The sequence below is a fragment of the Planosporangium spinosum genome (assembly GCF_049999945.1).
In the GTDB taxonomy this organism is placed as follows: domain Bacteria; phylum Actinomycetota; class Actinomycetes; order Mycobacteriales; family Micromonosporaceae; genus Planosporangium; species Planosporangium spinosum.
Window position 1 is genome coordinate 1 of sequence record NZ_JBLYUB010000018.1, and the last position, 112,774, is coordinate 112,774.

Below are 112,774 nucleotides of genomic sequence, written 5' to 3' on the forward strand. Positions count from 1 at the left end.
GTCCGCCGACGCCACCCGGCCCGGCGACAACACCCCCCGGATCATGCGTGCTACAGGGGCAGTCAGTCATACCGGGCCGAGCGACCGAGCAGTCCCCGGCTGGGGACGATCAAAAAGGTAACGGGCGGTCCAGCCGCGTTCGGGGCCTTCCTGCAGGACGAAGATTAGGCCGGTCACCGCGATCGCGGAGACCAGAGCGCCGGTGGTGTCGAATCGGTGGGGCGAGGTCTCGCGGGAGTTGGGGACCGACTTGAGCGTCATGGCCAGGGCCGCGGCGACGAGGACGGCCGGTAGGACGAACAGCCAGCGCCAGTCGGCGACGTCGACGAGGAGCGCGGACAGGAACATGCCCAGGATGCCGCCGCCTCCGGCGATGCCGGTCCACACGCCGATCGCCTTGCCGCGCTGTTGTTCGGGGAAGGTGGAGGTGATGACGGCAAGCGTGATCGGCATGATCATTGCGGCGCCGATACCGCCGGCCGCGCGGGCGGCGAGCATCACTTCCGCATTCGGGGCCAGTCCCGCAACGGCGGTGGCGATGCCGAAGACCCCCAGTCCGGCGATGAGCATGGGCTTGCGGCCCAGGCGGTCGCCCAGTGCGCCGAGCGGCAGCAGCAGCGCTGCCAGGACCAGGGTGTAGATGTTGATGATCCACAGGACCGTGCTCTGGGACGCGCCGAATTCCACAGCCATGTGGGTCTGCGCGACATTGAGTCCGGTCACCGAGGCGATGACCGCCATCAGGGCGATGGAGACGGCGGTAAGGACCTTGCGCAGCTGACGTGCGTCGCGGAAGCCCTCCCCGCTGGCCTGCGCGGCTCGTGCGGGCTGGTTTGTACTCATGGATTTCCTCTCAAAGGGCATGCCGAGATAGCGCCGGGGCAGGGCCGGTCGCCGAGCAGAACGAGGGGTGGTGGGGCACCGCGCGCATCGCCACACGGTCGAGCGGCGGCAGGTGCCGGGCCGGGATATCAGGGGCGCGTGCCGCCCGGGGCTGCGTGGAGGGCCGCGTCGGCGTCCGCGGTGGCCAGTACGCTGTTGATGTGGGCGCCAGCCAGGGCTCCGGCCGCTGCGGCGGCGCCGACCTGGGCGGTGAGGTCGGTGGCGTTGCCGGCCACCCACACACCCGGCACCTCGGTGGTGCCGGCCATGCCGGTGGCGAAGCCGCTGCCCATGTTGTTGGGCAGATCCCGCATCGGCAGGCACAGACCTTCCAGGCCCTGGGCGCGGGCCTGCATCTGCGTGGCAACTGCGAGGACGCGGCGGGCCACGACCTGGCCGTCGGCCAGGCGCACCCAGGCGAGGGCACCGTCCTCGTCGTTGACGACCTCCTTGACCGCTGTCTCGATGATGCGGATGCCGCGGGCAGTGAAGCGGGCCCGGGTGTCCTCATCCAGGTCAGTGCCGTGGGTGAAGTAGGTCAAATCCTCAGTCAGCTGACGGAACAGAAGCGCATGGCCGATGGAGGCCGGGCCGGTGGCGAGGATGCCGATGGGCTTATCGCGCACCTCCCAGCCGTGGCAGTACGGGCAGTGCACCACACTGCGCCCCCAGTGCTCGGCGAGCCCGGGCACCTCGGGCAGCACATCCGTGAGGCCGGTGGCCACCAGGATGCGGCGAGCGGTGATCATGTGACCGTCGGCGAGGGAGACGGTGAACCGCAGGTCCCCGTCCACCGACGGGGATGCAGGCTCGGCCGAGATCACCTCGCCGAAGACGATGCGCCCGCCGTACTGGCGTACCTGCTCCCGGCCCCGCTGGAGGATCTCGGCGGGTGGGGTGCCGTCCAGGACGATGAAGCCGTGCATGGCCTTCGCGGGCGCGTTGCGTGGGGAGCCGTTGTCGATCACGACGACCGAGCGGCGGGAGCGGGCGAGCATCAGCGCACCGTTCAGCCCTGCGGCGCCCCCGCCGATCACCACCACGTCGACCGGAGCCTCGGGCAGTGCGTCGCTCGCGTACGGAGAAGCTGTCACGGCCATGGCTCCTGCCCTTCTTTGTGGGTGGCCCGACACGATGCGGACCATCTGCAAACGACGCTAACCAGATTTGCACTCAGGGCATATAGTTTTGCCTATGACGCAAGAAGATAGAGATCTGGACAGCCTCGTACGCAAACGCCTCCGCGCTTTGCGGGTGGCGCAAGGCTGGTCCTTGGAGGAATTGGCCTCCCGCGCCCACCTCAGCCAGTCCTCACTAAGCCGTATCGAGAACGGCCAGCGCCGCCTCGCCCTGGATCAGCTGGTCACCCTCGCCCGCGCTCTGGACACCACGCTTGATCAGCTCGTGGAGACCGCCACCGACGACGTCGTCACCAGCCCGACGATCGACAGCGCCCACGGGCGGATGCGCTGGACCGTCAAGGCAGACCCCGGGATGAGCGTGGTGCGCCAGCGCCTGGCCGACCCACCCCCCGAGAACCCGGCGCGCATGCGTGCCCACCCGGGGCACGAATGGCTCGTCGTCCTGTCCGGCACTGCGGTCCTCATGCTCGGCCACCGCCGCTACCGCCTTGAGACCAACCAGGCGGCCGAGTTCCCCACGATGATGCCGCACGCGATCGGTGCCGAGACAGGGCTCTGCGAGATCCTGGGGATCTTCGACCGCGACGCCCGCCGCGGCCACCAGCGCGACGGCGATGGCGAGGCTCAGAACTCTCCGGAATGACGACCCCGCCCACTGCCTCAGCCTCGGCGCCCTATTGCGCGTCGGGCAGCACACCACACCATCGTCTTGCGTAAAATGCAAGATCTAGTGCCAGAGGCGCATAGTCGCCCCTAGGGTGAGATCCATGAGTCACGCACACATCCACACCCCCCAGCACAGCGGTTCACACGGGCACCACCACGAACACGGAACCGACGGCCAAGCAGAGATCCTCGACCTGGACGCCGAGGTCCTCGCCGAACACACCGCCTCCATTACCGCATGGCTGCCACTGCGGACCAGCCCACACCACATCGTGGATCTGGGCTGCGGCACAGGCGCCGGCACCTTCGCCCTCCTCGACCGCTGCCCCGACGCGCACATCACCGCCATCGACGCATCCGCCGACCACCTTCAGCGCCTGCGCACCAAGGCATGCGCCCGCGGCGTCCAGGACCGCGTGCGCACGGTACAGGCCGACCTCGACGAAGCCACCTGGCCCGACCTCGGCTCACCGGACCTGGTGTGGGCGTCGGCCTCGATGCACCACATGACCCACCCAGACCGCGCACTGCGCACCGTCCACGACGCGCTCGCGCTCGGCGGCCTGTTCGCCGTCGTGGAACTGGCCGGCCACCCCCGTTTCCTGCCCGACAACGCCCCCGAGGACCGACCCGGCCTCGAAGAGCGCGTCCATGCCGCGGCCGACTGCCTCCAAGCCGAACACATGCCCCACCGCGGCGCCGACTGGGGCCCGATGCTGACCGCCGCCGGCTTCACCGTCGAGGACCAGCGCACCGTCACCGTCAACATCGAAGGCTCGCACAGCGAGGCGATCAGCCGCTATGCCCTCGGCGTCCTGCAGCGCATCCGCAGTGTCATCGCCGACAGGCTCTCCGCCGAGGACCTCACCGCGCTCGACCAACTCCTCGACACCAGCAGCTCGCGCGGCGTCCTGCGCCGACGTGACCTGACAGTACGCACCGAGCGCACCGTCTGGGCCGCCCGCCGCAGCTGACCCCGAACCCTGACCGGCTTCGGCCTGGATCCCCGCGATCGAGATCTCCTCTGCTATGGCGATCATCTGGCAGTTCCCTGCCGACCACGCCACCAGCGAACTCGTAACGGGGGGGACTAGATGATTGATGCCTAGTACGGCAGCCGCCGTTTGAGATGCCGCTGATGGATGGGGGTAGACGCGAGGCGACCACCGCCTGATCATCTGTCTGTTGTGGACAAAACTTCAGATTTGGCGGTGGCCGCAGGCCACAGCGTAGACCCCGCCGGGTGGCAACAGGTACTGGCCGGAGTGCTCGCCTCGTTCGCAGGCCGGTTCGGGCGGGTCGAACCACGCCGCGCGGCGGCGGCGTTCGTAACCGGGCTGCTGGCCGACCTGGAGGTCAAGACGTGCTGGCAGCTGGCCGAACACGCCGGGCACGCCCGGCCGGACGCGATGCAGCGACTGCTGTACCGGGCGGTCTGGGACGCCGACGCCGTCCGTGACGACCTGCGGCAGATGATCACGGACCGGTTCGCCGCCCCGGACGCGGTCCTGGTGGCCGACGACCTGAAGAAGGGCACGCATTCGGTCGGGGGGCAACGCCAGTACACCGGCATCGCCGGCCGGACCGAAAACGCCCAGGTCGGAGTGTTTGTGACCTACGCCGGCCGGCACGGGCACACCCTGATCGACCGCCGGGTCTACCTGCCGACGTCATGGACCGACGACGGGGACCGCCGCCGGGCCGCCGGTGTCCCGAACGAGGTCGGGTTCGCCACCCGAGCCGACCTGGCCGCCGACATGATCACCGCCGCGGTCGCCGCTGGCGTGCCAGCCGGATGGGCCGCCGCGGACGAGGCCTACGGCAACAGCACCGCGTTCCGCGCCCACCTGCGACACCTGCGGTTGGGCTACGTCCTCGCGGTTTCGCGTAGCCACCTCGTCCCGCTCGACGGCGGCAAGGTCAAGGTTCGCGTTGATCGGGTCGCCGTCGACCTGCCCACCTCGGCCTGGCAGCGCCGTTCGGCCGGGGCCGGGTCGAAAGGGCCCCGCTGCTACGAGTGGGCGTGGCTGGGTGAGGTCAGCACCGACGCCGACCCCGACGACGGCGGCCACCACAGCCTGCTGATTCGCCGCAACACCACTACCGGCGAGCTGGCCTTCTACCGCTGCTGGACCCCGCAGCCGGCCACGTTGGCCCGGCTCGTGCGGGTGGCCGAGATCCGGTGGACCGTCGAGGAGTCCTTCCAGGCCGCCAAGAGCCAGGTCGGCCTCGACCAGCACCAGGTCCGCCGTTGGGACTCCTGGCACCGGTTCACCATCCCCGCCCTGACCGCCCTGACCGCCCTGGCCGCCCTCGCCGTGCTGGCGATCTGCGCGGCCGACGCCGCCAGCACGGCCGGCCACGCCAGCGACACCGGTCTGATCAAGCCGACGGTCAACGAAGTCCGCCGCCTGATCAACACCTTCCTCATTCGCCCGAGCCGCGACCTCGCTCACCGATTGCACTGGTCACACTGGCGCCCAAGACACCAGGCCCAAGCCCGACGCGCACACTACGCCAGACGCCTCGGCCTCGAACTTCAGCCGTGATCCCAAACGGCGGCTGCCGCACTAGGGCCGCGGACGGCGCGCAGCCGGGCTCCTCACGAGTGGCCCAACGGTGCGGCACTGACTACGCAGTGCACCAGTACTGGCCCCGGGGCGCGCACGCACGGCCAGCGCAGCAGGTGAGCGAACCTGACCACCCACCGGCGTTACCGGGGGATTTTCGGGGGACAGTTCAAATAATCAGAAGCCCTGATCAGCGTTTCCGCTGATCAGGGCTTCTGCCTTGCGCGCCCGAAGGGACTCGAACCCCTAACCTTCTGATCCGTAGTCAGATGCTCTATCCGTTGAGCTACGGGCGCTGGCTGCTCGGCTAGTGTACACACCAGTCGAAGCGCGGAGGCTCCGGGATTCGAACCCGGGATGGGCTTTAAGACCCAAACCGCATTAGCAGTGCGGCGCCATAGACCAGACTAGGCGAAGCCTCCACGATGACCACGAGGGCCACCGCCGAACGAGGATACAGGGAAACTCCCGCCCCGCACAAAGCGGGTATCCCGCCGGCGAGCCGATCTTGGTTGACCAGGCCCACCGATCGAGCGGCACCGTTCGGATGTGTCCTTGATTACAGTTTGGGTAGATCGTCGCCACACCACCCTGGCACGCACCTACCCCGGAGTCCAGACATCGTCGAATCCCGATGGCGTTTCGACGGGCAACCGGGCTTGTACAGCACTAATCTCGGACCATGGAGGACGACAAAACGGCGGCCACCCCCCGGAAGCGCGCCGCCCAGGCGAAGCCGAACGACACGTCGAACCCGTCCACGGCGAGCGGGCAACCGGCTGCCGGCGGGGCCGGGACGCCTCGGCCACGCAAGATCCCCCCGGCCACGTTCGTCCCGCCGATCGCCCCCGAGCCGGCCGCGCCACGGAAGCCCACCGCCGAACCGGCCGAGGCCACCGGGCCAGCCGACGCTACCGGGCCGGCCAAGGCCGTGGCACCGGCCACACCTGCGAAACGAACGAAGGCCACCGAGGCCGCCAGATCCACCGAGCCGGCCAAGGCAGCCAAGAAGGCGGCGAAGAAGGCCACGGCAGCGGTACCGCCGGACACCACAGCGACCACCGACGCCGCCCAGCCGGCCGCACCATCCAGTCCGCCCCCGGCCCACGCACAACGCCCGGCTCCCGGGACGGCCGCTTCGTCGGCACCGGCAGCCCCGGCTTCCGCCCCTGCGACCGTGACACCCGTCACATCGGCTGACGCGACGCCCACCCGGAAGGCGGCCAAGGCGCCCGCCAGGAAGGCGCCGAAGAAGGCGACGGCCAGGCCCGCACCGGACCAGCCGTCGGCCCCACCCGCGCAGCCGCCCGTACCGCAGGACCGGCCGACCGCTCCGTCAACGGGGACCCCGGCGGTACCGGCGCACCTGCCGGCCCCGCTGGGAGAGCTTCCGACGCCGGCACGGCCGGCGCTGTGGCCGACCGTCAAGGCCAACCCGGGGTACGCGGCGGAACTGCTCGCGCTCGCGTGTGTCGAGCAGCTCGGGCCGCAGGCGCGGGCGCAGCTGGCCTGGCTGCGCGACACGTACCCGCACGCGACCGCTGGCGGACTGGCCCGGATCGCGACGGCCCGGGCGGTGCGCCAGGCGCGTACCCAGGGCGCGCTGGCGGGTCTGCTCGGACCCACGGCGGTACTCGCCGCGACGGCGGGCCTGTTGTGGACCCAGGCGCGGCTCGTGCTCGACCTCGCGGCGGTGTACGGACGGGACCCGGCCGACCGCGACCGCGCCGGCGAACTGCTCGTGCTCCTGCGGGTACATCCGGATCTGGGTGCCGCCCGGGAGGCCCTCGACGCCGCGAGCCGGGCCGTGGAGGATGCCACGGGCCGGATCACGGAGGATGCCGCGAACGGCACGGCCACGCACGGCGTCGGGGCCGGCGAGCCGAACCAGGTGACGCTCCCCCTGCTCAAGGTCGCCGGCCGGGCCCTGGTCCGGATGGCCACGGCCCGTCGGGCGGCCCGGCTCGTGCCGGGCGCGGGGGCGGTGCTCACGGCGATCCTGGACGGCCGCGGCACCGAACAGTTGGCGGCCCGCGCGGCGAAGTTCTACCGCGAGTAGGCCACGGTTCTCGCGCGCAGCGGTTTCACCGCGCACAGCGGTTTCACCGCGCACACGCTGGTGCCCCGGCTACCGGGACGGTAACCGGGGCACCAGCCGGACCCTGCCTCAGATGTCGGACGAGAACGCCGACTTCACACCGGGCGCGGTCAGCTTCGGCGCCGCCTTGGCGACGGGCCGTACCGCGATCGGGCTGCGCACCGAGTGGCCGCGCAGGTCGAGCCAGGTGAGCGAGCCGAAGGCCCAGGCGTTGAGGGCCGCGTTGGTCCGCGTGATCGTCACCGTGAAGGTGGCCGACTTGCCCGGCTTCACCACGAGTACCGGCTGGTCCACCGTGACGCTGAACCCGGCCGGGGCCGTGATCTTGGCCACGTACGTGCTCGACTGGTCGGAGACGTTCGTGACCGTACGGGTGATCTTCTGCTCCTTGACGAGGTCACCGACCGCGATCGACGGGTAGTTGAGGTTGCTCGGGTCGATGGTGCCGACGATCGGGCAGACGTCCGTCCCGGGCGCGGGCCCGACCTTGAAGTGCACGCCGACCCCGCAGGTGTACCGCAGCCAGTCGATCGGCCCCGAGTCGTAGACCAGACCGGGGTCGAACGCTGGAGCCGGCGTGACGTGCCCGGCACCGAAGTCCAGCGGCGTGGCGGCGGCCCCGGCGCGCTGGATCGGCTTGCCTGCGTTGTCGAGCTGGCCGGCGGTGGTCATCATCGCCGACTTGACCGCCATCGGCGACCAGTTCGGGTGCTTACCGATGATCAGCGCGGCGATGCCGGAGATGTGCGGCGTGGCCATGGACGTACCCGAGGAGAGGTCGAAGTCCTGGCCGCTGTGGCCGGCCGGCGAGACGGCGGCGAGCACGTCGACGCCGGGCGCGGTGATGTCCGGCTTGAGCAGGTCGCCACCGCTGCTGATCGACGGGCCCATGGACGAGAAGTCGGCCATGGCCGGCGCCTGGTTCTTGACCTGTACGGCCGGCTTCAGTGTGGCGGTCGGGGCGGCCGTACCCGCGATGTACGCCTTGATGGCCGCACCGGCGGTCTGGTCCACGTGGACCGACGGCACGAAGTGGAAGTCGGCGTTGAGCGAGTTCGGCGACGGGTTGTACTGGATCATGCCGACGCCGCCGGCCTGCTTGACCGCCTTGCTCTTGTCGACGCGGGCGACCACGCCGCGCTTACACAGGACGATCTTGCCGGTCACCTTGGCCGGGTCGAGCGTGCCGGGGGTGCACAGTTCGACGTCGGTAGCGTCCTGGCCGGCCGCCCCGGCCTTGACCGAGTCCAGCAGCGGGGCCGTCACGGTCTCGTTGCCGAGGCCGGCACCGGTGTACGAGGCACCGTTGCCCAGCGTCACGGTCCGCTGGTACCCACGGTCGTGGGTGCTCGCGGCGACCGTGGTCATCCACGGGGCGGCGTTGTCGACGGTCGACGCGCCGGCGCCACCGTTGTTGCCGGCGGCGGCGGAGACGAAGACCCCGGCGGCGGCGGCGTCGAAGAACGCCTGCTCCTCGGGGCCGATCACGTCCTCGTCGTCGCCGATGGAGTAGCTGAGGATGTCGACGCCGTCGGCGACCGCCTGGTCGATGGCGGCGACGATGTCGACGGTGCTGCCGATACCGTTGGTGCCGTCGGCGCTCTCGTACAGCACCTTGTACACGGCGAGCCGGGCGGCGGGCGCCATGCCGGAGACCTTGCCGATCACGGAGCCGTTGACCGAGGCCGTGACGTCGTGGTTACCGGCGGCCGTCGACGCGGTGTGCGAGCCGTGGCCGTGGTAGTCGCGCGGCGAGTGGAACTCGCCCGGGTACTCGTCGGCCAGACCGGCCAGGTTGAACCAGCGGGCACCGATCAGCTTGTTGTTGCACTCGACCGGGTGGTCGTCCCCGGCCTCGCACTTCGCCGCGGCGATGTCGCCGGTACCCCACTTGTCGTCGATGACGGCCTGGTCCGGGCGCGGCTCGGGTAGCGCCGCGAAGCTGGGGTTCTCCGGCCAGATGCCGGTGTCGAGGACACCGACGATGACCCCCTCACCCGCGTGCGTCGGGTCGCCGAACTGCTTCTGCCACACCCCGCCCGGGCCGTCGAGGCCGAGGAACGTCGGCGTGGTGACGGTGTCGACATGGTGCAGCTTGCTCTTGTACACGTCGACCACGCCGGGGGTGGTCTTGAGCCGGGTGACGTCGCTCGGGGTCAGCTTGGCGGCGAACCCGTTCCAGGTGGTGCTGTACTCGGCGACGACCTTGCGGTCCACGCCGGCCGCCTGCCGCACCTTCTTGTGCTGGTCGAGCAGGTACTGCCGGTAGGAGTGGTAGTTCCAGGACCGCCGGTCGAGCTTCTGACCGTCGGCCGGCCTGGTGCCGGGGATGTTCTGGACGCCGCCGGTGTAGGTGGCGATCGACGAACCTTGGGTCTGTACGAGGTAGAGGGCCGCTGGTTCCGCCGCCGCGGGAGCCGCGCCGGCAGTGCCGGGTACGGCGAGCGCGATAGCGGTGACCGCGGTGGTAGCCACTGCGAGCGCGGCCGGGCGCAGGCGCCCGGCCGGTGAGGATAACGACACTGGTGTTCGAACCTCCGTGTCTGCCTGCCCCCATGGACCACCCAGGGAGCCGTACCGGGCGGCGGCTGTGGCCACAGGCCCGGGCGCGCGGGTGCGACACCCACGATGCGCGGCAGCTTATTCGGTTCGATCGAAGGGTGGAAGTGTGTCACTTGGTTGCGCAGCGACGGCCACCTCGTCGTCTGTACATAGTGGAGTCAGCGCAGAAACGGCAGGTGCCTGGCGAAGAGCGCATAGCCGACGAAGGACACCACGTCGAGGATCGTGTGGGCCACGATGAGCGGCGCGACCCGCCGCGTCCGGCGGAAGAACAGCGCGAACACGACGCCCATCACCGCGTTGCCGACGAACGCCCCAAACCCCTGGTACAGGTGGTAGGAGCCGCGCAGCAGCGCGCTGGTCGCGACCGCGGCGGCGGCCGACCAGCCGAGCTGGCGTAGCCGCGTGAGCAGGTACCCGACAACCACGACCTCTTCGAGTACGGCGTTCTGGATTGCCGACAGCACCAGTACCGGCACGGCCCACCACACGTGCGGCAGCGCCGCCGGCACGACCGTCGCGTTCACCCCGACGGCCCGCGCCACCAGGTACAACCCGAGCCCAGGGAGGCCGATCACGGCCGCGAGGCCGGCACCCGCGGCCAGGTCGAACCCCGGACGGCGACGGTCGATACCGAGCCTGGTCCACACACTCTCACCGTCTTCGCGGGCGAGCAGGTGGAGAGCCAGCAGCGCGGGTACCAGCGCGAAGAAGATCCCGAGCAGCTGGTAGGTGAGGTCGAGCCACGGCCGGCCCGGCGCCTGCGAGGGGTTGAGGGTCGCGTGCTGCTGGCTCAGCGGCCGGCCGGCGGTCAGCTTGGCCAGCAGCGACACGGCCGCGTACACGGCCGAGGCGCCCAGCGACACGCCGAGCACCAGCCACACCTCGGACCGTAGGGTCCGCCGTCGATCAGGTTCCACGCGCCTACCTTAGAGGCGTGCGGATTCATACATGTGTACGACGACCGAACCGGAATCGGTCGGGTCGGCGGCACCACCCCGAGGGTACGGGCGAGGGTGCGGCCGCACCCGGCATGCCGCCACGGCCGCACTCGTCGCCTAGCGGTAGTCCTCGACCCGGGCGTCCTTCTTGTCGCCGTAGTAGGCGTCGGCGAAGAAGCGGGTGGCCTCCGGCTGCGAGCCGTCGAGGTCGGTGAAGCCGTACTCCTTGGCCAGTACCCCCGCTGACAGCGCCTTCCCCGCCCACCGCCGCACGTCCGGGTCGCTGGCCAGCGCCGCCACCGCCCGACCCACGTAGTGCGGCGTCTCGGAGATGGCGAACCACCTAACCTTGGCGATCGCGTCCCGCCAGTTCTCCTCGGTGACGCCGAAGTGTTCGAGCATCTCCTCCGAGCGCAGGAAGCCGGGGGTGAGCGACACCGAGGTCACGCCGTGCGGGTTCAGCTCCTCGGCGAGCATCTTGCCCATCCGGGTGATCGCCACCTTGACCAGGTCGTAGAACATCGATCCCCGGTAGTGCGCGTTGAACATGTCGTCGCCGTCGGTCAGCTCGACGACCAGGCCGCGGCCCCGCCGGATCAGCAGCGGCAGCACCGTGTGCAGCGTGATCAGGTGGGTCTCCAGGCCGTTGCGGACCATCGTCAGACCGTTGTCGAGGTTGTGCTCCCAGATCGGCTTGAACTCGATCCACTTCTCGCCGCCCCAGGTGTCGTCGACGAGGACGTCCAGCCTGCCGTCCTGTTCCCGCTCGATCCGCCCCACCAGCGCGGCGACGTCGGACGGGACCAGGTGGTCGCAGCGGACGGCGATGCCGCGACCGCCCGCCTTCGTCACCAGCTCGGCGGTGTCCTCGATGGTCTCCGGACGGTCGACCGGACTGCGGGAACCGCGGGTGGTGCGGCCGGTGACGTACACGGTGGCGCCCGCCGCGCCGAGCTCGACCGCGATCGCCCGGCCGGCACCACGGGTGCCGCCGGTGACCAGGGCGACGGTGTCCCGCAACGGAAGGGTCATGTCTCCTCCAGGGGTCAGGTCCATGCGTTCAGCACCGCGTCGAGGTCGGCGCGCACCCGGTCCCGCAGGCTGCCACGCGGGCGCACCGACCAGCGGATGGCACTGCCCTCGGCAAGGGCGGTGAGAATCCGGGCCGCCCGGTCCGGCGGTGGCGCACCGGATAGCGCACCGGCCCGGACCGCGCGCCGCACCAGGGCCGCCACCTGCACGTCGACCGACTCGTACAACTGCGCGAGCAGGTCCCGCAGTTCGTCGTCGCCGAAGTCCACGGCGAGCTGGGCGAGGTTGTTCGCGGCGGCCGCCGGGTCGTCGAGCCCGGCGTACCACTCGACGACGCCGTCGCGCAGCACCTGCACCGGGTCGTCGGTGCCGTCGGCGGCCACGGCGACGGCGCCCGGCACGGCCTCGATGGTCATCCGTGAGAGGGCGACGAGCAGGCCGTGCTTGGAGCCGAAGCGCTGCACCAGCGTGCCGGCCACCACGTCGGCCTCGGCCGCGACGTCGGCGAGGGTGAAGCGGGGGCCGATCCGCGCGATCACGGCGCCGGCCGCGGCGAGCAGCCGTTCGTCACTGATCTTCCGGGGGCGCGCCACACCAGTTATTGAACCGTGGTGCAATAACTGTCGCAACCCGGTACGAGACCTGTCCGCGGTACCGCCGCCTCAGGACTCCCGGCCAGGATCCGACGCCCGGCCGGAGTTCAGGTTGTGGCGCAACAGCCGCATCAGCCGCCGGTGCCGGCCCGGCCGCGAGCGCAGGTCATCGACCGTCCTGGCGACCTCGGACGCCTCGACCCGCCCGGCGGGCCCGGCATCCACGGCAGCCGGAGCGCCCTCGGCGTCCGTACCCTGTCCGGCTCCGCCGACCGCCGGCCGCGCGGCCTTCGTCGCCCCTTCGGCGATCCGCGCCGCCTCCGCCTCCCGCGCCACCCGCGCGACCTCTGCCGCCCAGTCCGCCTCGGCCACCCGGGCCGCCTCGGTCACCTCGGCCAACCGGGCCGCCCGGGCCACGTCCGAAGCGCGGTGCCGGCGCGACCGGCGGACCGTACCCGGCGCGTCGCCGGGCGAACGCTGCTCCGGCAGGCCGCGCCCGGGCTGCGGGTCCGGGCCCCAGGGGCGGGGCTCGCGGGAGGCGTCGAAGAAGTCGCCGCCCTTACGGCGTACGTCGTCGGTGCCCCACGGCCGGTCCCTCGACACCTTCGTCATCCGCGGGATGTGCTTCGCGCAGTGGATGTACGCCTCCTCGACCTCCACCACGACCCACCGCTCCGGGCGGCGGCCGGGGGCGTCGTCGATCTCGAGGTAGTCGTACTCGGTCCGCATGTCGGCGTCTTCGACGATCGCGGCCCGGCCGTTGACGTGCAGGCCGATGACGCTTTGGGTGAAGTCCATGAACAGCAGCCCGACGTGGGGGTTCTCGCTGATGTTGCCCAGGCTCGCCATCACGCCGTTGCCCCGGTACTCGGGCCAGGCCAGCCGGTCGGGGTCGAGGACCTGCACGAAGCCGGGAGGGCCGGCGCGGAACGTGTTGTCGCACTCGCCGTGGCCGTCGGAGGTGGCGACGAACATCATCTCCTGCTCGGCGACGAACTCGCGCATCCGCTCATTCAGATGGTCGAGCACCTGCTGGGAGTAGAAGCGCTGGGCGCGGTCGGCCGTGCCGTACCGCTCCTGCAGCTGATGTTCGCCACCCGAACCGGGCCAGGCGCTGGTGCGGTCCACGACGCTCCTCGTGTCGGTCGACAAGACGGTCCACGACACGCGCCCCGCATGACCACACGTGCACACCCTGGCATACCGGAACAGAAAAATCATGATCATTTCGCCCGTATCGCACACCTTGTGCGACGCCCGACCAACGAGTGTGAGCACCCTTGGTTGCGGCACGCGCACGACACATGACCACACACCACGTGACGGACCACGTGCCATGGCCATACCAGCGGTTGGAGTCGGCTTGCGGGACCCCACCGGGACCGACTCCGCCAGCCCCGGGCCGACGCGACCATCCGCGCGACGCGAGGGCCGAGACATCAGAGGGCGCAGATGTACAGTATGTCCCGGCTGTTGAAGGAGAGTTGGACGCTCGTCGAGGAGCAGCAGGACAAGGTCGCGCGGCATTTCTACGCGCGCATGTTCCTGTCCAACCCGCAGCTACGCGACCTGTTCCCGGTCCAGATGGACGTGCAGCGGGCGCGGCTGCTCGGCGCCATCGTCAGCGCCATCCAGACCATCGACGACCCGGAGCGCTTCGACGAGTACCTGCGCTCCCTCGGCCGTGACCACCGCAAGTTCCACGCCGAGCCGGAGCACTACGACATCCTGCTCGATGCCCTGCTGGAGGCGCTGCGCACGTACGCCGGCGAACGCTGGTCGCCGGCGTACGAGCAGGCCTGGCGCGACGGCTACGACCGGATCGCGCGGGCGATGATCCAGGGCGCCGCCGACGACGACGGCACGCCGCCGTACTGGCACGCCGAGGTGACCGCCCACGAACGGCGCAGCCGCGACATCGCCGTGCTCACGTGCCGGCCGTTGCAGCGTCTCGAGTACGAGGCCGGCCAGTACCTGAGCCTGGAGACCTACTACCAGCCCCGGCTGTGGCGGATGTACTCCCCCGCGAACGCGATGCGCGACGACAACACGATCGACTTCCACGTCCGCGCCGTCGGCGCGGGCTGGGTCTCCAGCGCCCTCGTCCGCAAGCTCAAGCCCGGCGACATGATCCGGTTGGCCGCGCCCATGGGGTCGATGACGCTCGACCGGCAGTCCGACCGGGACCTGGTCATGGTGGCCGGCGGTACCGGCCTCGCCCCGATCAAGGCCCTGATCGAGGATCTCGGCCGGTTCAACCGCAACCGGTGGGTACACCTCTTCTTCGGCGCCAGGGACCGCGACGACCTGTACGACCTGCCGGCGCTCGCCGAGCTGGCCGCCCGGTACCCGTGGCTGCAGGTCATCCCGGCCTGTAGCGACGACCCCGGCTGGGACGGCGAGCAGGGCAACGTCTCCGACGTGATCGCCCGCTACGGCCCGTGGGACAACCACGACTTCTTCGTCTCCGGCTCGCCCAGCATGGTGAAGTCGACCATGCGCACCTTGGCGGAGATGCAGGTACCGTCGATGCGCGTCAAGTACGACGCGTTCGGCGACCTGTAGGGCACGCCGGTCCGGACGTCGGGACCGGCCATTCCGTCAGTAGCGGTTTCCGGCAGAAGCGGTTTCGTCAGTAGCGCCACGGCTGGCCGGTGTGCTGGTACTCCTCCACCGGCACCAGCGTGGCGCCGGGCGGCATCCGGTCGGTGTAGAGCCGCCCGTGCAGGTGGTCGATCTCGTGCAGGACGAGCCGGGCGACAGCCTGCTCGTACCGGTTGACCACGGGTACCCCACTGGGCAGGGTCGCCTCCACCTCGATCCACAGCGGCCGGCCGACCACCCCGCGGACGTCGAAGAACGACAGGCAGCCCTCGTACTGCTCGTCGAGTTCCGGTGACGTCTGGCGCACCTTCGGATTGAGCAGGACGATCGCCGGCTCGCCCGGCTCGGGAGGGCGTACCACGGCGGCCGCCCAACCGAGATTGATCTGCGGCGCGGCGAGCCCCATCCCCTTGCGGAACGGGTGCAGCACGACGACCCGGTCGAGCACCGCGAACAGCCGCGACACCACGCCGCGGGCCACCAGTTCCTGGCCGGGCAGGTCGAACGGGCGGGCCGGAGTGCTCAGCATCCGGTCACCGCGCTGCACGATGCCGACCGCCCGCATCCGGTCGCTGGCCCGGACGCCCGGCGGACCGGCTGGCGGGGCGGTCCCCGATGCCACCTCCGGCGCGGCGTCGGCGTCGGTCGCCGCGGGCCGGTCACCCGTCGCGGCCACGGAACCCGCCATGGACCCGGCACCCGGCACGGACCCGGCACCGGCCGACGGCCGGGCCGGCGAGCGGAAGCGCCACTCCAGTCGGTACCGGGCGTGCAGCAGCGGGGCGTCGGTGGTCCAGGAGAACACCACCCGCTCGCGGGCGACCTCCTGCTCGATGGGGGTCCGCAGCGGCACCGACTCGGCCGACAGGGACGTCTCGACCCCCCAGACGACCGGCCGGAGCGCGACGGGGAACGACAGCCGTACGGTCAGCCGCCGGGTCGGCAGGCGCACGGCGCGCTGGAACCACTGGCCCCACTTGTCGACGCCGACGCGGTAGGAGTACTCGATCTGCGCGCGTTCGCCGGGGTAGAGCGGGAATCTACCCTCGTCGTTCTCGAACAGCAGCCAGACCTCTTTGAACGCGTCCCGGTCGGTCTTGGGACGCCAGCGCATCGGCTCACCGCCGCACCCGGCCCGCAGTCGCAGCTCGTCCCAGTCCAGCGGGTGGTCGCGGTAGTGCTGATTGGACACGTCGGGCTGCTGTGGGTACCGGTCGACCGCGATCCGGATCAGGTACCGGGTGACCGGCTCCCTACCCGCGTTGTACAGCGACCGCTGGACCCGGCACACGTACTCGTCGCCGAGGTAGGACAGCTCGGCGATCTCCCGCTCGACGATCAGGCCGGTACCCGGGGGCAGCCACTGCTCGGGTACCGGCGGATCCCGGCTCACCGCGCCGGCCCGCGCCCGCGAGCTCTCGCGCAGTTTCTCGTACTCCCGGAACCGCTGCCAGATCGCGCCGTCGGCATGCAGGACGGCCTCGGCACGGCGGGCGAAGTCCTCGGTCGGCCGGTGCCGGCGGGCCTCGACGTGGCTGACGTACGACGGGTCGAACCCCATCGCCGCCGCGAGGTGCTTCTTCGACATTCCCCGGTCGGTACGCCAGCGCACCAACTCGGCCACGAACGCCTCAGAAGCCCGCTGTGCGGGCGACTCGGTACTCATCCGCCTCCGGCCCCGCCAATATGAGTCTGTTTCCGGTCTGCTCAGTGTCTCCCGCACGACAGCGCTTCCGGTCACGGCGACGCAATGCTGACAGACTGGTTGACAGATAACTGTCAGTCGATGGATGATCGACCGTCGGTCAACTTCCTGTCCGCTTCCCCACATCGTTGGTTAGGCTTGCCTAATCCGCGCTATGGTGGGCGCTTGATTGCGCCGCCAGGGGGTAAGTGAGCACGGTGACAGGCAGAAGCGAGCACGGCCGACGGCCGCGTGGCGGTGGCCGGTGACGGCGGCCATCAGCCCGGCCGTGGCCTCGTCGCTGGCCCCGGTGCTGGACGCGCTGACCGCAATGACCGGTCGCTACCCGGTGCACGGCCTGGCCCCCGGCCTCTACGTCACCGACACCACGGGCTGGACCCCGGCGACGGAGATCGTCCACGGGGCGGCCTTCGACGACCTGCTCGACGCCGCCCAGCGGCGCTGGGACGCGACCCCGCACGTCGCCGCCGCCCTGGCCTGGAAGTACTACTCGTACTGGACCGCGCTGCCGGCGCTGCTCGGCTACGCCACCGCCCGCCGCGTACCACTGTTGGAGCCGGACAAGGTCCTGGTCCGGTACGCCGACCGCCAGCCCTTCCTGCGCGCCGGCCTGACCGACCCGGGACTGGCGGTACTGCCGACCGATCCGCTCGCCGCGCTCGACCAGCCCGGCATCCGGGTGGTCCGGGACGAGCCGGCGCTGCTCGACGCCCTGCGCTCCAGCCTGATCGACGCCCACCTGGCACCGGTCGTCGACCGGTTGCACGCACGGACCCGCCTGGGCACCCGTACCCTGTGGGGTTCGCTGGCGTCGGGCGTCGCCCACGCCATCTCCCGCGCGGCGGACGTCGTCCCAGGCTCGACCCTGGAGGTCGTGAACGCCCTCCTCACCGGCCTCGACCTGAACGGCCTCGTGGACCTGACCCCGGGCCCGGCCGGCCGACTTCAGGTCCGCCGGCGCACCTGTTGCCTGGCCTTCACCCTGCCGGAAGCCAGGATCTGCACCGGCTGCGTGATCACGACCCCCTGACGGGCCGTGTGATCACCCCTTCCGGACGGGCCGTGTGATCACGATCCTTGGCGGGCGTGCCGCCGAGGCCACGACCTCCCACCGGCTCACGACACCCCGGAAAGTCCTGGTACCCGCATCGGGCGCCGTTTATCCGCGAAGATCAGGCGGGTATCCCATCCCCGACCGGCGGGCCGGCCACCGGTCGCCGGTAGGTTGACCATCGCGCCCCCGGGCGAGGAGGTGAACGTGGCCCACGCCAGCAGGACCAGGCAGGTCCGGAAGGTACGCATGGGTGACCACCTGTGCCTGCCGTTCTCCAACGACGACGAACGGCGCGAGGTGCTGACCACGTACATCGTCGACGGCCTGTCCCGTGGCGAACGGGTCATCTACTACGCCGACCATACGGCGCCGGACGTGATCGGCTCCTGGCTGGCGGAGAGCGGAATCGAAATAGACCGCATGGTCGACGAGGGTCGGTTGAAGATCCATCCGATCGGCGCCGCCCCGCACGCCGGCGGCCGGTTCGAACCCGACACCGTGATCACGACCCTGTGGGTGGAGATCCGCCAGGCGCGCGACGCCGGCTACCCGGGGCTCCGGGTCAGCCGCGAGATGACCTCCGACCTGTGCCCGATCGTCGACGAGCGGGCACTCCTGGAGTACGAGCACCGCCTGTCGACGGTGTGCCGTTCCCGGGAGCTCGCCGCGATCTGCCAGTACGACCAGCGGCTGGTCGACGAGACGGCGATCGGCGGCCTGATCGGCTGCCATCCCGAGGTGGTGCAGATCGATCCGCTGCACGACGACCACCGGCTGCGCATCACCCCCACGTACGCCCCGCGCGGGTTGCGGGTGGCGGGCACGGTTGACGTGGTGACCGTCGGTGCGTTCACGACCACGCTGCACCGGGCTACCGGCTGGCCGGAGCCGGACATCCGCGTCGATCTGGGAGAGCTGGAATTTATCGACGTCGCCGGGGTACGAGCGATCGTGCACACCGCCGCGGGCCTCGCTCCCGGGCGACGCTTGATCATCGAGCGACTGGCGCCTGGTTTACGTAAAGTGTTCGGAATCGTCGGTTGGGACCGTACATCCGGCCTGTGCTTTGCCGAGGAGGTGGACCTGTGACCGGCTCCTCCTTGATCCACCAGGCGCTCATCTACCACGACGCCCAGCAGTTCCTGGCCGCGGTCCTGCCCTTCATCGAGGAGGGCCTGAACCGCGGCGAACCCGTCCTCGCGGTCACCACCGAGACCAACAGCGTCCTGCTGCGTGGGGAGCTGGGCCGGGCGGCCGCGCAGGTCCAGTTCGTCGAACCCGCGCGGTGGTACGACGCCCCCGGCCGCACGATAGCCGCCTGTCACCGGTACGTGCAGGAACGCCGGAGCGGGCAGGAACGGGTACGCGTCATCGGCGAGCCGGTGTGGAACGGCTGGAGCCCGCTCGAGACGTCCGGATGGAAGCGGTTCGAAGCCGGCCTCAACGTCGCCCTCGCCGCAGCCCCGGCGTGGATGATCTGCTCGTACGACGAGCGCCTGCTCGCCCCGGACGTCCTCGCCGACGCCCGGCGCACCCACCCGCAGCTCAGCGACGGCAAGGAGAGCCCCGACTACGGCGACCCCGCCGAGCTGTGCACCCAGTGGCAGCCGGAGCTGCCGTTCCCACCCGCCGGCTCCTACGCGGCGCTCGCCTTCGACGGCGACCCGGCGCCGGTACGCCGGTTCGTCGTCGCCCAGGCGACCCGGCTCGGCGTACCGCCCGGACGCCTCGACGACCTGATCCTCGCCGTCAACGAGGTGGCGACGAACGCGATCCGCCATGGTGCGGGCGGTGGGCAGGTACGGATCTGGCGCGACGAGCGGTACCTGCTGTGCGAGGTGTTCGACCGGGGCCGGGCCACGAAGGGCCTGTTCGGTCTGGTGCCGCCCAGCCCGGACAGCGAGGGTGGGCACGGGTTGTGGATCACCCGCCAGTTGTGTGACCTCGTCGAGATCCGCTCCGACCCGCACGGCACGACGGTCCGCCTGTACATCCGCTGCGCCTGACCCGCGCCGGGCGGAACGGCTGGGCCGGCCCCCGCGCCGGGCGGAACGGCTAGGCCGGCACCTGCCAGACCCAGGTGTCCTGGACGTGTTGACCGGGGCCGAGGAGCTGCTCGGCGAGGTCGTGCAGGACAGGGGCGTTCGGCGCGTCCTCGGGGAGCAGCAGGACGGTCGTGTGCCAGGAACGCAACTGCGCGAGGCAGTACGCCCGCTCCTGCTCGCTCAGGACGACGGGGGTGTCCCGCTTCTCGGCGAGCACGGTCCGCGCGAAGTGCCCGCCGGGGCCGAAGACGGCCTCCTTGTCGTCGCGCGCCGGGTCCGGGCCCAGGAAGTACCCGCCCACGAGCTTGAAGGGCAGGCCCTGCTCGGTCTGCCACCGCATCCCGTCGAGGTCGCTGCTCCAGCCGAACGGCAGCAGGCCGACCGTGCCGCCCGCGGGTACGTGGTCGCGCCAGGCACCACTGGTGAAGAACCGGGGGGTGGGTCCCCGATCGGACACGGTCAACGGCTTCGGGGCGATCGGCACGAGCGCCACCAGGAGCGCCGCGACGCCCAGTACCCGCAGCGGGGTCCAGAACCGGGGCCCGGCGCCGTCGACCATGAGCCGCTCGACGAAGAGCGTCAGCAGGAGGCCCACGATCGGGATGACGACCAGCGACAGCCTGGTCGGCACGACGGTGTCGAACGGCGGCACCTTCGCGAGCCAGTACCACGGCCCGATGGTCGTCGTCCGCTCGCCGCCGACGACGACGTAGCGCCCGAGCGACAGCACCATGAACACCGCCCCGGTCAGCGCGAGCGCCCGCACCGCCGCGCTGCGCCACAGCCAGACGACGATCATGACGACCAGGACGGCCAGGCCCCAGCCGTAGAACGTGTTCTGCTCGGCCACCCCCTGCGCCAGGTGCTCGGCGCCGGCCCTGGTACCGGCGAGCGACTGCTGGGCGTAACCGACGTACGAGGCCAGGTCGGTGTTGTAGTCGAGCACCCAGCCGGGCAGGCCGTGGTAGCTCTGCCGGCCGAAGAACTGCCGGTACAGCGGGTAGGCGATCAGCACCGAGACGACCCCGGTGGTCACCCCGAGGCTCACCAGGCAACGGCCGAGTACCGGCCTGACCACGTCGCGCCGCTGCGCCCAGTACGCGAGAACGAAGACCCCGAGGGCGAGCGCGGTGAGGAGCAGGATCTCCTCGTTGATGAAGATCTGGTACGTGACGAGCCCGGCCAGCAGCAGCCCGGTGCGTACCGGGTGCTCGGGCTGTCGCATGCCCAGCACCACGGCCACGATGAACGGCAGCACGAACTGGGCGACGATGTTCGGGTGCCCGGTGCCCTGGCCGATCATGCCGGGCGCGAAGGCGCAGAACGCCCCGCCCACGAACGCCGCCGCCCGGGACGTGACCACCCGCCGGGACAGCAGGTGGTACCAGGCCAGGGCGGTGCCGAAGAACGCGCCGGTCAACATGATCCGGAACGCCACCTGCGGACCGAACAGCGCGGTCACCGGCGCCAGCGGCAGCGTCAGTCCCCACGTCGAGGTGTTCGCCATCAGGTTGACCCCGAACGGCGCGTTGAGGACGTCGGTGAAGAACGGGTCTGCCAGGTGCCGCACCGTGCGTACCGCGTTGGTCAGCATCCATTCGAACTGGATCTGGTCCTGCCGGTTCTCCCGCAGGATCGCGCCACCCCGGTGCAGCCAGAGCCCGGCGGTGACCCCGAAGGCCAGCAGCAGGTACGCCACGGCGGCGAGCTGGTCACCGCGGCGGGCGTCGCGGGTCCGAGGGGAGACCGGGTGACCTGCGGGGGCGAGCGTCGTCGCGGCGGCGCCGTGCGGTTCGCTGACGCGGGTGGCGTGGTCGGTCGTCATGGGAGGCCCAGTCTACGGAAGCCGGACAGGGATCGCTCCGAGCAATTGTGGGCGGTGGTCGGCGCCAAGGGTTAGGGCGACGGGCACTGGGAAGCTTTCCGCCATGGGCGGCAAGCAGATGGAAGGCGACAACCAGCGCCGCCGGGCGCTCGCCCGGCGCGCCCGCGAGGAAGGTCGGGCCCCCAGTGAGGCCGGGGTGACCCTGGGCTCCTCCAAGCAGGTAGAGCACACCGAACACGCACACCGGGCCGGTCCCCCGCCGGCCGGTACGCACAAGCCGACACCTCACCGGCCCGTCCCGGGGCCGCCGCCACGATCCGGTCCACCGTGGCCGAAGTGGCATCCGCAAGCGGCCGGCGTGACCAACAGCCCGGGTTGGATCCGGTACCGCGATCTGATCAACGAGGTGAGCCGCCGCGCCGACCTGGACTTCGACCACGCGCGCCTGGCCGCCGAGGCGACCACCACGGTACTCGCCCGCGCGTTGGAGGAGTCCGACCGGCGGCAGTTCCTGGACGGCGTACCGACCGAACTGCACGACGACTACGCAATCAACGTCCCCTACGCCCCGCTGGACCTGAACGGGTTCCTGATCCAGGTCGGCACGATCGTGCATCGCGAACGCGACCAGGCCCGGTACCAGGTCCAGGCGGTCCTGAGCACGATGGCCGATCAGGACCACGACCTGATCGCGGCCTTGGACCTGCCGGACTACGTCCATCCGCTCCTCGCTCCGCCACCGATCGGGGGCGGGCTGGTCGCCGGCCCGACCGAACAGCCGCCTCCGCTCACCGACGAGGAGCTGCGCGAGGCCCTGTCCACGTTGCCACTGTGGTCGGGGGACCGCCGGGCACTGATCCGCGAGATCGTCCTGCCGGCGGAGAACCTCGACCGGGTCCTGCACCGGCTGATCCAACTGCGCGAGGACGTGGGGCGCGTGCCGCACATCGGCCGGCGCGGGCCGAACACCGCCACCCTGGTCGTGCGTACCACCAGCGTCGACGCGGTCACCAGGCTGGACGTCGAACTGGCTTACGCGGTCGACGACGCCATCGTCGAGGCCGGCGCCGGCATGGCGTCCTGATGCGAACGCCGCCCGGTTCGGCACCTCCTGCCGGCGCCGCCCGGTTTAAGTCCCGCCGCGTTGGTCAGTGGTACCCCGCGACGGTAGCCGTACGGCAGCGACGGTAACGGTACGGCGGCAGCCGGCAGCCGTACCGCCGCGCAGCACCTGGTTCCGCCTTCCGTGCACCGCCCGGTGGACCCACCGGGTCAGCTATCCCACCCCGGCCCGCAACGGGCCACCCCGCGGACACCTGCCGTCCCGCGGACGCTCGGACGATCCCACCAGGAATGACAACCCACCCAGGGGCGTAGATCCGGAAGGGAAAATCATGACGTCAGCCACCAAGCAGGACGAGGCGCGTGAGGCCAGAGAGCAGCAGGAGCACGGTGACGGGCAGCGCATGATCGAACCCCTCCTGATGGCCGCGATGATGGCCCACCAGCGGGAGGAGCACATCAACGACGTCAACCCGCTGATGCTGGCGATGATGGCCCGCTGGCGTGAGGAGCGCACCGAGGAGATCCAGCCGGTCGTCCTCGCGATGCTGGCCCGCCAGCGGGAGGAGCGCAGCGGCGTCATCAATCCGGTCGTCCTCGCGATGCTGGCGCAGCACCATGCCGCCGACCCCAGCGAGGAGATCCACCCCGTCGCCCTCGCCATGATGGCCCACCACCACGGTGAGGAGCGCGGCAGCGTCATCAACCCGATCGCCCTGGCGATGATGGCCCGGGGCCGGGACGAGCCCGGCACCATGGTCACACCGCTGATGCTGGCCATGATGGCCCGGGGGCACGAGCGCCGTGCCGACGTCGTCAACCCGATCGCCTTCGCGATGATGGCCAACCGCCGCTAGCGCGGCCACGGCCGGGGGCCGCCGGCGCGGTGCTGGCCGACCGCCGCCAGGTAGCGGCAGCGACAGACATGTCCGTGGATTTCATTGGCGTGGCTCTCCGGTTCGCCGGCGCCGCCCGGCGGCCGGAGGGCACCGCAACAGACCGGGAGGTTCACCATGGCGGACCGGTCCGACACCGACTCGGTGGAACCGCTACTCGAGGAACTGATCAAGGAGATCATGACCGGCACGGGCTCGGACCCCAGAGACGGCGCCCACCACGAGGAAACGATCACCGCGGCGCTCACGGAGGCGGCGGCGGTGTCGCTGACCCGTACCCTGACCCAGGCGTCCGACTTCGAGAAGGTACTCCTGGTCGGGGCGCTCGCCCCGGCACTCGCCGACGCCCTCGCCCCGCCACTGGCGAAGGCGCTCGCCCCGGAGATCGCCAACGCTCTCAGTCAGCTGGCCACGCAGGCAGCGGTACCCGCGGAGCAGGCCGAGGGCCGCGGCACCGGCGGTAGGCGCTGATCCGGTCATGGGGTTGCCGGCGCTTGGAGACCCGCCGCGGACCGCGACCGTCTGGCGGGTGCGGCGTCGGGTACCGGCCGGCTGGTGCTCGTCATCGGCGCCGTCCTGGCCGGACTGTGCTGCGTGGGTGGCCTGGTGGCCGCTGCCGTGAAGGGGGCCGGGGACGCCCGGCTCACTTCGGCCGTCGCGGACACCGACCCGCCGCCGACCCGCGCGCAGGCGCACGCCCGGCTCGGCCAACCCGCCCGCGACGGGCAGTTCGAGTTCACCGTACGATCGATGGCGTGCGATCGCCCGACGGTCGGTGACCAGCTCTTCCACAAGGCCGCGCAGGGCAGGTTCTGTCTGGTCACCGTGGACGTCAGGAACGTCGGTACCCGCCCGCGCTCGCTCAGCGGCGGCAACCAGATCGCCACCGGGCCGGGCCGGGTGGCGTACCGCAACGACGTGCTGGCGGAGCTGTACGCCAACCGGAACACGAAGACGTTCTACGAGAACATCAGCCCGGGTAACTCGGTGACCGGCACGCTGGTGTTCGACATCCCCACCGGCGCCAGGATCACGGCGCTGGAACTGCACGACTCGCGGTTCTCGCGGGGCGTGACCGTCGACGTCGGCTGAGCGCCGACCCCGCGCCCGCCCCCGCACCCGCCCCCGCGCCCGAGGTCCGCACCCGCACCCGCACCCGAGGTCCGCGCAATGTCGCACTCATTGCTGCTATCCGCACGGCGGATGCCGCAAAGTTCGCGACATTGCGTGGATCTTGGGGTGGGTGGCCGTGGCCGGCTACCCGCCCCACCCCGGCGGGAGCAGTGCGGCCCGGTGGCGCTGCAACTCGGCCAGTTCCGATGGCTCGGCCGTACCGCCGAGCCCGGCGAGAACGCCGAGCAGCATGCGGCGCAATCGCTGCGCCACCTCGATCCGCTCATCCACCTGCGCCAACTGCCGCTGCAGCAGCCCACGCGGATCCGCGCCGCGGCCGTCCAACACCTGGCCGACCTCGGCCAGGGACAGGCCGAACCCGCGCAGCGCCGCCATCCCGACCCGGATGCGGGTCGGTCCACTGCTTCCGCACGCCTGCCCGCTGCTTCCGCGTTCACGACAGCGACGCTATGACCTCACACCGTGACAGGTGCAAGCCGACGATCAGGCCGGCGCACCCTGGACCGCGACGATCGGCTCGTGGCGTACCGGGAAGTTGACGGAGCCGGCGATGAAACAGACCCGGTGGGCGTCCTCGTGCAGTGCCGTCGCCCGTTCCACCATGTCCGGCGACGTCACGGTGACCCGGGGCCGCAGGGCCACCTCGGTGAAGTGGCCGCCACCGTCGGCGGTCTCGGCCATCACCCCGCGCGGGGTGTCGGTGTACCCCGTCACCACCACCCCGGCCACGGCGCACACGTGCAGGTACGCCAGCATGTGGCACTGCGACAGCGCCGCGACGAGGAGCTGTTCCGGGTTCCACCGGTCCGGATCGCCGCGGAACGTCGGGTCCGACGAGCCCGGCAGCGGCGGCGGCCCGGCGGCGGTGACCTCGTGCGCCCGGCTGTACCCCCGGTAGCTCGCGGTGCCGGTACCCCGGTCGCCCGTCCAGGTGACGGTCAGCTCGTACGTGTGTGTCCTCGGCACCGGTCACTCCTTACGTCCACACCGGAAGGCATCCCCGAGGAAAGCTACCCTCCGGTACCGCCGACCGGCTTGCCATCCTGCGCTCCCGCCGGGGCAGGCACCGGGTGATCGGTTGTCCGGCCACCCACGGCCGGGCCGCCTGGATACGATCGGCCGATGAGAGCTGCCGGAACGTTCAGGGTCAATGCCTTCGTGCCGACCGACGTGGCGCCGGATCCGGCCGTACCGACCGGTCTTCCCGTGGGCGTCGCGACGATCGAGAAGCACTTCGAGGGTGCGGTCGACGGTCGTTCGACGGCCCTGTTCACCTCGGCGTTCGACCAGGCGAGGGGCGTCGGCACCTACGTCGCCATGGAGTCCTTCGAAGGCTCGCTGAACGGCCGGACCGGCGCTTTCACCTTCGCGCACTCTGCGACGACCACCGGCAGCGACCGTACCGCCGAGTTCTGCACCATCGTGCCCTCGAGCGGCACCGGTGAGCTGACCGGCATCTCCGGCACCGGTGGGATCGCGGTCGATGCCGACGGCACCCACCGGATCTGGTTCGACTACGAGATCGACTGAGGCCACGGAGGTCGGCTGAGGCCGCGCCACCTCGGTTGAGGACGCGCCACCTCGGTTGAGGACGCGCCACCTCGGTTGAGGACGCGTTACCCGGCGTCGGCGGCGGCCGGGTCGGTCCGGCGTACCGCGCGGAGGATGAGCCAGCCGTCGAGGCCGAGCCCGGCCGCCAGGCCGACGAGCAGGCCGGCGCCGAGGATCCCGTACATGCCGCCGCCGCTCCTGCTCGACTGGGCCACCGGTACGGCGTCGGCGCCCTGTGCGTCGCCGCCCTCGTGGTTGTGGCTGCCCGCGGCGGCCGGATCGTCGATCAGGGTGACGACCGGCGCCCGGTGCCCGGGTTGGTCGGCCCAGCGCACGACGGTGCCGTCGGAGTACGTCTGGACGATCGTGAACGCGACCCGGTCGGTGTCCGGCATCGGGCCGAGCGAGACCCTGAGCTGGTCGGGCGTGCTCGGGTCGGCCGGCGGGCCACCCACCCGGATCCAGGTGACGGTGGCCGTGACCTCGGTACTCTGCGTTCCGTGGATCAGCTCGACGGGATGGTCGAGCGTGCGCATGGTGGACGAGGGTGCCCAGTTGTCGACGGACATCGGGTAGATCTCGGCGATCGGCGTCGCCTCCGGCGCCACCAGTTCGACCTTCGTCGTGTACGCGCCCGGCCGTTCCTCCGGGACCTGGAAGGCCAGCTCGGCCGGGCCGCCGCGGGGCGCCTGGGACGGGGTCACGGTGACGTCCGCCGCGGCGGCGGGCGCCGCGAGGGCAACCGATCCGACCACGGCGGCGCCGAGCACCACCAGCACGGTACGCCAGTTGCCGTTCATGGACCGCTCCTCTTTCATGCCGGTGGCGTCTTTCATGCCGGTGGCGTCGGGGTACGGGCCCACCCAGTCCCGTACCCCGACGCCAGGTCTGCGCCCGTCAGTTGACGTTGATGCGAACCACGTCGAAGGCGGGCTGCTGGTTGGCGCGCTGCATCATCGGCAGGCGGTGGCTACCGTCACCGGCCCACGACGCGCACTGGGCGATGCCCTTCTGCGGCAGGCCCGGGACCTGGATCACGATCTGGTCCGCCTGGGCGCCACCAGCGTTGTCCTCGGTCGCGACGAAGAACGCCGGGGCCGGCGCCGGGTCGGGCGCGACGTCGGTGCTGTCGAGCATCCGGCACGAGGTGTGGAAGTGACCGCGGACGAGACCCTGCGCGTTCAGCTTCGACATCTCCACGTAGTAGCCGCCCTGGCCGGCGGCGAGGAACCGGTCGCGGATCAGGTTGCGGGTGCTGACCCGGATGGTGAAGGGCTGGTTGACCCCCACCTGCTGGGGCGCCTGCGTGATCAGCAGCGACGGGTTCTTCGCGGCATCGCCGACCTCACCCATTTCGGTGTCGACGCACCGGTTGCCGTTCTGGAAACCGTCGTGCAGCTGCAGGTTGCTGCCGCCCCGGCAACGGTCGGCGAGGATGTTCAGGTTGTTACCGCCGTTGTTGCCGCCGTTGTTGTTGCCGGTGTTGCCGCCGTTGTTGTTGCCGCCGGTGTTGCCGCCGTTGGCACCACCGTTGTTGCCGCCGTTGTTGCTGGGCTGGCTGACGGTGCACTTGGCCAGCTGGTCCAGGCCGGTCGGCTTGGCCGCGACCCGGCCGATGGCCGTCGCGATGCGGTTGATCGTGGCCGTACGCTTGCTGGCCAGCGGACCCAGGATCGAGTTGTTGACGAAGTTCGCCCCGCCCTGGCCCTTACTCGCGGCCAGTTGCTTGTTGGCATCGGCGATCTGCGTCTCGAGCTGGGCCAGGTTCTGGTCCACCTCGGCCTTCGCCGCCGCCGGTACGGCCGGCAGCTTGTCGGCGACCGTCGGACAGTCCACCGTCTGCCCGGCGCCCGAGGGGGAGGACGACGGGGTGCTGCCCGGGCAGCCCGGCTTGGGCCGCTGGCCGTCACCCCAGTGCTGGCGGACGGTGCGCCCGTTCTGCTGGGTGGTGGTGACGTCCTGGCCGTTGGGGGCGGTCGGGCCGGGAGCGACGGGACCGCACTGGGTGTTGGCCACCGGGCGGAAGCGCTGCGACTTCGCCGAGGACACCTGCTGCACGGTGACGAGGGCGCCGAACACCACGAGGACGGTGGCCACTGCGGCGATCCGCCTGTTTCTACTGCCGCGGGGACGTCCGCGCCGTTGTGCCGACCGATTCATGAGTGGCTACCTTCTCCTTCACGTCCGGGGCGGCGCGGTGGCGTCGTCCGTACGGGCTACGGGGCACTCGCACGTTGTCCGGTCCGGTGCCGGCATGCGCCCACTCTCATCTGCGACGAGTCCACACCGCAGCTTTCGGGGATTGACGTTAAAAGCGGCCTCGGATATCCGTCAAGCGCACCGAGGAAGAATTAAAGTTCCAAAGAGTCTCTTAATCGAGACTTATATTTCTCACTGTCCGGCACCCCGGCTAAATTCGCCTCGTCCAGCCCGGACATCTCCATCGCCCCGACCAAAGTCCCAGCTCAGAGCGGGTATAGCGCCACGTACCCGATCGACAGCGATGCGCAACCAGAAACAATTGAACAACCACAACGACGATCGCACAGGGCTCCGGTAGTGCCAGTCGACAATGACGACCGGAAATACACCTACACCATTGTCGTACCTTTTTCGCGACGATAACGCCGGACCGGCGACGGACACCGGAAAACGCAGCCGGGCAGGCGTCACCGACAGACCCGGAACGCCGGTCGACCCGCAGGTCAGCCGGTCGCCGGCGCCTGTCCGTTCTCCCGTCCGACGGCACGCGTGCCGGTTCCACCCGGTCAGGACGTGCGGATGCGCCTCCCATCGGTCACGTCAGTCGTCACGCCGTGCGGTAGTACGGGCGATCGACCCCTACGGTTCAACGCCGTACCGACGGACGCGGTCAGGACGGGTCGGAGCCGTTCCCGCGGTAGCGGTGCCCGCCGGGGGTACGGTCGACCGCCTCCGGCCCGAGCAGCACGGTGATCCGGCACTCGGGGTCGCCGACGGCGATCCGCTCGTCGAGCAGGATCGCCGCCCGGCCGTGGTTGCGGGCGGCGATGCCGCCGAAGACGCTGGAGGTCATGCGGCACAGGCCCGGAGCGTGCCGGACCGTGGGGCCGAACGGGCAGCGCCGGTTACCCAGCACGATCCGGTCGTCGCTGAGGCTGATGACGTAGAAGTCGCCGCCGATGGCGGCCTTGAGGCGCACGTAGCAGTCGGCGATCTGCTCCGGGGTGAGCCGGCCGGTGACGGCCCGGGCGCGGCGGTACTCGTCTTCCATCTGCCCGCCCACGGTCGCACCGACCCGGGCGATGGACTCCTCGTCGGCCAGCGGGCCGTGCATGTCGTTGACCGCCCGGGACAGCTCCACCACGAGAGCGCGCAGGAACGGCTCCCGGGTGAACCCGTCCGGGCCCGCCTCCTCGCCGGCCGGCAGCGCGTTCACCCGCCGCCGGGGCGGGTCGAACGAGTCCTCCTTGCGGCGGGTGACCGCCAGCGTGGCCCGTACCCGCTTGCCACCGCCCCGCTTGGCCACCAGCTCCAGATCCCGGGCCAACCGGGAAACCAGCCACAGGCCGCGGCCGCGCAGGCTGGTGGCCTCGGGCCGGGACGGATCCAGGGTGAACGACACCCCCAGGTCATGCACGGTGAGCACCGGCTGCGCCGCGGTCCAGTCGAGGCTGACCCAGATCGGACCACCGGCGTGCTCCACCGCGTTGCCGATCAGTTCGGAGACGACCACCTCCGCGTCGTCCACGTCGGCGGGGTCGGCAGCGTGCCGGCGCAGGAACGCGCCCACCTCGATGCGCAGTTCGCTGGCCGCGGTCGCGGTCGGGGGTTCGACAAGCCAGTCCATGACGTCAGCCCTTCGGCGGCGGGAGAAAAGCCGGCCGCCGGCGCGACGGTACCACCGCCAACCCCCGGATCAGTAAGGCCGAACGTCACAGTGGCTCCGTTCGAACGCCGATCGACCTGCGGAAACGCGCCGGCGAGATGGCCCGGCGGTGAATGCCCGGTAGCGGGCCGGATTTCCGCCGTACGGCCACTGATCAGTTTCATCGACGTGGTCCTATTCTCATCGGATTCGACCGTGATCGTGGGAAGGTTCGACGTTGGAGCAGGAAAGCAGCAGCGCATACCAGATCGGCCACCTCATCGGGACGTTCGGGGCGGCGCTCTGCTGCCTCGCCGTGGTCGCCGGAGTGGTCGTCGGAGTGGTCAAGCTCGTCAATCGCCGGAAGCCGCCGGCGCCGCACCAGGACCCGCCGCCAGCACCGCACCAGGACGCATAGCTGCCGGTACCGCTCCTGGTCGGTGGTGCGGCGGGCCCCGCGCAGCCTGCCACCCCTCCAACCCGGTCGTTGCGGGCGTGTAGTGAGGAGGAGGTGCGGATGGACGTGGAGCAGTCCTTCGACGCGTACGTGCGGTCGCGTGGAGCCTCGCTGTTCCGGACCGCCTACGTGCTCACCGGCGACCACCATCTCGCCGAGGATCTGGTGCAGGAGGCGCTGCTCCGCCTGGCCGGCCGGTGGCGCCAGGTCGCGTCCGCCGGTGATCCGGACGCCTACGTCCGCCGCACCCTCTACCACCAGCACGTCTCCTGGTGGCGCCGGCGCCGGCGCGGGGTCACCGAGGTGAAGGTCGAACCGCCACAGGTGGCGGCGCTGGACGCCAGCGGCGACGTGCCGTCCGCCCTCGCGGTGTGGGACGCGCTCGCGCGGCTCGCCCCGCGGCAGCGCGCGGTGCTGGTCCTGCGGTACTACGAGGATCTCAGCGAGGCGCAGACGGCCGCGATCCTGGGCGTGCGGGTCGGCACGGTGAAGAGCCAGGTACGTGACGCGCTGGCCAGACTGCGGGTACTCGCGCCGGAACTGTCCGACCGGATCGATCTGGAGGTGACGCCGTGACCGAACGTACGTTGGCCGAGGCGCTGCGGACGGTCGCGGACGAGGTCCCCGTACCGCCGCTCCCCACCGACCTGTGGCGGCGCGGCCGGCGCAGGCACCGCCGGCGGATCGCGGCGGCGCTCACCGCCACGGCGACGCTCGCGGTCGTCGTGGCGGTGCCGCTGACCTGGCTGGGGCCGGCCCCGGAGCGGGTCGAGCCAGCGGAGCCTCCGGGCGCCGCACCCTCCGTGGTGTACCCGCCGATGCCCTGGCAGCGCACCGTCCAGCAGGCGCCGGCCGGCCGCGCCGCGCTGATCGTCAGCGGCGAGGGCGCGTTCCGCGGCAGCGACCTGTTCGGGTACGAGGGCCGCACCGTCGTGGTGAGCCGAGCCGGCCGGTACCGGCTGGTCAACGGCGCCCACGAGGGCGAGGTCGGCGACGAGTTCCAACTGTCCCCCGACGGCCGGTACCTCGCCGCGCCGGGGCCGGTCGACGGCACCGACGGGTTGGGTTGGGACGCCACGTCGCTGGTGGACCTGACCACGGGTCGGGTGCGGGGGTACCCGGGCGGCATACCGGTCGCCTGGGCCCCGGACGGGCGGCATCTCCTGATCCAGGGCTTCCAGCACGGACCACTGGCGATGCTGGACATCGGGTCCGGCGCGGTGCGCCGCCTGGACGCCACCGGCATCCCCGAGGTACGGGGGCGGTTCACCGCGTTCGCCCCCGACGGTGGCCGCGTCGTGGTCGGCGTCGGCGGAAGCCTGTACGTCGCGGACGTGGCGACGGGTACCACCCGCAAGCTGGTGGACCTGGGACGCCGGTACCGGCTCGCCGGACCGGGTGCGTGGACCGCCGACGGGCGGATCGCGGTCTGGGAGGCGGTAGCCGGCTGCGAGGACGACTGTGAACTTCCGTACCCGGGTACGGGCGAGTTCCGGCTGCGTTTCCTGGACGCCGGGTCGGGGGCGGACGTTGCGGGTACCGGGCTCGACCAGGTACGGGGCCAGTTCCCGCGCCTGCTCGGCTGGCAGCGTGACGGGGATGCGGTCGTCGAGACGTACCGGCCCGCGCCGCCGCAGGCATCCGCGCCCGCAGCGGCCAGCCTGGAGGTCGTCGCGCTGCGCCCGGGCGGGGGACGGGCCGTGCTGGTCCGGCTACCGGCGGACGCCCACCACGTCGACGTCGCCCGGGACCTGCTGGCGGAGGGCCGGTTCGGGGGTGCTCCCCCGTCGACCGGCGACCGGCTGAGCGACTGGCTGGGCGGCCTGGCCGGCCGGCTCGCCGTACTGGCGGCCATCGTGGCCGGTGTCGTCGGGGTCGTGGTGCTGCGGCGAAGGATCCGCGACCGGCGTGGATCCTGAGCCAGCCGGGCGGGTCAGGACCGGTCGCTGGACGTCCACCCCTTCCGGTGGAGCCTTTCGAACCCGTCGAGCAGCAGGTCGAGCGCGAACTCGAACTCGAACTGGTCGTCACAGCCCTGGCCCACGACCGACCCGTCGTCGTGGGCGGCGTCCATGGCAATCTCCGCGATGTGGGGATACCTGCCTGCCATCTCGCGGAACGCGGCCGCCTGCAGCTCCGGGTCGGCCGGCAGCGGTGAGCCGGGAAACAGTTCCTGGGTGAACCCCCATACGCGACTGCCGAGAGCGTGCATCACGTGGTGGGCGAGGTTGATGGAGAAGCCGCCGGCCCGGAACATGCCGACGACCGAGTTCAGGTAGTCCAGGACGACCGGGGTGGGGGCGGGGCGGGACTCGATGACGCGCGACGCCCAGGGGTGGCGCAACAGCGTGCGTCGGGCCGAGAGGATGCGCTGGCGGATCGCGGACTTCCAGTCGGCACCGCCGACCGGCGGGTCGATCTCACCGACGACGACGTCGACCATGCCGTCGAGGAGTTGTTCCTTGTTGGCTACGTGCTTGTAGAGCGCCATCGGCACGACGCCCAGTTCGTGGGCGAGGGTGCGCATGCTCAGCGAGTCGATCCCGGCGTCGTCGGCGAGCGCGACGGCGGCACGCAGCACGCGGTCGCGGTTGAGGGGGGCTCGGCGCGCACCGTCGACCTGCTGGGCCATCTCGACCGCCTTCCTTTGGTGCAGTTGCCGACCGTACCCGCTCTTGACGGTGTACGGCGTACACCCTACTCTGATCGCAAGAGGTGTACGCCGTACACCCATCCGGCCGCCGGACGACCGGAACGACGAAGGGAGCCCGCCGTGACCTCCTCCACCAGGCGAGAGTGGCTAGTGCCCGCCGGGCTGATCCTGCTCAGCGCCGTCCCGGTGCTCGCCGGCGCCGCCCGGGCCGCCCAGCTCACCGGCGGCGCCACCGTCACACCGGACAACGCCCGGTTCTTCGCCTCGCCGGTACCCGTACTGGTGCACATCGTCAGCGTCACCCTGTACGCGCTCCTCGGGGCGTTCCAGTTCGCCCCCGGCTTCCGGCGCCGCAGACCCGGCTGGCACCGCATGGCCGGGCGATTGCTGGTTCCCTGCGGGCTCGCCGCGGCGCTGTCGGGCCTGTGGATGACGCTGTTCTATCCCCGCCCGCCCGCCGACGACGTACTGCTCACCCCGATGCGGCTCGTCTTCGGCGCAGGGATGGTCGGCTGCATCGTCCTCGGCGTCGCCGCGATCCGGCGCCGGGACATCGCCCGCCACCGCGCCTGGATGGCCCGCGGCTACGCGATCGGCCTCGGCGCGGGTACCCAGGTCCTGACCCACCTGCCCTGGATGCTGCTGGTCGGCCAACCGCGCGGGCTCGGCCGGGCACTGATGATGCTCGCCGGCTGGGTGATCAACCTCGCGGTGGTCGAATGGGCGCTCCGCAAGCGGCCGACCAGGCCGACCCGGACCCCCGGGGGCGACACCGGCGCTCGCGTTGGCGTTCTTGCCACAAGCTCGAGGACTGCAATCCGGACGTGACTGATGCCTCCATCGGTACCGACGCCGCCGAACGGACCATCACGATCTCGCTGCTGGTCTTCGCGGACAACGAGGTAGCAGGCCTCCAGAGAGCCCTCGCCGTCATCCGATCGACCGTCCATGCCGCGGGTGCCGCCACCCCATTCTGGCCAACCGCGGACGACTTCGTTGACGGTGACGTCGAGTACCGACCGCCACAGATTCAGATGGAACGCGCCACCACCCTGGTGGCATGACACTCCCACCACCGAACTGAACGCGGCCCCGGCTCTCACCCTGAGTCGGGGCCGCAGCATGTCCCCCCTGTTGTGACGAGGCCGCAGGCATAGCCGCGCCACCGCTGCACAACGATGCAAGCGGGGTCACCCAAGAGACGGTCTCTGCCCGCCATCAGGAGATGCCTCGGCGGGCCGATGCCCGAGATGCCAGGTGAGACGCCAGCCGGCACACCTCTCCCGCCATCGATCCGCCCCCTCCCAGAGGGGCGATACCGAGACGGCCCACCGTACTTGCACAGGTGAGCAAGGGAACCTTCGATCTCGAAGGGCGTCTCCGTGTCGCCTACTTCGGGAAGAGCATCCACGTATTCGGTTCGGAGACGAAGATGCCCTTGCCCTGGTGCCGGTAGATGAGCAGGCGGGCCTCCAGTCGGACCATCACGAGCTGGATGGTGGTGCTACCGACGTTGAACATCTTCTGCAGTTCCGACAGAGACGGCAGCTTGGAGTGGGGCGCTCGCTTTCCCGATCTGATGGCTTCCTCCAACTCGTCAGCGATGCGTACATAGTCAGGCGTGATCGGCATGGAGTCGTCCTCTTCCTGCGTGGCAACTCCATCTGATCACCTGTGCCGCTGCGCGCTCAAGCTTCATGCGCCGCTCGCATTGACTCTTCCTAGTGTCACGTATAAGTTGCAACTGAGCCTCTTCCTGCGTGGCAGCCGGTAGAGGTTTCGCTCCGGAGTTGCTCCGCAAGTGCAAGTCCCGGCGGGGAGCTGCGCCACTGAGCCGCTCCCCGTCGGAGGCACCCCCGACCCCGACCCCACGGCGACGGAGGCCTGAGTTGGTCAGCGAAGTGGATGAGATCGAGTACCCGGTACCTGCACAGCCGACCAACGAGGACATCGAGTACGCACAGAAGGCCGTCATCATCCACCAGGGTGAGCAGTGGCCCACGGGGACGCTGTGCGTCAACTGCCACGCCCCCTGGCCCTGCGCACTGAACCGCTGGGGCCGCACGGTGCTCACGTCTGTCGGCTGCGGCGAGGCGGATGTCGTCGGCCTGATCCGCCGCGCCAGGCACGGGATCGTCCCTTGGTCGTAACCCGACTTCGGGTTCCACGTACCGGAGCGCGGCGGCCGTAGGACCCCAGCCCTTCCCCGCCCTCGGCCGTCGCGCTCCCCACCACGGCGGGAGGAATCGCGTTGCCAAATCCGTACATCGAGGGATACCGGTCCGCCCTGCACAGCAAGCACCAGCGGAGGTGGTCGTGGAGAAGGTTCCGCACAACATGCCGGTGTGGCGAGCGATGGCCGTGCGCGATCCTGACAGCCCTTTTGGCCGACTGCCCCGGGCACTGGCCCGGGTGAACGTCCACGTCCCCATCCGGCCCAACTGGGTGTGCGCCGGCTGCGGGGCACCCTGGCCGTGCGAGACGCGCCGCAACCAACTGCTCGCCGAGTTCGACGGCACTCCGGTCTCGCTCGGCCTGCTGATGGGCGGCTACTTCGTGGACTGCTGCGCGGACCTGCCGAACCGCGCGGTGGGCGAGTTGTACGGACGGTTTCTCGGCTGGCTCAAGGAACAGCCCGAGCCGCACGAGGACCAGGAGCCGTAGCACACCAATCTTGGAGAGTTAGGCACCAATATTGGTGCCCAACTTTCCAAGATCTACGAGGAACCGGGCTGCAACACTGTCGTAGACGCTCGGCATGGCCCCTCCGATACCGGCACGGTGTTCCGCCTGGCCGGACGACTCGCCTCAGGATCCCGACCCGATCCTCAGCTGGCCCCGCAGGCAGCCTTGAACTGCGTGACGGCGGTGTCCAGGGCCGCCTTACTCGGCGCTTCCTTCGGGGCCGTCACGTACTTGTCGGCGAGGTCCGACATGGCGGTCGCCACCTGCTTCGCGGCGTCGCTGACCTTGGTGCTCGCGGTGATCATGTGCGCGTAGACCGCCGCGGCGCCGGCGGAGTACTGAGCACTGACGGCGGAGTGTCCAGCCGGAGGTCCGATCTTCTCCGCCTCGGCGACCTTCGCCATGGTGGTCTCGATGTCACCGCTGATCTCGCTGCACGCGGTCTTGGTGCCGGCGTCCGTGGCCGGAGTGCCGCTCGTGGCGGTCGATTGCGCGGTGGCCGCCGCGTTGCCGCCGCCCGCCTTCGCGGAGTCGCCCGCCGAATCGTTGCCGTCGGTGCATCCGGCCACAACTACCGCCGTGATGGCCAAGCCGAGCAGCCCAAACCGAACTGGTCGCATGATTTCCTCCCCAGGTGTCTCTGCGATCGCTGCCGCAACTTACCAGATCAACGACGGACGTGAATCTCGATGCCGTCTCCGGGTCGCCCGTTGCCGGCCTCGAACGTTGGAGGTCCACGCCGACCGCACCGGCCGCCGGGACAGAACGCCACGGCCGCGCGCCGAGGCCGCGCTACCGACTCAGGACATCGACGAAGGGGGCTGACCCAGTAGACGCAGGCGTTGCTCCACAGCGCGCTCAACCTGGTGGCGGGCGTAACCGCGTAGCCGCTGCCTGAACCGCGTACTCCGCAGCGCTTCGCGGGCCGATGCCCGCAACGTCTCGCTCCCGGAGGAGAGGGCGTCATCCGCTTGAGAAAGCAGCTGGTCGACCTGCGCCATGTCGTAGCCACGCAGCGCGATCATGAAATCCGACACCACGGAAGCCAACGTATCGAACAACATCAAACGGTAGGTTGCTGCGACCGCACCACGGGGCCGGTCGACCGCGAACGACGAAGCCCCTCCGACAGGCGTTCGCGCTGGCCGGAGGGGCTTTTCCCTGACCGTTGCGGAGGGCGTGGGATTCGAACCCACGAGGACGGGGATACCGCCCTAGCGGTTTTCAAGACCGCCGCCATCGGCCACTAGGCGAGCCCTCCTGAACCGCGACGACACCCACCCGCGCCACCTCGGCAAGGTCGGCACGCAGGGGATGTCCCGCAGCGGACGCGATCCCGGCCGCAGGCCGGGTCGGTGTCCGCCACTAGTCTGCCAGATCCCACCGGCCGGCTGAGCCCGGCCGGTGATCTCCGCCGCGCCACGGCGCCACGCCGGAGACGGTGGACTCGCTGCGCGGGGCGGACCGGGCAGGGGATAACGTCACCAGGGTGTACGCGGTGACGATCACTGAGCCGGGCGGTCCCGAGGTCCTCCAGTGGACCGAGGTACCCGATCCCGAGCCGCAGCCGGGTGAGGTCCTGATCAACGTGACGGCCACGGCCGTCAACCGCGCGGACGTGATGCAGCGCCAGGGCCTCTACCCGCCGCCGCCCGGCGCCCCGCCGTACCCGGGGCTGGAGTGCTCCGGCACGGTCGAGGCGGTCGCCGACGGCGTCGAGGGCTGGAAGCCCGGCGACGAGGTGTGCGCACTGCTCGGCGGCGGCGGGTACGCGCAGAAGGTGGCCGTCCCGGCCTCTCAACTGCTGCCCCGGCCACGGACGGTGAGCCTGGTCGAGGCGGCGGCGCTGCCCGAGGTCTCCTGCACGGTCTGGTCGAACGTGACCGACCTGGCGCACCTGCGCGCCGGTGAGACGTTCCTGGTGCACGGTGGCGGCAGCGGCATCGGTACGTTCGCCATCCAGTACACGAAGGCGCTGGGCGCGAGGGTGGTCACCACGGCCCGCCAGCCCAAGCACGACACGCTCAGGGAACTGGGCGCCGACGTCACGATCGACTACTCGACGCAGGACTTCGCGGAGCTCCTGAAGAACCAGGTCGACGTCATCCTCGACATCATCGGCGGGCCGTACCTGCCCGGGAACGTCCGGGCGCTGGCCACCAACGGGCGGCTGGTCGTGATCGCCAACCAGGGCGGCCGCAAGGGCGAGCTGGATCTCGGTCTGCTGCTCGCGAAGCGGGGCAGCGTCGCGGCCACGACGCTGCGGGCCCGGCCGATCGAGGAGAAGGCCGCGATCGTACGGGGCGTGCACCAGCAGGTGTGGCCGCTGGTCGAGGACGGCCGGATCCGCCCGATCGTCGACCGTACGCTGCCGATGTCGCAGGCCGCCGAGGCGCACCGGCTGCTCGAGTCCAGCGCGCACCTCGGCAAGATCGTGCTGGTCAACCCCGAGGTAGCAGGAGCCTGACCGTCAGACCCGGCGCAGCACCCGGACCGGGCCCGGCCCCTGGTCGGCCAGTTCGTCGCCGTGGTTGTACAGCCCGCAGGTCTTCATCGACAGGCAGCCGCAGCCGATGCAGCCGTCGAGCCGGTCGCGGAGCCGCTCCAGCATCGCTATCCGGTCATCGAGGTGGCTGCGCCAGGTCCGCGAGAGGCGGGTCCAGTCGGCCTTGGTCGGCGTACGCCGGTCGCCCAGCGACTCCAGCGCCGCGCCGATCTCCTCCAGCGGTATGCCCACCTGTGCCGAGATCCGGATGAACGCGACCCGCCGCAGCGTCGACCGCTCGTAGCGGCGCTGGTTTCCGCTGGTCCGGGTGGACCAGATCAGGCCGAGGCGCTCGTAGTACCGCAGCGCGGAGGGTGCGACGCCGCTGCGTGCGGACAGCTCGCCGATCGTCAGCAGGTCGTGCATCACAGCCCCTTGAGTTGAAGTTAGCTTCAACTTGCAGTCTACGGACATGACCCTGACAACGACCCGTCCGGCCCGGCCGCCGGAACTGATGGCGGCCCTGCGCCGGCTGACCGGCGACGAGAAGCACGCGCCCGCGTCACTGTCCACGCTGGACGTCCTGTGGGTACTCTACGACCGCGTCCTCCGGGTGGACCCGGCCCGTCCCGACGCCCCGGACCGCGACCGGTTCCTGCTGTCCAAGGGGCACGGCCCGGCCGCCTACTACGCCGTACTCGCCACCAAGGGCTTCTTCCCCGCCGACTGGCTCGACGACCTGGCCGGTCGGGACAGCCACCTCGGCCACCACCCCGACCGCACCCTGGTACCCGGCGTGGAGATCGGCTCCGGCTCGCTCGGCCACGGCCTGGGCCTCGGCGTGGGCACCGCGCTCGGGCTGCGCGCCCAGGGCCTGACCTCGTCCCACGTGTACGTGCTGGTCGGCGACGCCGAACTCGACGAGGGCTCCAACCACGAGGCGATCGCGTACGCCGGCGCCACCGGGCTGGACAACCTGACCGCCGTCGTGATCGACAACCAGTCGGCGACCCACGGCTGGCCCGGCGGCATCGCGAGCCGCTTCACCGTCAACGGCTGGACCGCGACCACCGTGAACGGCCGCGACCACGACGGGATCGCCGCGGCGTTCGCGGGCGCGGCGACCGGACAGCCGCGGGTCGTCGTGGCCCGCGTCGAACCCAAGTACCAGGGAGCGTAGAGCCATGCGGGAGAGCTTCATCCGTACGACGGCCGCCCTGCTCGACGACGATCCGCGGACCGCCGTGGTGCTCGCCGACATCTCCGCCGACCGGTTCGTGGCGTCCGCGCGGCGGCACCCGGACCGGGTGATCAACGTCGGCATCCGGGAGCAGTTGATGCTCGGCGTGGCCGGCGGGCTGGCGCTGACCGGCCTGCGCCCGTACGTGCACTCGTACGCGCCGTTCCTGGTCGACCGGGCGTACGAGCAGATCAAGCTGGACCTCGACCACCAGCGTGTCGGGGCCGTCCTGGTCAGCGTCGGCGCCTCCTACGACGCCTCCGAGGTGGGGCGCACCCACCAGTCCCCCGGTGACGTGGCGCTGATCGACACGCTCGACGCCACCTGGACGGTGCACACGCCCGGCCACCCGGACGAGGTACCCGCGCTGCTGCGCGCGGCCGCCGCCCACGACGGCCCGGTGTACGTGCGGCTGTCGGCGCGCACGAACGGCACCGCCCACCCGGGCGCCGACCGGTTGACGGTCCTGCGCCGGGGTGCGCGGGCCTCGGTCGTCGCGGTCGGTCCGATGCTGGCGCCGGTGCTGGCCGCCACGGAGGGGCTGGACGTGACGGTGGCGTACACCCACACGCCCCGCCCGTTCGACACCGCCGGCCTTCGGGCGCTGCCCGGCACCGACGTCGTCCTCGTCGAGCCGTACCTCGCCGGCACCTCGGCGCGGCTCGTGGCGGACGCGCTGTCGGACGTACCCCATCGCCTGCTCAGCCTCGGCGTGGGCCGCACCGACCTGCGGCGCTACGGCTCGCCGGACGACCATGAACGCTGGCACGGCCTCGACCCGGCGGGCCTGCGGCGGTCGATCAGCGCGTTCCTCGGGCGGTAGCGGGGGCGCCGGCCGCCGGTGGTCTCACCTGGTCACCGGCGGCTTGGGCACGGTCACGTCGGCCGGCGTCTTCGCGCCGAACACCGTCGCGACGAGGTCGCTGACGGTGTGCACGCCGGTGTCGAGCGAACCGCCCGGCTGCTGGTCGAACATGACCACGACGGCGTACCGGTTGTCCACGCCGACGAAGCCGACGCTGTGCGTGACCCAGTGCTTGACCTTGTCGTCGGTCTCCAACGACCAACCGTTCGTCAGACCGGGCCGGTTCGGCTCGCCGGCGGCCGCCACTCCCCACCGCTGGGCCGCGCCACCGCGCCGCATCGCGGCCATCAGGTAGTCCCGATCGGCCGGGTCGGCCCGGTCGAGCACGTACGAGAGCAGGTGCAACAGGTCGTCCGGGACGCACGTCAGGTGGTTCCACCGCCGGGCCGCGCCGGCCGGGAACTCGAGCTTCGCCATGCCGTACTGCTGTTGGAACCACGGTACGAAGGCGTCCTTGCCGAACCGGTCCCACAGGGTGTCCGCGGCTGCGTCCGACGACGCCTCCAGCATGTCGGCGATGTTCTTGCGCGCTGCCGTGTCGAGCTTGACCTCGCCGGTGCGCGCGCGTTCGAGCAGGTTGGTCGCCATCGCGAGCTTGATGGTGGCCGAGGCCCAGGTGGGGCGGTCGGCCTCACCGGCCCGCCACTCGGCGCCGGTCGTACGGTCGCGCACGATCACCGCCAGATGCCCCTGGGCCTTCGTGACGAGATCCGCGGCGAGTTGGAAGCGCTGCTGCTGCGCGGCGTCGACGGGGGTGGCGCCCGGCGGGACGGTCGCCGGTGAGGCGGTGGTGTCGATCGGACCGCCGGGGATGCCGCGTCCGGTCGTTTCCCGGCCGGCCGGCGCCTGGGCGGACGCGGGCGACTCGTAGGTGTGCACGTACCTCACCGCGACGACCGCGGAGACCGTGAGCACGAGAACTCCGGCCGTGAGCATCAGGGGGCTGCGGCGCATCGCATCGTGGCTTTCTCACCCGTCGGCTTCTGACCCGTCAGCCGGGAATTCAGGAAACCAAGGTAACAGTTGACGGGCGCGCGCGCCGCAACCGTCGATGGCACGGGAGTAACGGGCGAGGGTCGCCGGGGTGGGTACCGGCCGCGGAGCGGGGGTGGAGGAGCCGGGAAGGGACCACCGACTCGGGGCGAAAGGGGATCGTGCGTTTCATGATCGGGGTGGCGAGACGGCTGCTACCGCAGTCGTCTCGCCACCCCGATCATGGCCGGGGCGCCGGCCCGGATGTTGCGTCAGTCGCCCACCCGCTGCGAAGGAATCTGTCCTTGCAGCAGGGCTCGGACCTCCGACTCTCGGTAGCGACGGTGGCCGCCCAACGTGCGGATCGCACTGAGCTTGCCAGCCTTCGCCCACCGGGTCACGGTCTTCGGGTCGACGCGGAACATCGACGCAACCTCCGCCGGTGTCAACAGCGGCTCGGGTTCATGCGTACGCGATGCCATCGGTCACTCCTCCACAGGTACCCCAATGACGTCGACCGGTGTCCCGCCGGCCGACGCGTTTCTCATGGTCCGGCTAGTCCCCGATGTCCGACATGGGCCGAACGGTTGAAGGTCTCTGTATAGATGGATGATGAATCGGCCAGTTTTTGCCCTTTTAACCGGATCCTAGAGCATAAACCGGACGTTTAGCTACCCGCAGTGACCTCTGAAACACGAAAATCGCTCGCGTTAGCGCCTCTTCAAAATTCACTCATTAGATAAAAAACACCGAAACGGGCAGCGCGTATGGTACAAGCGCCGTCCACCGACGACCCGACATCAGTTGCAGCGTTCGAGTAGCTGCACCGCTCGCCACCGCTCCACCAGGCGCTCATATGCCGAGGTGGCGGAGTCCGCCTCGCCCCTGCCGACAGCCGCGAGACCCGCGGCGACCAGTCCCGGTGAGTCGTCGTCGGCGAGCGCCTCGTCGGATAGCAGATTGACAAGGCCGCCGTAGTCCAACTCGACCACGGAGCGTGGATGGAACTCCTCGAGCCACCGCGCGGTCTCCTCGACCGCGGCCGTGATCGGGGCGTCGCCGAGCGACCGGCGCAGGACCGAGTGCGCCCGGTGCGCCCGCCGCCGCGCCTTGGAGATCTCCGTGCGGTACCGCAGCACCCGCCGCCCGGAGCGCAGGGTCAACTCGCGCTCCGACAGGTCGACGAAGACGAACCAGCGCAGCGGCACCCCCCAGGTCGCCACCTGCTCGTGCACCCGGGGAAGGCCGTGCTCCAGCACCCGCGAGCCGCTACGCCAGTCGTCGAGCACGCTCTTGGCCAACCCCGCGAACAGCGGCGGCACGAACGCGTCGGCCAGGACGCCCGGTACGCCGTCGCGGGCGGTCAGCGCGGCCTCCGCCACTCGTACCCGCAGGTTCCACGGACAGATCAGCAGCGTCTCGTCGGCTTCCAGCACGTACGCCTCGTCGGGCAGCTCCGGCAGCCGGGTCCAGCCCGCGCCGAGCGCCTCCAGCACGGTCGTACGCTGCCGCCCCGGTCCCTCGGCAGGCGCCACCGCCCGCCCTTCCTTGACGTAGCGTCGCCAGTACTCCTGGCGCTCGCGGTCGAAGGCGATCAACGGCTCGTACACCCGAAGGTACGACGCGAACAGTGACGGCACGTCGCGATCGTGCCACGTTTCGCCTCGATGGCGCACTTTCGCGGACGACGACCACCATCGACACGGAGCACCGGCCCGCTGATCGACGCGGGAGCACCCGGTTGATCCCGCGCTGACGCAGAGAAGTGCCCCGGTCACCCCGCGCTGGCACCGGCCGTGCGGCGGTGGTCCGTATGGCGGATGTTTGTTTGGTCATCGACGCCTCACGCGGTCGGCGCTACTAGGCTCAGGCTCGTGCCGGCACCATCCCCGCCGGCATCAGGTGCCGGCCCAACAAGGAGATCCCATGGGCGTTTTCACCACGGCGGGCGGCCACGAGCCGACCGGCCACGAACAGGTCGTCTTCTGCCAGGACAGGCAGACCGGCCTCCGAGCGATCATCGCGATCTACTCCACCGCCATCGGCCCAGCCCTCGGCGGTACCCGTTTCTACCCGTACGCGAGTGAAGAGGACGCGATCCACGACGCCCTCGAACTGTCCCGCGGCATGGCGTACAAGAACGCCCTCGCCGGGCTCGACCTCGGCGGCGGCAAGGCGGTCATCTGGGGCGACCCGGACCGCGACAAGTCCGAACCGCTGCTGCGGGCGTACGGGCGGTTCGTCGAGTCGCTGGGCGGCCGCTACTTCACCGCCTGCGACGTGGGCACCTACGTGCAGGACATGGACGTCGTCGCGCGCGAGACCCGGTACGTGACCGGCCGTTCCGAGGCGTACGGCGGCGCGGGCGACTCGTCGGTGCTTACCGCGTACGGCGTCTTCCAGGGCATGCGCGCCGCGGCCGAGCACCGCTGGGGCAGCCCGTCCCTGCGCGGCAGGCGGGTCGGCATCGCCGGCCTGGGCAAGGTCGGCAAGCACCTGACGCGGCACCTGCTCGACGACGGCGCCCAGGTGGTGGCCACCGACGTGTCCGAGCGCGCCTTCGAATGGGCCCGCTCCACGTACCCGCAGGTCGACCTCGTCGACGACGTCACCACCCTGATCACGTCCGACATCGACGTGTACGCCCCGTGCGCGCTGGGCGGCGCCCTGAACGACGACACGGTGCCGGTGCTGCGGGCCGAGGTCGTCGCCGGCGCGGCCAACAACCAGCTCGCGCACCCCGGAGTGGAGAAGCTGCTCGACGAGCGAGGCATCCTGTACGCCCCCGACTACGTGGTCAACGCCGGTGGCGTGATCCAGGTGGCCGACGAGATCGAGGGCTTCAACTTCGAGCGGGCCAAGCTGCGGGCGGGACGGATCTACGACACCACCCGGCAGATCCTCCGGCTCGCCGAGGAGGAGAGCGTGCCGCCGGCGGTCGCCGCCGACCGGCTGGCTGAGCGCCGGATGGTCGACGTCGGCCGGCTGCGCACGATCCGCCTGGGCCGCGACCGCTGAGCCGGCGCCCCTTCCTCTCTTTCCGTAAGGAGTGCGCCCACCCGCCGGGTACCCGGCGGGGGGGCGCACTCCTTAGTTCGTACCCCACCCGGGTCGGCTTCCCGGGAGTGTCGCTTCTCAGGAGTAAGGAGCACCGGAGGAGGGAAGGGGAGCACGGAGGAGGAGCCGAGTGGGAGCCGGAATCACCCGCGCCGGTGACCTGCGATCTCGTGGTTACGACCGGTTGACCCGATCATGCCTTACCCCCCGATCCGGACAGGCGCCCGATCACACCGGAACGTCGGGGAGGGCGAGATGCCGAAACCGCATCACGACATGTACCGTAAGAGCCACGAGAGATGCCTGACGTGTGGGGCTCGCCGGTAACGGCTGCCCCGTAATTTCGTGCGAGGGGGTCGAGCCATGGGGCGCGGCCGTGCTAAGGCCAAGCAGACGAGGGTGGCCCGGGAGTTGAAGTACCACTCCCCGAACACAGACCTCGCCGCGTTGCAGCGGGAACTGGCTGGCAGCAGCCGGAAGTCTGACGACGACTTCGACGAGTACGGTGAGTACGTCGAAGACGACGAAGAAGACGACGAGGATGACGACCGCGAGGCGGGAAGTTCCCCTCCGGGTCGTCATTGACCTCTCGATCCGCACCGGGCACGTGGACTTGATCCGCGTGCCGCGTTCTGTCCGGGTCGCTTCTCGCCGGTCATCTACCGGAACCGCCGTCACAGGCCCGGTCGCTCCGTAAGGAGCGCCCTCCATCCCGACGTTCGCCCTTGCCAAGGGCGGGTGCGTGGGGCGACAGGGTCGGGCCGTGCCGGCCGGCACGCGGAGTCGGCTCCACCGAGCCGCTCACCTGGGCCGATTGTTCCAGTTGTAGAACGTCGGAATGTTTTCGAAGTGGTTCCAGGCGCACACCGCCGTGTCGCCGTCGCCACCGGGGAGTTCGGCCCGCGCCACGCGGGCCGCCCTGCCTTCGGCGAGCAACCGTTCGATTCCGTCGGCGGCCGCGCGTACCCGGTCGGCGACCGGGTCAGTGAGTTCGCGCATGGTCGAGCACTCCCTCCAATAGCTGGATCTTGCTGTTGTGGCAGTGGTTGGTCCGCGTACCGTCGAACCGCCCGTGCTCGAAGTACCGGTTGGCGGCATGCGCGCCGCCGCAGAACCCGAAGTACGGACAGCCGGCGCGGCACGCCTCGACGCCGGCGAGATACTCGGGTACCCACGCCGCGGAGTCGGCGGCGCCGGTGAGGATCTCGCCCAGCGGGGTGGTCAGCACGTTTCCGCTGCTGAAGTCGCCGTAGCGGGGGTCGGTGAAGCCGGCCAGCTCGGGTGAGAGCAGGAACACCCGGCCGTCGGCGGCGATCGTGGGGATCGGGTCGAGCGTACGGGGCAGCACCTCGTCGGCCGTGTCGTCGAGTACCGCGCCGACGTACCGCAGCGTCCACTCGATCTCCCGGACGTGGATGCGGGGATCGGCCCGCCAGGCCTGCACCATCTCCGCCCAGAAGGTGCGCACGGCGTCGCCGGCGAAGTCGTTGGACCGGGCGTTGACGCCCTCCTGCTCCTCGATGTTGATGCCGAGCACGTCACAACCGAGATCGAGGAAGTACGCGTACAGTTCGGCGGCCAGGCCGGGTCGGGGCGCGGAGACCACGCAGAGGGCGGAGAACCCGATGCCGTGGCGGCGCAGCGCGTGGACGCCCCGCACGATCCGGTCGTAGGCGGGGGCGCCACCCCGGGTCACCCGGGCGGTGTTCAACTCGGGCGGACCGTCGACACTGATACTGACCCGCATGTCGTGGGCGGCGAAGAACTCGCACCAGGCGTCGTCGACGAGGGTCGCGTTGGTCTGGACGTGGTGCTCGACGCCGGTGAACGGCGCCATCAGCTCGGCCATACCCGCCCGACCGGCGGCGAGCGGCTCACCACCGTGCCAGACGACGGAGAACCGGCGGTCGGCGGCCGCCCACGGATTCACCGAATCCGCGACGGCCCGCGCGACCTCCGGACGCATCCGCCGGTCCAGGGCGCGATACGGCAGATAGCAGTACGTGCAGTCAAGATTGCACAAGGTCGTGGGCTGCATGACGACGTACCCCGGTACCGGGGCGATGCCTCGCATGCCCGTCCACAAACCGTCCTCCTCTGGCTGGCGCCGCAGGAAGGTACAGCGTAAGCGGTGTCGTTGCCGGCTTCTAGATCTCTGAGCCGGAGATCGGAAATCAGCCGCTGGTGTGCGAGCCGACCATCTGGACGTTGCCGGTGCCCTCGATGATCTCGCCGACCTGCCAGGCTTCGATACCCCGGCCGGTCAGGAAGGCGAGGGTACGGTCGGCGTCCTCGGGGGTGACCACCGCGAACATGCCGACGCCCATGTTGAAGGTGCTCTCCATCTCCATGTCGTCGATGCGCCCCTTGGTGCGCACCAGCTCGAAGATGGGCTGCGGGCGCCAGGTCGAGCGGTCGACCACCGCGTCAACGTGGTCGGGCAGCACCCGGACCAGGTTGCCGGGGATCCCACCGCCGGTGACGTGCGCGAGGGCGTGCACCTCGCACTCGGTCATCAGGTCGAGGCAGTCCCGCGCGTAGATCTTGGTCGGGGTGAGCAGCTCCTCGCCGAGCGTGCGCTGGCGGCCGAACTCCTCCACGACGCTGTCCAGCCGCATCCGGCCCGCGCCGAGCAGGACGTGGCGGACCAGCGAGTAGCCGTTGGAGTGCAGGCCGGAGGAGCGCATCGCGATCACGACGTCGCCGACCTCGACCTTGTCGCGGCCCAGGATCTGGTCCTCCTCGACCACGCCCACGCCGGTGCCGGAGATGTCGTACTCGTCCGGCCGCATCACACCGGGGTGCTCGGCGGTCTCGCCGCCCAGCAGCGAACAGCCGGCGTACCGGCAGCCGTCGGCGATGCCCGCCCCGATCTCGGCCACCCGGTCCGGCACGACCTCGCCGCAGGCAATGTAGTCGAGCAGGAACAGCGGCTCCGCACCGCAGGCCACCAGGTCGTCGACGACCATCGCGACGAGGTCGATGCCGACCGTGTCGTGGATGTCCATCGCCTGCGCGATCACCAGCTTGGTGCCGACGCCGTCGGTCGACGAGGCCAGGATCGGGTTGCGGTACTTCTTGGCGTCCAGCCGGAACAGGCCGGCGAAGCCACCGATGTCACCGACGACCTCTGGCCGCCAGGTCCGGTGGACCTTGCTCTTGAGCAGCTCCACGGCCTGCTCACCAGCGTGGATCGAGACGCCCGCGTCGGCGTAGGTCACGGTGCGCCGGCGGCGGTCACGGCCGTTGCTGCCGGCCGACCACAGCTGCTTATCGGCCTTCCTGCCCTGCTCGGTCGACTCGGCGGCAGGTCCGTTGTCGGCGGTTCCCGGTGCGCCGTTGGCGTCGGCGTCCGTCTGGTTGGTGCGCTCAGTCACTGCGTCACTTTCTCCCCATATGCGTCGCGGCTGCTGCCGCGATGACCGCCGGATCGATCATTCGAAGCCGCCGGATCAAGCCTCGCGTCACGGGCGCAACAGCGCATCCGCGCCGCCGGGGCTGGGGGTGAACCGGTCGTCGCCCCCAGCGGGCTCGCCCGTACCGGAACGGCGGCCGTTGTCCCCGTGGCTCGGCGAGTCGGAGCCACGCCCCCGCGCGGGGCCACCCGAGTTCGCCGTCCTGGCCAGACCTTCCAGTACGTGCTTGCCGATAACGTTGTCAGCGGGCAGGTCGATGGGGTACTCCCCGTCGAAACACGCCCGGCACAGCCGGGTCTTCGGCTGCTCGGTGGCCGCGATCAGGCCGGGCAGCGACACGTAACCCAGCGAGTCGGCACCGATCGAGCGCCGGATCCCGTCGGTGTCGAGGCCGTTGGCGAGCAGCTCCGCCCGGGTAGCGAAATCGATGCCGTAGAAGCACGGCCACTTCACCGGCGGCGACGAGATCCGTACGTGCACCTCGACCGCGCCGGCCTCGCGCAGCATCCGCACGATCGCCCGCTGGGTGTTGCCCCGCACGATCGAGTCGTCGACCACCACGATCCGCTTGCCGCGCACCACGTCGCGGAGCGGGTTGAGCTTGAGCCGGATGCCGAGCTGGCGGATCGTCTGCGAGGGCTGGATGAAGGTGCGCCCCACGTAGGCGTTCTTGACCAGGCCCATCCCGTACGGGATGCCGGACTCCTCGGCGTAGCCGATCGCGGCCGGGGTGCCCGACTCGGGCACCGGGATGACCAGGTCGGCCTCGGTCGGGTGCTCCCGGGCCAGGGCCCGCCCGATCGCCACCCGGGCGGCGTACACGTTCCGGCCGCTGATCGTGGTGTCCGGCCGGGCCAGGTAGACGTATTCGAACAGGCAGCCCTTCGGCTCGGGCGCGGCGAACCGGCTGGAGCGCAGCCCGTGCTCGTCGATCGCGAGCAGCTCCCCCGGTTCGATTTCACGGACCACGCTGGCACCGACCATGTCGAGCGCGGCGGTCTCGCTCGCGACGACCCAGCCCCGCTCCAGGCGGCCCAGCACGAGCGGCCGCACGCCCTGCGGGTCGCGGGCCGCGTACAGGGTGTCCTCGTCCATGAAGACGAAGCTGAAGGCGCCGCGCAGGGTCGGCAGCACCTCGAGCGCGGCGGCCTCGACCGACAGGTCGGGACGCGCCGCGAGTAGCGCCGTGACCAGGGCGGTGTCGGAGGTCGTGGAGTCGTCGCCGACCCCCAACTCGGCCACCTGTCGGGCCAGCTCGGCGGTGTTGACCAGGTTGCCGTTGTGCGCGAGCGCGATCGTGGTGGCCGCCCGGCCGTCCTCCGATCCACCGCGCGGGGCGGTCGCCCGCAGCGTCGGCTGGGCGTTCTCCCAGGTGGAGGCGCCGGTCGTGGAGTAACGGGCGTGCCCGATGGCGATGTGGCCGCGCAGGCTGGCCAGCGTCGGCTCGTCGAAGACCTGGGCCACCAGGCCGAGGTCCTTGTAGACCACGACGCCGGTGCCGTCGGAGACGGCGATGCCCGCCGCCTCCTGGCCTCGGTGCTGCAACGCGTACAGCCCGAAATAGGTCAGCTTCGCTACTTCTTCACCGGGGGCCCAGACACCGAAGACGCCGCATGCGTCCTGTGGTCCGGGCTGCTGCGGGTCGAGGTCGTGGCTGAGCCGACCGTCGCCTCGGGGCACTGCCGCTCCTGAAAATCGCCTTGGCCATCGGGCGCGTTGACGCCGCGCTCACGGTGGTCGTCGTCGCGGCACCCAGTGTACGCGAGTCCTCTTCTGCAACCCACGGCCACAGATCGAGTGCCCGACGTAGCAGTCTGCCCGACGTGGTGTGATCGCTACAAGGGCAGATACGGCGACAAATCGGCGCGAATCCCACTGGCGCTCACCCGGCCCGAGGCGACCGCCTCGGCCCAGCTAGTACGACCGGTCGCCATCTCCAGCCAAGTGGCCGGGTCCATCTCCACCACGTTGGGAGGAGTGCCACGGGTGTGGCGAGGACCACCCACACACTGAATCGCACCGTATGGAGGAACCCGGACCTCCACCGAACGGCCGGGCACCTTGGCCGCGAGCGCGGAAAGCGTTGTCCGCACGGCCTCACGCAGCGCCGAGCGGTCCGGAGTGCGCCCATTTACCAGCGCCTCAACGACGGCCGCGACAGTCTGGTTATACCGTGGCTCATCGGACACGTCGGGACGATACGACCACGCGTACGAAGATGGCAACACAAGCCTGCCTTTCGCGCAGGCGTCTGGACAAGGCATAGTTTGCTGCGGTGCAGCACGCTACGGAAACGCCGCTCGATCTGGCGCGGTCACGAGCGACGGGGAAGGGCTCGAATGACGTTCGGCCGGAGATGGAGCCGGAGGGCTGACGTGACAGTACGCCGAAAAGCACTGGTAGGTGCCGGTGTGGCGGCCTCGCTGACCCTGGGAACGCTGGCCGTCGCGGCCCCCGCGTACGCCGCCAGCGACATCTCGGTGCAGGTCACCGGGCAACCCGGCGAGATGGGCCCCGGGGACACGAAGAAGCTGACCGTCAAGGTCAACTACACGCCCGACCTCATCGGGGGAGCGTCGCCGGTCAAGGTCTCGTTGTCGGGGCTGACCAACTTCACGGCCAGCGACCCGGCGGGGTGCAACGGCGGCAGCGGCTCGTCGTGCACCATCAACTTCGCCAAGGGCGAGACGTCCAGGACCGTCAGCTGGAGCATCAAGGCCACCGGCACCGTCGACCCCGGCCAGTCCAAGAGCGACGACGGCACGGTCACCGCGACCGACACCCCCCAGTCCGGCGCGCCCGCCAGCGACTCGGCCACCTTCAAGGCGACCGTGAAGGCCGGGCAGGCGCCGACCGTCGGCTCGGTCAGCGGCACCGTCAAGGACAGCGCGACCGGCAAGCCGGTCAAGGGTGCCCTGGTGCTGCTCGTCGACAGCGGCCAGTGCGCGCAGAACAAGCCCCGGTGCGAGACCGGCACCGACAGCAACGGCAACTTCCGGTTCCCGACGGCCGGTAAGACCATCACGCCGGGGACCATCACCGTCGGCGCGGCCAAGGACGGGTACGAAGTCTTCTCCAAGCAGGTCGACGCCCAGGCCGGACAGAACATCACCGTGCCGCTCGCGCTCAAGCCGACCGGCGTGGCCAGCAGCTCGGCGTCGCCGGAGGCGCTGCCCAGCGTCGACGGCGAGGTGCCGAGCGCCGACCCGGTGACCCCGGGCGCGGCCACCGCCGCGGCCCAGCAGCCGGCCTCCAGCTCGTCCGGCCTCAGCATGTTTTCATGGATCATCCTCATCCTGGCGGTGCTGCTCGTCCTGGCCGGCGTCGGCGTGTTCGTCATGATGTTCCTCAACCGGAAGAAGCGCGACGCCGAGGACGAGGCCGGCAACGCCCCGAACGGCCCGCAGGCCCCCGTGTCGGGCGCTCCGGGCGTGTACGGCAGCGGCGGCGCGGACCCGACGATGGTCGGCCACCCCGGCATGGCCACGCCGGGCGCCGCGGACGCGACCGCGATCCTCCGGCCGACCCGGCCCGAGGACGAGTTCCCGGACCCGTACGCCGCCCCGTACCCGACCAACCAGCCCGGCTACCCGCCGGCCGGCGGCGGCTACGGTGCGGGCGGCTACGGCGGCGCACCGACCCAGCCCGGCTACCCCGGCGGCCAGCCCGGCGGGTACGACCAGGGCGCCCCGCAGGGCTACGGCGGCGCGCCGACCGCGGTGTACGGCTCCGGTGGCGAGTACGGCAACCAGTACGGCGCACCGGCCGGCTACGGCGGCGAGCACCAGGGCTACGGCGGCGCTCCCGGCGGGTACGGCGGAGAGCAGGGCTACGGCGGCGAGCACCAGGGCTACGGCGGCGGCGAGCACCAGGGCTACGGCGGCGCACCGGCCGGCTACGGCGGCGAGCACCAGGGCTACGGCGGCGCTCCCGGCGGCTACGGCGGCGACCAGGGCTACCCGCCGCCCCCCGGCGGCCAGGCCCAGCGTTACGACGAGGCCACCCGCGCCTGGGACGGCGACGCCGAGGGCTACCCGGCCACCGGGGGCCACCCGGCACAGGGCGGCTACCCGGCCGGCTACGACCAGCAGCAGCCCGGCGGCTACGGCCCGCAGGGCGGTTACGGCGCCGCCGGGTACCCGCCCGCGCAGGACCCGTACTACCAGGAGGAGCAGCCGCCGGCACCGCCGCAGGGCCAGGCCCCGGCCCAGGGCCGGCGCCCCGCCCCGCCGCCCGGTCACGGTGACGACCGCCAGCGACTGGACTGGCTCGACAACTAGACAGGCAGGGAAGCGCACGAAAGAAGCCGGCGCGGTCCGATCTGATCGGACCGCGCCGGCTTCTTCGCTGAGCGGGTTCTCCTTCTTCGCTGACCGGATTACCGCCGGGCGCCGGGGCGTCGAGCGTCAGCTCGCGCCGCCGGCCTCCGGCGTGTTCTCGGCGGTGGCGTCCGCCTCCGCGGCGACCGTCGAATCCGACGCGACCGCCGCCTCCGCGGCCACCTCGCCGCCGGCGGCCGATACGGCCAGGTCGATCTCGACCACCGGAGCGGCCGTGGCCTCGACGGCCGACGGGCGGTCGTCTGCCGAGGCGTCCTCCTGCCCGGCAGCGCCGACCACGTGACCGAACAGGCCGGGCAGCGTGGACGAGTACGCCTGCCGCAGCTCCGCCAGCGGGATGCGGAACTGACCGCTCACCTCGAGCGCCCCGCTGCGGCCGTCCACCACGCCGATGCGGGCGTGGGCCAGGTTCCGCTCGGTGCACAGGGCCGCGAACGCGTCGACGTGCCCGCGCGGTACGGCCACCAGTGCCCGGCCGGCCGACTCCGAGAACAGCAGCACGAACGGGTCGACGTCGTCGGGCAGCGAGATCGTCGCACCGAGGTCGTGGCGCAGGGCCGATTCGACCAGTGCCTGGGCGAGACCGCCGTCGGACAGGTCGTGCGCGGCGCCGAGGTGGCCGCGCTCGGCGGCCGTCACCAGGACGGACGCCAGCAGCTTCTCGGCGGCGAGGTCGACCATCGGCGGCCGGCCACCGAGGTGGCTGTGCGTGACCCAGGCCCACTCCGAGCCGGACAGCTCGGCGCGGGTCTGGCCGAGCAGGAACAGCACGTCACCGTCGGCCGAGAAGCCCATGGGCACCCGGTAGGTGACGTTCGGTAGGACGCCGAGCACCCCGACGACGGGCGTCGGGTTGATCGGAGCGGGGCCGGTCTGGTTGTAGAAGCTGACGTTGCCACCGGTGACCGGGATACCCAGCTCCTGGCAGCCGTCGGCGAGCCCGCGGACGGCCTCGGCAAACTGCCACATGACCGTCGGGTCCTCCGGCGAGCCGAAGTTGAGGCAGTCGGTCACCGCGACCGGCGTGGCCCCGGTGACGGCGACGTTGCGGTACGCCTCGGCGAGGGCGAGCTTGGCCCCGTTGTACGGGTCGAGCCGGGCGAACCGGCCGTTGCCGTCCAGCGACAGCGCGACGCCCAGACCGCTGGACTCGTCGATCCGGATCACACCGGAGTCCTCCGGCTGGGCCAGCACGGTGTTGCCCAGCACGTACCGGTCGTACTGCTCGGTGATCCAGGTCTTGTCGCACAGGTTGGGGCTGGCCGCCAACCGCAGCACGGTCTCGCGGATCTGGTCGCCGGTCTCCGGGCGGGGCAGCGTCTCGGCGCGGTCCGCCTGCAACAGGATCAGGTCCCCCGGCTCGCGCATCGGCCGCTCGTACACCGGGCCGTCGTCGGCCAGCGACCCCGGCGGCACGTCCACGACGGTCTCGCCGCGCCAGGTGATGACCAGCCGGCCGGTGTCGGTGACGGTGCCGAGCGCGGTGGCGAGCACGCCCCACTTGCGGGCGACGGCGAGCACGCTGTCGACCTTGGCCGGCTCCACGATCAGGAGCATGCGCTCCTGCGACTCGCTGGCGAGGATCTCATGCGGCTCCATGGAGGGCTCGCGCAGCGGCACAAGGCCGAGGTCGATCTCCATGCCGGTGCCGGCGGCCGCTGCGGTCTCGCTGAGCGCGCAGGTCAGGCCGGCACCGCCGAGGTCCTGGATGCCGACGATGAGCCCGGCGTCGTAGACCTCGAGGCACGCCTCGATCAGCAGCTTCTCCATGAACGGGTCGCCGACCTGCACCGACGGCCGGCGGGTCTCGCTCCCGCTGTCGAACGTGGCGCTGGCCAGCACGGACACGCCGCCGATGCCGTCGCGGCCGGTCTTGGCACCGAGCAGGATCACCACATTGCCGACGCCTGCGGCGGCCTTGTTCTGCAGCCGGTCCACCGGCAGCACGCCGATGCTGAGCGCGTTGACCAGCGGGTTGCCCTGGTAGCAGGAGTCGAACACGACCTCGCCGCCGACGTTGGGCAGGCCCAGGCAGTTGCCGTACCCGCCGACACCGGCGACCACGCCGGGCAGGACGCGCTTGGTGTCGGGGTGGTCCGCGGCGCCGAAGCGCAGCGAGTCCATGACGGCGATCGGGCGGGCACCCATGGCGAGGATGTCGCGGACGATGCCGCCGACGCCGGTCGCCGCGCCCTGGTACGGCTCGACGAAGCTCGGGTGGTTGTGCGACTCGGCCTTGAACGTCACCGCGAGCGTGTCGGAGATCTGCACGACCCCGGCGTTCTCCCCGATACCGGCGAGCATCGAGGTCGACTTCGGCGCCTTCTCCTTGAACTGCTCCAGGTGCACCTTGCTCGACTTGTACGAGCAGTGCTCGCTCCACATGATCGAGTACATCGCCAGCTCGGCCTGGGTCGGGCGGCGGTCCAGGATCTTGCGGATCTTGGCGTACTCGTCGGGGCGCAGCCCCAGCTCGGCGTGTGGCTGGTCCTCGTCGGGCGTGGCGGCGGCCCGCTCGACGGTGTCGACACCGTCGCCGTAGTACGGCGGGATGTCCCCGGCCACGTCCTCGTCGGCCGACCGGTGCCCGGCCGCGGGGGCGGTCACCGGCTGCCCGACGTCGCCGGCGGTCACCGGGGCGGCCGGGTCGGCCGCGGACTCCGCGGCGGCGGTCTCGTTGGTCTGGGGTGTCGCGGTCATGCGTGCGCTCCGAGGTGTGCGAGCACGGAGGTGAAGAAGCCCAGTCCGTCGACGGACGGGCCGGTCAGCGCCTCGACGGCGTGCTCGGGGTGCGGCATGATGCCGACTACGTTGCCGGCCTCATTACGGACCGCCGCGATGTCCCGCTGCGAGCCGTTGGGGTTGCCCCGCACGTAGCGGGCGACGATCCGGCCCTCACCCTCAAGTGAGTCAAGGGTACGCGCGTCGGCGACGTAGCAGCCCTCGCCGTTCTTGACCGGGATCAGGATCTCCTGCCCGGCCTCGAAACCGGTGGTCCAGGCGGTGCCGGTCGACTCGACCCGCAGCCACTGGTCCCGGTTGCGGAAGTGCAGGTGCTGGTTGCGGGTGAGCGCCCCGGGCAGCAGGTGCGCCTCGCACAGGATCTGGAAGCCGTTGCAGATGCCGAGCACCGGCAGGCCGTCACCGGCCGCCTTGACGACCGAGTCCATGACGGCGGAGAACCGGGCGATCGCGCCGCAGCGCAGGTAGTCGCCGTAGGAGAACCCGCCGGGCAGGATCACCGCGTCGACGCCCTGCAGGTCGGAGTCGGCGTGCCAGAGCGCGACGGGCTCGGCTCCGGCGACGCGCACCGCCCGCTGGGCGTCACGGTCGTCGAGGGAGCCGGGGAACGTGACGACACCGATCCGAGCGGTCACTGATCCGCCTCTTCAAGCTCTTCGACGCGGAGCGTGAAATCCTCGATCACCGGGTTGGCGAGCAACCGGTCGGCGATCTGACGGGCGCGGTCGAGGTCGGCCTCGCCGTCGAACTCGATCTCGATGTGTTTGCCGATGCGGACCGACCGCACATCCCCGATGCCGAGTTGCGGCAACGCACCGGCGACCGCCTGCCCCTGCGGGTCGAGGATTTCGGGTTTGAGCATGACGTCCACCACGACGCGGGCCACGGAGCACTCCTGACTGTTCGGCGCTGGCGCCCTAGCCTACCGGCTATCCGTCGCAACCCGGTCACTGCCCGCGCGCTGATCAACACTCGCCGGACACGGTGAGCACGGGGCCGATGACGGTCGGGTCGCCGCCCCGAACACGATACGCGCGCCTGGCCCGATCTGCCGGACATCGCCCGCAATCCCTTGGCCAAAGCTAATTAGTATCGACCCTTACCGATACCCTCAACCTATCGGCATTGGTACTTATAGATATTCCGCGCACCTGGCTGAACGGTTACCGTCCCCCGTCGAACGGCGGAGGAACCGCCGCTCAGTACGTGGCCCGTCGGGCCGGAAGATCCCGGCCCAGGCCCCCCGGAAGGAGCCCAGATGCGCACCCGACTCGCGCTGGCGGCGATCGGCACCGCGACCGTCGCCACTCTCGCCACCGTCCCCGCCACCGCGCACGCGGCCGACCCGTCGCCGTCCATCATCGGCGGCGGTACCGTCTCCTCCGCCCCCTGGGCGGCCCAGGTCTACGCCAGCGGCAGCTTCACCTGCTCCGGCACGATCATCGCGTCCCAGTGGGTGCTCACCGCGCGCCACTGCCTGTCGTCGAGCATGTCGGTGCGGGTGGGTAGCGTGACCCGCGGCTCGGGTACGGCCGCCTCGGTGACCGCCACCTACGCGCAGAACGACCTCGCGCTGCTCCGGCTCGGCACCTCGATCAGCACCTCGTACTCGCCGCTGGCCAGCAGCGACCCGCCGGTCGGCTCGACCAACAACATCTACGGCTGGGGCATGACCTGTTACAGCGGCTGCTCACCGGCCACCCAGCTCAAGACCGCGACGGTACAGGTGACCGGCTTCACCACCGACGCGTACGGCGGCCGGGCGATCCGCAGTACCCGGATCAACGGCAACGCGTGGAAGGGCGACTCCGGCGGCCCTGAGTTCTACAACGGCCTCCAGGTCGGCGTCGCCTCGACGGCCGACGGCCAGAGCATCCAGAACTACGGCAGCGTCGCCACCAACCGCAGCTGGATCCGCTCGGTCAGCGGCGTCTGAACCCTCGGTGGATCTTGGACACTTGTGCCGGCCATAGGCGGCACAAGTGTCCAAGATCCACGAATCAGAGGATCGGCGCGGGCGCGTACCCGGCCGCCTCCGGGTGCCGGGCCACCACCGCAGCGACCCGGTCGGCGACGGCCTTCACCTGCGCCGTGGCCGCCCCGGTGAACGCGGCCGGGTCGGCGACCAGCGAGTCGATCTCGGACCGGGACAGGCGCAGCCGCGAGTCGGCGGCCAGCCGGTCGTACAGGTCGTTCTCGGCCTGGCCCTTCTCCCGCATCGCGAGCGCGACGGCAACCGCGTGCTCCTTGATCGCCTCGTGGGCGGTCTCCCGGCCGACACCCTTGCGGACCGCCGCCACCAGCACCTTCGTGGTGGCCAGGAACGGCAGGTACCGGTCCAACTCGCGGCCGACGACCGCAGGGTACGCGCCGAACTCGTCGAGTACGGTCAGCAGCGTCTGGAACAGCCCGTCGGCGGCGAAGAAGGCGTCCGGCAGGGCCACCCGGCGGACCACCGAACAGGAGACGTCACCCTCGTTCCACTGGTCGCCGGCCAGCTCACCAACCATGTGCAGGTAGCCCCGGACCACCACGGCGAGGCCGTTGATCCGCTCCGACGAGCGGGTGTTCATCTTGTGCGGCATGGCGCTGGAGCCGACCTGACCGGGCTTGAAGCCCTCGGTCACCAGTTCCTGGCCCACCATCAGCCGGATCGTCGTGGCCAGGCTCGACGGCGCGGCGACCGCCTGCGCCAGCGCCGAGAGCACGTCGAAGTCCAGCGAGCGGGGGTACACCTGGCCGACGCTGTGCATGACCCGCTGGAAACCGAGGTGCGCGGCCACCCGTCGCTCCAGTTCCTCGAGCTTGCCGGCGTCACCGTCGAACAGATCGAGCTGGTCGGCTGCGGTGCCGACCGGGCCCTTGATGCCGCGCAGCGGGTACCGGGCGATCAGCTCGTCCACCCGCTCGTACGCGATCAGCAGCTCCTCGGCGGCGCTGGCGAAGCGCTTGCCCAGCGTGGTGGCCTGCGCCGGTACGTTGTGCGACCGGCCGGCCATGACGAGGTCTTCGTGTTCGAGGGCCAGCCGGGCGAGGCGGCCGAGGGCGGCGACCATGCGGTCCCGTACCAGTTCGAGCGACGCCCGGATCTGCATCTGCTCGACGTTCTCGGTCAGGTCGCGCGAGGTCATGCCCTTGTGGATGTGCTCGTGCCCGGCGAGGGCCGAGAACTCCTCGATCCGGGCCTTGACGTCGTGCCGGGTGACCCGCTCCCGATCGGCGATCGAGGCGAGGTCGACCCGGTCGAGGACCCGCTCGTACGCGGCGACGACCTCGTCGGGGACGGCCACCCCGAGATCGGACTGGGCCTTCAGGACGGCCAGCCAGAGGCGGCGCTCCGCGCGTACCTTCTCCTCGGGCGACCAGAGGGTGACCAGCTCGGCAGAGGCGTAGCGGGCGGCGAGGACGTCGGGTACCAGGGGTTTCTGCGTCACCCGGCCAGTATCCCAGCCGGCGATCCGGCCCTACTCGTAGTGGTACCGGCACTGGGCTATCCGGATCTCGTCGTCGACGACCTTGTAGACGAGCCGATGCTCATCGTTGATCCGGCGCAACCAGTACCTCTGGAAGCCATGCTTGAGCGGTTCCGGTTTACCGATACCTTCGTTGCCGTTGCGGGCGATGTCGGCGATGAGGGTGTTGATCCGCTTGAGCAGCTTACGGTCCTGCGTCTGCGACCAGAGGTAGTCCTCCCACGCGCGCGACGCGAAGACCACCTTCACTCAGTCAGCTCCCGCACCGTCCCGCCACCGTTCTCCAGGTCGTCTATCGAGGCGAGCAGGCGACGCGCGTTCGCCGGGCTGCGGAGCAGAACCGGCCAGGGGTGGATCCACCCCTGGCCGGTGCGGCTCGGTTGCGGCTGGCGCCCGACCGGAAACCAGCTACTGCGCGGTCAGAATCGCCGTCACGCCCTGACCACCGGCGGCGCAGATCGAGATCAGACCCCGGCCGGACCCCTTCTCGTGCAGCAGCTTGGCCAGGGTCGCCACGATCCGGCCGCCGGTCGCGGCGAACGGGTGGCCGGCGGCCAGCGACGAGCCGGCGACGTTCAGCTTCGACCGGTCGATCGCGCCGAGCGGACCGTCCAGGCCGAGGCGACCTTTGCAGTACGCCGGGTCCTCCCACGCCTTGAGCGTGGCCAGCACCTGCGACGCGAACGCCTCGTGGATCTCGTAGAAGTCGAAGTCGCCCAGGGACAGGCCGGTCCGGGCGAGCATCCGGGGCACCGCGTACGTCGGGGCCATCAGCAGGCCCTCGCCGCCGTGCACGAAGTCCACCGCGGCGGTCTCGGCGGTCTCGAAGTACGCCAGCACCGGCAGGTTGTGCGCGGCGGCCCACTCCTCGCTGGCCAGCAGCACGACGGCGGCGCCGTCGGACAGCGGCGTGGAGTTGCCGGCGGTCATCGTGGCGCCCTCGCCCTCGCCAAAGACGGGCTTGAGCGAGCCGAGCTTCTCCAGCGTGGTGTCCGGGCGCAGGTTCTGGTCGCGGTTCAGGCCCAGGTACGGGGTGAGCAGGTCGTCGAAGAAGCCACGCTCGTACGCGGCGGCGAGCCGCTGGTGGGAGGCGAGCGCCAGCTCATCCTGCTCCTCGCGGGCGACGCCCCACTCCCTGGCCGTGATGGCGGCGTGCTCACCCATGGACAGGCCGGTGCGGGGCTCCCCGTTGCGCGGGATGTCCGGAACGAGGTGGGTCGGGCGCAGCCTGGACAGCGCCTTGAGCCGGCCGCCCAGCGAGCGGGCGCGGTTGAGCTCCAGGAGCGCCTGGCGCATGTCCTCGTTGACTCCGAGCGGGGCGTCGGAGGTGGTGTCGACGCCACCGGCGATACCGGCGTCGATCTGACCGAGGGCGATCTTGTTGGCGACCAGCGTCACCGCCTCCAGACCGGTGCCGCACGCCTGCTGGACGTCGTATGCCGGGGTGTGCGGGTCGAGCCGGGAGCCGAGCACGCACTCGCGGGTCAGGTTGAAGTCACGGCTGTGCTTGAGCACGGCACCGGCGACCACCTCGCCCAGACGCTCGCCGGCCAGGCCGAACCGGGCGACGAGGCCATCCAGCGCGGCGGTCAGCATGTCCTGGTTGGACGCCCGGGCGTAGGGGCCGTTCGAGCGGGCGAAGGGGATCCGATTGCCACCGAGGATCGCCACGCGGCGAGGAGCTGACTGCATGTCGATTACCTTACCAACGAACCTTACTCATGAGTAAGATTACGGACGAGTAAGGAGTTGAGGGAGGAGCGGCTGACATGTCCGATCGCTACACCAGCTTCGCCAACACCCCGGCCGGCCGGGTGGTGGTCAAGCGGCTGGGGCTGCCCGAACCGGTACGGCTGCGCCGGTACCGCCCCGGCGACCCCGACGTCGACGGCACGGTGCTGGTGGGCGGCTCGGGTCGGCTGGCCGAACCGGTACGCACGCTGCTCCAGTCGGCCGGCGCCAGTACCGAGGGCGACGGTCCGTACACCGGCCTGGTCTTCGACGCGACCGGCATCACCGACTCGACCGGGCTGCGCGCGCTCTACGACTTCTTCCACCCCCTCGCCCGGTCGCTGCGCCCCTGCGGGCGGGTCGTCGTCCTCGGCACCGCGCCCGAGGACTGCGCGAACCCGCGCGAGGCGACCGCGCAGCGCGCCCTCGAAGGCTTCGTGCGCTCGGTCGGCAAGGAGTTCGGCCGGGGTACCACCGCGCAGCTCGGGTACGTCGCGCCCGGCGCGGAGGGCGCCGTCGAGTCGACCCTGCGCTTTCTGCTGTCGGCCAAGTCGGCGTACGTGTCCGGCCAGGTCGTCCGGGTCGGCGCGGCGACCGTCACCACACCGGCCGACTGGTCGCGCCCCCTGGACGGCAAGGTCGCCCTGGTCACCGGCGCCGCCCGCGGCATCGGCGAGGCGATCGCCCGGGTCCTCGCCCGCGACGGCGCGCACGTCGTCTGCCTGGACGTCCCGGCCGCCGGCCAACCGCTGTCCGCCGTCGCCAACGACATCGGGGGCAGCGCGCTCCAGCTCGACCTCACCGCGGCCGACGCGCCGCAGCGGCTGGTCGGGTACTTCACGGAGCGGCACGGCCGGGTCGACATCGTCGTCCACAACGCCGGCATCACCCGCGACAAGACCCTCGCGCGGATGTCGCAGGACAAGTGGGACGTCCTCATGGACGTCAACCTGTCCAGCCAGGAGCGGGTCAACGACGCGCTGCTCGCCGCCGACCTGCTGCCGGAAGGCGGCCGGATCGTCGCCGTCTCGTCGATGTCCGGCATCGCCGGCAACCGGGGCCAGACCAACTACGCCGCCGCCAAGGCCGGTGTCATCGGCCTGGTGCAGGCCAACGCCCCGGTCCTGGCCGCCAAGGGCGTCACCGTCAACGCGGTCGCGCCCGGCTTCATCGAGACCCGGATGACCGCCGCGATGCCGATGATGGTCCGCGAGGCCGGCCGCCGGATGAACAGCATGTCCCAGGGCGGGCAGCCGGTCGACGTCGCCGAAACGATCGCCTGGTTCGCCAGCCCCGCCTCGGCCGGCCTGACCGGCAACGTGGTCCGGGTCTGCGGCCAGAGCCTGCTGGGGGCCTGATGTCCGTCCTGGAACTGGACGCCCCGCCGAAGCTCGGGCCGCTGTACCGCGGCGCCGCGCTGACCGCCGTGCGGCGCAAGGCCGTCGGCGGCCGCACCGGCGACACGCTTCCCGACCTCGAGGTACGGGTACCCGAGGTCGCCGTCGACCGGGCGCACCTGGCCGCCTACGACCGGGTCTGCGGGTTCCGGCTGTCCGACGAGCTACCGGCCACCTACCCGCACATCCTGGCGTTCCCGCTGGCTGTGGCGCTGATGGCCCGGCCGGATTTCCCGCTCGCCCTGGTCGGCCTGGTCCACGTGGCCAATCACATCGAGGTGCACCGGCCGCTCACCGCCGACGACCGCTTCGAACTGCGGGTACGCGCCCAAGACCTGCGCCCGCACGAGCGCGGCCGGCAGGTCGACCTCGTCGCCGAGGCGCTGGTCGACGGCGGGATCGTGTGGACCGGGCGGTCGGTGTACCTGCGCCGGGAGTCCACGCCCGGCGGCACGGACAAGGCCGTCGGCGGGGACCGGCGCGAGCGGTCCGCCGAGCCGCCGGCGCCACCCGCGGCCAGCGCGCTCTGGCGGGCCACCCCGCGGGTGGGTACCGACTACGCCGAGGTCTCCGGCGACCACAACCCGATACACACCTCCCGGCTCGGCGCCCGACTGCTGGGCTTCCCCACGCCGATCGCGCACGGCATGTGGAGCAAGGCCCGCTGCCTGGCGGCGCTGGAGGGGCGGCTGCCGCGGGCGTACGCCGTGGACGTGGCGTTCAAGCTGCCGGTACGGCTGCCGTCGACGGTGGCGTTCGCGGCCACGCCGACGGGGTCCGACGGGTGGCGGTTCGGGCTGCACGCCGCGAAGTCGGGCAAACCACACCTGACCGGGGACGTTGTCCACAGGCCCTGATCCGGTCCTCCCCCGGACTGGCGGTCGCTTCGTAGACTCTCGGCGATACGCCAGCCCGGGGGAGGACCGGTCGTGACCCAACCGTCGTTCAGCATCGATCCGGCGCAGATGCAGGCCGTCGCGGACAACATGGGCAAACTCCGCGACGCACTCACGGAAATGGCGGACCGACAGCTTCAGCCGTACGCCGAGGGCGATGACGCCGTCTTCGGCGAGTACGGGGCGGCCCGCGCCTGGACCGAGCTGCTCACGCGGTGGACCGAAGAGCTCCGGTGCGCGAGGGTGACCGCGTACAGCCTGAGCGATGACTTGCAGCTGTCGATCGAGCGCTACCGGCGCAGCGATGCCGACAGTGCCCAGCGACTGGGCAATGGCTGACCGGCCGGACGGACCACGGGGAGGCGTCGATGGGCAGAAGCACCCTTGAGCGACTGGAGCAGCTCGAGAAGGAAATTTCCGGATCAATGAACATCGCCACGCAGGGGGACATGCTCCGCCTCGTGCGTCAGGCACTGGCCGAGCCGCCCCCACGCGGGTCGGCGGACGAGGTCGCCAACCGCCGGAAGGTGCTGATCGAGGCGCACAACGGATGCATCGACCACCGGAACTTCGTCAAGACCGAGATCGAGGACCGGATGTCCGCCGCCTGGACCGGCAAGGCCGCGGAGACCGCCAGGACCCGCGTCGCGGCCCTCGACCACGCGCTGGAGCGCGCCATGGTGGTCTTCTCCGAAGCCGACCTGGCGCTCTTCACGTTCATCCCGGAGATCGAACACGCTCAGCGCGCCGATGACAGCGGCCGACGCAATCTTGAAGTGGCGGAGCGCATCCTCGCCGAGATTCACTCCTCCAGCCTCCTCGACCAGCTACAGGACGACTCCTTGCGGGAGCAGGCCCACAGCGCGGCGAAGAGCGGCATCGCGACGATGGTCCGGGCGGCGCGTTCCCTCCGGGACGCGAGCCAGGTGCTGGAACGGAAGTTCGGCGAACTGTCGTCCCGGGCGCACGCCGCCGTGCTGGCCCAGCACGTACAGCTGACCATCCTCAACGGCCTGGTGGATCCGTTGGTCATCGCGGACGCCGCCGTCCCGGGAGGCCCGCACGACGCCAACCTGATCCTCACCGCCGACGCTGCGCGCCGCGCGAACGACCGGCTCGCCCGGATGAACACCAAGGACGACGACCTCTTCCGGGGGATGCTGCTGACCTGCGACTCCCCGCAGGAGGAGGCGTACCTGCTCCAGGCGCTCGCGGCCGGCTACAGCGTGCAGGAGATCCAGGCCTTCGACGCCAAGATCCGCCCACACGCCAAGGACCCGCGCTGGCTGCAGCAGCACCTGACGCCGATCAACGAGACCACCGGTCCCGACCGGTTCCACAGCCAGCGGCCGGTCGAGTTCGGCGGCCGGGCGTGGACGCAAGGGTCCGACCCGACCTGCGTCGCGATGTCGACCGTGATGGCCCGGGCCGAGGTCGACCCGCTGTACGCACTGGAACTCACCGCCGGCGGCCACCCCGGCGACCCGGCGTACGACAACCCGGACGCGTTCGCCCGGCGGCTGCACGACGAGCAGCACCGGATCTATGACGACGGCCGCAACTGGCTGCAGGACCTGCTCGGCAGGCGCGCCGACGGCATGACCGACGGGCAGGCGGTCGACGCCGCCAACGAGCAGGTGGCCGCACGCACCGGCGCCGAGTACCACAAGGTGGAGGTCGACTCGGCCGGCGACCGCCGCAACGTCCTGCCCGACGTGGAGAAGGCCGTCGACCAGGGGTTGCCGGTCACGTTCAGCGTCCAGGACGGCAACCGCGGCCACGAGATGGCGATCGTGGGCCGCCAGGGCGACCTGCTGGAGGTGTACAACCCCTGGGGGTACACCGTCTGGGTCAGCGAGGACGACTTCGTCAACGGCCGCATGACCGTGATCGACAACGACGTTCCGGCGAACGTCCACGCCGTCAACGTGCCGCGACGCTAGGAGGCCGATGTGTCAGGAGACCCCGTGCCGGCCCCCGGTGCCCGCCGCACCGACCGGGAACTGGCCGACCTCGACGTGCCCGCGCTGCTCCGCGACGGGCTGGCCACCGCCGGCCCCGCCAACGCCGAGCTGTTCGGCGATGCCCGGATCACCGCGGCCATCGCGGCCGACCGGGCCGGTGTGCAACCCCGGTCGCTGACGTTCCTGGCCGAGGTGGTCCGGCGCGGCGGCATCGGGTACGCGGCCGGGCTGCCCGAGCCGCTGCCCGGCCCGGCGCGCACCGCGCTGGCCCACGAGTGGCTGGCGGCGGCGAGCACCGTGCCGGCTGATCCGCGCGCCGACGAGGAGTTCGCCCGCTGGCTCGACGCCGTCGCCGTCATCCTGGGCGTGCGCCAACACACCGCACCGCCGCCGGAGGCGCGCTGACCGGTCCACCGGCGCCGCTCAACGCACCGTAACGGTCCAGACGGCGTCGCGGGACTCAGCCGTCGTCCGGTCGGTCCGGCAGCCCTGGAAGCAGTTGTGCAGGGTGATCGTGACCGAGCCGGCGCGCCGCGCGTCGAAGACGAAGTACCGGGTGCCAGCCCCGCCGCCGTTCAACGGGCCGAACACCCAGGAGGCGATGTCGTCGTCGGGCTGCTCGCTGCGGACGAGCGCGATGACGCCGTCCGGCGTGGCGGCAGCGGTCCAGTGGTCACCCACCGACGGCCCCCGGTCCAGGACGGCCAGGGAGAACCGGTGGCCGTGGTCCACGATCACCGTGCCGTCGCCCTCGGTGTGGACGTCGCCGTACCGTGCCCGCTGGACGCCCTTGACCACGACCAGCCCGGCCAGGCCGACCAGCACCACGGCCACGAGGGCCAGCCACCACCGTCGACGCACCACTCGCCTCCATCCCCGCTCGCCTCCGTCAATGTACGGCGTGCCGGCGAGCCCGAGGGGGTGGTCGTCGACCTCCGCGACCGGCCACGCTGGCATAGCCTCGGCACATGGGGGAATGGAGCTGCGAGGTGGTCGTACTCGGTTCCGGCGTCATCGGGCTGACCACCGCAATCTGCCTGGCCGAGGCGGGGCTGCGGGTACTCGTCCGCACCGAGGCCCTGCCCGCCCGTACCAACTCCGCGGCCGCCGGCGCAATGGTCGGGCCGCTGTCCTTCCCACCCGGGCACACGGCACCGGACTGGGAACGCGAGACGCTGCTGGAGTTCATGTCGCTGGCCCGCCTCCCCGATACCGGGGTACGGATGGCCCGCGGCCTGCTGGCCGCCCGGCCCGGTTCGCCGACGGTATCGCCGGACGTCGACCAGGCCGCCGGGCTGGAACCGGTCGACCCGCAGGAGTTGCCGCCCGGCTTCGAGTACGGGTTCCGGGTGACCCTGCCACTGGTCGACATGCCGGTCTACCTCGCGTACCTGGCCGACCGGCTGGCCAACGCCGGAGGCCGGGTCGACGTCGCGCCGGCCCGGTCGCTGGACGAAGTCGCCCAGCAGTCACCGCTCATGGCGAACTGCACCGGGGTCGGCGCCCGCGAACTCGTACCCGATCCCGAGGTGCACCCGGTACGCGGCCAGCAGGTGATCGTGGAGAACCCCGGGCTGGACACGTTCTTCCTGGAGGCCCCGATCGGCCCGGCCTGGGCCGGGTACTTCCCGCACGGCGACCACGTCGTGCTCGGCGGCACCGCCACGCCCGACGACTGGAACATGGCCGCCGACCCGGCGACCGCGCGGGAGATCCAGAACCGGTGCGCCGAGATCGAGCCCCGACTGCGTAGCGCGCGGGTGATCGGGCACCGGGTCGGATTGCGGCCCGTCCGGCCGACGGTACGCCTGGAGGTCGAGATGATCGGGCCGGCGCGCTGCGTGCACAACTACGGTCACGGCGGGCTGGGGGTGTCGTTGTCCTGGGGCTGTGCCCGCGAGGCGGCCGCGCTGCTCGTCACCGGGGAGGCGGGTGGCCGGACCGGGCCGCCGGTGCACCCGAGCCCGGTCTAACCGTGCTGACCGGCATCCCGCCGTACCCGGTTCGCGGGTGCCCCTCCGTCCGAGGTGTCCGGCGGGTAACGTGAACGAACGTGACGAGCCAGCCGCCCATCGCCAAGCGAGTACCGTCCGAGCGCGTACACCACGGGGACACCGTGGTCGACGAGTACGCGTGGCTACAGAACAAGGACGCCCCGGAGACGATCGCGTACCTGGAGGCCGAGAACGCGTACACCGAGCAGGCCACCGCGCACCTGAGCGGGCTGCGCGAGACGCTCTTCAACGAAATCAAGACCCGGACCCGGGAGACCGACCTGTCGGTGCCGACCCGCAAGGGCGGCTTCTGGTACTACACCCGCACCGTCGAGGGTAAGCAGTACGGCATCCAGTGCCGCCGGGCCGTCGCGATCGGCGAGGTCGACCCGCCGTCCACCGAGGACGGTACCCCGCTGCCGGGCGAAGAGGTGCTGCTCGACGGCAACGAACTCGCCGCGGACAAGAAGTTCTTCGCGCTCGGTACGTTCGACGTCAGCCCGGACGGGCGGTGGCTGGCCTACTCGACCGACTTCGCCGGCGACGAGCGGTTCACCCTGCGGATCAAGGACCTGCTCTCCGGCGAGGAACTCACCGACGAGGTCCCGAACACGTTCTACGGCTCGGCCTGGTCGGCCGACGGTTCGACGCTGTTCTACATCACCGTTGACGACGCTTGGCGCCCCAACCGGGTCTGGCGGCACGTCCGGGGCACGCCGGCGGCGGCGGACGAGATTGTGTTCGAGGAGCCGGACGAGCGGTTCTGGGTCGGTGTCGACCTGACCCGCTCGGAGAAGTTCATCCTGATCGACGTACACAGCAAGATCACGAGTGAGGTGCACGTCATCCCGGCCGACCAGCCGGCCTCGCCGCCGCGCGTGATCGCACCGCGCCGGCAGGGTGTCGAGTACTCGGTCGAGCACCACGGCCACCGGTTCCTCATCCTGCACAACGACGGCGCCGAGGACTTCGCGCTCGCGTACACCTCGGTCGACACCCCGGGCGCCGACTGGACGCCACTGGTAGACCACGAGCCGGGCACCCGGCTGCTCCAGGTCGACGCGTTCGCCCGGCACATGGTCATCTCGCTGCGCCAGGGCGGCCTCACCGGGCTGCGGGTGGTGCCGCTGGACGGTGGCTCGCCCTACCACATCGAGTTCCCCGAGCCGCTCTACTCGGTCGGCCCGGACGCCAACCCCGAGTACGACACGACGACGTTCCGGCTGCACTACGGGTCGCTGGTGACGCCCGAGTCGGTCTACGACTGCGACCTCGACACCGGGGCGCTGACCCTGCGCAAGCGCAAGGAGGTGCTCGGCGGGTTCGACCCGGAGCGCTACGAGCAGCACCGGGAGTGGGCGGTCGCCGAGGACGGCACCCGGGTACCGATCTCGCTGGTGTGTCTGCGGGACACGCCGCGCGACGGTACGGCCCCGCTGCTGCTGTACGGCTACGGCTCGTACGAGCACTCGATGGACCCGTGGTTCTCGATCGCCCGGCTGTCCCTGGTGGACCGGGGCATGGTCTTCGCCGTGGCGCACATCCGGGGCGGCGGCGAGATGGGGCGCCACTGGTACGAGGACGGCAAGCTGCTGGCGAAGAAGAACACCTTCACCGACTTCGTCGCCTGCGCCGAGCACCTGGTCAAGGACGGCTGGACGGCCACCGACCGACTGGTGGCGCGCGGCGGTTCGGCCGGCGGCCTGCTGATGGGCGCCATCGCCAACATGGCGCCGGAGGCGTTCGCCGGCATCGTGGCGCAGGTGCCGTTCGTCGACGCGCTCAACTCCATCCTCGACCCGTCGCTGCCGCTGACGGTCACCGAGTGGGAGGAGTGGGGCAACCCGCTCGACGACCCGGAGGTGTACGCGTACATGAAGTCGTACACGCCATACGAGAACGTCGCGGACCGGCCGTACCCGGCCATCCTGGCCATGACCAGCCTCAACGACACCCGGGTGCTCTACCACGAGCCGGCGAAGTGGGTCGCGCGGCTACGCGCCACCGCGCCCGGCACGAAGGTGCTTCTCAAGACCGAGATGGGCGCCGGCCACGGCGGCCCGAGCGGCCGGTACGACGCCTGGAAGGAAGAGGCGTTCCTCAACGCCTGGATCCTCGACCTGGTCGGCCTCGCATCCTGACGTTCCCTGGTGGCGCCGCGCCCCGTTGGGGCCGGCGCCCCCTCGATCGACACAACTTCCCGGAAACTGTGGTTTCGGCGTCCAGCCATGACCACAACTTCCGGGAAGTTGCGTCGATCATCGCGCCGATCGCGGTCAGGCGGCGGGGCGCTCCGGGGTGTCCAGCTCCTCGGCGATGAGCAGGCCGGCCAGCAGCGCGGGGTCGAGGTTGCCGCCGCTGACAACGGCGACGGTACGGCCGGCCGGCAACTGGTCGCGGTGGTGCAGGTACGCGGCCGTCGTGACCGCGCCGCTCGGTTCGGCCACGATCCGGCTCGCGCGGGCCAGCACCGACACCGTCGTGAGAATCTCCTCCTCGGTGACGGTGACGATTCCGTCCAGCCGTTCCCGCAGGTGTTCGAGGGTCAGTTCGGACAGCGACGTCCGCAGGCCGTCGGCCAACGTGCGGTAGCGCTCCTCGGTGGTCCAGGGCCGCAACTGGCCGTGGGCGAGGCTGTCGGCCGCGTCGGCGGCCAGTACCGGCTCGACCCCGAACACCGCGGCGTTCGGGGCGAGCGCCTTCACCGCGGTCGCCACGCCCGAGGCCAGTCCACCGCCGCCGACCGGTACCAGGACGACATCCACCTCGGGCAGATCCTCGACGATCTCCAAACCGACCGTGCCCTGACCGGCGATGATGTCGCGATGGTCGTACGGGGGGATGATCGTGAGCCCGCGCTCGGCGGCCAGCTCGGCGGTCCGGCTCTCCCGCTCGGCCGGCGGCACCATGACCACCTCGGCCCCCAGTACCCGGGTGGCCTGCACCTTGACCTCCGGCGCACCCTCCGGCATGACCACGACCACCGGTGCGTCGGCGATCCGGCCGGCGTACGCGAGGGCCTGACCGTGATTGCCCGACGAGTGGGTGATGACGCCGGCCGTCCGGGCCTCCTCGGGCAGTGACAGCAGGGCGTGCACGGCACCACGCACCTTGAACGCGCCGACCGGTTGGAGGTTCTCCGGCTTGAGCCAGAGATCCGGGCCGATCGCCCACGCCGGCAGCAACGGGGTACGCACCGCGACCCCGGTGATGCTCTTCGCGGCCTTCCGCACGTCATCAATATCGATCATCTGCTGGACCCTCACGTGACTCTTGGCGAGATCTCCGCCGCCCACCATGTCGCATCGTTCAACGAACGTCACCGGGTATCAGGTCGCGGGTCCCCGATGGCGGACTCCTCAGCGTCCGCCAGGTGACCGGCCCGCACGGCCGCCCCGCCCCACCCGGCGCCCGTCAGCCGCTCGCCAGGCGCCGTCAGCCGTTCGCCAGGCGCTTCGCCGCGTCGTACCCCAGGTGCAGGAAGTCCGCACCGGCGATCGCGCTCGCCACACCCATACCGAACCGGGTCAGCCGGGGCGCGAACACCAGCCCGGCGGCGAACCCGCCCGCCACCCACACCGCGGTGCAGAACGGGCAGGTCAGCAGCTCGCCCAGGGCGTGCTGGGCGCCGTCGCCGCGCGGGCTCTCGTTGATCTCCGCCTCGCCGGCGGGACCCTCGAACTGGGTGACCGGTGCGCGCAGTGGGCTGGTCACGGCGTCCTTGGTGAGCAGTCGGGAGACCTTGTGGGTAGCGACTGCCAGCAGTGCGATGTCACCCGCGGGCGGGCGCTCGGGCAGGCGTCTACCGGTGAGCCGGGCGACGCCGGCGACCGTGGCGGCGGCCGTCGCGTAGATGGCCATGACCGTCGCGTACCCCTTCAGCGGCCGCTCGTCCTGGGCTTTCTCTGCATATCCCTGCACCGCGCGGAGTCGCGTGTCCGTCTGTCCCATACCACGCAGGGCTACCCCATGTGGGCTGGGGCAAAACGGTAGCCCCGCCCGGTGACCTCCATCACCGGGCGCCGGTTCCGCGATCCGCTCGGGCCCCGGGCGGCCGCCGCGCCTCCGGAGGCGCCCCTTGATCAACGCAGGCAGTGTCCGACGGTTTACTCGCCGTGGTCACGAGCCCGAATGTCGATTAGAATGTATGTTCGAAAGACATGAACGGAGGGCGTCCGTGACCACCCCCATCACATTGACTCCGTACGTCACCCTGCTCGGCTTCGCCCGTTACGTCGGACGCACCGGGCCGGCCCGGGCCTCGTTCGTCCAGGGCCTGCGCCGTCAGCGCGCCAGCCACTCCGGATTCAACCCGCACAGCTCGCTGCTCAAGGCACTCAAGGCCGACATCCAGTTCCGTAGCGGCGGAGCCCACCTCGACCAGGTCCGCACCGCGGTCAAGCCACGATGGCGGCCGCTCTACGACATCCTGGTCCCGGCGACCAAGTCCTACCTGGCCTCCCTCGGCGACCTCGGCGAGTGCCAGCTCGTACGACCCCGTGAAGTGATCGGCTTCGTCGGCAACCTACCCGTCAAGATCAACCCACAGCTCGGCCTGCGCTACGCCGACGGGCGCGGCGAGGCGGTCCGGCTCATCTTCGACGAGCAGCCTCCACCTCCGGAGGCGGTCCTCGCGACCCTCCACCTGATGCGGCGCCACATGGACGAGATCCTTCCGGGCGCCGAACCGGTCGTCGTCGACGTCCGCCGCGGCGAGATCCACCGCCCGGACCCGCAGACCAGGCCCGAGCAGGTCGAACAGTGGCTCGCCGGCGAGGCCGCCGCGTTCGCCACCATGTGGAACGTCGCCTGACCAGACCCCATTGATCCCCGACTGCGCCCCGCCCGCCGGCCCCGCCCCTTTCTCGTGATCATGAAGACGTCCCGGGGCCTGCGACCCCGCAGAGTCTCCGCGGTCACAAGCACGGGGCGGGGCCGGCGGGCCCGCAGGGGCCGGTAGGCACGCAGGGGCCCGCAGGGGCCGGGACCGGTGGGCACGCACGCAGGTGGCGGGACTACGGCAGGCGGGCCACGCCGGCCAGCCCCGGCACCCGGAACGCCTGCGGACCGGGTGCCCCGTCGGGCCGCCACAACGCCGGCGGCACCAGCCCCGGCTCCAGCAGTTCCCAGCCGGCGAAGAGCCGCGCGATCTCATCCGGGTCGCGCAGGTACGAGGGCGTGGCACCCTGCCGCATCTGCCGTTTGAGCTCGTCCATGTCGACGCCGGGCGCGGGGCTCACGTGCGAGATCGCCAGGTAGCTGCCGGGCGCCAACATGTCGGCGAAGGTCTTGATGATCCCGAGCGGGTCGGCTTCGTCCGGGATGAAGTGCAGCACCGCGAGCATCAGCAGGCCGACCGGCCGGGAAAAGTCAATCATCGACCGGACCACGTCCGAGTCGAGCACGCTCCGCGGGTCGCGGACATCGGCCTGCACCACGCCGCCGTGGTCGTCGTCGGTCAGCAGTGCCCGGCTGTGCGCGACGGCGATGGGGTCGTTGTCGACGTAGACGACGCAGGCGTCGGGGTGGCCCTGGCCGGCCACCTCGTGGGTCGGCTCCTGGGTCGGTATCCCGGAACCGATGTCGATGAACTGGGCCACCCCGTCCGCGGCCATGAACCGCACGGCACGGCCGAGAAATGCCCGGTTGCTGCGGGCCCCGTACGGCAGTTCCGGCGCGGCCGCGATCGCCCGGTCGGCGATCTCGCGGTCGATGGCGACGTTGTGCGTGCCACCGAGGAAGTAGTCGTACACCCGAGCGGGACTCGGGCGGGTGAGATCGATGTCGGCAGGTGCCCAGCGTGGTCGTTCCACCGCGCTACGTTTTCATATTGGCCGTGGTCACCTTGATTAAGCCTCCCGGTGTCCGGGCACCTGACCAGCCACGGCAGTATCGACCGCCGACGCATAATCGTCAGCGGTACATATGAGCCGAGGAGGACAGGGATGGGCGGCCGGACCGACGCTGCCGCCGACCGCACCGACACTCGGCCACTGCCGGTGACCGGACCCTTACCCGTGTCCGCGTTCGTCCCCCTCGCCATCGACATCGCCTGGGCGCTCGACGACTGGCACCGTCAGTGGGGACCGCACACGGCGCTCAGCCCGGACACCATCCGCCTCGACCCGGCCGGCGGCGCCACCGTCTGTCCGGCCGGCCCCGGCGCCGGCAGGAACGACGCCGGTACCGGGGGGAACGGCCCCGCCGCGCCGGCCTATGCGGCGCCCGAGCAGACCGGGCGGCTGGCGCGCGGTGCCGACGAACGGACCGACCTGTACGCCCTGGGCATCCTGTACCGCCAGCTACTCAGCGGCCGGCCGCCGGTTCACGCCGACACCCCGGCGGGCTGGCGCCGCCCGTTCGCGCCGCCGGGCTCGACGCCCGACCCGACTGAGCCGCAGGGCCCGGCGGTCGACCCGGCCACGCCGCTGCCCCCGGCCCTGGACCAGATCATCACGCTGCTGCTGGAGAATTCGCCGGACGACCGGTACCAGACGGCCCGCGGGCTCGCCCTCGACCTGGAACGGTGCCGGGACGCCCTCGCCGCCGGTGATACCGCCGCGCCACGGCTGCTGCACACCCGCGACCTGCCCGGCCGGCTCGTGTTCAGCGGCCGGCCGCACGGGCGGGAACGGCAGCTGAGCCGGTTGCAGGCCGCGTACGACCGGGTGGTCACCGACGGTGTCGCCCAGCTCGTGGCCGTGACCGCCGACTCCGGCCTGGGCGAGTGGACGACCGTCACCGGCTTCACCGACTCCGTGGTCACCGGCGGCGGGCTCGCCGTGCGGGCCGTCTGTACCCGCGACGACGCCGGCCCGTACGCGGCCCTGTCCCGCCTGCTCGGCGACCTCGCCGGGCAACTGGCCGACGCGCCGGCCGAGCAGCACGCCCGGATCGCCGACGCGGTGGGCTCGTGCGGCGCCACCCTGGCCGAGCTGGTACCGGCGCTGCGCACCGTGGTCGGCGACCGCACCGCGCCCGACGGATCGATCGCCGCGGCCGGATACCGGCTGCGGCTGGCCACCCGGCGGTTGCTCGGCGCGGTGAGCACGCCGACCCGACCGCTGGTGATCGCGCTCCGGGACGTCCAGTGGGCCGACGAGCCGACCGTCGAGCTGCTGCGCTACGTGCTGGCCGTACCCGACTCCCCGCCCGTCCTCGCCGTCGTGACCTACCGGCCCGCCGACGTCGGCGCGCAGCACCCGCTGCAGGCGCTGCTGACGGATGAGCGGATCGCCGACACCACCGTCGCGCTGCGCCCGTTGGCGGACAGCGCACTGGCCGAGCTGCTGGGCGAGACGCTCGGCGCCGGCAAGCAGGACGCCTCCCGACTGTCGCGTACCGTCGCCGCGCGGACCGGCTCCAGCCCCCTGCTGGTCGAGACCTTCCTGCACGGGCTCGCCGAACGTGGCCTGCTGAAGTACTCCTCCGACGGCGCCAGGTGGGAGTGGTCGCAGCGGCTCGTCGACGACGAGCCCGGCGCCACCGACCTGGCCGGGCTGATCGACGCCCGGCTACGCCGCTTCGACGCCGGTACCCGCGACCTGCTCGAACTGGCCGCCGTCCTCGGCCCGGAGTTCGACCCGGACATCCTCGCGGCGGCCACCGCGGCGCTGCCGGACGGACCGGCCGGCACAGACGCGCCGGTCGGTGCACTGTTGCGGCCCGCGGTTCTCGCCGGGATGGTGAGCGCCGGCGCGGCGGCCGGCGCGTACCGGTGGCGGCATGAGGAGGTACGCCAGGCGGTACTGGGCGGCGTCGGAGAGCGGCGCCGGGCGCGACTCCGGCTGGCCGCCGGACGCGCCCTGCGGCCCCACCCGGAGCGCCTGTTCGAGTCCGTGGCGCACCTCAACGCCGCCACCGACCTGATCCCGGACCCGCCGCGGCGACGGGAACTGGCCGCACTCAACCTCGCCGCGGGCACGCTCGCCTGCCGGGTCGGCGCCCCCGCGGCGGCGTGCGGGTACTTCGCAGCCGGGCTGGACCTGCTCGGACTGCCGGTACCGGTCCCGCCCGGGGCGGGTGACGCCGAAACGGCCGAACTGGCGCTGCGGTTGTACCTGGACTCCGCCGGGGCCGTCCAGGCCATGGGGCATCGCGAGCAGGCCGGGCAGTTGCTGGAGCTGGCCGGCCCGTACGCGACCGGTGACCTGGACCGGGCCCGCCTCCTCGGCGCCCGGGCCGCGCTGTGCGGCGATGCCGGCGACGCCGACGGCGCGCTCCGGATGGGGATCGAGGCACTGCGCCTGCTCGGGCTGCCGGTACCGGCCGATCCGGCCCGCTGGCCGGCGGCCGCCGGCGCGGCGATGGAGCGGCTGCGCCAGCGGGCCGCCGACGGCGCGCTGGAGGTGCTCGCGGACACCCCCGACTGCACCGACCCGCGGGTGGTACTCGCGGCCGAACTGATCGCCACGCTGGCCCGGCCACTGTGGCCGGACGGCTCGGGCCGGGACCTGCTGGCCGCGGCCGGGATCGATCTGGCGGTCGAGTACGGTCCCACGCCGGTGACCGGTTACACCCTGGCGCGGCTGGCGGCGATGCTCGACGCGGCCGGCCACGACCGGGAGACCTCCGGCGTGGCCGATCTGGGACGGCGCCTGCTGGCCCGGCCCGGTACCCGGTTCCCGGCCGTGATCCGGGCGGCCGCGGCGGTGGTCGGCCCCGCCTGGCGCGACTCGCCCGTACCGATGCTGCGGGAGCTGTACGCCGCGTACCGCACCGCGGTGGAGGAGGGCGAGGTCCGTCTGGCACAGCGGCTCGGCGCCGTGTACACCGTGCACCGGTTCGCCGTCGGCACCCCGCTGGACCAGGTCGCCGCGGACATCGAGGCGCGAGCCCGGTTCGCCGCCCGGCACGGCCGCGACGAGCCGGCCGCGGCGGTCATGCGGGTACTCGACGACGCGGTCAACCGGCTGCGGGGGCTCCCCGCACACGGGTACACACCCACCGCTCCGGAGGCCGAAGCGGAGCAGCGGATCCTGCGCGGCGAGTTCGGCCACTTCTCCATCGTCGGGCTGACACCGATGCTCGCACCGGCGAACGTCCTGGGCGACCCCACCGAACTGGCGGCGATCAGCGACCCGATCGGTCAGGTCGTGGCCCGGGCACCCCGGACCTTCCTGACCGCCGAGGCCACCTTCTGGCACGCGTTCTCCATGATCCGCCGGTGCGAGGCCGCGCCGGCGACCGAGCGGGCGTCGCTGCGTACCGAACTCGCGCAGGTTCAGCACACCCTCGACCACCTCGCCGCACAGGGGCACGGGATCTACCGGGCCCGCGCGCTGCTGGTGGCCGCCGAACGGGCCCGGTTGGCGGGCGACGCGGACCGCGCCCGGACCTGGTTCGACCGGGCCGTCGCGGCCGCCCGGGAGAGCGGCGTCACCCGTACCGAGGCGTTCGCCGCGGAGCGGGGCGGGCTGCACGCGCTGGCCTGCGGCAAGTCCGTCGAGGCCGTGGCGTACCTGCGCCGGGCGCGCGCCTGCTACCAGCAGTGGGGTGCCGACGCCAAGCTCGACCAGCTCGACGGGCTGCTGGCGGACGCCAGCCGGCCGGCGGGCACGTCCCGCCCGTTCGACCAGCTCGACCTGCTGACGGTGGTGCGGGCGTTCCAGTCCATCTCCAGCGAGTTGCACCTCGACCGGCTCGTCCGCGTCCTGCTCGAACTGCTCGTCCAGCACTCCCCGGCCGAACGCGGGTACCTGCTGCTCGCCGGCCCGGCCGGGCTGGAGCTGGCCGCCGCCGCCGAACTCGACCGGCAACAGATCCTGCGCAGCAGCGTCGACGGCCCGCTCGGCGACCGGGTACCGATGCGGATCGTCGAGCACGCCGGCCAGCACCGGCGGGTACTCGCGGGCGGGTCGGCCGACCTGGCGGCGGTGGCGGCCGACCCGTACCTGGAGCGGGTGCGCCCCCGGTCGGCGCTGTGCGCGCCGATCGTGCGCCGGGGGGATCTGCTCGCCGTGGTGTACCTGGAGCACCGGCGGCTGGAGGCGGCGTTCTCCACCAGCTACCTCGAGCTTCTCGACCTGTTGTGTACGCAGGCCGCGATCGCGCTGGAGAACGCGACGGTCCACGCCCGGTTGGTCGAGGCCAACCGGATCCTGGACGCCACGTTCGACCGGATGCCGGTCGGCCTGGTCCTGCTCGGTCCCGATCTGACCGTGCGGCGGGCGTCGCCGCAGGCCGTGGAGATCATGGGGTTGCCCATCGCGCCGGGTACCCCGCTGGTCGACTTCTTCGATGTGTTGACGCCGGCCGACCTGCCCGGCGAACCGTACCGCCTCGAGCCCGGACTGGCAGCCGTGTCGACGTGGACCGAGCCGATCAACCGCGAGGTCGTGATCCTCAACCGCAGCGGCGAGCGGCTGCGGTTGTCGACCTCGGCGATCCCGCTCCGTGACGAGGCGGGCACGCTGGTCGGCGTGACGTTCCTGGTGTCCCCGACGGAGTGAGCCGCGTCCCCGGCGAGGTGGTCCGGCGTCCCCGACGGGCCGGTCCGGCCGGGCGGGCGGTCCTATCCGGTCGGAGTGCGGGCGACCGCGAAGACCGACTGGCCGAACGGTGGCTGCCAGCTCCGCTCGAGCCGGCGGGCCAGCGGCACCACCATCCGGTCGTACGCCCGGACCAGCAGGCCGTCGTGCGGGGCCAGCCGCAGCGTCCGGCAGGCCACGAACCAGCCCATCAGGCCGATCGGGTTGATGTAGTGGATCCGCTCGACCGTCAGCCCGGCAGCGATGAGCGCACCACGCAGGGAGGCCACGGTGTACCGGCGGAAGTGACCGATGGTCCGGTCGAACCGGCTCATCGCCGCGGGGAAGGCGGGCACGATCAGCACGACCGCGCCGCCGGCACGCAGCAGCCCGCCGATCGACCGCAGGCCGGCCACGTCGTCCTCGATGTGTTCGAGCACGTTGAGTGCGACCGCGGCACTGTGCTCGGCGCGCTCCGTGGTCGGCAGGAACAGCGTCCGGACGTCCACCCGAACGTCGTCGGCAAACCGCTCGACGAGGCCCTTGAGTCGCGAATCGTCGGCTTCGCTGACCGTTAGCCGCGGCACCGTCCGCAGCCAGGTCGCCGCGTAGTCACCGATGCCGCTGCCCAGTTCGATGGGGTGGCTGCCCAGGTAGGGCAGAGCGAGGTCGGCCAGCCATCGCTGGTAGTTGACCGCGTCACTGAGATCTTCGAGCACCCGCGACTGGAGGTGCGTGTCGCCTGCTATCTCCTGCATCGGCAGCACCTTTCGGTACGAGTCGGGATGGGCCGAAAGTCCCGCACCAAGGTACCCGAAACGGCGGTCGGCGCCGAACTCCGCCAAAAGACGACCACGTCTCGCATCAGAAGATCACCACGTCATCAAGCACCGCCCACAGTGCCAGCGCCGCCGCCGAGGCGGTCGGCCGGTCCGCCGGCCGTTTGGCCATACAGTCACGGCAGATCTCCGCCACCTGTCGGGGCAGGCCGGCGACCAGCAGGACCGGGGTCGGCGCGACCTGACGCAGTCGCATCGACAGCGCCGCGCCCAGCCCCGGGTACGGCGAGTGACCCGTGAGCATCCGGTACAGCAACATCCCCAGCGCGTACACGTCGTCGGCGCAGGCAACCGGAGGCGCGTCGGCGTGGCCGGCCCGCACGCCGCCCGCGCCGTCCCGGCCGACCCGGATGGCGACCCCGAAGTCGACGATCTTCGGCCCGGCCGGGGTCAGCACGATGTTGGCCGGAGTCAGGTCCCGGTGAACGATGCCGCGGCGGTGCGCTACCGCCAGGACGTCCGCGACCCTGGCCGCCGTCGCCACCGCCTCCCGCCAGGGCAGCGGCCCGTGGGCCAGCCGGCGGGCCAGGGCGATGCCGGAGAAGAGTTCCATGGCCAGGTACGGGACGGTGCTGCCGTCGGGCAGCGGCGCGTCGCCGACGTCGTAGACGCGAGGTACGCACGGATGGCGTAGCGCGTCGGCGATCATCGCCTCCAGCCGTACCCGGTCACGGGCATGGGGGTCGGCGGCGAACGTCGGCGCGAGCATCTTGACCGCCACCATCTCGCCCCGGCAGGCGTCCATCGCCCGGTAGACGACGGCAACGCCGCCGTGGCCGATTGCGCCCATCACGGTGTAGCGCCCGCGGATGGTGATCCCGACCGGCAGCCACGCCACGGCTGGTGACTATTCCGCACCCGCGGGACCCAGGCAAGAAGGTAATCGTTGCTTGTCGATGCTGCCAGATTCGTGCCGACAGCAGCGGACACCCGCATTCAATCGACGAGTACCGGCAGAACCCGGTCGGCCCAGGCATGGCCCACCACGTTCGACGATCGTGAACGGCGAACTCCACCCCCTCGTCGGCGACTCCCGCGCGCCACACTTTGGCAGGATCCCGTACATGGAAAGACTGCCGCTGATCGACTACGCCGCGGTCGACCGGCTCCGCACGTGGCCGCTGGACTGGCGATACAAGGGTCTCCCGCCCGACGTGACCAGCGTCGACGAGCTGGTCGGCCGGCGGGTACCCGGCGACGGGTTCACCTCGCCGGTCGCCGTCCTGGACGGGCCCGCGCTGACCGGCAACCTCGACCGGTACGCGGCCTTCTGCGCGGAGCGGGGTTTCGCGTTCGCCCCGCACGTCAAGACGACCATGGCCCCCGCGCTCGCGGCCGAGCAGGCCCGCCGGGGCGCATGGGCGTTCACGGTGGCCAACGTGGCGCAGGCGCGGGTACTGCGGGCGTTCGGCGCGCGGCGCATCCTCATCGCGCACCACGTGGTGGACGCCGCCGCGGCCGCCTGGGTGTCAGCCGAGCAGGAGCACGCCGAGGTGTACTGCTGGGTGGACTCCGCCGAGGCGGTGGCGGCGCTGGACGCGTGGGCCAGGCCGGAGCGGCCCGTCCCGGTCTTCGTCGAACTGGGGCTGCCCGGCGGCCGCACCGGGGCGCGCGGCGTCACGGCGGCCGCCGAGGTGGCCCGCGCCGTGGCGAAGGCGCCCGGGCTGCGACTGGCCGGGGTCGCCGGGTACGAGGGCTCGTACGGGCACGACCGGTCGGCCGGTGCGGTGGCGGCGGTCCGCCAGCACCTGGCGGAGCTGGTACGGCTCGCCGACGTGGTGGACGCCGAGATCGTGACGGCGGGTGGCAGCGCGTACCCCGACCTGGTGGCCGAGGCGTTCGCGGACCTGCCCGGCCGGCGGCGCGCGGTACTGCGCTCCGGCGCGTACGTGGCGCACGACGACGGTCACTACGCCGGGCTGTCGCCGTTCGCGTTGCGGCCCGCGCTGCGGGTGTGGGCGACGGTGGTGTCGACCCCGCAGCCGGGTACCGCGTTCCTCAACCTCGGCAAGCGGGACGCCTCCTACGACCTGGACCTGCCGGTGCCCCGCACGGTCCTGCGCGCGGGCGTTCGCCTGCCGGTCGACCGGCTGACGGTGACGGCGCTCAACGACCAGCACGCGTACCTGTCGGACCCGGCCGGCGAGGTCGTGGTGGGTGACTGGGTGGCGTGCGGCATCTCCCATCCCTGCACCATGTTCGAGCGCTGGCGGGCGCTACCGGTCGTCGACGCCGACGACCGGGTGACCGACCTGGTCCACACGTTCTTCTGACGGCCGGCCGGCGCACCGGCAACCGTCCGCGCCCCCTCCGGTGTGGACGGTGAAACCTCCGGCGAAACCGCTTCCCATTGACTCGCATCATTGTGAAAGGTGCGTTATCGTTCGCTGGACGTACGACCCGGCCGAGACGCGGGGACGGCCCCTGGATCGGCCGGCGCTGCCGGTGCCGACCGAACACGTCTGCGGTGGTCCTCTTGCCCGTACCCGACACCGACCGGCCACCGGCCGATCCGCAGCCCGGTGTACCCCGTCCGCCCTCGGGGACCGGACGCCACCACAGCCGTCGGCGGCCGTCCCCGAACACCAGTGCCGCCGTACTGCTCGGCGCGGTGGGCACCGCCGTCGCGGTGGTCGTGACCGTCGCCATGTGGCCGTCGCCGCGCCCGGCCAGCACGCCCCTGCCGGACCTCGCGGCCATCCCCACGGTCTCGCCGCCACCCGCGGACCTCGGCGTCCCGGGCACCCCGACGGCCACCCCACCCACCGACCTTCCGGCCACCGCCGTGCCGCCCGCGGCGCCGCCCCTGCCGGCGCCCGCGTCGACCACGCCGTCCCGCGTGTCGGCCCCGCCGTCCCCGCCCCGGCCGGCGCCGCCGCCACCGATCCGCCCCCTCACCATCGAGGCCGAAGCCGGGCAGAACACGCTCAGCGGCCGGGCGGGCATCCACAACCTGGCCGAGGCGTCCGGCGGGCACACCATCGGCTTCATCGGCCGGGGTTCGGCGAACACGCTGCGGATCAACGACCTCCTCGTCCCGGTCGCCGGCACGTACACGATCACCGTCGACTACGTCTCCGGGGACGGTGATCGCACCGCGACGATCAGGGTCAACGGGCGCCTCATCGGCCAGGCGACCTTCCCCGACACCGGGGACTGGAGCACGGTGGACTCGCTGGCGATGCGGATCAACCTGACCGCCGGAACCAACTCGCTGGAGTTCGGCAACCCGAGCGACCCGGCACCGGACATCGACCGGGTCATCCTCAGCTCCTGAACGGCGCAAACTCCTGAGCAGCACGGCGCTGCCGGACCCGCGGACGCCGTGGCGGGCTGCCGGTTTGGCCCGTGACCGGCACGGGTAGCCCACCTGTGTGCAGCCGAGCGGGTAAGGGGAGCGCCGTGCCGATCGCGACGACCAATCCGGCCACGGGCGAGGTACTGAAGACCTTCGAGCCCATGTCGGCAGAGCAGATCGAGTCGTGCCTGCGCGCCGCCGTCTCCGGCGCCAAGCAGCTACGCCGCACGTCCTTCGCGCAACGCGCCACCTGGATGCGGTCCGCCGCGGACCTCCTCGAGGCCGAGCGCGACCAGCTCGCCGCGCTGATGACCACCGAGATGGGCAAGACCCTGGCGTCCGCCAAGGCCGAGGTGACCAAGTGCGCGACCGGGTGCCGGTACTACGCCGAGCACGCGCGGGAGTTCCTCGCCGACGAACCGCGCGACGCGAAGGCCGTCAACGCGATCCGCGCGTACACCCGCTACCAGCCGCTCGGGATCGTACTCGCGATCATGCCGTGGAACTTCCCGCTCTGGCAGGCCATCCGCTTCGCGGCGCCGGCCCTGATGGCCGGCAATGTCGGCCTGCTCAAGCACGCCTCGAACGTGCCGCAGACCGCGCTGTTCCTCGGTGAGCTGTTCGGCCGGGCCGGCTTCCCCGACGACGCGTTCCAGACCCTCCTGATCAGCTCCGGCCAGGTCGAGACGGTCCTGAGCGACCACCGGGTCCGCGCGGCGACCCTCACCGGCAGCGAGGCCGCCGGCCGGTCGGTCGCCGAGATCGCCGGCCGCCACCTCAAGAAGACCGTCCTGGAGCTGGGCGGCAGCGACCCGTTCGTGGTGATGCCGTCGGCCGATCTGGCGAAGGCCGCCGAGGTGGCGGCGGTCGCCCGGTGCCAGAACAACGGCCAGTCGTGCATCGCCGCGAAGCGGTTCATCGTGCACACCGACGGGTACGACGTGTTCGTCGACGAGCTGGTACGCAGGATGTCCGCGCTGCGGGTGGGCGACCCGATGGACGACGCGACGGACATCGGCCCGCTCGCCACCGAGCAGGGTGTCCACGACGCCGACGCGCTCGTCCGCGACGCCGTCGACAAGGGCGCCACGGTGCTCCTGGGCGGCAAGCCCCTGGACCGGCCGGGCTGGTGGTACCCGCCGACCGTGGTCGCCGGGCTGACCCCGGAGATGCGGATGTGGCACGAGGAGGTCTTCGCGCCCGTCGCCGGGCTGTACCGGGTCTCCTCCTACGAGGAGGCGATCGAGGTCGCCAACGACAACCCGTACGGGCTGGGCTCGAACGCCTGGACCAACGACCCGGGCGAACAGGAGCGCTTCATCACCGACCTGGACGCGGGAATGGTCTTCGTCAACGGCATGACCACCTCGTACCCCGAGCTGCCGTTCGGCGGGGTGAAGCACTCCGGGTACGGGCGGGAGCTGGCCGAGCTCGGTCCCCGCGAGTTCTGCGACATCAAGACGGTGTGGGTCGGGGAGCCCGGCGGGACCAGGGCCGGCGCACACGTGGAGTGACCCGCCGGCACGTGCGGTGGCCGGCCGCCCATGGACGGAGCGGCCCGTCGGCGTGCGCGTGGTGGACCGCGAGATTCACAGCTTCTTGCCAGTTTGCGTCGAGGTCCCCCCGGTAGAACTCCCGGATGCGAGGCTCGACGCATGCGACTGTAACCATGGCGTCCGGAACGGCCGTGACCACGGCGCCCGGAACGGGCCTGGCGGGCACCGCCGGCCGGCTGCTCGTCGTGGACGACGAGGCGAACATCCGGGCGCTGCTGTCGGCCGCCCTTGAGCTGACCGGCTTCGACGTACGGGTCGTGGGTGGCGGCCGGGAGGCCCTGCTGGCCGCCGCGGAGTTCGAACCGGACCTGGTCGTGCTCGACGTGATGCTGCCCGACCTCGACGGGTTCGCCGTGGCCGACCGGCTGCGCGCCGGCGACCAGCCGGTACCCGTGCTGTTCCTGACCGCCCGGGACGCCGTCTCCGACCGCATCTCCGGCCTCGCCGTCGGCGGCGACGACTACGTCACCAAGCCGTTCAGCCTGGAGGAGGTGGTCTTGAGGATCCGGGCCATCCTGCGCCGCAGCGCCGCCGCGCGCCGGCCCGGGGGCGGCCCGTCGTACCGGATCCTGCGCTACGCCGACCTCCACCTCGACGAGGAGGCGCACGAGGTCCGCCGGGCCGGCACGCTGATCGACCTGTCCCCCACCGAGTTCAACCTGCTGCGGTACCTGCTGGCCAACGCCGGCCGGGTGGTCAGCAAGGCAGAGATTCTCGACCGGGTGTGGCACTACGACTTCGGCGGTGACGGCCGGATCGTGGAGTCCTACGTGTATTACCTCCGCCGCAAGATCGACAGGTACGGGCCGCCGCTGATCCACACCGTGCGCGGCGTGGGGTACGCCCTCCGGCTGCCGCGCGGCGACGATGGCTCCTGACTGCCGGCACCGCCCACGCCACCACCGGGCCGGCTGGCCGCGGCGGTGGCGGCGCCTGGCCCTGCGGCACCGGATGGTGATCACCGTCGCGGCGTTCGCGGCGGCCGCTGTCGTCCTGACCGATTTCGTCGGCGCGACCCTGCTGCGGCCGTACCTGATCGGGCGGCTCGACGCCCATCTGGCACGGCAGGCCCGGGACCTCGACCGGTCGACCCGCCTGCCCCGGCCCGACGCGCCGTACCCGCACCAGTTCGCCCAGTTCCTGGCCACGGCACCGCAACCGGCACCGCCCCTCGGCGTGAGCTCCCGCATCGTCGTGTACGCCGCCGACGGCAGCCTGATCTACACGTCCACCGGCAACGGTGGCCCGGATCTCGCCTCCGTGGGGCCGCTCGCCGAGCGCGCCGGCCGGCCGGCGTTCACCGCCCGCGGTACCGGCGGCCGGTGGCGGGTCCTGGTCACCCCGGTCGGCGACGGCAGCCAGTACGCGGTGCACGCGGTGTCCCTGCGCGAACTGCAAGCGACCCGCAACGGCCTGCTCGGAATCGACGCGCTGGTCGGCGCGGTGGTCCTGGTGCTGGTCACGGTCGCGGCGACCCCGGTGGTCCGGATCGGCCTGCGCCCGCTGACCCGCATGGAGCACATCGCCACCGAGATCGCCGGCGGCGACCTGTCCCGACGCGTCCCCGACACCGACCCCCACACCGAACCCGGCCGCCTCGGCACCGCCCTCAACACCATGCTCGTCCGCATCGAAGCCGCCCTGGCCGACCGCAGCGCGTCCGAACGACGCCTACGCCAGTTCCTCGCCGACGCCTCCCACGAACTACGCACCCCGCTGACCTCCATCCAGGGCTTCGCCGAGCTGTACCGCCGCGGCGGCGCCCCACCCGGACCCGCCCTCGACGAGGCCATGGGCCGCATCGAAGCCGAGGTCGGCCGGATGCGCCTGCTCGTCAACGACCTGCTGCTGCTGGCCCGCCTCGACGAGGAACGCCCCCTCGAACGGCACCCGGTCGACCTGCTCGCCGTCGCCGCCGACGCCGTCCGCGACGCCCACCTCCGGGTACCCGACCGGTTCGTCCGCCTCGCCGGCCTCGACGACGACCGCGACCACTTCGAACCGGTCACCGTCTCCGGCGACGAACCCCGCATCCGCCAGGTCGTCAACAACCTCGTCGCCAACGCCCTGCAACACACCCCGGACGAGTGCGCGATCGTGGTCCGGGTCGGCGCGGCGACCGGTGCCGGCCCGGACCCGCAGGCGCGTACGGTCGAGTTGCCCGCCGCCGCGGTGGGCGGGCAGCCGCCGGCGGGGCAGCCGGTCGCGGTCGTGGAGGTGGCCGACACCGGGCCCGGCATGAGCACCGCGGAGGCGCGGCGGGCGTTCGAACGGCTCTACCGCGCCGGTCCCGGCCGGGCCCGCCGCCCCGGCGGCGCCGGCCTGGGCCTGGCCATCGTCGCGGCCATCGTGCAGGCGCACGGCGGCCGGGTCGAGCTGTACACCGCCGCCGGCGCGGGCGCCCGGTTCCGAGTACTCCTGCCCGCGACCGCCGCCGCGGAGCCGCACACATGCGACGACCGGGGCGCCGGGTAAGGAACCGCGGCGCCCCGGTCGTCAGGTGCGTGTCGACCCGGTCAGGGGCTGACGAACGTGAACGTCTCCGCCCGGCCGGCCGTGGTGCGGCTGGCCTTCAGCGGCAGCTTGCCGGTCGCCTCGGCCGAGACGTACCGGCCGTTGGCGCGGGCCTTCAGGCCGAAGGTGCCCCGGCCGCCCGCGACGAGCTGGAACTGTTCCCAGGGGCCGATCGCGGTCCGGTTGGCGATCAGCGGCCCGGCCCCCGCCGACTCGGCGGTCACGAACGCACCGTTGGCGTGCGCCCGCAGCGCGAGGTACCCGTTGCCGAGATCGACGGCGTCGAACGTCTCCCACGGGCCGCAGCCGTCCCGGTTAGCCATCAACGGCCCGGCCCCCGCCCACTCGGCGGTCACGAACACGCCGCTGAGGTTGTCCGGGGCGGGGTCACCGGCGGCGAACGAGAGCAGGCAGACGGTCGACTGCGCGACGGCGACCGTGAACTTCTCCCAGGGGCCGATCGCGGTCCGGTTGGCGATCAGCGGCCTGGCCCCCGCCGACTCGGCGGTGACGTACCGGCCGTTGACGAGGGCCTTCAGGCTGATCGCACCGCCGTTGTCGAGAAGCTGGAACTTCTCCCAGGGGCCGATCGCGGTCCGGTTGGCGATCAGCGGCCTGGCCCCCGCCGACTCGGCGGTGACGTACCTGCCGTTGGCGTGCGCCCGCAGCGCGACGGCGCGGACACCGGCCTCGACACCGGCGTCGACGACGTCGAACTCCTCCCAGAAAGCGGCCGCGACGCGGTTGGCGACCAGGGCCGACGCCCCGGCACTCTCCGCGGTGACGACCTTGTCGTTGGCGCCGGCACGCAGCCGGATCACGGTACCCGGCCGGACCGCCGCGGCCCCCACCTGGAGCAGCCTGTTCGGCGAGCCCACGCCGGGGTCGGCCACCACGCCGGTGGCGGCGCCACCGACGATCGCGGCCTGTACCTGCGCCGGGGTCAGCGCCCGGTTGGCCGCCAGGAGCAGCGCGGCGGCACCGGCGACGTGCGGCGTCGCCATCGACGTACCGCTGATCCGCTTGGTGGCCGTGCTGCTGCCGGTCCACGCGGAGGTGATGTCGACCCCGGGGGCGAAGACGTCGACGCACGAGCCGAAGTTGGAGAACGGTGCCCGACGGTCGGCCTGGTCCGTGGCACCGACGGTGATCGCCTCGGGCACGCTGGCCGGGGAGGTGAGGCAGGAGTCCACGCTGTCGTTGCCCGCCGCGACCGTGAAGGTCACGCCGGCGGCGGTGGCCGCCTTCACCGCGTCGTTGATCGCGGTGGACATCACGCCGCCGATGCTCATGTTGGCCACCGCGGGCACGCCGGCCCGGGCCGGGTCGTTGCGGACCCAGTCGATACCGGCGATGACGTCGGCGTCCGTACCGTTCCCGGCGCAGTCGAGGACCCGCACGGCGACCAGTTGCGCGTTCCTCGCGACACCGTACGTCCTGCCGCCGATGGTGGCGGCCACGTGCGTGCCGTGTCCCATGCAGTCGGAGGCGTCGGCCGGATCGACGGCCTCGGTGGGGCTCTTGTGGTAGGTGAAGTTCTGGCCGTAGCCGGCCCGGCCACCGAACTCCTGGTGCGCGATGTTGATGCCGCTGTCGATGACGTAGACGCGCACGGCGCCCGCCGCGTCCGGGCTGGTGTAGGAGCGGTCGAGCGGCAGGTACGGCTGGTCGATGCGGTCCAGTCCCCAGGACGGCGGGGTCGGCTGCACGGCCGTCGCCCGTACGACGTGGTTCTGCTCGACGTAGGCGACCTCCGGCCGGGCGGCCACCCGCTTGGCCTGCGCCTCGCTCATCTGCGCGAGGTACCCCTTGAGCACGGTGGAGTACGTCCGCTTGACCACTCCACCATGGACGCGGCTGAGGGTCGCGGCGGTGCTCCGTACGGACCCGGGATCGGCGCCGGAGTCCCGGAGCACCACGATGTAACTGTCCTTCACCGCTCCGGCGAGATGGGCGCCGCGTACGGTGCCCTCCGGCCGCTCGGCGAAGGCCGCACCGCCGCTGGCGACCCCGAGAGCGGCGGTCGCGGCGGTGAAGACCACTCCCACCGCGACGGCGCGGTGACGTGGGCGACGGTCTGTCATACGGCTTCCCCCCGAGGACCACGCGTCCGTACCGGACGCGTCTCACAACCCGCGTGAGTACCACCGGGAGACGCGCGAGCCACGCTCAGATGATCCGGAAATGTCCGTCCGCGATGCGTCAGCCGACCGGAGCACCGGTACTCACGGAGGCACACAATAGAGCCGGGAAGACTCCCAAGCTGGGGGAAATGCCGGCAAGCTGCAACAAATAGCCGATAGACGGTCACATGTGCGTCCGACCGGCCTCCCGGACACGGCACCGCCCGCCGCAACTCCCAGCAAGCTATGAGGAAACCCGCGTCTCAATGTGACCGCCTTCGGGCAGCAGGCGCGGCATGTCCTTCCTGCGACGCTTACCGCTCATCCTGCGACGCATTCCGCCACTCCTGCGCCGCCTCGTACTGCTCTGGCGGTACCTGGCCATGCGCGTACCGACCACCCGGCGGATGAGCCGGTCGGCCCGGACCGTCAACGCCGCCCTCGCCACGCTGCTCCTCGCCGGAGCACTCGTGTCGTACCGCACCGTGTCCGTGGCAGACACGTCGACGACCGGATCCGGGGTGATCCGGGCCGGTCTGGTCACCCGGGGAACGGTGATCTCCACCGTGTCGACGGCCGGCACGGTGCAGAGCGGTTCGATGGCCAACGTCAGCTTCGCCGGCCCCGGCACGGTGACCGAGATCGACGTGAAGGTCGGTGACGCGGTCAAGAAGGACCAGGTCCTCGCGAAGATCAATGCGGCCCCGGCCCAGGAACAGCTCAGCGCGGCGCAGGCCACCCTCGCGTCCGCCCAGCAGAGCCTCGCCCAGGTGAAGGCGTCCACCAGGGACCCGGCGACGATCGCCTTCGCCGAGGCGCAGGTGACCACGGCTCGCAACAACGTCAACGCCGCCCAGCGCGCGGTCACCGGAGCCACACTGACCGCACCGACCGACGGCACGGTCATCGCGATCAACGGCACCGTCGGAAGCCTGTCGACCGCGCTCACCCCGGTCAGCGGCGGGGCCACGCCGGGCGACACCCCGTTCATCCAGCTCGCCGACCTCACCAAGCTGCAGATCTCGGCCGCCTTCCCGGAGGCCGACGCGATCCGGCTCAAGACCGGCCTGCCCGCCACCGTCACCTGGGTCGCCCTGTCGGGCAGCCGGGCGGAAGGCAAGGTCACCGCGATCGCTCCGGCCGCCACGACCCAGAACAACGTCAATTCGTACACGGTGGTCGTCACCCTCGACCGGGTACCCGACGGGGCCCGCATCGGGCAGACCGTCAACGTCACGGTCGCCGCGGCCCGGGTCGACGACGTGGTGCGGGCACCGGTCAGTGGCGTTCGCGACAGCGGACAGCAGCAGACCGTCGAGGTCATCCGGGCCGACGGTCGACGGGAGACCCGCACGGTCACGGTCGGCCTGCGCGGTGACGACTTCGTCGAGATCCAGTCCGGTCTGGCACCGGGCGAGCAGGTAACGCTCGGGCGCGGAAGCCGGGGCGCCGGATGAGAACTCCCGATTGCCCGGTGATCGAGGTACGTGACCTCGTGAAGGTGTACGGCGAAGGTGAGGCCCGGGTACAGGCGTTGTCCGGAGTGGACCTGACCGTCAACCACGGCGAGTACCTGGCCATCATGGGCGCGTCCGGCTCCGGCAAGACGACCCTGATGAACATTCTCGGCTGTCTCGACGTCCAGACGTCGGGGCGGTACCTGCTCGACGGGGTCGACGTGAACACCCTCGACGACCGGCAGCTCGCCCGGGTACGCAACCGCCGCATCGGATTCGTGTTCCAGACGTTCAGCCTGATCTCACGCACGACGGTACTGGCCAACGTGGAGCTTCCGCTCGCGTACGCGGGAATGAACGCCGCGGACCGCCGTCGCCGGGCCCGCATGGCGCTGGCAACGGTGGGCCTCGCCGACCGCGCCGACTGCGAGCCCAACCAGCTCTCGGGCGGTCAACAGCAGCGGGTCGCGGTCGCGCGCGCCCTGGTCACCGCCCCGGCACTGGTACTGGCCGACGAACCGACCGGCAACCTGGACAGCCGGTCGAGCGCGGAGGTGCTCGAGGTGCTGGACAAGCTGAACCAGCTCGGCCGCACCATCGTGCTGATCACCCACGACCAGTGGGTCGCCGCGCACGCCCACCGGCTCATCGAGCTCATGGACGGCAGGGTGGTCGGCGACGAGCCGATCCGCCGCACGGTGTCGCAGGAGCGTTACGGCGGCCGGCACCGACCGCTCACCCCGCGCGCCACCGAGGCGGTGTTCCCGTGACGACCATCGAGGCGATCCGACTCGCCATCCGCGCGCTGATAGCGAACAAGCTGCGCTCCGGGCTGACCATCCTCGGCATCCTGATCGGGGTTGCCGCGGTGATCCTGCTGGTCGCCGTCGGAAACGGATCCGCCAAGGCGGTCCAGCAGAGCATCGAGCAGCTGGGCAGCGACACGCTGACCATCGCCGGCGCCTCCCACGGCGGCCCGAACGCCGGAAGTGCCACGCTGACGATGGACATCGTCGAGGCGTTGGCCAACCGCGACGCCACCCCCGACGTCAAGAGCGTCTCGCCCGTCGTGACCAGCGCGCAGACGGTCCGGTACGAGGGCACCCAACACACCGTCTCGCAGTTCGTCGGTACCACGCCGGAGTACCTGGCGGCCGTCAACGCCTCGGTGGCGCGTGGCACCTCGTTCGACGTCGCCGACGTCAGGGACCGACGCCGCGTGATGGTCCTGGGTACGACGGTCGCGGCCCGGCTCTTCGGCGCCGTGGATCCGGTCGACAGGCAGGTCACGGTGGGCGGGAGCGCGTTCACGGTCGTCGGGGTACTCGCCGAGAAGGGCGGGACCGGGTTCACCGACCCCAACGACATCGCCCTGGCGCCGATCACCGCCGTCCAGGAGTCGGTCACCGGTTACGGCCCGCTCAACCAGGTACTCGTCCAGGCCGCAACGGCCGACCGCGTCGACGCGGCGCGATCGCAGGCTCAGGACGTCCTCAACCGGAAGCTGCACGTCACCAACACCGCCAACCAGCCGTTCCGCATTCTCGACCAGTCGCAGCTACTGGCGGCGCGCAGTGACACCGCCCGGACCTTCACCGTCCTACTGGGAGCGGTAGCGGCCCTGAGCCTGCTCGTAGGGGGCATCGGCATCACCAACATCATGATGGTGACGGTCACGGAACGAACCCGGGAGATCGGCATCCGTCAGGCGCTCGGCGCGCCGAAGCGCACGCTGATCACCCAGTTCCTGACAGAGGCCACCGTCCTCAGCCTCATCGGCGGGCTGCTCGGCGTGGTTGCGGCCATCGTAGGCAGCCAGTTCACGATCCTCGGGATCCACCCGGAGATCATGCCCAGCTCGATCGCGCTCGCGCTCGGCGTGTCCGTCGCGATCGGACTCTTCTTCGGCAGCTACCCCGCCAGCCGCGCGGCAGGACTGCGACCAATCGACGCACTTCGCTACGAGTGAGGACACCATGGATGTACGCCGGCGACACGCCGAACCCGACACCGCCAAGCTCAAGTCGACCGAAGACCGCTCCGTGCGGGCCGCCGGGGGTACCGAAAAGGTCAACAGGTCCGGCAAGATCAGCAAGCTCGAGCGGGCGGCCGACGTCGAGAGAACGGGCAAGCCCGAGCGCGTGGACCGTAGTGACCGGGCCGAGCGCGGCGCCCGGGCCGAACGGGCCGAACGGGCCGACCGCAGCCGAAAGGTCGACCGCAACGGCCCGGACCATCAGCCGGACCGCGATCCTGGAGCAGGAACCGGAGCCGAGAATCGCGCCGAGCACCACGGCAAAGCCACTCGCAGCGACGCGATGGACCGCGACAGCCGGACCAAGCACCCCGGTGACCACCAGGTCAGGCCCGACAGCTCGGGCACGATCGAGGAACCCGACCGGCTCGGCACGGTGGACCGTACCGAGCGCACGGAGTGGCAGGTGCGCGGCGGCCGCCCTCAGCGGGTCGCCCGGGTGCAGCGAATGCAACGGATCCAGCGGATACGGCGGGCCAGCCGGGTGGACCACGCCGACCGCGTTGTCGCGGTCGAGCCGGTCGACCGTGACAACCGGCCCGATCCGGCCGGCCAGCTCGACAAGGCGAGTTCATCCGGGCGCGGCGACCGGGTCGAGCAGCCTGACCGGCCGGAGCGGACGGAGCGCCCGACGGCCAGGACGGGCAAGACCGACCGCGCCAACCGCGGCGAGCGGTCGGACCGGGTCGAGCGGGCCGAGCGGCTCGACCGCCACGACGAGGCTGACCAGGAGCGCGGGGTGTACCGGGCGGCCGTCCTCGGGCGGGGTGACTTCATCGACCGGGCCGACCTGGTCGACGACACCGACGAGGTCGACGCACCGGCCCGCTCCCCCCAGAACGGCAGGGCGCACCTGACCGGCAAGGTCGAGCGCATCGAGACGGTCGACCGGGCCGTGCGGGTCGACCTCGACGACGTCGACGAGCTCGACGAGAACGACGAGAACGACGAGACGTTCGAAGACGACGAGATCCAGGACGCGGACGACGTCGTAGACCTCGACGAAGACGAGCGAGCCGCGGACGACCTCGACGCAGACGACCTCGACGCAGACGACCTCGACGCGGACGACCTCGACGCGGAGCCCGACGACGATGTCGACGACATCGATGCGCTCGACGAGGACGAGCGGGACGGCGACGAGGACGAGCGCCGCGAGGACGGGGACGTCTGTGACAGCTACGACGATGACCTCGACGAGGACGAGCGGGCCGAGGACCTCGACGATGACCTCGACGAGGACGAGCGAGCCGCGGACCTCGACGATGACCTCGACGCGGACGAGGTCGACGACATCGAGGTGTCGGAGGACGAGGTCGCGGCGGCCGACGTCGCAGAGACGGAGATTGCGCGAGCCGAGGAGGTCGCGAAGGCCGTAGCGGCCGAGGAGGACATGGAGGAAGAGGAGGCAGAGACCGCGGAGGCGGCAGAGATCGCCGAGGTCGAAGAGGTCGCCGAGGTCGAAGAGGTCGAGGAGACCGCCGAGGTCGCAGAGGTCGAAGAAGCCGAGGAGGACGAGGAGGACGAGGAGGACGAGGCGGCGGCGACAGAGGCCGCGGAGGTGATGGAGGTTCGCGCGGTACGCGGGGCCGACAGGGCCGACGAATCCGCGCCGGCGCATTCCTCTACTGTGGACGTACCCCGGAAGCTCGACCCGGCCCGGCGCACCGACGTGACCGCGCGGACCGACGCGCTTCCGCGGATCGACACCGTGCCGGCCACAGTCGAAGTTCCCCGGACTGAGATCCCCCACCGGGTCGCCGACTCTCCCCGGGCTGAGATCCCCCACCGGGTCACCGACACTCCCCGGGCGGGGGAGATCGACCCGCTCAGCCCGACCCATCGGACGGATGCGTTCGCCGGAGCGGACATGACGGCGAAGCTGGACATGGCCGCCTACCCCGAAGAGCCGGGCCGACCGTCGGATCCGTTCGCCGACCCCATCAGCCGCGACATGTCCCCGGAGGCGCCGAAGGCGCACTACACCACGCGGGCGACCCTGATCCTGTCCGCCCTCGCCCTCGTGGTCTTCGGGTTCCTGGGCGGCGCGCTGGTCCAGAAGTACTTCGGCAAGACGGCCTCCGACGACAGTCAGCACACCGCCGGTGGCCGCAGCGCCGGCCTGATAGCGGCCACCACGAATATCACGAGCGGCACCATCAAGTTCGTCGACGGCAACACGGTGTACGTACAGACCGTCGACGGCAAGATCGTGACGGTCCGTACCAGCGGGTCCACCGCGGTACAGGTCACCTCGAACGGCGCGCTCGCCGATCTGAGTCCCGGCACCCAGGTCAACATCGAGGGTGCGACGGCCGGGGACGGCGTCGTCAACGCCACCAAGGTCACCAAGGGCAAGTAACGATGCGGGTCCTGGTGGTCGACGATGAGCCCGGGGTACGGGAGTCGGTGTCCGGCGCGTTGCGCCTCGCCGGGTACGAGGTCTCGGTGGCCGGGGACGGGGTGACGGCCCTGGACCTGGTACGCGTCGAGCGCCCGGATGCCGTCGTGCTCGACCTCACGATGCCCTGGATGGACGGGCTGGAGACCTGCCGCATGTTGCGTGCCGAAGGCCACGAGCTGCCGGTACTGATGCTGGCGGCACGGGACAACACCCCTGACCGTGCCGCCGGCCTCAACGCGGGGGTCGACGACTACCTGGTGAAGCCGTTCGCGTTGACCGAACTGCTGGCGCGGCTACAGGCCCTGGTGCACCGCCCGCCTCCGACCGACGGCCTGACCCTGCACCCGGCCGGCCGGCTGCTACGGCGGGCCGGCCGGGAGGTGGCGCTCAACCCGACCGAGTGCCGGATCGCCGCGGCCCTGCTGGCCAACCCCGGGCAGCCACTCGACCGGGCAGGGCTGCTGCAACAGGTGTGGGGGTACGACTTCGGCGGCGGATCGGCGATCCTCGACCCGTACCTGGCGTCGCTGGGCCGCAAGCTGACCGTACTGGGCTGCCGGCTCGCCCGTACCCCCGACGGCTACCTGCTGTCCTGACCCGGGGGCCCGGGCCGATCGCGTGGGGCATCCGATCGAACGCCAGCTCGCGGGTGCCCCACGGCTCGCGGCTACGGCGAGGGCTGGTGGACACCGTCGACGTAGAGGTCCACCCGCTCGTGGTAGAAGCAGGCCAGGCCGGCGATCTTCTGGCTCTCCGGCAATGGCGTGCGGTAGATCCACACCAGGTCCTCGTGGACCCGGCCGTCGATCTCCACCGACCAGTACGTCGCGGTCCCCTTGTACGGGCAGTGCGTCCGGGTGTCGGACCGGCGCAGCAGGTCGTGCCGCAGGTCCGACAGCGGCAGGTAGTACCGGGGCGCACACCCCGTCTCGTAGAGGATCCGCGGTGCCCGGGACTCCGCCACGGTGACGCCGCCCACCTCGACGCGTACGTGTCGGCTGCTCGCGAGGATGTCCACCCGGGTGTACGGGTCCCGAGGGTGGGCGTACACCGGCTCGTCCTCCTCCAGCCACTCGTCCATCGCCGCGAAGTCGAGGCGGACCGCGCCGCGTACAGCCGGATGTGGCGAGGTGGGGTACCGGCGGGCCGCACCGGCGGCCTTCGCGCGCGCCGCCACGACGTCGAGGATCTCCGCGGCACCGTGGTCCGGTTCGGGTTCGGCCCGGCCGGTCGCGACCAGCGCCGCACGCACGTCGGCGGCCGGCACGTAGTACTGCGGATAGTGGTCGTTCTCCCAGACCAGCAGCGGTCGCGTGGTGTCCGCGACCAGGTCGCCCGCCAGGTAGGCGCGGACCCGCCGGTGGCCCTGCTCGACCCGTCCCCGCTTGGCCAGACCGGGCCCGTCCACGCCGGCACCCGGCCCGTTCACGCCGGTGTCGCCCATCGGACCCACGCTACCGCCCGCCGACCCGCCCCGCTCACGCCAGCGTGGGGATTCCGACCGCGGCGAGCACCAGGTAGAACAGGGCCGCGGCGGCCACCGGCCCCGGCGAGGCGGTCACCCTGCGGCCACCGCTGTGTATCAGATCACAGCCGGGGATACCGTTCCTAAATTTCAATACAACCCCACCAACCCTTCACGATCATGAGAAGCGGTCCCGCATTCGCGAGGTATCCGGCGCATTCCCTTTGGTACCTGCGAGGCCTAGAGTGTCGGCGTGACCGCATTCCGAATAGGCGAGGCAGCCGAGCTGCTCGGCGTCAGCGCCGACACCGTGCGCCGGCTGATCGATGGTGGGCGACTCACCGCCACCCGCGACCAGCACGGACACCGGATGATCGCGGGCACCGACCTCGCCGCGTACGTGCGCTCCGGCCGGGACGAGGGTGGTGCCCGGTCCTCGGCGCGCAACCGGCTGCGCGGGATCGTCACGGCGGTCACCCGCGACACCGTGATGGCTCAGGTGGAGTTGCAGGCCGGGCCGTTCCGGGTGGTGTCGCTGATGAGCCGGGAAGCCGCCGACCAGCTCGGCCTCGAGGTCGGCTGCGTGGCGGTCGCGGTCGTCAAGTCCACGACCGTCGTCGTGGAGGTGCCGTGAAGCGGATGGCGGCGCTGGGTGCGCTGGTACTGGCCGTGACGGCCGCCGGATGCGGCGGCGAGCGTACGGGCACGCCGGACCGGCCCACCGGCACGGTGACCGTGCTGGCCGCCGCGTCGCTCACCGAGTCGTTCAGCCGCATCGGCAGGGACTTCGAGCAGGCCAACCCCGGCGTACACGTACGGTTCTCGTTCGGCGGCAGCTCGACCCTGGCCCAGCAGATCACCGCCGGCGCGCCAGCCGACGTGTTCGCCTCCGCCAGCCCCACGACCATGAAACAGGTGACCGACGCCGGCCTCGCCGCCGGCCCGGCCAGCGTCTTCGCCCGAAACCAGCTCGTCATCGCCGTCGCCAGGGGCAACCCGGAGCGGATCGCGGGCCTGGCCGACCTCGCGGCACCGGGCCGGAAGGTGGCCCTGTGCGCCGCCGCGGTGCCGTGCGGAGCCTCGGCGGCCAGGGCGCTCGACGTCGCCGGCGTGCGGCTCACGCCGGTCACGTTCGAGCAGGACGTCAAGGCCGCGCTGGCGAAGGTCCGGCTCGGTGAGGTCGACGCGGCGCTGGTGTACCGCACCGACGCCCGCGCCGCCTCGGCGGACGTGGAAGGGGTGGAGTTCCCGGAGTCGGCCACCGCGGTCAACGAGTACCCGATCGTCGCCCTGGCCCACGGCCCCAACCCGACCGGCGCGACCGCGTTCGTGGCGTACGCGCGGTCGGAGCGCGCGGCGGCCGTTCTCACCGACGCCGGATTCCAGCGGCCGTGACCGGCCGGGTTCCGCCGGTGCTCGCCGTACCGGCCGCGGCCGGCCTGGTGTTCCTGGTGCTGCCGCTGGTCGGCCTGCTCGCCCGTACCCCCTGGTCGCAGCTGCCGGCGCGGCTCGGCGCTCCGGGTGTGGTCGACGCGCTGCGGCTGTCGCTGGTGACCGCCACCGCCGCGACGGCCGTGTCGGTGCTCCTCGGCGTGCCGCTGGCCTGGCTGCTGGCCCGCCGCGCCTTCCCCGGCCGCCGCGTGGTCCGGGCCCTGGTCACGCTGCCGCTGGTGCTGCCACCGGTGGTCGGCGGGGTGGCGCTGCTGCTCGTGTTCGGCCGGCGCGGTCTGCTGGGCGGATGGCTTTCGAGCACGTTCGGGGTGACCGTGCCGTTCACCCCGACCGCGGTCGTGCTGGCCGAGACGTTCGTCGCGATGCCGTTCCTGGTGATCAGTGTGGAGGGCGCGCTGCGCGGCGCGGACGCCCGGTACGAGGAGGCCGCCGCCACCCTCGGCGCCACCCCATGGATCACGTTCCGCCGGGTCACGCTGCCGCTCGTCGCGCCGGGCGTGGCCGCCGGCGCGGTGCTGTGCTGGGCCCGGGCCCTCGGTGAGTTCGGCGCCACGATCACGTTCGCGGGCAACTTCCCGGGGCGCACCCAGACCATGCCGCTCGCCGTCTACCTGGCGTTGGAGTCCGACCCGGCCGCCGCGATCGTCCTGAGTCTGCTGCTGCTCACCGTCTCGGTGGCGATCCTCGCCGGCCTGCGCGAGCGCTGGCTCAGCACGCCATGACGTCCGCCACGACACCGGATCCGGACACCCGGACACTGCTCGACGCCCGCCTCGTCGCGTACGCGGGCGGGTTCGACCTGGACGTGACCCTCACCGCGGCGGCCGGCGAGGTCGTCGCCCTGCTCGGCCCGAACGGGGCGGGCAAGACGACCGCGCTGCGCGTACTCGCCGGGCTGCACCCCCTCGCCGGAGGTCACATCCGGCTCGGCGGCACGCCGGTCGACCGGCTACCGCCGCACGCCCGGCGCATCGGCGTGGTCTTCCAGGACTACCTGCTCTTCCCTCACCTCAGCGCGCTGGACAACGTGGCGTTCGGGCCACGCTGCGCTCGCGTCGGGCGGGCCGAGGCGCGCCGCCGCGCCGCCGGCTGGCTGGACCGGATGGGCCTGGCCGACTTCGCCCGCGCCAAACCCCGGCAGCTGTCCGGCGGCCAGGCCCAGCGGGTCGCCCTGGCCCGTGCCCTCGCCGTCGAGCCGGCGCTGCTGCTGCTCGACGAACCGCTCGCGGCGCTCGACGCGCGTACCCGCCTCGACACCCGCGGCCACCTCCGCCGCCACCTCGCCGACCACCCGGGCGTGACGATCCTGGTCACTCACGACCCGGTCGACGCGATGATCCTGGCCGACCGGATCGTGATCGTCGAGCAGGGCCGGGTGGTGCAGTCCGGGGACGCGGCGGCCGTCACCCGCCAGCCCCGCACCGACTACGTGGCCCGGCTGGTGGGCCTCAACCTGTACCGGGGACACGGGGCCGGGCACGCCGTGACCCTGACCGGTGGCCTGACCCTGACCGCAGCGGACGTCGTCGACGGAGACGCCTTCGTGGCGTTCCCGCCCGCCGCCGTGGCGCTGCACCCGGAAGCCCCCTCCGGCAGTCCGCGCAACACCTGGCCGGTGACGGTCGACGGGGTGGAGCGCCACGGCGACCACATCCGGGTCCACCTCACCGGGCCGCTCGACACCGCCGCCGACATCACCCCGGCCGCGGCGGCCGACCTCGACCTCGCCGTCGGCCGCCGCCTGTGGGCGGCGGTCAAGGCCACCGAGACCCGGGCGTACCCGGCCACCGGTTGACCCGGGCCGGGACGGGTAGGTGCGATCGAGGCGCAAGCGCAGTTGGGAGGCGCGCCCCATGGACGGCAAGCGAGACGACCCCCGCGACAACCCGCGCGTCGCGGCGGCCGTACCGAAGGACCGCGGCACCCGGATCACCCGGACGATCTCGCGGGCGACCGCCGCCGCCGGCTCCTTCCCCATGATCATAATTGCCGCCGCGCTGGTGCTGGTGTGGCTCGTCGGTGGGCTGTTCGTACGCGGTGGCTACGCCAGTACGGCGTACCAGCTACCGGTCTCCACCGTGTCGTCGATCGTGACGTTCCTGATGGTCTTCGTCATCCAGTCCAGCCAGAACCGGGACAGCCGGGCGCTCCAGACCAAGGTCGACGCGATCGCCGCCGTCCTGGCGGTCATGGCCAAGGAGCAGGGCCTCGCGGATCACGAGTACCTGCTGACCCGGCTGGCCGGCCTGGAGGACGCCCCGGAGCACGAGATCGACCACGAGCAGGAGATCGTGCGCCGGCGCGTCGACGAGGTGGCGCACGAGAGCTGATGACGACGTGGGGTACGAGGGGGTGACGCGGCGGGAGGACTGCGACATCCGGATCCCGCGGGGAGTGTCACCCGCCCGGCCGGGTAGCGCGGAGGTGGGTACAGCCCAGGGCTCCGGATCGATCAACCACAGTCGACCAACCACAGCGGAAGGACCCTGCCATGACCGAGCCCCTTGCCGTCCCCGGCACCGTGCCTGGTGAGCCTCATCCGAAGGAGCGCGACGACGCGACCGTGAAGGGAGACGATCCGGCCACAAGGGAGCCGGCGGAGAACCCGCAGGATCGGGAGGACCACCCCACCTGACCCGCGACGCCCGGCGCGGCAGCGGGTTCCCGGCGGGCAGCAGCGACCCGACCGCCAGTGGGTTCCCGACCGCCAGAGGGTTCCCGACCGGCAGGAGGTCCCGACCGTCAGAGGGTCTCGGCGACCGCGCAGACAGCGAGCAGCCGCACCAGCGGCCAGTCGGGCGCGGTCCAGTCCGGGCCGTCCGGTCCGGGCAGCCGCCAGCCGTTGCTCACGGCCGAGTCGGTCACCCCGTCGGCGTACGCGGCGAGCCCGATCACCGTGACACCACCGGTGGCTTCGGTCAGCGCGTCCCGCACGGCGGCCGCATGCTGGTCGACCTCGGCGAGCAGCCCCGGTCGAGCCTGCGCCGCCGCCAGTCCAGTGCCACCGATCCGCTGCCGCAACTGGGTCAACGCCAGCCGCGCACCCCAGGCCTCGGCGTCACGACGGAGGTTCCCGAAAACGGCAGACACGGCCGGAGACACTACAAACCGACACCCCCTGGCCGTTCGGCCGGGGTTGCCTCCTCCGAGTTGCGATGACACACCGCATACGGTTGGCTACGGCTACCCCGGGGTACAGTTCAAGGCAGCCGCGACCACAGGAGGTGACCATGGGCGACGCATTGGTGACCTCGCAGTACCTGGATGACGGTGCGACGATCATCGATGTTCGTGGCGAACTGGACGTCACCACCGTCAATGCGTTCCGCACCCTGCTGGTGGACACCATCCAGCGGCAGCGGCCGGCCCGCGTGGTGGTGGACATGCTGCGCGTGACGTTCATGGATTCGACCGGCATCGGTGCGCTGGTCGTGGGGTACAACACAGCCCACGAGATCGGCGCCGACTTCGTCGTCCGCAACCCGAGCGCATTCGTCCTCCGACAGCTCCACATCACCGGCCTGACCGAGGTCTTCGGCATCTCGCCGGCCGACGCGTCCCCGACCGGCCAGCCGGGCACGTCCGTCTCCCCCCGGTCCGCACCGTCCGCCTGACGGTCCGGCGGCCGCGTGATCACCCGCCCGGAATACCGGCACAGTTTCCCTGTTGAACCATCAGGGGTCCCGCCACCCGCCCCCTGGACGACCGGGGTGCCCTTCCCGTCTTCCGGCGCCCCCGTCGGGACCTTCTCCGGTCCGGCAGGGGCGCCGTTGCGTCCCCGTCAGGAGACGCCCTCTGCCAGGTGGGTGCGCCGCCGTGGCCGAAACCACGAGCCGAAAGGGCCCAGCACTGCCTATCCTTGAGCGCCGTATGCCCGAAAACGCCGCGCCGTCCCCGTTCACCGATCTGCAGGCCCGCCTGCCAGATCTGATGCTGCGTGACCAGCGCCGGCTGCGGCGGCGCATCGACGGTGCCCGCAACATCCGCAAGCCGGACGCCCGCCAGGCGGTGGTGGACGAGATCGCCGCCGAGGTCGCCCGGGCCGAGCAGCGCATCGCCGGGCGCCGGGCCGCGGTACCCGCGATCACCTACCCCGAGGCCCTGCCGGTCAGCCAGAAGTCCGACGAGATCCTGGCGGCGATCCGGGACCACCAGGTCGTCATCGTCGCCGGTGAGACCGGGTCGGGCAAGACCACCCAGCTGCCCAAGATCTGCCTGGAGCTGGGGCGGGGCGTCAAGGGCCTGATCGGGCACACCCAGCCGCGCCGGCTGGCCGCGCGTACCGTCGCCGACCGGATCGCCGAGGAGCTGGCCAGCCCCGGCGCCGTCGGCTACAAGATGCGCTTCACCGACCAGGTACGCGACGACACCCTGGTCAAGCTGATGACCGACGGCATCCTGCTGGCCGAGCTGTCCCACGACCGGATGCTCTGGCAGTACGACACGCTGATCATCGACGAGGCGCACGAGCGCAGCCTCAACATCGACTTCATCCTCGGGTACGTCAAGCAGCTCCTGCCGAAGCGCCCGGACCTGAAGGTGATCATCACCTCGGCGACCATCGACCCGGAGCGGTTCGCGAAGCACTTCGCGAGCGCCGAAGGCGACGCGCCGATCATCGAGGTGTCCGGCCGCACCTACCCGGTGGAGGTCCGCTACCGGCCGCTGATAGACCAAGCGGACGACGACGGCCGAGTCAACGAGGCCGGCGAAGCCGGCGCGGACACCGACGAGGTCCGCGATCAGATCCAGGCGATCGGTGACGCCGTACAGGAGCTGTCCGCCGAAGGGCCCGGCGACATCCTGGTCTTCCTCAGCGGCGAGCGGGAGATCCGCGACACCGCCGACGCGCTGAACAAGATGGATCTCCGCAACACCGAGATCGTCCCGCTGTACGCCCGGCTGTCGAGCGCCGAGCAGCACCGGGTCTTCGCCCCGCACACCGGCCGCCGGATCGTCCTCGCCACCAACGTCGCCGAGACCTCGCTGACCGTCCCGGGGATCAAGTACGTGGTCGATCCGGGTACGGCGCGCATCTCCCGGTACAGCCACCGCACCAAGGTGCAGCGGCTGCCGATCGAGCCGATCAGCCAGGCCTCGGCCAACCAGCGGAAGGGTCGCTGCGGCCGGACCAGCGACGGCATCTGCATCAGGCTGTACTCCGAGGAGGACTTCCTCGGCCGGCCGGAGTTCACCGACGCCGAGATCCTGCGGACCAACCTGGCCTCGGTCATCCTGCAGATGACCTCCCTGGGGCTGGGCGACGTGGCCGCGTTCCCGTTCATCGACGGTCCGGACCGGCGCAACATCCGCGACGGCGTGGACCTGTTGCATGAGCTGGGCGCGCTCGACGCCGACAGGCTCACGCCGGCCGGCCGCAAGCTCGCCCAGCTTCCGGTCGACCCGCGGTTGGGCCGCATGGTGCTGGAGGCCGAGCGCAACGGCTGCGTACACGAGGTCATGGTGATCGCCGCCGCGCTGTCCATCCAGGACCCACGTGAGCGGCCGGCCGACCGGCAGGAGGCGGCAACGCAGGCGCACGCGCGCTTCGTCGACAAAGAATCCGACTTCCTCACGTACCTGAACCTGTGGAACTACCTGGCCGAGCAGCAGAAGGAGCTGTCCAGCAACCAGTTCCGCCGGATGTGCAAGAAGGAGTTCCTCAACTTCCTGCGGGTACGGGAGTGGCAGGACATCTACAGCCAGCTCCGGCAGGTCCTGAAGAACCTGGGCGTCACCCCGAACACCGGCACGCCGGCCGAGGCGCCGGCCATCCACCAGTCGCTGCTCGCCGGCCTGCTCAGCCACGTGGGCGTCAAGGACGCGCAGAAGAAGGAGCAGCGCCAGCAGGACTACCTGGGCGCGCGCGGCGCCAAGTTCGCCGTCTTCCCCGGCTCGGCGCTGTTCAAGAAGCAGCCGCGCTGGGTGATGTCGGCCGAGCTGGTGGAGACCTCGCGGCTGTGGGCGCGGGTCAACGCCCGCGTCGAACCGGAGTGGGTCGAGGCACTGGCCGGACACCTGGTCAAGCGCAGCTACAGCGAACCGCACTGGGAGAAGAAGCAGGGTGCGGTGATGGCCTACGAGAAGGTCACGCTGTACGGGCTGCCCCTCGTCGTCCAGCGCAAGGTGAACTTCGGCAGGGTCGATCCGGCGCTGTCGCGGGAGCTGTTCATCCGGCACGCGCTCGTCGAGGGCGACTGGCAGACCCACCACGCGTTCTTCCACGACAACCGCAAGCTGCTGGACGAGGTCGAGGACCTGGAGCATCGGGCCCGCCGCCGGGACATCCTGGTCGACGACGAGACGCTGTTCGCGTTCTACGACAAGCGCATTCCGGCCGAGGTGGTGTCCGGCCGGCACTTCGACTCCTGGTGGAAGAAGGCCCGTCGGGCCGACCCCGACCTGCTCAGCTTCGAGAAGTCGATGCTGATCAACGATGGCGCGGGCGGCGTCAGCGAGGGCGACTACCCCGACGTGTGGGCCGTCGGTGACCTGAGGCTGCGGCTGACGTACCAGTTCGAGCCGGGTACCGAGGCCGACGGGGTGACCGTGCACATCCCGTTGCCGGTGCTCGCCCGGGTACCGGCCGAGCCGTTCGTCTGGCAGGTCCCCGGCCTGCGCAAGGATCTCGTCACGGCGCTGATCCGGTCGCTGCCCAAGCCGGTACGGCGCAACTTCGTGCCGGTACCGGACTTCGCGGCCGACGCGCTGGCCCGCATCTCGCCCGACCAGGGTCCGCTGCTGGAGGTACTGGAACGCGAGCTGCACTACCTGGGCGGCGTGGCCGTGCCGCGCGGCTCCTGGGACCTGAGCAAGGTGCCCGACCACCTGCGGATGACCTTCCGGGTGGAGGACGAGAAGGGCACGATCCTGGCCGAGGGCAAGGACCTCGCGGCGCTCCAGGAGAAACTGAAGCCGAAGGTGCAGGAGACCGTCTCCGCCGCCGCCCGGTCTGTCGAGCGGCAGGGGCTGACCTCGTGGAACATCGGCGAACTGCCGCGCACGGTACGCCAGCAGCGCGCGGGCTACGAGGTGACCGCCTACCCGGCGCTCGTCGACTCGGGCGACACCGTCGCGATCCGGGTGTTCGAGTCGCCGGCCGAGCAGCAGGCGGCGATGTGGCGCGGTACCCGTCGGCTGCTGGCGCTGACCACCCCCTCCCCGGTGAAGATCGTCAACGCCCGGCTCACCAACGAGGCGAAGCTCGCGCTGAGCCGCAACCCGCACCGCAGCGCCGCCGACCTGATCGACGACTGCGTCACCGCCGCGCTGGACAAGCTGATGACCGACGCGGGCGGGCCGGCCTGGGACACGGGAGGATTCGAACGGCTGCGCGAGCACGTCCGCGCCGGCCTGGCCGACACCGTGACCGCGATCGTCGTGGCGGTGCAGCCGATCCTCGCGGCCGCGGCGACGGTGGAGAAGCGCCTCGCGGCCACGTCCAACCTGGCGCTGGTGCCGGTCCTGACCGACCTGCGGGCGCAGCTGTCGCGGCTGGTCTACCGCGGGTTCGTCACCGACACCGGCTGGGACTACCTGGGCGAACTGCCCCGCTACCTGAACGCGATGGGGTACCGGCTGGACCGGGCCGGTGGCAACCTGGCGCGGGACCGGCAGCTCATGGCAGGGGTCCAGGAGGTCTGGCAGGAGTACGAGCAGCTGTGCACCGAGGTGCCGGACTCACCCGAGCGGCGGCGGATCCGCTGGATGATCGAGGAGCTGCGGGTCAGCCTGTTCGCACAGGCGCTGGGCACCCCGTACCCGGTCTCCGACAAGCGCATCTACCGAGCCATGGACGCGCTCTAGTGGGTCCGTGCCCTCCATGATCCGCGCCCGTACCCCCCATGATCATGGGGACCGACGCGCGGCCGGTTTGTGGCCGGTGAGAACCGGGAAGGACCAGTGTCATGGGTTTCCTGGACAAGGCAAAGAATCTACTCGACCAGCACGACGACAAGGTCGACAAGGCGCTGGACAAGGCCGGTGAGCAGATCGACCAGCGCACCGGGGGTAAGTACAGCGAACAGATCGCCAAGGGCGTGCAGGCGGCCAAGGAACGCACCGGCGCTGGTGACACCAGCCGGCCCGCGGGTGACGCCGGCCGGCCCGACCCCGACGCCGGCCGGCCGCCGGTCTGACCGGGGTCAGCCGCCGACCGCGTACCGGATGCCACCGGCCAGGTGGCTGCGGAAGGCCGGATCGGCGTACGCCTCGACCGGGTGCCCCAGCGCGGTGTAGAAGGCCCGGCCACCCAGGTTCTCGTGGCACCACGCGATCGGGTGGTTCGGGCCCATCGTGCCGCCGGAGTACGACGACTCGTCGACGGTCGCCAGGACCCGGACCGATCCGGTGGGGTCGGTCCGGAAGTTGTACCACTCGTCGGTGAGCACCCACTCCGGCGCGAGGTCGACGGTCGCCGGGTGGTCGCGGTCGACCACCCGGACCGTCGCCCGCTGCACCTTCGGGTGCTGGTTGAACCACGCACCGACGAGCCGGCCGTAGAACGGCCAGTCGTACCCGGTCGTCGAGGCCGCGTGTACCCCGACGAAGTTGCCGCCGCCCCGGATGTAACCCTCGAAGGCGGCCCTCCCCGCCTCGTCGAGCACCTCGCCGCTCGTACTGAGGAAGACCACCGCGTCGTACCGGGCGAGCCCGGCCGGGGTGAACACGTCCTCGTCCTCCGTGGCGTCGACCCGCACCCCCGCCGCCAGTTCCCGTACGGCCGCCACCCCGGCCGGGATCGACTCGTGCCGGTAACCGAGGGTTCGGGTGAAGACGAGCAGGCGGCCGTTCATGTCATCCTCCGGGCGGCCCGCCCGTCGCCGGGCGTTACGTCGGTGCGGCATGCCGTCGGGCACGGCGCGGTCCATGCTGTCACGCTCACGCGCTCCCCGGGACGACCTTCCGCCCAGCGGACAACCACCGACGTTCCGCCCACCGGCGGCCGGCGTCACCACTGCCCCCACCGGCCGCCGGCATCACCCGGATCTCGCGTAGGGAGAGGGGGTTCGGGAAACACCGGAGGATGACGACTTCCGGGAAGGACGTGGGGACGTCGACGCCGACGATCACCCTGGCGGGCGGGGTCGAGATCCCGCTGATCGGCTTCGGCACCTGGCAGGTGACCGGCCACACCGGCTACGAGGCGGTCCGCCTCGCCCTGGAGAGCGGGTACCGGCACGTCGACACGGCCACGATGTACGGCAACGAGGCGGAGGTCGGCCGGGCGCTGCGCGACAGCGGGCTGCGCCGCGAGGAGGTCTTTGTCACCACCAAGCTGCCCCCGGGTCGGGCCGGCCGGGAACGGCAGACGCTCACCGACAGCCTGCGGGCGCTCGGCACCGACTACGTCGACCTGTGGTTGGTGCACTGGCCACCTGCCGATGAGGCCCGGCCCGAGACGTGGCAGGAGTTCCTGGACGCCCAGCGGACGGGGCTGGCGCGCGCCGTGGGGGTCAGCAACTACCGCATCACGCAGATCGACGAACTGGTCCGGGCCACCGGGCAGGCGCCGGCGGTCAACCAGATCCCGTGGAGCCCGTCGCGCTTCGACGCCCGACTGCTGGCCGACAGCCGTTACCGGGGTGTGGCCGTCGAAGGGTACAGCCCGTTCAAGGGCAGCGACCTGCGCGACCCGGTACTGGCCGAGATCGCCGACGCCCATGGCGTGACACCGGCGCAGGTCGTGCTCCGCTGGCACGTCGAGCACGGCGTCGTCGCCATCCCCAAGTCGGTGACCCCGGAGCGGATCCGGTCCAACCTGGATGTCTTCAGCTTCGCACTCACCCCGGACGAGGTCGCCCGGATCGACCGGCTGGGCGGGTAGCGGCGGCGGCCGAGGTTAGGCGCGGTGCCGCCGGGTATGACCCCAGCATGGCCGTGGCACTTCCCGAACTGGCCCGGGAACTACTGGACCGCAACACGTTCGTGGTGCTCAGCACGCTCAATCCCGACGGCAGCCCGCAGTCGAGCCCGGTCTGGGCGATGCGCGACGGCGACGAGATCGTGTTCTCCACGATCCTGGGCCGGCGTAAGACGAAGAACATGACACGCGACCCGCGGATCTGCATCTGCGCGTACGACCCGGCCGACCCGTACCGCTACTTCGAGGCGCGTGGCGAGGTCAGGATCACTCGCGAGGGTGGCCAGGAACTGATCAACGAGCTGGCCGAGCGGTACCTGAACGGCCCGTACGAGGAGTACGCCCCGGACTCGGTGCGGGTGGTGTGCCGGCTCGCCCCGACCCACGTGGTCACCCAGCCGATGTAGCCCGCCCACCCGGCACCCCGGGCCCGCCCACCCGGTGCCCGCGGCGCGCTCACCGGCGCTCCGCCAGACGCGTGAACGCTACGGGGTTAAACGTTACCGAGCGGTTTGACCGCCATCGGTGGGGTAGGTCGCACCCCATGTCCGGCAAGCGTCGTCAGAGGCCAGCACACACCGACGACCTGGGTCCACCGGTCACACCGCTCGACCCGGAGCGGTTCGGCGCCCGGCCGATCCGGGTTCCCGAACCGCGCGAGGCCCACAAGCCGCGGTATCCGGAGTACCCCGCCGCAGAGGACGAGTGGGACCAGGCGCGCAAGGGACACCGTGCGCCGCCGGAACCCCCGCTGCGCACCCGGGAATCCGATGCGTCGACGCTGGCCCCGACCCTGCCGACCGACCCGGAGCGCGTGCGGCGGCCGCAGCCGATCCGGCCCTACCCGGGGCCGGTGCAGCGGGCGGCCCCGGGGTCGGTGATCCTGGACTGGGCCAGGACGACCGATGCCAAGAAGATCGGCATCATGTACCTGGTCGCGTCGTACCTCTTCTTCCTCGCCGCGGGCCTGATGTCGCTGGTCATGCGCGCCGAGTTGGCGCGGCCGGGACTGCAGTTCCTGTCGACCGAGCAGTACAACCAGCTCTTCACCATGCACGGCACGGTCATGCTGCTGCTGTTCGCGACCCCGGTCGCGTTCGGGTTCGCCAACTACATCGTGCCGTTGCAGATCGGCGCGCCCGACGTGGCGTTTCCACGCCTGAACAACCTCTCGCTCTGGCTGTTCGTGTTCGGCGGCCTCGTCGTGCTGGGCGGCTTCCTCACCCCTGACGGGGCGGCGGACTTCGGGTGGACCGCCTACGCCAACCTCAGCCACGCCGACAACACGCCGGGGGCCGGCGTGAACATGTGGATCATCGGCCTGGCCCTGTCCGGGGCGGGCACGATCATGGCAGCGGTCAACATGGTCACCACGATCGTCACCCTCAGGGCTCCCGGCATGACCATGTTCCGGATGCCGATCTTCACGTGGAACATCCTGGTCACCGCGATCATGGTGCTGTTCGCGTTCCCGGTGCTCACCGCGGCCCTGCTGGTCCTGCTCTCCGACCGCCAGTTCGGCTCGCACGTGTACGACCCGGGCTACAACGGCCCGATGCTCTGGCAGCACCTCTTCTGGTTCTTCGGCCACCCCGAGGTCTACATCGTGGCGCTGCCGTTCTTCGGCATCGTCACCGAGATCTTCCCCGTGTTCAGCCGCAAGCCGCTCTTCGGGTACAAGGGGATGGTCGCCGCCACGCTCGCCATCGCGGCCTACTCGATGACCGTGTGGGCGCACCACATGTTCGCCACCGGCCAGGTGCTCCTGCCGTTCTTCTCGTTCATGACCTTCCTGATCGCGGTGCCGACCGGCATCAAGTTCTTCAACTGGATCGGCACGATGTGGAAGGGGCAGCTCACCTTCGAGACGCCGATGCTGTGGTCGATCGGCTTCCTGGTGACGTTCCTGCTCGGCGGCCTGACCGGGGTGCTGCTCGGCTCGCCACCGATCGACTGGCACGTCACCGACACGTACTTCGTGGTGGCGCACTTCCACTACGTGCTGTTCGGCACGATCGTGTTCGCCGTCTACGCCGGGATCTACTTCTGGTTCCCCAAGATGACCGGACGGATGCTCGACGAGCGTCTGGGCAAGGTGCACTTCTGGTTGACGCTCATCGGCTTCCACGCCACGTTCCTGGTGATGCACTGGCTGGGCGCCCGTGGCATGCCCCGCCGGTACGCCGACTACCTCGCCACCGACGGCTTCACCACCTGGCACACCATCTCGACCATCGGGTCGTTCATCCTCGGCGCGTCGGTCCTGCCGTTCGTGTGGAACGTGTACAAGTCGTTCAAGTACGGGCGGATAGTCACCGTCGCCGACCCGTGGGGCTTCGGCAACTCACTGGAGTGGGCGACCACGTGCCCGCCGCCGCCCCACAACTTCGAGTACATCCCGCGGATCCGCTCCGAGCGGCCCGCCTTCGACCTGAAGTACGGCCAGCTCATCGCCGACTACGGCCGGGACATGCTGCAACGGGAGGCCCGGAGGCCCCAGGATATCCACCACGACGCGGGCTAACCGGCACGGACGGCGACCTTCGCCGGGGTGTCGGCCGGCGGGCAGTCACCGCTGCCCTCGACGTCGCAGTTGGGCCGCACGAAGTACACCATCGTGGCCAGCCAGCCGGCGGCCAGGATCATGCTGCCGAGGACGTCGGTCGGGTGGTGCATACCCCGGTACATCCGGGACGTGGCCACCCACAGCGGCATCAACACCGCGGCGGTCACCAGCAGCCACCGCCACCGGGCGCCGATCCGGGGCCAGAAGAGCACGGCGATGGCGGCGTACAGCAGGATCGTCGCCGCGACGTGGCCGGACGGGAAACTCGACGTCGGTAGCCGCCCGTCCAGGTGCGGCACGTCCGGCCGGGCCCGGCCGACGAACGCGGCCGCCGTCAGGAACAGACTCAGCTCGCCGAACATCGTCAACAACAGGAACACCACCGGCCGCCACTGCCGGATCCAGCCCAGCGCGACGGCGCCCGCGACCAGCCCGACGGCGAGGATCATGTGGGTGTTGCCGGCCTGGCTGCCCAGGTAGCTGAGGTGGTCGAGCGTCGGCGTGCGGTGGGCGGCCAACCAGTGCGGGACGGTGTGGTCACCGAGGACGTTGCCGTTGCCGTCGCGGTAACGCGCCAGCGGCCGCCCCATCGCGTACAGCACGCCGAAGACGAGGATCCAGGCGACGGCGCCGCCGGCGATCGCGAGCCGGGTGCGCACCACCTCGGCCTCCACCGCCGGGCCGGCCGGTTTCAGGTCGTCGGCGGCCTCCGGTTCCAGACCTTCGGCCAGGGGACGCGTCACCCGGCGGCCGGTCTGGCGCCGACGCAGCTCGAACGCGTACGTGGTGACGCCGAGCCAGGCGACGCCCAGGCACCACGCCCCGATCACGTCGGACAGGAAGTGCACGCCGAGGGCCAGCCGGGAGAAGCCGACCAGGGCCACCAGTACCGCGACGACACCGATGGCGATCATCCGACCCCGCCGCCGCCACGCCGGCGCGAAGACCAGCAGCAGCGCGCCGTACACGACGATCGACGCGAGAGCGTGGCCGCTGGGGAAGCTGTTGCCGCCACCGACGGCCACCGGATGCTCCACCACCGGCCGCAGCCGCCCGATCGCGTGCTTGAGCGCCGGGTCGAGGATGACCGCGCCGACCCCGCTGACCAGCAGGTAGACGGCGAGCCGGAACTGCCGGCGCACCGCCAGCAGGACGGTGGCGATGGCGACCAGCCATCCGAGGAACGCGTGGCTGCCCATCCGGGTGACGTACTCCAGCGCGACGACACCGGCCCGGTGCCCGGCGACGTCGGCGTTCAACGCGGCTGCCAGGCCCCGGTCCACCGACTCCAGCGGCACCCACCGGATGCGTACCAGCAGGACGAGCACGGCGAAGACGAACGCCGCGACGGCGACGGCGGCGACCCGGGTGAGGTCGGGGCCGAGGATCCGGCCGGTGCGCCGGACGGCGGGGGTCGGGTTGGCGGTCACCACATCCTCCAGGTGGGTACGGTCGCCCCCTGGTACCCCACACCCCCAGGTTTGAATCGACAGCGGTGAGGGGGATACCGGAGGCATGACTGTCGTGCACTCCGCCGAGCGCACCGCCCGCCGGGCCGCGCGGAGCAACGCGCTGGAGGCGCTGACCCGGATCGGGTTCATCGGGTACGGGCTGCTGCACCTGGCCGTCGGATGGATCGCCGTCCAGCTCGCCCTCGGCCGCCCGACGGGCGACGGCGACCAGGCCGGCGCCTTCCGGTACCTCGGTGACCAGCCGTTCGGGCGGTTCCTGCTGATGGTGACCGTGCTCGGGCTCGCCGCGATGGCCCTCTGGCAGCTGCTGCTGGCGTTCATCGGGCACCGCGAGGAGCGCGGCTTCTCCCGGACCGCGGAGCGGGTCGCCTCGGCGGCACGGACCGTCATCTACGCCGCGCTGGCCTGGACCGCGTACCGGGTCGTGGTCGGCACACCGACCTCCAACGCCGAGCAGACGCAGGCGGCCACCGCCGGCGTCATGTCGCACCCGGCGGGCCTGTGGCTGGTCGGGATCGCCGGGGTCGCCGTCGTCGCGACCGGCGTCGGCCTGGTCGTCTACGGCGCCCGCCGCTCGTTCGAGAAGCGGCTGATGATCTCCCGGATGAGCCGGCGGTCACGGGTCACCGCGGTACGGCTCGGCCAGCTCGGCTACATCACCAAGGGCGTCGCCTTCGGGATCGTGGGTGTCCTGCTCTTCCAGGCCGTGACCAGCCACAACCCCGCCAAGTCGCGCGGGCTGGACGCCGCGCTGCGGTTGCTGGTGGCCCAGCCGTACGGTCCCGCCCTGCTGTTCCTGATCGCCATCGGCTTCGGCTCGTTCGGGGTGTACTGCTTCTTCCAGTCCCGGTACCGGAGGGTCTGCCCGTGACAGGGTCATCGCCCGTGACAGGGTCATCGCCCGTGACAGGGCCGTCACCCGCACCGGGGTCGCCACCCGTACCGGCGGACACGGTCCGCACCGCCGCCCGGTCCGCCGTCGTGGTGAACCCGTCGAAGGTCACCGATCTCGACGGCCGCCGCCGCGACATCTGCGCGGCGCTCGCGCGGGCCGGCTGGCCGGAACCACTGTGGCTTCCGACCACCCCGGACGACCCGGGCTGCGGGCAGACCCGGCAGGCCATCGCGGACGGCGTGTCGGTCGTGTTCGCGTGCGGCGGCGACGGCACCGTGATGGCCTGCGCGACCGAACTGGCCGGCACCGACGTGGCCCTGGCCGTCCTGCCCTCGGGCACCGGCAACCTGCTCGCCGCCAACCTGGGCCTGTCGTCGGACGTGGCGCAGGGGGTCGCGGTGGCCACCAGCGGCCGGCGCCGCCGCATCGACGTCGGCGTGGTCGGCGACCGCTGCTTCACGGTCATGGCCGGGATGGGTTTCGACGCCGAGATGCTGGCGGCCACCCCGGAGCCCCTGAAGAAGCGGGTCGGTTGGCCGGCGTACGTGGTCGCCGCGCTGGGCCGGCTGCGAAGCCGGCCGATGCGGGTGCGCATCCAGCTCGACTCCCGCCCACCGATCCGCCGGCGGGCCCGTACCGTCCTGGTCGGCAACGTCGGCCGGCTCCAGGGCGGCATTCCGCTGCTGCCGGACGCCGAGCCCGACGACGGCTGTCTCGACGTGGCCGTCCTGACGCCGCACCACCTGCGCCACTGGCTCGCCCTGGCGTGGGGGGTGCTGCGGCGCCGGCGGGACGTCGCGCGGATGGAGACGTTCCGCGCCCGGCGCGTCGAGATCACCAGCGACCGGGAGCAGCCTCGTGAGCTCGACGGCGATGTCATCGAGCCGGACCGTACGCTCACCGTGGAGATCCGGCCCCGGGCGCTGTGTCTGTGCGTGCCCGCCGACCCTCCGGAGAGCGGACTGGGCTGACCGGACCCTGCCGATCCGCCGGTGGCGGCCGCCCGAGTCGAGGGTGACGGCCGGCCGGATCGGGGGTGGCGGCCGACCGCACCCCGAGGGTGACGGCCGATCGGCCACCTCGATCTTCGACACGAGCGGCGATGTGACAGGGTCAATCCCGGTGCGATGCGCCATAGTGCGTACAGACACCGCGGACCCACGGGTGCAAGCTGGTGACCATACTGTGCGGAGTCCACCGATCCGGGAGGTCGTGTGAGCGAGCGGAGCGAGCGAACCGCAAGGCTCAGTGAGGCTGAGCCTCACGACGCCGTCCGGTGTCGTACCGTCGAGGACGGAGAGGTGACGTCGTGAGCCTCGTCCTGCGCTACGGCGCCTGCAGCGACCGCGGTACCGTGCGGCCGGCCAACCAGGACTCCGCGTACGCGGGCCCGAAACTGACCGTCGTCGCCGACGGGATGGGCGGGATGGCGGCCGGCGACCTGGCCAGTCGGCTGACCATCGCGGCGATCGCCCCGTTGGACCGCATCGCGGTGGCCCGCGCCGTCGAGGACCCGGCGGACACCCTGGTCGAGAGCCTCCAGGCGGCGGCCGAGGATGCCAACCGGCGGATCCGTGACGAGGTCGCGGCCAACCCGGCGCTGGAGGGCATGGGCACCACCCTGACCGCCATCCTGCTGGCCGGGGGCAAGCTCAGCATGGTGCACGTCGGTGACTCCCGGGCGTACCGGCTGCGCGACGGCGAGCTGCAACAGGTCACCAAGGACGACACGTACGTGCAGATGCTGCTCGACGAGGGCGCGATCAGCGCCGAGGAGGCGGCCACGCACCC

105 protein-coding genes, 3 tRNA genes and 1 pseudogene (1 of these 109 cut by a window edge) are annotated in these 112,774 nt (G+C 71.4%); 61 read left to right on the forward strand and 48 right to left on the reverse strand.

The window, feature by feature from the left end; translation table 11 throughout:
• Positions 1 to 66 precede the first annotated feature (66 nt).
• Together ACNTMW_RS22550 and ACNTMW_RS22555 are read right to left on the reverse strand one after the other, a co-directional pair.
• Positions 67 to 864, reverse strand: coding sequence for an MFS transporter (locus ACNTMW_RS22550; protein ID WP_426635734.1), 798 nt, complete (start codon positions 862 to 864; stop codon positions 67 to 69).
• Positions 865 to 971: 107 nt separating this feature from the next.
• On the reverse strand, positions 972 to 1,982 hold the full coding sequence (locus ACNTMW_RS22555; protein WP_426635887.1) for an NAD(P)/FAD-dependent oxidoreductase: 1,011 nt from the start codon (positions 1,980 to 1,982) through the stop codon (positions 972 to 974).
• A gap of 94 nt (positions 1,983 to 2,076) precedes the next feature.
• Between ACNTMW_RS22555 and ACNTMW_RS22560 the strand changes: the two genes are divergently transcribed.
• The 3 genes from ACNTMW_RS22560 (at position 2,077) to ACNTMW_RS22570 (ending at position 5,239) form a co-directional block, all read left to right on the forward strand.
• The gene (locus ACNTMW_RS22560; protein WP_426635736.1) at positions 2,077 to 2,667 is read left to right on the forward strand and encodes a helix-turn-helix domain-containing protein; all 591 of its coding nucleotides are present in this window, start codon (positions 2,077 to 2,079) and stop codon (positions 2,665 to 2,667) included.
• 124 nt (positions 2,668 to 2,791) lie between these two features.
• Positions 2,792 to 3,664, forward strand: coding sequence for a methyltransferase domain-containing protein (locus tag ACNTMW_RS22565; protein WP_426635737.1), 873 nt, complete (start codon positions 2,792 to 2,794; stop codon positions 3,662 to 3,664).
• Positions 3,665 to 3,901: 237 nt separating this feature from the next.
• Positions 3,902 to 5,239, forward strand: coding sequence for an IS701 family transposase (locus ACNTMW_RS22570; RefSeq protein ID WP_426635738.1), 1,338 nt, complete (start codon positions 3,902 to 3,904; stop codon positions 5,237 to 5,239).
• 244 nt (positions 5,240 to 5,483) lie between these two features.
• On the opposite strand, the gene ACNTMW_RS22575 is transcribed toward ACNTMW_RS22570, so the two are convergent.
• The 3 genes from ACNTMW_RS22575 to ACNTMW_RS22585 form a co-directional block, all read right to left on the reverse strand.
• Positions 5,484 to 5,556: transfer RNA gene (locus tag ACNTMW_RS22575), tRNA-Arg, on the reverse strand.
• A gap of 35 nt (positions 5,557 to 5,591) precedes the next feature.
• Positions 5,592 to 5,682, reverse strand: a tRNA-Ser gene (locus ACNTMW_RS22580).
• A 247-nt stretch (positions 5,683 to 5,929) separates the two neighbouring features.
• Positions 5,930 to 6,289, reverse strand: a complete 360-nt coding sequence (locus ACNTMW_RS22585; RefSeq protein ID WP_426635740.1) for a hypothetical protein — start codon at positions 6,287 to 6,289, stop codon at positions 5,930 to 5,932.
• A 148-nt stretch (positions 6,290 to 6,437) separates the two neighbouring features.
• Here ACNTMW_RS22585 and ACNTMW_RS22590 point away from each other — a divergent pair, with 148 nt between their 5' ends.
• The gene (locus ACNTMW_RS22590) at positions 6,438 to 7,319 is read left to right on the forward strand and encodes an EcsC family protein (RefSeq protein WP_426635741.1); all 882 of its coding nucleotides are present in this window, start codon (positions 6,438 to 6,440) and stop codon (positions 7,317 to 7,319) included.
• Between the two features lie 108 nt (positions 7,320 to 7,427).
• Here the strand turns inward: ACNTMW_RS22590 and ACNTMW_RS22595 are convergent, their stop codons facing one another.
• From ACNTMW_RS22595 to ACNTMW_RS22615, 5 genes are all read right to left on the reverse strand, one after another.
• Positions 7,428 to 9,881 (reverse strand): S8 family serine peptidase, encoded by a 2,454-nt coding sequence (locus ACNTMW_RS22595; RefSeq protein WP_426635742.1) that lies wholly within the window; start codon positions 9,879 to 9,881, stop codon positions 7,428 to 7,430.
• A gap of 197 nt (positions 9,882 to 10,078) precedes the next feature.
• Positions 10,079 to 10,840, reverse strand: a complete 762-nt coding sequence (locus ACNTMW_RS22600; RefSeq protein ID WP_426635743.1) for a CPBP family intramembrane glutamic endopeptidase — start codon at positions 10,838 to 10,840, stop codon at positions 10,079 to 10,081.
• 138 nt (positions 10,841 to 10,978) lie between these two features.
• Positions 10,979 to 11,893 carry an SDR family oxidoreductase gene (locus ACNTMW_RS22605; protein WP_426635744.1) on the reverse strand — a complete coding sequence of 305 codons (915 nt, stop codon included), beginning with the start codon at positions 11,891 to 11,893 and terminating at the stop codon, positions 10,979 to 10,981.
• A 14-nt stretch (positions 11,894 to 11,907) separates the two neighbouring features.
• Complete coding sequence (locus tag ACNTMW_RS22610; RefSeq protein ID WP_426635745.1) at positions 11,908 to 12,486, reverse strand: TetR/AcrR family transcriptional regulator; 579 nt, start codon at positions 12,484 to 12,486, stop codon at positions 11,908 to 11,910.
• A 69-nt stretch (positions 12,487 to 12,555) separates the two neighbouring features.
• Positions 12,556 to 13,614 carry a pyridoxamine 5'-phosphate oxidase family protein gene (locus ACNTMW_RS22615; RefSeq protein WP_426635746.1) on the reverse strand — a complete coding sequence of 353 codons (1,059 nt, stop codon included), beginning with the start codon at positions 13,612 to 13,614 and terminating at the stop codon, positions 12,556 to 12,558.
• 324 nt (positions 13,615 to 13,938) lie between these two features.
• On the opposite strand from ACNTMW_RS22615, the gene ACNTMW_RS22620 reads away from it, so the two are divergent.
• Positions 13,939 to 15,051 (forward strand): globin domain-containing protein, encoded by a 1,113-nt coding sequence (locus ACNTMW_RS22620; RefSeq protein WP_426635747.1) that lies wholly within the window; start codon positions 13,939 to 13,941, stop codon positions 15,049 to 15,051.
• A 67-nt stretch (positions 15,052 to 15,118) separates the two neighbouring features.
• Here the strand turns inward: ACNTMW_RS22620 and ACNTMW_RS22625 are convergent, their stop codons facing one another.
• Complete coding sequence (locus ACNTMW_RS22625) at positions 15,119 to 16,756, reverse strand: peptide deformylase (protein WP_426635748.1); 1,638 nt, start codon at positions 16,754 to 16,756, stop codon at positions 15,119 to 15,121.
• Between the two features lie 349 nt (positions 16,757 to 17,105).
• Between ACNTMW_RS22625 and ACNTMW_RS22630 the strand changes: the two genes are divergently transcribed.
• The 3 genes from ACNTMW_RS22630 (at position 17,106) to ACNTMW_RS22640 (ending at position 19,855) form a co-directional block, all read left to right on the forward strand.
• Positions 17,106 to 17,825 carry an IucA/IucC family C-terminal-domain containing protein gene (locus ACNTMW_RS22630; protein ID WP_426635888.1) on the forward strand — a complete coding sequence of 240 codons (720 nt, stop codon included), beginning with the start codon at positions 17,106 to 17,108 and terminating at the stop codon, positions 17,823 to 17,825.
• Positions 17,826 to 18,053: 228 nt separating this feature from the next.
• Positions 18,054 to 18,938 carry an MEDS domain-containing protein gene (locus ACNTMW_RS22635; protein ID WP_426635750.1) on the forward strand — a complete coding sequence of 295 codons (885 nt, stop codon included), beginning with the start codon at positions 18,054 to 18,056 and terminating at the stop codon, positions 18,936 to 18,938.
• Positions 18,935 to 19,855 (forward strand): anti-sigma factor RsbA family regulatory protein, encoded by a 921-nt coding sequence (locus ACNTMW_RS22640; protein WP_426635752.1) that lies wholly within the window; start codon positions 18,935 to 18,937, stop codon positions 19,853 to 19,855. Before ACNTMW_RS22635 ends, ACNTMW_RS22640 begins: the two co-directional genes overlap by 4 nt.
• 49 nt (positions 19,856 to 19,904) lie before the next feature.
• Here the strand turns inward: ACNTMW_RS22640 and ACNTMW_RS22645 are convergent, their stop codons facing one another.
• Positions 19,905 to 21,719: a DUF6541 family protein gene (locus ACNTMW_RS22645; protein ID WP_426635754.1), complete on the reverse strand. Its 1,815-nt coding sequence runs from the start codon at positions 21,717 to 21,719 to the stop codon at positions 19,905 to 19,907.
• Positions 21,720 to 21,822: 103 nt separating this feature from the next.
• On the opposite strand from ACNTMW_RS22645, the gene ACNTMW_RS22650 reads away from it, so the two are divergent.
• The 4 genes from ACNTMW_RS22650 to ACNTMW_RS22665 all read left to right on the forward strand — a co-directional run bounded on the left by ACNTMW_RS22650 (position 21,823) and on the right by ACNTMW_RS22665 (position 24,769).
• Positions 21,823 to 22,803 (forward strand): DUF2267 domain-containing protein, encoded by a 981-nt coding sequence (locus ACNTMW_RS22650; RefSeq protein ID WP_426635755.1) that lies wholly within the window; start codon positions 21,823 to 21,825, stop codon positions 22,801 to 22,803.
• Between the two features lie 310 nt (positions 22,804 to 23,113).
• The gene (locus ACNTMW_RS22655; RefSeq protein ID WP_426635757.1) at positions 23,114 to 23,638 is read left to right on the forward strand and encodes a hypothetical protein; all 525 of its coding nucleotides are present in this window, start codon (positions 23,114 to 23,116) and stop codon (positions 23,636 to 23,638) included.
• Between the two features lie 156 nt (positions 23,639 to 23,794).
• Positions 23,795 to 24,148, forward strand: coding sequence for a hypothetical protein (locus ACNTMW_RS22660; RefSeq protein ID WP_426635759.1), 354 nt, complete (start codon positions 23,795 to 23,797; stop codon positions 24,146 to 24,148).
• Positions 24,149 to 24,232: 84 nt separating this feature from the next.
• Positions 24,233 to 24,769, forward strand: a complete 537-nt coding sequence (locus ACNTMW_RS22665; RefSeq protein WP_426635761.1) for a DUF4352 domain-containing protein — start codon at positions 24,233 to 24,235, stop codon at positions 24,767 to 24,769.
• A gap of 165 nt (positions 24,770 to 24,934) precedes the next feature.
• Here the strand turns inward: ACNTMW_RS22665 and ACNTMW_RS22670 are convergent, their stop codons facing one another.
• Entirely contained in the window at positions 24,935 to 25,186 is a 252-nt protein-coding gene (locus ACNTMW_RS22670; RefSeq protein ID WP_426635762.1) for a MerR family DNA-binding protein, read from the reverse strand.
• 108 nt (positions 25,187 to 25,294) lie between these two features.
• The gene (locus ACNTMW_RS22675; RefSeq protein ID WP_426635763.1) at positions 25,295 to 25,777 is read right to left on the reverse strand and encodes an OsmC family protein; all 483 of its coding nucleotides are present in this window, start codon (positions 25,775 to 25,777) and stop codon (positions 25,295 to 25,297) included.
• A gap of 156 nt (positions 25,778 to 25,933) precedes the next feature.
• Here ACNTMW_RS22675 and ACNTMW_RS22680 point away from each other — a divergent pair, with 156 nt between their 5' ends.
• Positions 25,934 to 26,341 carry a DUF3224 domain-containing protein gene (locus ACNTMW_RS22680; RefSeq protein ID WP_426635765.1) on the forward strand — a complete coding sequence of 136 codons (408 nt, stop codon included), beginning with the start codon at positions 25,934 to 25,936 and terminating at the stop codon, positions 26,339 to 26,341.
• A gap of 86 nt (positions 26,342 to 26,427) precedes the next feature.
• On the opposite strand, the gene ACNTMW_RS22685 is transcribed toward ACNTMW_RS22680, so the two are convergent.
• The 3 genes from ACNTMW_RS22685 to ACNTMW_RS22695 form a co-directional block, all read right to left on the reverse strand.
• Positions 26,428 to 27,162 (reverse strand): YcnI family protein, encoded by a 735-nt coding sequence (locus ACNTMW_RS22685; RefSeq protein WP_426635766.1) that lies wholly within the window; start codon positions 27,160 to 27,162, stop codon positions 26,428 to 26,430.
• Between the two features lie 97 nt (positions 27,163 to 27,259).
• The gene (locus ACNTMW_RS22690) at positions 27,260 to 28,459 is read right to left on the reverse strand and encodes a hypothetical protein (RefSeq protein ID WP_426635767.1); all 1,200 of its coding nucleotides are present in this window, start codon (positions 28,457 to 28,459) and stop codon (positions 27,260 to 27,262) included.
• A gap of 775 nt (positions 28,460 to 29,234) precedes the next feature.
• On the reverse strand, positions 29,235 to 30,191 hold the full coding sequence (locus tag ACNTMW_RS22695; RefSeq protein ID WP_426635768.1) for an ATP-binding protein: 957 nt from the start codon (positions 30,189 to 30,191) through the stop codon (positions 29,235 to 29,237).
• Between the two features lie 256 nt (positions 30,192 to 30,447).
• Here ACNTMW_RS22695 and ACNTMW_RS22700 point away from each other — a divergent pair, with 256 nt between their 5' ends.
• The 3 genes from ACNTMW_RS22700 (at position 30,448) to ACNTMW_RS22710 (ending at position 32,585) form a co-directional block, all read left to right on the forward strand.
• On the forward strand, positions 30,448 to 30,627 hold the full coding sequence (locus ACNTMW_RS22700; RefSeq protein WP_426635769.1) for a hypothetical protein: 180 nt from the start codon (positions 30,448 to 30,450) through the stop codon (positions 30,625 to 30,627).
• A 99-nt stretch (positions 30,628 to 30,726) separates the two neighbouring features.
• Positions 30,727 to 31,242 carry a SigE family RNA polymerase sigma factor gene (locus ACNTMW_RS22705; RefSeq protein ID WP_426635771.1) on the forward strand — a complete coding sequence of 172 codons (516 nt, stop codon included), beginning with the start codon at positions 30,727 to 30,729 and terminating at the stop codon, positions 31,240 to 31,242.
• Positions 31,239 to 32,585: a hypothetical protein gene (locus ACNTMW_RS22710; protein WP_426635773.1), complete on the forward strand. Its 1,347-nt coding sequence runs from the start codon at positions 31,239 to 31,241 to the stop codon at positions 32,583 to 32,585. The genes ACNTMW_RS22705 and ACNTMW_RS22710 overlap by 4 nt, the downstream gene beginning before the upstream one ends.
• A 14-nt stretch (positions 32,586 to 32,599) precedes the next feature.
• Here the strand turns inward: ACNTMW_RS22710 and ACNTMW_RS22715 are convergent, their stop codons facing one another.
• The gene (locus tag ACNTMW_RS22715) at positions 32,600 to 33,298 is read right to left on the reverse strand and encodes a TetR/AcrR family transcriptional regulator (RefSeq protein WP_426635775.1); all 699 of its coding nucleotides are present in this window, start codon (positions 33,296 to 33,298) and stop codon (positions 32,600 to 32,602) included.
• A 171-nt stretch (positions 33,299 to 33,469) separates the two neighbouring features.
• Here ACNTMW_RS22715 and ACNTMW_RS22720 point away from each other — a divergent pair, with 171 nt between their 5' ends.
• Together ACNTMW_RS22720 and ACNTMW_RS22725 are read left to right on the forward strand one after the other, a co-directional pair.
• Positions 33,470 to 34,147, forward strand: a complete 678-nt coding sequence (locus tag ACNTMW_RS22720) for a DUF2306 domain-containing protein (RefSeq protein WP_426635889.1) — start codon at positions 33,470 to 33,472, stop codon at positions 34,145 to 34,147.
• Positions 34,144 to 34,383, forward strand: coding sequence for a hypothetical protein (locus ACNTMW_RS22725; RefSeq protein ID WP_426635776.1), 240 nt, complete (start codon positions 34,144 to 34,146; stop codon positions 34,381 to 34,383). The genes ACNTMW_RS22720 and ACNTMW_RS22725 overlap by 4 nt, the downstream gene beginning before the upstream one ends.
• A gap of 325 nt (positions 34,384 to 34,708) precedes the next feature.
• Here ACNTMW_RS22725 and ACNTMW_RS22730 read toward each other — a convergent pair whose 3' ends face one another.
• Positions 34,709 to 34,951 (reverse strand): winged helix-turn-helix domain-containing protein, encoded by a 243-nt coding sequence (locus ACNTMW_RS22730; RefSeq protein ID WP_426635778.1) that lies wholly within the window; start codon positions 34,949 to 34,951, stop codon positions 34,709 to 34,711.
• Between the two features lie 257 nt (positions 34,952 to 35,208).
• Between ACNTMW_RS22730 and ACNTMW_RS22735 the strand changes: the two genes are divergently transcribed.
• Positions 35,209 to 35,469: a hypothetical protein gene (locus ACNTMW_RS22735; RefSeq protein WP_426635779.1), complete on the forward strand. Its 261-nt coding sequence runs from the start codon at positions 35,209 to 35,211 to the stop codon at positions 35,467 to 35,469.
• 166 nt (positions 35,470 to 35,635) lie between these two features.
• Positions 35,636 to 35,983: a hypothetical protein gene (locus ACNTMW_RS22740; protein WP_426635781.1), complete on the forward strand. Its 348-nt coding sequence runs from the start codon at positions 35,636 to 35,638 to the stop codon at positions 35,981 to 35,983.
• A gap of 164 nt (positions 35,984 to 36,147) precedes the next feature.
• Here ACNTMW_RS22740 and ACNTMW_RS22745 read toward each other — a convergent pair whose 3' ends face one another.
• From ACNTMW_RS22745 to ACNTMW_RS22755, 3 genes are all read right to left on the reverse strand, one after another.
• Entirely contained in the window at positions 36,148 to 36,624 is a 477-nt protein-coding gene (locus tag ACNTMW_RS22745; protein WP_426635782.1) for a hypothetical protein, read from the reverse strand.
• 180 nt (positions 36,625 to 36,804) lie between these two features.
• Positions 36,805 to 37,068, reverse strand: coding sequence for a hypothetical protein (locus tag ACNTMW_RS22750; RefSeq protein ID WP_426635784.1), 264 nt, complete (start codon positions 37,066 to 37,068; stop codon positions 36,805 to 36,807).
• 107 nt (positions 37,069 to 37,175) lie between these two features.
• Positions 37,176 to 37,265: transfer RNA gene (locus tag ACNTMW_RS22755), tRNA-Ser, on the reverse strand.
• A gap of 228 nt (positions 37,266 to 37,493) precedes the next feature.
• Between ACNTMW_RS22755 and ACNTMW_RS22760 the strand changes: the two genes are divergently transcribed.
• The gene (locus ACNTMW_RS22760) at positions 37,494 to 38,471 is read left to right on the forward strand and encodes an NAD(P)H-quinone oxidoreductase (RefSeq protein ID WP_426635786.1); all 978 of its coding nucleotides are present in this window, start codon (positions 37,494 to 37,496) and stop codon (positions 38,469 to 38,471) included.
• Between the two features lie 3 nt (positions 38,472 to 38,474).
• Here ACNTMW_RS22760 and soxR read toward each other — a convergent pair whose 3' ends face one another.
• The gene (gene soxR / locus ACNTMW_RS22765) at positions 38,475 to 38,915 is read right to left on the reverse strand and encodes a redox-sensitive transcriptional activator SoxR (RefSeq protein ID WP_426635787.1); all 441 of its coding nucleotides are present in this window, start codon (positions 38,913 to 38,915) and stop codon (positions 38,475 to 38,477) included.
• 88 nt (positions 38,916 to 39,003) lie between these two features.
• On the opposite strand from soxR, the gene ACNTMW_RS22770 reads away from it, so the two are divergent.
• Both ACNTMW_RS22770 and ACNTMW_RS22775 read left to right on the forward strand, forming a co-directional pair.
• Positions 39,004 to 39,669: a transketolase gene (locus tag ACNTMW_RS22770; protein ID WP_426635890.1), complete on the forward strand. Its 666-nt coding sequence runs from the start codon at positions 39,004 to 39,006 to the stop codon at positions 39,667 to 39,669.
• Positions 39,670 to 39,673: 4 nt separating this feature from the next.
• Entirely contained in the window at positions 39,674 to 40,552 is an 879-nt protein-coding gene (locus ACNTMW_RS22775) for a transketolase family protein (protein WP_426635789.1), read from the forward strand.
• Positions 40,553 to 40,576: 24 nt separating this feature from the next.
• On the opposite strand, the gene ACNTMW_RS22780 is transcribed toward ACNTMW_RS22775, so the two are convergent.
• The 3 genes from ACNTMW_RS22780 to ACNTMW_RS22790 all read right to left on the reverse strand — a co-directional run bounded on the left by ACNTMW_RS22780 (position 40,577) and on the right by ACNTMW_RS22790 (position 43,206).
• The gene (locus tag ACNTMW_RS22780; protein WP_426635791.1) at positions 40,577 to 41,548 is read right to left on the reverse strand and encodes a hypothetical protein; all 972 of its coding nucleotides are present in this window, start codon (positions 41,546 to 41,548) and stop codon (positions 40,577 to 40,579) included.
• A 290-nt stretch (positions 41,549 to 41,838) separates the two neighbouring features.
• The gene (locus ACNTMW_RS22785) at positions 41,839 to 42,048 is read right to left on the reverse strand and encodes a BldC family transcriptional regulator (protein WP_167923941.1); all 210 of its coding nucleotides are present in this window, start codon (positions 42,046 to 42,048) and stop codon (positions 41,839 to 41,841) included.
• A 318-nt stretch (positions 42,049 to 42,366) separates the two neighbouring features.
• On the reverse strand, positions 42,367 to 43,206 hold the full coding sequence (locus ACNTMW_RS22790) for a DUF8083 family protein (RefSeq protein ID WP_426635793.1): 840 nt from the start codon (positions 43,204 to 43,206) through the stop codon (positions 42,367 to 42,369).
• Between the two features lie 286 nt (positions 43,207 to 43,492).
• On the opposite strand from ACNTMW_RS22790, the gene ACNTMW_RS22795 reads away from it, so the two are divergent.
• Positions 43,493 to 44,584: a Glu/Leu/Phe/Val family dehydrogenase gene (locus ACNTMW_RS22795; RefSeq protein WP_426635795.1), complete on the forward strand. Its 1,092-nt coding sequence runs from the start codon at positions 43,493 to 43,495 to the stop codon at positions 44,582 to 44,584.
• A gap of 402 nt (positions 44,585 to 44,986) precedes the next feature.
• Positions 44,987 to 45,208 (forward strand): DUF3073 domain-containing protein, encoded by a 222-nt coding sequence (locus tag ACNTMW_RS22800; protein ID WP_426635797.1) that lies wholly within the window; start codon positions 44,987 to 44,989, stop codon positions 45,206 to 45,208.
• 216 nt (positions 45,209 to 45,424) lie between these two features.
• Here the strand turns inward: ACNTMW_RS22800 and amcA are convergent, their stop codons facing one another.
• From amcA to ACNTMW_RS22825, 5 genes are all read right to left on the reverse strand, one after another.
• On the reverse strand, positions 45,425 to 45,622 hold the full coding sequence (gene amcA, locus ACNTMW_RS22805; RefSeq protein ID WP_426635798.1) for a multiple cyclophane-containing RiPP AmcA: 198 nt from the start codon (positions 45,620 to 45,622) through the stop codon (positions 45,425 to 45,427).
• Positions 45,606 to 46,697, reverse strand: coding sequence for a cyclophane-forming radical SAM peptide maturase AmcB (gene amcB / locus ACNTMW_RS22810; RefSeq protein WP_426635799.1), 1,092 nt, complete (start codon positions 46,695 to 46,697; stop codon positions 45,606 to 45,608). Before amcB ends, amcA begins: the two co-directional genes overlap by 17 nt.
• A 100-nt stretch (positions 46,698 to 46,797) precedes the next feature.
• Positions 46,798 to 47,889: a phosphoribosylformylglycinamidine cyclo-ligase gene (gene purM / locus ACNTMW_RS22815; RefSeq protein ID WP_426635891.1), complete on the reverse strand. Its 1,092-nt coding sequence runs from the start codon at positions 47,887 to 47,889 to the stop codon at positions 46,798 to 46,800.
• 198 nt (positions 47,890 to 48,087) lie between these two features.
• Entirely contained in the window at positions 48,088 to 49,719 is a 1,632-nt protein-coding gene (gene purF, locus ACNTMW_RS22820; protein ID WP_426635800.1) for an amidophosphoribosyltransferase, read from the reverse strand.
• Between the two features lie 155 nt (positions 49,720 to 49,874).
• Positions 49,875 to 50,228, reverse strand: a complete 354-nt coding sequence (locus ACNTMW_RS22825; protein ID WP_426635801.1) for a sterol carrier family protein — start codon at positions 50,226 to 50,228, stop codon at positions 49,875 to 49,877.
• Positions 50,229 to 50,450: 222 nt separating this feature from the next.
• Here ACNTMW_RS22825 and ACNTMW_RS22830 point away from each other — a divergent pair, with 222 nt between their 5' ends.
• Positions 50,451 to 52,319, forward strand: coding sequence for a carboxypeptidase regulatory-like domain-containing protein (locus ACNTMW_RS22830; RefSeq protein ID WP_426635802.1), 1,869 nt, complete (start codon positions 50,451 to 50,453; stop codon positions 52,317 to 52,319).
• Between the two features lie 126 nt (positions 52,320 to 52,445).
• On the opposite strand, the gene purL is transcribed toward ACNTMW_RS22830, so the two are convergent.
• The 3 genes from purL to purS form a co-directional block, all read right to left on the reverse strand.
• On the reverse strand, positions 52,446 to 55,013 hold the full coding sequence (gene purL / locus ACNTMW_RS22835) for a phosphoribosylformylglycinamidine synthase subunit PurL (protein ID WP_426635892.1): 2,568 nt from the start codon (positions 55,011 to 55,013) through the stop codon (positions 52,446 to 52,448).
• Between the two features lie 62 nt (positions 55,014 to 55,075).
• Positions 55,076 to 55,756: a phosphoribosylformylglycinamidine synthase subunit PurQ gene (purQ, locus tag ACNTMW_RS22840; RefSeq protein ID WP_426635803.1), complete on the reverse strand. Its 681-nt coding sequence runs from the start codon at positions 55,754 to 55,756 to the stop codon at positions 55,076 to 55,078.
• Entirely contained in the window at positions 55,753 to 56,007 is a 255-nt protein-coding gene (gene purS, locus ACNTMW_RS22845) for a phosphoribosylformylglycinamidine synthase subunit PurS (RefSeq protein WP_426635804.1), read from the reverse strand. The genes purQ and purS overlap by 4 nt, the downstream gene beginning before the upstream one ends.
• A gap of 372 nt (positions 56,008 to 56,379) precedes the next feature.
• On the opposite strand from purS, the gene ACNTMW_RS22850 reads away from it, so the two are divergent.
• Complete coding sequence (locus ACNTMW_RS22850; RefSeq protein ID WP_426635805.1) at positions 56,380 to 57,057, forward strand: S1 family peptidase; 678 nt, start codon at positions 56,380 to 56,382, stop codon at positions 57,055 to 57,057.
• A 64-nt stretch (positions 57,058 to 57,121) separates the two neighbouring features.
• On the opposite strand, the gene purB is transcribed toward ACNTMW_RS22850, so the two are convergent.
• The 3 genes from purB to ACNTMW_RS22865 all read right to left on the reverse strand — a co-directional run bounded on the left by purB (position 57,122) and on the right by ACNTMW_RS22865 (position 60,286).
• Positions 57,122 to 58,555 carry an adenylosuccinate lyase gene (gene purB, locus ACNTMW_RS22855; RefSeq protein ID WP_426635806.1) on the reverse strand — a complete coding sequence of 478 codons (1,434 nt, stop codon included), beginning with the start codon at positions 58,553 to 58,555 and terminating at the stop codon, positions 57,122 to 57,124.
• Between the two features lie 30 nt (positions 58,556 to 58,585).
• Positions 58,586 to 58,843, reverse strand: coding sequence for a Txe/YoeB family addiction module toxin (locus ACNTMW_RS22860; RefSeq protein WP_426635807.1), 258 nt, complete (start codon positions 58,841 to 58,843; stop codon positions 58,586 to 58,588).
• Between the two features lie 159 nt (positions 58,844 to 59,002).
• Positions 59,003 to 60,286 carry an acetyl-CoA C-acetyltransferase gene (locus ACNTMW_RS22865; RefSeq protein WP_426635808.1) on the reverse strand — a complete coding sequence of 428 codons (1,284 nt, stop codon included), beginning with the start codon at positions 60,284 to 60,286 and terminating at the stop codon, positions 59,003 to 59,005.
• A gap of 77 nt (positions 60,287 to 60,363) precedes the next feature.
• Between ACNTMW_RS22865 and ACNTMW_RS22870 the strand changes: the two genes are divergently transcribed.
• The 5 genes from ACNTMW_RS22870 to ACNTMW_RS22890 all read left to right on the forward strand — a co-directional run bounded on the left by ACNTMW_RS22870 (position 60,364) and on the right by ACNTMW_RS22890 (position 64,987).
• A complete protein-coding gene (locus ACNTMW_RS22870; RefSeq protein WP_426635809.1) occupies positions 60,364 to 61,683 on the forward strand; it encodes a 3-oxoacyl-ACP reductase in 1,320 nt (439 codons plus the stop codon).
• On the forward strand, positions 61,683 to 62,579 hold the full coding sequence (locus ACNTMW_RS22875) for a MaoC/PaaZ C-terminal domain-containing protein (protein WP_426635810.1): 897 nt from the start codon (positions 61,683 to 61,685) through the stop codon (positions 62,577 to 62,579). Before ACNTMW_RS22870 ends, ACNTMW_RS22875 begins: the two co-directional genes overlap by 1 nt.
• A 72-nt stretch (positions 62,580 to 62,651) precedes the next feature.
• On the forward strand, positions 62,652 to 62,957 hold the full coding sequence (locus tag ACNTMW_RS22880) for a hypothetical protein (RefSeq protein WP_426635811.1): 306 nt from the start codon (positions 62,652 to 62,654) through the stop codon (positions 62,955 to 62,957).
• Positions 62,958 to 62,986: 29 nt separating this feature from the next.
• On the forward strand, positions 62,987 to 64,561 hold the full coding sequence (locus tag ACNTMW_RS22885; protein ID WP_426635812.1) for a hypothetical protein: 1,575 nt from the start codon (positions 62,987 to 62,989) through the stop codon (positions 64,559 to 64,561).
• Between the two features lie 9 nt (positions 64,562 to 64,570).
• Positions 64,571 to 64,987, forward strand: a complete 417-nt coding sequence (locus ACNTMW_RS22890) for a hypothetical protein (protein ID WP_426635813.1) — start codon at positions 64,571 to 64,573, stop codon at positions 64,985 to 64,987.
• An 18-nt stretch (positions 64,988 to 65,005) separates the two neighbouring features.
• Here ACNTMW_RS22890 and ACNTMW_RS22895 read toward each other — a convergent pair whose 3' ends face one another.
• Positions 65,006 to 65,443, reverse strand: a complete 438-nt coding sequence (locus ACNTMW_RS22895) for a hypothetical protein (RefSeq protein ID WP_426635814.1) — start codon at positions 65,441 to 65,443, stop codon at positions 65,006 to 65,008.
• 107 nt (positions 65,444 to 65,550) lie between these two features.
• Between ACNTMW_RS22895 and ACNTMW_RS22900 the strand changes: the two genes are divergently transcribed.
• Positions 65,551 to 66,555 (forward strand): FAD-dependent oxidoreductase, encoded by a 1,005-nt coding sequence (locus ACNTMW_RS22900; protein WP_426635815.1) that lies wholly within the window; start codon positions 65,551 to 65,553, stop codon positions 66,553 to 66,555.
• An 80-nt stretch (positions 66,556 to 66,635) separates the two neighbouring features.
• Positions 66,636 to 68,717, forward strand: a complete 2,082-nt coding sequence (locus ACNTMW_RS22905) for a S9 family peptidase (RefSeq protein ID WP_426635816.1) — start codon at positions 66,636 to 66,638, stop codon at positions 68,715 to 68,717.
• Between the two features lie 135 nt (positions 68,718 to 68,852).
• Here the strand turns inward: ACNTMW_RS22905 and ACNTMW_RS22910 are convergent, their stop codons facing one another.
• Positions 68,853 to 69,827 carry a threonine ammonia-lyase gene (locus ACNTMW_RS22910; RefSeq protein ID WP_426635817.1) on the reverse strand — a complete coding sequence of 325 codons (975 nt, stop codon included), beginning with the start codon at positions 69,825 to 69,827 and terminating at the stop codon, positions 68,853 to 68,855.
• A gap of 184 nt (positions 69,828 to 70,011) precedes the next feature.
• Complete coding sequence (locus ACNTMW_RS22915) at positions 70,012 to 70,527, reverse strand: DUF1360 domain-containing protein (RefSeq protein ID WP_426635818.1); 516 nt, start codon at positions 70,525 to 70,527, stop codon at positions 70,012 to 70,014.
• Positions 70,528 to 70,723: 196 nt separating this feature from the next.
• Between ACNTMW_RS22915 and ACNTMW_RS22920 the strand changes: the two genes are divergently transcribed.
• On the forward strand, positions 70,724 to 71,389 hold the full coding sequence (locus tag ACNTMW_RS22920; protein WP_426635819.1) for a hypothetical protein: 666 nt from the start codon (positions 70,724 to 70,726) through the stop codon (positions 71,387 to 71,389).
• 202 nt (positions 71,390 to 71,591) lie between these two features.
• Here the strand turns inward: ACNTMW_RS22920 and ACNTMW_RS22925 are convergent, their stop codons facing one another.
• The gene (locus tag ACNTMW_RS22925) at positions 71,592 to 72,389 is read right to left on the reverse strand and encodes an SAM-dependent methyltransferase (RefSeq protein ID WP_426635820.1); all 798 of its coding nucleotides are present in this window, start codon (positions 72,387 to 72,389) and stop codon (positions 71,592 to 71,594) included.
• Positions 72,390 to 72,521: 132 nt separating this feature from the next.
• Here ACNTMW_RS22925 and ACNTMW_RS22930 point away from each other — a divergent pair, with 132 nt between their 5' ends.
• Entirely contained in the window at positions 72,522 to 77,027 is a 4,506-nt protein-coding gene (locus ACNTMW_RS22930) for an AAA family ATPase (RefSeq protein ID WP_426635821.1), read from the forward strand.
• Positions 77,028 to 77,089: 62 nt separating this feature from the next.
• On the opposite strand, the gene ACNTMW_RS22935 is transcribed toward ACNTMW_RS22930, so the two are convergent.
• Both ACNTMW_RS22935 and ACNTMW_RS22940 read right to left on the reverse strand, forming a co-directional pair.
• Positions 77,090 to 77,803: a class I SAM-dependent methyltransferase gene (locus tag ACNTMW_RS22935; protein ID WP_426635822.1), complete on the reverse strand. Its 714-nt coding sequence runs from the start codon at positions 77,801 to 77,803 to the stop codon at positions 77,090 to 77,092.
• A 106-nt stretch (positions 77,804 to 77,909) separates the two neighbouring features.
• Positions 77,910 to 78,722 carry a serine/threonine-protein kinase gene (locus ACNTMW_RS22940; protein WP_426635823.1) on the reverse strand — a complete coding sequence of 271 codons (813 nt, stop codon included), beginning with the start codon at positions 78,720 to 78,722 and terminating at the stop codon, positions 77,910 to 77,912.
• Between the two features lie 226 nt (positions 78,723 to 78,948).
• On the opposite strand from ACNTMW_RS22940, the gene ACNTMW_RS22945 reads away from it, so the two are divergent.
• From ACNTMW_RS22945 to ACNTMW_RS22965, 5 genes are all read left to right on the forward strand, one after another.
• Complete coding sequence (locus ACNTMW_RS22945) at positions 78,949 to 80,157, forward strand: alanine racemase (protein ID WP_426635824.1); 1,209 nt, start codon at positions 78,949 to 78,951, stop codon at positions 80,155 to 80,157.
• A 203-nt stretch (positions 80,158 to 80,360) separates the two neighbouring features.
• A complete protein-coding gene (locus ACNTMW_RS22950) occupies positions 80,361 to 81,161 on the forward strand; it encodes a CBM35 domain-containing protein (RefSeq protein ID WP_426635825.1) in 801 nt (266 codons plus the stop codon).
• A 125-nt stretch (positions 81,162 to 81,286) separates the two neighbouring features.
• Entirely contained in the window at positions 81,287 to 82,696 is a 1,410-nt protein-coding gene (locus ACNTMW_RS22955) for an NADP-dependent succinic semialdehyde dehydrogenase (RefSeq protein ID WP_426635826.1), read from the forward strand.
• Positions 82,697 to 82,869: 173 nt separating this feature from the next.
• Positions 82,870 to 83,616, forward strand: coding sequence for a response regulator transcription factor (locus tag ACNTMW_RS22960; protein ID WP_426635827.1), 747 nt, complete (start codon positions 82,870 to 82,872; stop codon positions 83,614 to 83,616).
• Positions 83,617 to 83,689: 73 nt separating this feature from the next.
• Positions 83,690 to 85,213, forward strand: coding sequence for a sensor histidine kinase (locus tag ACNTMW_RS22965; protein ID WP_426635828.1), 1,524 nt, complete (start codon positions 83,690 to 83,692; stop codon positions 85,211 to 85,213).
• 41 nt (positions 85,214 to 85,254) lie between these two features.
• Here the strand turns inward: ACNTMW_RS22965 and ACNTMW_RS22970 are convergent, their stop codons facing one another.
• Positions 85,255 to 87,336: a S8 family serine peptidase gene (locus ACNTMW_RS22970; protein WP_426635829.1), complete on the reverse strand. Its 2,082-nt coding sequence runs from the start codon at positions 87,334 to 87,336 to the stop codon at positions 85,255 to 85,257.
• A gap of 335 nt (positions 87,337 to 87,671) precedes the next feature.
• Here ACNTMW_RS22970 and ACNTMW_RS22975 point away from each other — a divergent pair, with 335 nt between their 5' ends.
• From ACNTMW_RS22975 to ACNTMW_RS22995, 5 genes are read left to right on the forward strand one after another with little or no spacing between them, the layout of a single operon-like run.
• Positions 87,672 to 88,832 carry an efflux RND transporter periplasmic adaptor subunit gene (locus tag ACNTMW_RS22975; protein WP_426635830.1) on the forward strand — a complete coding sequence of 387 codons (1,161 nt, stop codon included), beginning with the start codon at positions 87,672 to 87,674 and terminating at the stop codon, positions 88,830 to 88,832.
• Positions 88,829 to 89,602, forward strand: coding sequence for an ABC transporter ATP-binding protein (locus tag ACNTMW_RS22980; protein ID WP_426635831.1), 774 nt, complete (start codon positions 88,829 to 88,831; stop codon positions 89,600 to 89,602). Before ACNTMW_RS22975 ends, ACNTMW_RS22980 begins: the two co-directional genes overlap by 4 nt.
• Entirely contained in the window at positions 89,599 to 90,801 is a 1,203-nt protein-coding gene (locus ACNTMW_RS22985; RefSeq protein WP_426635832.1) for an ABC transporter permease, read from the forward strand. The genes ACNTMW_RS22980 and ACNTMW_RS22985 overlap by 4 nt, the downstream gene beginning before the upstream one ends.
• A gap of 7 nt (positions 90,802 to 90,808) precedes the next feature.
• Entirely contained in the window at positions 90,809 to 93,229 is a 2,421-nt protein-coding gene (locus ACNTMW_RS22990; RefSeq protein ID WP_426635833.1) for a hypothetical protein, read from the forward strand.
• A 2-nt stretch (positions 93,230 to 93,231) separates the two neighbouring features.
• Positions 93,232 to 93,867 (forward strand): response regulator transcription factor, encoded by a 636-nt coding sequence (locus ACNTMW_RS22995; RefSeq protein ID WP_426635834.1) that lies wholly within the window; start codon positions 93,232 to 93,234, stop codon positions 93,865 to 93,867.
• 71 nt (positions 93,868 to 93,938) lie between these two features.
• Here ACNTMW_RS22995 and ACNTMW_RS23000 read toward each other — a convergent pair whose 3' ends face one another.
• Complete coding sequence (locus tag ACNTMW_RS23000) at positions 93,939 to 94,715, reverse strand: DUF427 domain-containing protein (RefSeq protein ID WP_426635835.1); 777 nt, start codon at positions 94,713 to 94,715, stop codon at positions 93,939 to 93,941.
• Positions 94,716 to 94,989: 274 nt separating this feature from the next.
• Here ACNTMW_RS23000 and ACNTMW_RS23005 point away from each other — a divergent pair, with 274 nt between their 5' ends.
• The 6 genes from ACNTMW_RS23005 to ACNTMW_RS23030 all read left to right on the forward strand — a co-directional run bounded on the left by ACNTMW_RS23005 (position 94,990) and on the right by ACNTMW_RS23030 (position 98,823).
• Complete coding sequence (locus tag ACNTMW_RS23005) at positions 94,990 to 95,370, forward strand: TOBE domain-containing protein (RefSeq protein WP_426635836.1); 381 nt, start codon at positions 94,990 to 94,992, stop codon at positions 95,368 to 95,370.
• 5 nt (positions 95,371 to 95,375) lie between these two features.
• Complete coding sequence (gene modA, locus ACNTMW_RS23010; RefSeq protein ID WP_426635893.1) at positions 95,376 to 96,131, forward strand: molybdate ABC transporter substrate-binding protein; 756 nt, start codon at positions 95,376 to 95,378, stop codon at positions 96,129 to 96,131.
• Entirely contained in the window at positions 96,128 to 96,910 is a 783-nt protein-coding gene (locus tag ACNTMW_RS23015; protein ID WP_426635837.1) for an ABC transporter permease, read from the forward strand. The genes modA and ACNTMW_RS23015 overlap by 4 nt, the downstream gene beginning before the upstream one ends.
• The gene (locus tag ACNTMW_RS23020; RefSeq protein WP_426635838.1) at positions 96,907 to 97,983 is read left to right on the forward strand and encodes an ABC transporter ATP-binding protein; all 1,077 of its coding nucleotides are present in this window, start codon (positions 96,907 to 96,909) and stop codon (positions 97,981 to 97,983) included. The genes ACNTMW_RS23015 and ACNTMW_RS23020 overlap by 4 nt, the downstream gene beginning before the upstream one ends.
• A gap of 58 nt (positions 97,984 to 98,041) precedes the next feature.
• The gene (locus tag ACNTMW_RS23025; RefSeq protein WP_426635839.1) at positions 98,042 to 98,518 is read left to right on the forward strand and encodes a low affinity iron permease family protein; all 477 of its coding nucleotides are present in this window, start codon (positions 98,042 to 98,044) and stop codon (positions 98,516 to 98,518) included.
• Between the two features lie 161 nt (positions 98,519 to 98,679).
• A complete protein-coding gene (locus ACNTMW_RS23030; protein WP_426635840.1) occupies positions 98,680 to 98,823 on the forward strand; it encodes a hypothetical protein in 144 nt (47 codons plus the stop codon).
• Between the two features lie 107 nt (positions 98,824 to 98,930).
• On the opposite strand, the gene ACNTMW_RS23035 is transcribed toward ACNTMW_RS23030, so the two are convergent.
• Positions 98,931 to 99,278 (reverse strand): DUF6401 family natural product biosynthesis protein, encoded by a 348-nt coding sequence (locus ACNTMW_RS23035; protein WP_426635841.1) that lies wholly within the window; start codon positions 99,276 to 99,278, stop codon positions 98,931 to 98,933.
• Between the two features lie 140 nt (positions 99,279 to 99,418).
• Between ACNTMW_RS23035 and ACNTMW_RS23040 the strand changes: the two genes are divergently transcribed.
• From ACNTMW_RS23040 to ACNTMW_RS23050, 3 genes are all read left to right on the forward strand, one after another.
• Entirely contained in the window at positions 99,419 to 99,802 is a 384-nt protein-coding gene (locus ACNTMW_RS23040) for an STAS domain-containing protein (protein ID WP_426635842.1), read from the forward strand.
• Positions 99,803 to 100,058: 256 nt separating this feature from the next.
• The gene (gene hrpA, locus ACNTMW_RS23045) at positions 100,059 to 103,994 is read left to right on the forward strand and encodes an ATP-dependent RNA helicase HrpA (RefSeq protein ID WP_426635843.1); all 3,936 of its coding nucleotides are present in this window, start codon (positions 100,059 to 100,061) and stop codon (positions 103,992 to 103,994) included.
• A gap of 101 nt (positions 103,995 to 104,095) precedes the next feature.
• Positions 104,096 to 104,326, forward strand: coding sequence for an antitoxin (locus ACNTMW_RS23050; RefSeq protein WP_426635844.1), 231 nt, complete (start codon positions 104,096 to 104,098; stop codon positions 104,324 to 104,326).
• A 6-nt stretch (positions 104,327 to 104,332) separates the two neighbouring features.
• Here ACNTMW_RS23050 and ACNTMW_RS23055 read toward each other — a convergent pair whose 3' ends face one another.
• Entirely contained in the window at positions 104,333 to 105,058 is a 726-nt protein-coding gene (locus ACNTMW_RS23055; RefSeq protein ID WP_426635845.1) for a ThuA domain-containing protein, read from the reverse strand.
• A 155-nt stretch (positions 105,059 to 105,213) separates the two neighbouring features.
• Here ACNTMW_RS23055 and ACNTMW_RS23060 point away from each other — a divergent pair, with 155 nt between their 5' ends.
• The 3 genes from ACNTMW_RS23060 to ctaD all read left to right on the forward strand — a co-directional run bounded on the left by ACNTMW_RS23060 (position 105,214) and on the right by ctaD (position 108,574).
• Positions 105,214 to 106,014: an aldo/keto reductase gene (locus ACNTMW_RS23060; RefSeq protein ID WP_426635846.1), complete on the forward strand. Its 801-nt coding sequence runs from the start codon at positions 105,214 to 105,216 to the stop codon at positions 106,012 to 106,014.
• Positions 106,015 to 106,061: 47 nt separating this feature from the next.
• A complete protein-coding gene (locus ACNTMW_RS23065) occupies positions 106,062 to 106,457 on the forward strand; it encodes a PPOX class F420-dependent oxidoreductase (RefSeq protein ID WP_426635847.1) in 396 nt (131 codons plus the stop codon).
• Between the two features lie 137 nt (positions 106,458 to 106,594).
• Positions 106,595 to 108,574, forward strand: coding sequence for an aa3-type cytochrome oxidase subunit I (ctaD, locus tag ACNTMW_RS23070; protein WP_426635848.1), 1,980 nt, complete (start codon positions 106,595 to 106,597; stop codon positions 108,572 to 108,574).
• Here the strand turns inward: ctaD and ACNTMW_RS23075 are convergent.
• Complete coding sequence (locus ACNTMW_RS23075; protein ID WP_426635849.1) at positions 108,571 to 110,046, reverse strand: phosphatase PAP2 family protein; 1,476 nt, start codon at positions 110,044 to 110,046, stop codon at positions 108,571 to 108,573. The genes ctaD and ACNTMW_RS23075 overlap by 4 nt on opposite strands.
• 85 nt (positions 110,047 to 110,131) lie before the next feature.
• Here ACNTMW_RS23075 and ACNTMW_RS23080 point away from each other — a divergent pair, with 85 nt between their 5' ends.
• The 3 genes and pseudogenes from ACNTMW_RS23080 to ACNTMW_RS23090 form a co-directional block, all read left to right on the forward strand.
• Positions 110,132 to 110,959 carry a DUF1206 domain-containing protein gene (locus ACNTMW_RS23080; protein WP_426635850.1) on the forward strand — a complete coding sequence of 276 codons (828 nt, stop codon included), beginning with the start codon at positions 110,132 to 110,134 and terminating at the stop codon, positions 110,957 to 110,959.
• A gap of 110 nt (positions 110,960 to 111,069) precedes the next feature.
• Positions 111,070 to 111,954 carry a diacylglycerol/lipid kinase family protein gene (locus ACNTMW_RS23085; RefSeq protein WP_426635894.1) on the forward strand — a complete coding sequence of 295 codons (885 nt, stop codon included), beginning with the start codon at positions 111,070 to 111,072 and terminating at the stop codon, positions 111,952 to 111,954.
• 338 nt (positions 111,955 to 112,292) lie between these two features.
• Positions 112,293 to 112,774 (forward strand): annotated as a pseudogene (locus ACNTMW_RS23090) (PP2C family protein-serine/threonine phosphatase); its annotated part runs 298 nt beyond the window's last position; the annotation flags it as partial.

Bases quoted from the DNA above. Each gene is read 5' to 3' on its own strand.
- ACNTMW_RS22550 (WP_426635734.1), bottom strand. From the start codon at position 864: ATGCCCTTTGAGAGGAAATCCATGAGTACAAACCAGCCCGCACGAGCC.
- ACNTMW_RS22555 (WP_426635887.1), bottom strand. From the start codon at position 1,982: ATGGCCGTGACAGCTTCTCCGTACGCGAGCGACGCACTGCCCGAGGCT.
- ACNTMW_RS22560 (WP_426635736.1), top strand. From the start codon at position 2,077: ATGACGCAAGAAGATAGAGATCTGGACAGCCTCGTACGCAAACGCCTC.
- ACNTMW_RS22565 (WP_426635737.1), top strand. From the start codon at position 2,792: ATGAGTCACGCACACATCCACACCCCCCAGCACAGCGGTTCACACGGG.
- ACNTMW_RS22605 (WP_426635744.1), bottom strand. From the start codon at position 11,893: ATGACCCTTCCGTTGCGGGACACCGTCGCCCTGGTCACCGGCGGCACC.
- ACNTMW_RS22620 (WP_426635747.1), top strand. From the start codon at position 13,939: ATGTACAGTATGTCCCGGCTGTTGAAGGAGAGTTGGACGCTCGTCGAG.
- ACNTMW_RS22625 (WP_426635748.1), bottom strand. From the start codon at position 16,756: ATGAGTACCGAGTCGCCCGCACAGCGGGCTTCTGAGGCGTTCGTGGCC.
- ACNTMW_RS22630 (WP_426635888.1), top strand. From the start codon at position 17,106: ATGACCGGTCGCTACCCGGTGCACGGCCTGGCCCCCGGCCTCTACGTC.
- ACNTMW_RS22645 (WP_426635754.1), bottom strand. From the start codon at position 21,719: ATGACGACCGACCACGCCACCCGCGTCAGCGAACCGCACGGCGCCGCC.
- ACNTMW_RS22650 (WP_426635755.1), top strand. From the start codon at position 21,823: ATGGGCGGCAAGCAGATGGAAGGCGACAACCAGCGCCGCCGGGCGCTC.
- ACNTMW_RS22655 (WP_426635757.1), top strand. From the start codon at position 23,114: ATGACGTCAGCCACCAAGCAGGACGAGGCGCGTGAGGCCAGAGAGCAG.
- ACNTMW_RS22660 (WP_426635759.1), top strand. From the start codon at position 23,795: ATGGCGGACCGGTCCGACACCGACTCGGTGGAACCGCTACTCGAGGAA.
- ACNTMW_RS22670 (WP_426635762.1), bottom strand. From the start codon at position 25,186: ATGGCGGCGCTGCGCGGGTTCGGCCTGTCCCTGGCCGAGGTCGGCCAG.
- ACNTMW_RS22680 (WP_426635765.1), top strand. From the start codon at position 25,934: ATGAGAGCTGCCGGAACGTTCAGGGTCAATGCCTTCGTGCCGACCGAC.
- ACNTMW_RS22685 (WP_426635766.1), bottom strand. From the start codon at position 27,162: ATGAACGGCAACTGGCGTACCGTGCTGGTGGTGCTCGGCGCCGCCGTG.
- ACNTMW_RS22695 (WP_426635768.1), bottom strand. From the start codon at position 30,191: ATGGACTGGCTTGTCGAACCCCCGACCGCGACCGCGGCCAGCGAACTG.
- ACNTMW_RS22705 (WP_426635771.1), top strand. From the start codon at position 30,727: ATGGACGTGGAGCAGTCCTTCGACGCGTACGTGCGGTCGCGTGGAGCC.
- ACNTMW_RS22715 (WP_426635775.1), bottom strand. From the start codon at position 33,298: ATGGCCCAGCAGGTCGACGGTGCGCGCCGAGCCCCCCTCAACCGCGAC.
- ACNTMW_RS22730 (WP_426635778.1), bottom strand. From the start codon at position 34,951: ATGCCGATCACGCCTGACTATGTACGCATCGCTGACGAGTTGGAGGAA.
- ACNTMW_RS22745 (WP_426635782.1), bottom strand. From the start codon at position 36,624: ATGCGACCAGTTCGGTTTGGGCTGCTCGGCTTGGCCATCACGGCGGTA.
- ACNTMW_RS22750 (WP_426635784.1), bottom strand. From the start codon at position 37,068: ATGTTGTTCGATACGTTGGCTTCCGTGGTGTCGGATTTCATGATCGCG.
- soxR (WP_426635787.1), bottom strand. From the start codon at position 38,915: ATGCACGACCTGCTGACGATCGGCGAGCTGTCCGCACGCAGCGGCGTC.
- ACNTMW_RS22770 (WP_426635890.1), top strand. From the start codon at position 39,004: ATGGCGGCCCTGCGCCGGCTGACCGGCGACGAGAAGCACGCGCCCGCG.
- ACNTMW_RS22775 (WP_426635789.1), top strand. From the start codon at position 39,674: ATGCGGGAGAGCTTCATCCGTACGACGGCCGCCCTGCTCGACGACGAT.
- ACNTMW_RS22780 (WP_426635791.1), bottom strand. From the start codon at position 41,548: ATGCGCCGCAGCCCCCTGATGCTCACGGCCGGAGTTCTCGTGCTCACG.
- ACNTMW_RS22785 (WP_167923941.1), bottom strand. From the start codon at position 42,048: ATGGCATCGCGTACGCATGAACCCGAGCCGCTGTTGACACCGGCGGAG.
- ACNTMW_RS22795 (WP_426635795.1), top strand. From the start codon at position 43,493: ATGGGCGTTTTCACCACGGCGGGCGGCCACGAGCCGACCGGCCACGAA.
- ACNTMW_RS22800 (WP_426635797.1), top strand. From the start codon at position 44,987: ATGGGGCGCGGCCGTGCTAAGGCCAAGCAGACGAGGGTGGCCCGGGAG.
- amcA (WP_426635798.1), bottom strand. From the start codon at position 45,622: ATGCGCGAACTCACTGACCCGGTCGCCGACCGGGTACGCGCGGCCGCC.
- amcB (WP_426635799.1), bottom strand. From the start codon at position 46,697: ATGCGAGGCATCGCCCCGGTACCGGGGTACGTCGTCATGCAGCCCACG.
- ACNTMW_RS22850 (WP_426635805.1), top strand. From the start codon at position 56,380: ATGCGCACCCGACTCGCGCTGGCGGCGATCGGCACCGCGACCGTCGCC.
- ACNTMW_RS22865 (WP_426635808.1), bottom strand. From the start codon at position 60,286: ATGCAGTCAGCTCCTCGCCGCGTGGCGATCCTCGGTGGCAATCGGATC.
- ACNTMW_RS22870 (WP_426635809.1), top strand. From the start codon at position 60,364: ATGTCCGATCGCTACACCAGCTTCGCCAACACCCCGGCCGGCCGGGTG.
- ACNTMW_RS22875 (WP_426635810.1), top strand. From the start codon at position 61,683: ATGTCCGTCCTGGAACTGGACGCCCCGCCGAAGCTCGGGCCGCTGTAC.
- ACNTMW_RS22885 (WP_426635812.1), top strand. From the start codon at position 62,987: ATGGGCAGAAGCACCCTTGAGCGACTGGAGCAGCTCGAGAAGGAAATT.
- ACNTMW_RS22900 (WP_426635815.1), top strand. From the start codon at position 65,551: ATGGGGGAATGGAGCTGCGAGGTGGTCGTACTCGGTTCCGGCGTCATC.
- ACNTMW_RS22910 (WP_426635817.1), bottom strand. From the start codon at position 69,827: ATGATCGATATTGATGACGTGCGGAAGGCCGCGAAGAGCATCACCGGG.
- ACNTMW_RS22915 (WP_426635818.1), bottom strand. From the start codon at position 70,527: ATGGGACAGACGGACACGCGACTCCGCGCGGTGCAGGGATATGCAGAG.
- ACNTMW_RS22920 (WP_426635819.1), top strand. From the start codon at position 70,724: ATGTTCGAAAGACATGAACGGAGGGCGTCCGTGACCACCCCCATCACA.
- ACNTMW_RS22930 (WP_426635821.1), top strand. From the start codon at position 72,522: ATGGGCGGCCGGACCGACGCTGCCGCCGACCGCACCGACACTCGGCCA.
- ACNTMW_RS22935 (WP_426635822.1), bottom strand. From the start codon at position 77,803: ATGCAGGAGATAGCAGGCGACACGCACCTCCAGTCGCGGGTGCTCGAA.
- ACNTMW_RS22945 (WP_426635824.1), top strand. From the start codon at position 78,949: ATGGAAAGACTGCCGCTGATCGACTACGCCGCGGTCGACCGGCTCCGC.
- ACNTMW_RS22965 (WP_426635828.1), top strand. From the start codon at position 83,690: ATGGTGATCACCGTCGCGGCGTTCGCGGCGGCCGCTGTCGTCCTGACC.
- ACNTMW_RS22970 (WP_426635829.1), bottom strand. From the start codon at position 87,336: ATGACAGACCGTCGCCCACGTCACCGCGCCGTCGCGGTGGGAGTGGTC.
- ACNTMW_RS22975 (WP_426635830.1), top strand. From the start codon at position 87,672: ATGTCCTTCCTGCGACGCTTACCGCTCATCCTGCGACGCATTCCGCCA.
- ACNTMW_RS22980 (WP_426635831.1), top strand. From the start codon at position 88,829: ATGAGAACTCCCGATTGCCCGGTGATCGAGGTACGTGACCTCGTGAAG.
- ACNTMW_RS22990 (WP_426635833.1), top strand. From the start codon at position 90,809: ATGGATGTACGCCGGCGACACGCCGAACCCGACACCGCCAAGCTCAAG.
- ACNTMW_RS22995 (WP_426635834.1), top strand. From the start codon at position 93,232: ATGCGGGTCCTGGTGGTCGACGATGAGCCCGGGGTACGGGAGTCGGTG.
- ACNTMW_RS23000 (WP_426635835.1), bottom strand. From the start codon at position 94,715: ATGGGCGACACCGGCGTGAACGGGCCGGGTGCCGGCGTGGACGGGCCC.
- modA (WP_426635893.1), top strand. From the start codon at position 95,376: ATGGCGGCGCTGGGTGCGCTGGTACTGGCCGTGACGGCCGCCGGATGC.
- ACNTMW_RS23020 (WP_426635838.1), top strand. From the start codon at position 96,907: ATGACGTCCGCCACGACACCGGATCCGGACACCCGGACACTGCTCGAC.
- ACNTMW_RS23025 (WP_426635839.1), top strand. From the start codon at position 98,042: ATGGACGGCAAGCGAGACGACCCCCGCGACAACCCGCGCGTCGCGGCG.
- ACNTMW_RS23030 (WP_426635840.1), top strand. From the start codon at position 98,680: ATGACCGAGCCCCTTGCCGTCCCCGGCACCGTGCCTGGTGAGCCTCAT.
- ACNTMW_RS23040 (WP_426635842.1), top strand. From the start codon at position 99,419: ATGGGCGACGCATTGGTGACCTCGCAGTACCTGGATGACGGTGCGACG.
- hrpA (WP_426635843.1), top strand. From the start codon at position 100,059: ATGCCCGAAAACGCCGCGCCGTCCCCGTTCACCGATCTGCAGGCCCGC.
- ACNTMW_RS23050 (WP_426635844.1), top strand. From the start codon at position 104,096: ATGGGTTTCCTGGACAAGGCAAAGAATCTACTCGACCAGCACGACGAC.
- ACNTMW_RS23055 (WP_426635845.1), bottom strand. From the start codon at position 105,058: ATGGACCGCGCCGTGCCCGACGGCATGCCGCACCGACGTAACGCCCGG.
- ACNTMW_RS23060 (WP_426635846.1), top strand. From the start codon at position 105,214: ATGACGACTTCCGGGAAGGACGTGGGGACGTCGACGCCGACGATCACC.
- ACNTMW_RS23065 (WP_426635847.1), top strand. From the start codon at position 106,062: ATGGCCGTGGCACTTCCCGAACTGGCCCGGGAACTACTGGACCGCAAC.
- ctaD (WP_426635848.1), top strand. From the start codon at position 106,595: ATGTCCGGCAAGCGTCGTCAGAGGCCAGCACACACCGACGACCTGGGT.
- ACNTMW_RS23080 (WP_426635850.1), top strand. From the start codon at position 110,132: ATGACTGTCGTGCACTCCGCCGAGCGCACCGCCCGCCGGGCCGCGCGG.